Origin of the sequence: Haematobacter missouriensis (genome assembly GCF_000740775.1) — a bacterium.
GTDB lineage: Bacteria > Pseudomonadota > Alphaproteobacteria > Rhodobacterales > Rhodobacteraceae > Haematobacter > Haematobacter missouriensis.
Map to the genome: position 1 here is coordinate 1 of NZ_JFGS01000007.1, position 112,286 is coordinate 112,286.

The 112,286-nt window shown below is 65.5% G+C and carries 103 protein-coding genes, 3 tRNA genes, 1 other RNA gene, 4 pseudogenes and 1 riboswitch (1 of these 112 running past the window's edge); of the genes and pseudogenes, 51 read left to right on the forward strand and 60 right to left on the reverse strand.

The features are described 5' to 3' along the window. The 4 genes and pseudogenes from CG51_RS07445 to CG51_RS07460 all read left to right on the forward strand — a co-directional run. Positions 1-389, forward strand: a pseudogene (locus CG51_RS07445) (integrase core domain-containing protein); the annotation flags it as partial. Between the two features lie 249 nt (positions 390-638). Then, on the forward strand, positions 639-3,971 hold the full coding sequence (locus CG51_RS07450; RefSeq protein WP_035743747.1) for a transglutaminase family protein: 3,333 nt from the start codon (positions 639-641) through the stop codon (positions 3,969-3,971). Continuing rightward, the gene (locus CG51_RS07455; protein WP_035743598.1) at positions 3,972-6,380 is read left to right on the forward strand and encodes a circularly permuted type 2 ATP-grasp protein; all 2,409 of its coding nucleotides are present in this window, start codon (positions 3,972-3,974) and stop codon (positions 6,378-6,380) included. Between the two features lie 13 nt (positions 6,381-6,393). Then, positions 6,394-7,272 carry a transglutaminase family protein gene (locus CG51_RS07460; RefSeq protein WP_035743600.1) on the forward strand — a complete coding sequence of 293 codons (879 nt, stop codon included), beginning with the start codon at positions 6,394-6,396 and terminating at the stop codon, positions 7,270-7,272. Between the two features lie 194 nt (positions 7,273-7,466). Here CG51_RS07460 and CG51_RS07465 read toward each other — a convergent pair whose 3' ends face one another. From CG51_RS07465 to fabA, 8 genes and pseudogenes are all read right to left on the reverse strand, one after another. Then, the gene (locus CG51_RS07465) at positions 7,467-8,045 is read right to left on the reverse strand and encodes a hypothetical protein (protein WP_035743602.1); all 579 of its coding nucleotides are present in this window, start codon (positions 8,043-8,045) and stop codon (positions 7,467-7,469) included. 59 nt (positions 8,046-8,104) lie between these two features. Further along, positions 8,105-8,809, reverse strand: a complete 705-nt coding sequence (locus tag CG51_RS07470) for an alpha/beta fold hydrolase (RefSeq protein WP_035743604.1) — start codon at positions 8,807-8,809, stop codon at positions 8,105-8,107. 152 nt (positions 8,810-8,961) lie between these two features. Then, a pseudogene (pcaD, locus tag CG51_RS07475) lies at positions 8,962-9,750 on the reverse strand (3-oxoadipate enol-lactonase); the annotation flags it as partial. Continuing rightward, the gene (locus CG51_RS07480) at positions 9,750-10,727 is read right to left on the reverse strand and encodes a threonine ammonia-lyase (RefSeq protein ID WP_035743605.1); all 978 of its coding nucleotides are present in this window, start codon (positions 10,725-10,727) and stop codon (positions 9,750-9,752) included. The pseudogene pcaD and the gene CG51_RS07480, both read right to left, overlap by 1 nt. Beyond that, on the reverse strand, positions 10,724-11,545 hold the full coding sequence (locus tag CG51_RS07485; protein WP_035743607.1) for an alpha/beta fold hydrolase: 822 nt from the start codon (positions 11,543-11,545) through the stop codon (positions 10,724-10,726). Before CG51_RS07485 ends, CG51_RS07480 begins: the two co-directional genes overlap by 4 nt. An 81-nt stretch (positions 11,546-11,626) precedes the next feature. After that, the gene (locus CG51_RS07490; protein WP_035743609.1) at positions 11,627-12,415 is read right to left on the reverse strand and encodes an enoyl-ACP reductase FabI; all 789 of its coding nucleotides are present in this window, start codon (positions 12,413-12,415) and stop codon (positions 11,627-11,629) included. Positions 12,416-12,418: 3 nt separating this feature from the next. Continuing rightward, a complete protein-coding gene (fabB, locus tag CG51_RS07495) occupies positions 12,419-13,648 on the reverse strand; it encodes a beta-ketoacyl-ACP synthase I (RefSeq protein WP_035743611.1) in 1,230 nt (409 codons plus the stop codon). A 20-nt stretch (positions 13,649-13,668) separates the two neighbouring features. Further along, complete coding sequence (gene fabA, locus CG51_RS07500; RefSeq protein WP_035743613.1) at positions 13,669-14,175, reverse strand: bifunctional 3-hydroxydecanoyl-ACP dehydratase/trans-2-decenoyl-ACP isomerase; 507 nt, start codon at positions 14,173-14,175, stop codon at positions 13,669-13,671. Between the two features lie 166 nt (positions 14,176-14,341). On the opposite strand from fabA, the gene irr reads away from it, so the two are divergent. The 10 genes from irr (at position 14,342) to CG51_RS07550 (ending at position 24,468) form a co-directional block, all read left to right on the forward strand. Next, positions 14,342-14,779 carry a Fur family transcriptional regulator Irr gene (gene irr / locus CG51_RS07505; RefSeq protein WP_416171662.1) on the forward strand — a complete coding sequence of 146 codons (438 nt, stop codon included), beginning with the start codon at positions 14,342-14,344 and terminating at the stop codon, positions 14,777-14,779. A gap of 287 nt (positions 14,780-15,066) precedes the next feature. Continuing rightward, entirely contained in the window at positions 15,067-16,386 is a 1,320-nt protein-coding gene (gene miaB / locus CG51_RS07510; protein WP_035743615.1) for a tRNA (N6-isopentenyl adenosine(37)-C2)-methylthiotransferase MiaB, read from the forward strand. A 127-nt stretch (positions 16,387-16,513) separates the two neighbouring features. Further along, on the forward strand, positions 16,514-17,521 hold the full coding sequence (locus CG51_RS07515) for a PhoH family protein (protein ID WP_051930217.1): 1,008 nt from the start codon (positions 16,514-16,516) through the stop codon (positions 17,519-17,521). Between the two features lie 42 nt (positions 17,522-17,563). Next, complete coding sequence (ybeY, locus tag CG51_RS07520) at positions 17,564-18,067, forward strand: rRNA maturation RNase YbeY (protein ID WP_035743618.1); 504 nt, start codon at positions 17,564-17,566, stop codon at positions 18,065-18,067. A 36-nt stretch (positions 18,068-18,103) separates the two neighbouring features. Beyond that, a complete protein-coding gene (locus tag CG51_RS07525; RefSeq protein ID WP_035743620.1) occupies positions 18,104-18,985 on the forward strand; it encodes a transporter associated domain-containing protein in 882 nt (293 codons plus the stop codon). A 1-nt stretch (position 18,986) separates the two neighbouring features. Continuing rightward, on the forward strand, positions 18,987-20,519 hold the full coding sequence (gene lnt, locus CG51_RS07530; RefSeq protein ID WP_051930219.1) for an apolipoprotein N-acyltransferase: 1,533 nt from the start codon (positions 18,987-18,989) through the stop codon (positions 20,517-20,519). A 34-nt stretch (positions 20,520-20,553) separates the two neighbouring features. Beyond that, a riboswitch (SAM-SAH riboswitch) is annotated at positions 20,554-20,602 on the forward strand. A 7-nt stretch (positions 20,603-20,609) separates the two neighbouring features. Continuing rightward, positions 20,610-21,776, forward strand: coding sequence for a methionine adenosyltransferase (gene metK / locus CG51_RS07535; RefSeq protein ID WP_035743622.1), 1,167 nt, complete (start codon positions 20,610-20,612; stop codon positions 21,774-21,776). 69 nt (positions 21,777-21,845) lie between these two features. Beyond that, complete coding sequence (gene trmB, locus CG51_RS07540) at positions 21,846-22,571, forward strand: tRNA (guanosine(46)-N7)-methyltransferase TrmB (protein ID WP_035743624.1); 726 nt, start codon at positions 21,846-21,848, stop codon at positions 22,569-22,571. A gap of 74 nt (positions 22,572-22,645) precedes the next feature. Then, a complete protein-coding gene (gene aroA / locus CG51_RS07545) occupies positions 22,646-23,977 on the forward strand; it encodes a 3-phosphoshikimate 1-carboxyvinyltransferase (protein WP_035743626.1) in 1,332 nt (443 codons plus the stop codon). A 2-nt stretch (positions 23,978-23,979) separates the two neighbouring features. Beyond that, on the forward strand, positions 23,980-24,468 hold the full coding sequence (locus tag CG51_RS07550) for an ureidoglycolate lyase (protein WP_035743628.1): 489 nt from the start codon (positions 23,980-23,982) through the stop codon (positions 24,466-24,468). Here CG51_RS07550 and CG51_RS07555 read toward each other — a convergent pair. Continuing rightward, positions 24,447-25,475, reverse strand: coding sequence for a type I glyceraldehyde-3-phosphate dehydrogenase (locus CG51_RS07555; protein ID WP_051930221.1), 1,029 nt, complete (start codon positions 25,473-25,475; stop codon positions 24,447-24,449). The two genes, CG51_RS07550 and CG51_RS07555, sit on opposite strands and share 22 nt — an antisense overlap. A 385-nt stretch (positions 25,476-25,860) precedes the next feature. Further along, positions 25,861-26,018: non-coding RNA, 6S RNA (gene ssrS, locus CG51_RS19490), on the reverse strand. A gap of 108 nt (positions 26,019-26,126) precedes the next feature. Here ssrS and CG51_RS07560 point away from each other — a divergent pair. Then, positions 26,127-26,597, forward strand: a complete 471-nt coding sequence (locus CG51_RS07560) for an MmcB family DNA repair protein (RefSeq protein WP_035743630.1) — start codon at positions 26,127-26,129, stop codon at positions 26,595-26,597. An 855-nt stretch (positions 26,598-27,452) separates the two neighbouring features. Here the strand turns inward: CG51_RS07560 and CG51_RS07570 are convergent. Next, positions 27,453-27,674, reverse strand: a complete 222-nt coding sequence (locus CG51_RS07570) for a DUF6324 family protein (RefSeq protein WP_035743634.1) — start codon at positions 27,672-27,674, stop codon at positions 27,453-27,455. 128 nt (positions 27,675-27,802) lie between these two features. Here CG51_RS07570 and CG51_RS07575 point away from each other — a divergent pair. Further along, positions 27,803-27,879, forward strand: a tRNA-His gene (locus CG51_RS07575). Between the two features lie 586 nt (positions 27,880-28,465). Here the strand turns inward: CG51_RS07575 and CG51_RS07580 are convergent. The 9 genes from CG51_RS07580 to radA form a co-directional block, all read right to left on the reverse strand. Beyond that, a complete protein-coding gene (locus CG51_RS07580; RefSeq protein ID WP_035743636.1) occupies positions 28,466-28,777 on the reverse strand; it encodes a hypothetical protein in 312 nt (103 codons plus the stop codon). A gap of 239 nt (positions 28,778-29,016) precedes the next feature. Continuing rightward, complete coding sequence (locus CG51_RS07585; RefSeq protein WP_084695092.1) at positions 29,017-30,279, reverse strand: peptidoglycan DD-metalloendopeptidase family protein; 1,263 nt, start codon at positions 30,277-30,279, stop codon at positions 29,017-29,019. Between the two features lie 50 nt (positions 30,280-30,329). Next, a complete protein-coding gene (locus CG51_RS07590) occupies positions 30,330-30,977 on the reverse strand; it encodes a protein-L-isoaspartate(D-aspartate) O-methyltransferase (RefSeq protein ID WP_035743638.1) in 648 nt (215 codons plus the stop codon). A 3-nt stretch (positions 30,978-30,980) separates the two neighbouring features. Next, positions 30,981-31,769, reverse strand: a complete 789-nt coding sequence (gene surE, locus CG51_RS07595) for a 5'/3'-nucleotidase SurE (RefSeq protein WP_035743640.1) — start codon at positions 31,767-31,769, stop codon at positions 30,981-30,983. A gap of 61 nt (positions 31,770-31,830) precedes the next feature. Then, positions 31,831-32,013, reverse strand: coding sequence for a hypothetical protein (locus CG51_RS07600; protein ID WP_035743642.1), 183 nt, complete (start codon positions 32,011-32,013; stop codon positions 31,831-31,833). Between the two features lie 126 nt (positions 32,014-32,139). Beyond that, a complete protein-coding gene (locus CG51_RS07605; RefSeq protein WP_035743643.1) occupies positions 32,140-32,781 on the reverse strand; it encodes an SDR family NAD(P)-dependent oxidoreductase in 642 nt (213 codons plus the stop codon). Beyond that, entirely contained in the window at positions 32,778-34,247 is a 1,470-nt protein-coding gene (purF, locus tag CG51_RS07610) for an amidophosphoribosyltransferase (protein WP_035743645.1), read from the reverse strand. The genes CG51_RS07605 and purF overlap by 4 nt, the downstream gene beginning before the upstream one ends. A gap of 95 nt (positions 34,248-34,342) precedes the next feature. Beyond that, positions 34,343-34,939: a CvpA family protein gene (locus CG51_RS07615; RefSeq protein ID WP_035743648.1), complete on the reverse strand. Its 597-nt coding sequence runs from the start codon at positions 34,937-34,939 to the stop codon at positions 34,343-34,345. A 21-nt stretch (positions 34,940-34,960) separates the two neighbouring features. Further along, complete coding sequence (gene radA / locus CG51_RS07620) at positions 34,961-36,325, reverse strand: DNA repair protein RadA (RefSeq protein WP_035743650.1); 1,365 nt, start codon at positions 36,323-36,325, stop codon at positions 34,961-34,963. Positions 36,326-36,600: 275 nt separating this feature from the next. Here radA and CG51_RS07625 point away from each other — a divergent pair, with 275 nt between their 5' ends. From CG51_RS07625 to CG51_RS07635, 3 genes are all read left to right on the forward strand, one after another. Next, complete coding sequence (locus tag CG51_RS07625; RefSeq protein WP_035743652.1) at positions 36,601-38,394, forward strand: ABC transporter transmembrane domain-containing protein; 1,794 nt, start codon at positions 36,601-36,603, stop codon at positions 38,392-38,394. A gap of 79 nt (positions 38,395-38,473) precedes the next feature. Then, a complete protein-coding gene (lysM, locus tag CG51_RS07630) occupies positions 38,474-38,911 on the forward strand; it encodes a peptidoglycan-binding protein LysM (RefSeq protein ID WP_035743654.1) in 438 nt (145 codons plus the stop codon). Positions 38,912-39,065: 154 nt separating this feature from the next. Further along, positions 39,066-40,991: an acyl-CoA synthetase gene (locus CG51_RS07635; protein WP_051930223.1), complete on the forward strand. Its 1,926-nt coding sequence runs from the start codon at positions 39,066-39,068 to the stop codon at positions 40,989-40,991. A gap of 107 nt (positions 40,992-41,098) precedes the next feature. On the opposite strand, the gene CG51_RS07640 is transcribed toward CG51_RS07635, so the two are convergent. After that, positions 41,099-41,680 (reverse strand): DoxX family protein, encoded by a 582-nt coding sequence (locus tag CG51_RS07640; RefSeq protein ID WP_035743656.1) that lies wholly within the window; start codon positions 41,678-41,680, stop codon positions 41,099-41,101. A 709-nt stretch (positions 41,681-42,389) separates the two neighbouring features. On the opposite strand from CG51_RS07640, the gene CG51_RS07645 reads away from it, so the two are divergent. After that, positions 42,390-42,641 (forward strand): spike base protein, RCAP_Rcc01079 family, encoded by a 252-nt coding sequence (locus CG51_RS07645; protein ID WP_051930225.1) that lies wholly within the window; start codon positions 42,390-42,392, stop codon positions 42,639-42,641. Beyond that, positions 42,635-42,928 carry a hypothetical protein gene (locus CG51_RS07650; protein ID WP_035743658.1) on the forward strand — a complete coding sequence of 98 codons (294 nt, stop codon included), beginning with the start codon at positions 42,635-42,637 and terminating at the stop codon, positions 42,926-42,928. Before CG51_RS07645 ends, CG51_RS07650 begins: the two co-directional genes overlap by 7 nt. A 418-nt stretch (positions 42,929-43,346) precedes the next feature. Here the strand turns inward: CG51_RS07650 and CG51_RS07655 are convergent, their stop codons facing one another. From CG51_RS07655 to hisD, 5 genes are read right to left on the reverse strand one after another with little or no spacing between them, the layout of a single operon-like run. Next, positions 43,347-43,928 (reverse strand): GNAT family N-acetyltransferase, encoded by a 582-nt coding sequence (locus CG51_RS07655; protein ID WP_035743660.1) that lies wholly within the window; start codon positions 43,926-43,928, stop codon positions 43,347-43,349. Further along, complete coding sequence (locus CG51_RS07660) at positions 43,925-44,329, reverse strand: ketosteroid isomerase-related protein (RefSeq protein WP_035743661.1); 405 nt, start codon at positions 44,327-44,329, stop codon at positions 43,925-43,927. Before CG51_RS07660 ends, CG51_RS07655 begins: the two co-directional genes overlap by 4 nt. A 12-nt stretch (positions 44,330-44,341) precedes the next feature. Continuing rightward, a complete protein-coding gene (locus tag CG51_RS07665) occupies positions 44,342-44,797 on the reverse strand; it encodes an arsenate-mycothiol transferase ArsC (protein ID WP_035743662.1) in 456 nt (151 codons plus the stop codon). A gap of 4 nt (positions 44,798-44,801) precedes the next feature. Beyond that, positions 44,802-45,278, reverse strand: a complete 477-nt coding sequence (locus CG51_RS07670; RefSeq protein ID WP_035743663.1) for a UPF0262 family protein — start codon at positions 45,276-45,278, stop codon at positions 44,802-44,804. A 1-nt stretch (position 45,279) separates the two neighbouring features. Then, a complete protein-coding gene (gene hisD, locus CG51_RS07675; RefSeq protein ID WP_035743664.1) occupies positions 45,280-46,584 on the reverse strand; it encodes a histidinol dehydrogenase in 1,305 nt (434 codons plus the stop codon). Between the two features lie 147 nt (positions 46,585-46,731). On the opposite strand from hisD, the gene CG51_RS07680 reads away from it, so the two are divergent. Continuing rightward, positions 46,732-46,968 (forward strand): hypothetical protein, encoded by a 237-nt coding sequence (locus CG51_RS07680; RefSeq protein WP_035743665.1) that lies wholly within the window; start codon positions 46,732-46,734, stop codon positions 46,966-46,968. Positions 46,969-47,967: 999 nt separating this feature from the next. Continuing rightward, positions 47,968-48,720, forward strand: coding sequence for a M48 family metalloprotease (locus CG51_RS07685; RefSeq protein WP_035743666.1), 753 nt, complete (start codon positions 47,968-47,970; stop codon positions 48,718-48,720). Positions 48,721-48,797: 77 nt separating this feature from the next. On the opposite strand, the gene CG51_RS07690 is transcribed toward CG51_RS07685, so the two are convergent. After that, the gene (locus tag CG51_RS07690) at positions 48,798-49,127 is read right to left on the reverse strand and encodes a YnfA family protein (RefSeq protein ID WP_084695093.1); all 330 of its coding nucleotides are present in this window, start codon (positions 49,125-49,127) and stop codon (positions 48,798-48,800) included. Continuing rightward, the gene (locus tag CG51_RS07695; RefSeq protein ID WP_035743667.1) at positions 49,124-50,782 is read right to left on the reverse strand and encodes an NAD+ synthase; all 1,659 of its coding nucleotides are present in this window, start codon (positions 50,780-50,782) and stop codon (positions 49,124-49,126) included. The genes CG51_RS07690 and CG51_RS07695 overlap by 4 nt, the downstream gene beginning before the upstream one ends. A gap of 327 nt (positions 50,783-51,109) precedes the next feature. Between CG51_RS07695 and CG51_RS07700 the strand changes: the two genes are divergently transcribed. Next, entirely contained in the window at positions 51,110-52,516 is a 1,407-nt protein-coding gene (locus CG51_RS07700; RefSeq protein WP_084695097.1) for an MORN repeat-containing protein, read from the forward strand. A gap of 68 nt (positions 52,517-52,584) precedes the next feature. Here CG51_RS07700 and CG51_RS07705 read toward each other — a convergent pair whose 3' ends face one another. Continuing rightward, positions 52,585-53,250: a VPLPA-CTERM sorting domain-containing protein gene (locus CG51_RS07705; RefSeq protein ID WP_035743668.1), complete on the reverse strand. Its 666-nt coding sequence runs from the start codon at positions 53,248-53,250 to the stop codon at positions 52,585-52,587. Positions 53,251-53,567: 317 nt separating this feature from the next. Between CG51_RS07705 and CG51_RS07710 the strand changes: the two genes are divergently transcribed. The 7 genes from CG51_RS07710 (at position 53,568) to CG51_RS07740 (ending at position 61,914) form a co-directional block, all read left to right on the forward strand. Continuing rightward, on the forward strand, positions 53,568-55,133 hold the full coding sequence (locus CG51_RS07710; protein WP_035743669.1) for a 2-isopropylmalate synthase: 1,566 nt from the start codon (positions 53,568-53,570) through the stop codon (positions 55,131-55,133). A 240-nt stretch (positions 55,134-55,373) separates the two neighbouring features. Beyond that, positions 55,374-56,408, forward strand: coding sequence for a rod shape-determining protein (locus tag CG51_RS07715; protein WP_035743670.1), 1,035 nt, complete (start codon positions 55,374-55,376; stop codon positions 56,406-56,408). 47 nt (positions 56,409-56,455) lie between these two features. After that, on the forward strand, positions 56,456-57,406 hold the full coding sequence (gene mreC, locus CG51_RS07720; RefSeq protein ID WP_051930228.1) for a rod shape-determining protein MreC: 951 nt from the start codon (positions 56,456-56,458) through the stop codon (positions 57,404-57,406). After that, the gene (locus tag CG51_RS07725; RefSeq protein ID WP_035743671.1) at positions 57,399-57,929 is read left to right on the forward strand and encodes a hypothetical protein; all 531 of its coding nucleotides are present in this window, start codon (positions 57,399-57,401) and stop codon (positions 57,927-57,929) included. The genes mreC and CG51_RS07725 overlap by 8 nt, the downstream gene beginning before the upstream one ends. Further along, entirely contained in the window at positions 57,926-59,845 is a 1,920-nt protein-coding gene (gene mrdA, locus CG51_RS07730; RefSeq protein ID WP_051930230.1) for a penicillin-binding protein 2, read from the forward strand. Before CG51_RS07725 ends, mrdA begins: the two co-directional genes overlap by 4 nt. After that, complete coding sequence (gene rodA, locus CG51_RS07735) at positions 59,842-60,981, forward strand: rod shape-determining protein RodA (RefSeq protein ID WP_035743672.1); 1,140 nt, start codon at positions 59,842-59,844, stop codon at positions 60,979-60,981. The genes mrdA and rodA overlap by 4 nt, the downstream gene beginning before the upstream one ends. 3 nt (positions 60,982-60,984) lie before the next feature. Then, positions 60,985-61,914, forward strand: coding sequence for a 2-hydroxyacid dehydrogenase (locus tag CG51_RS07740; RefSeq protein ID WP_035743673.1), 930 nt, complete (start codon positions 60,985-60,987; stop codon positions 61,912-61,914). A 6-nt stretch (positions 61,915-61,920) separates the two neighbouring features. Here the strand turns inward: CG51_RS07740 and CG51_RS07745 are convergent, their stop codons facing one another. Then, positions 61,921-62,577, reverse strand: coding sequence for a DUF1523 family protein (locus CG51_RS07745; RefSeq protein WP_035743674.1), 657 nt, complete (start codon positions 62,575-62,577; stop codon positions 61,921-61,923). A 15-nt stretch (positions 62,578-62,592) separates the two neighbouring features. After that, the gene (locus CG51_RS07750) at positions 62,593-62,892 is read right to left on the reverse strand and encodes a hypothetical protein (protein ID WP_088238990.1); all 300 of its coding nucleotides are present in this window, start codon (positions 62,890-62,892) and stop codon (positions 62,593-62,595) included. A gap of 57 nt (positions 62,893-62,949) precedes the next feature. Between CG51_RS07750 and CG51_RS07755 the strand changes: the two genes are divergently transcribed. The 4 genes from CG51_RS07755 (at position 62,950) to CG51_RS07770 (ending at position 67,216) form a co-directional block, all read left to right on the forward strand. Further along, entirely contained in the window at positions 62,950-64,251 is a 1,302-nt protein-coding gene (locus CG51_RS07755) for an acetylornithine deacetylase/succinyl-diaminopimelate desuccinylase family protein (protein WP_035743675.1), read from the forward strand. Between the two features lie 125 nt (positions 64,252-64,376). Then, positions 64,377-65,849: an ABC transporter substrate-binding protein gene (locus CG51_RS07760; protein ID WP_035743676.1), complete on the forward strand. Its 1,473-nt coding sequence runs from the start codon at positions 64,377-64,379 to the stop codon at positions 65,847-65,849. A gap of 4 nt (positions 65,850-65,853) precedes the next feature. Further along, a complete protein-coding gene (locus tag CG51_RS07765; RefSeq protein WP_035743677.1) occupies positions 65,854-66,315 on the forward strand; it encodes a GNAT family N-acetyltransferase in 462 nt (153 codons plus the stop codon). A 100-nt stretch (positions 66,316-66,415) separates the two neighbouring features. Next, on the forward strand, positions 66,416-67,216 hold the full coding sequence (locus CG51_RS07770) for a hypothetical protein (protein WP_051930233.1): 801 nt from the start codon (positions 66,416-66,418) through the stop codon (positions 67,214-67,216). Between the two features lie 3 nt (positions 67,217-67,219). On the opposite strand, the gene CG51_RS07775 is transcribed toward CG51_RS07770, so the two are convergent. Further along, a complete protein-coding gene (locus CG51_RS07775; protein WP_035743678.1) occupies positions 67,220-68,206 on the reverse strand; it encodes a glutathione S-transferase family protein in 987 nt (328 codons plus the stop codon). Between the two features lie 93 nt (positions 68,207-68,299). Between CG51_RS07775 and CG51_RS07780 the strand changes: the two genes are divergently transcribed. Continuing rightward, a complete protein-coding gene (locus CG51_RS07780) occupies positions 68,300-68,662 on the forward strand; it encodes a hypothetical protein (protein WP_143412913.1) in 363 nt (120 codons plus the stop codon). On the opposite strand, the gene CG51_RS07785 is transcribed toward CG51_RS07780, so the two are convergent. The 3 genes from CG51_RS07785 to CG51_RS07795 form a co-directional block, all read right to left on the reverse strand. Further along, on the reverse strand, positions 68,663-69,499 hold the full coding sequence (locus CG51_RS07785; protein ID WP_035743679.1) for an EamA family transporter: 837 nt from the start codon (positions 69,497-69,499) through the stop codon (positions 68,663-68,665). 73 nt (positions 69,500-69,572) lie between these two features. Beyond that, positions 69,573-70,232 (reverse strand): DsbA family protein, encoded by a 660-nt coding sequence (locus tag CG51_RS07790; RefSeq protein ID WP_035743780.1) that lies wholly within the window; start codon positions 70,230-70,232, stop codon positions 69,573-69,575. An 8-nt stretch (positions 70,233-70,240) separates the two neighbouring features. Further along, positions 70,241-70,792: a DUF721 domain-containing protein gene (locus CG51_RS07795; protein WP_035743680.1), complete on the reverse strand. Its 552-nt coding sequence runs from the start codon at positions 70,790-70,792 to the stop codon at positions 70,241-70,243. Between the two features lie 80 nt (positions 70,793-70,872). Between CG51_RS07795 and mutY the strand changes: the two genes are divergently transcribed. Beyond that, complete coding sequence (gene mutY / locus CG51_RS07800) at positions 70,873-72,003, forward strand: A/G-specific adenine glycosylase (protein WP_269845359.1); 1,131 nt, start codon at positions 70,873-70,875, stop codon at positions 72,001-72,003. Here mutY and CG51_RS19985 read toward each other — a convergent pair. The 4 genes and pseudogenes from CG51_RS19985 to CG51_RS07820 form a co-directional block, all read right to left on the reverse strand. Next, positions 71,931-72,230, reverse strand: a complete 300-nt coding sequence (locus CG51_RS19985) for a DUF2218 domain-containing protein (RefSeq protein WP_088238989.1) — start codon at positions 72,228-72,230, stop codon at positions 71,931-71,933. The two genes, mutY and CG51_RS19985, sit on opposite strands and share 73 nt — an antisense overlap. Positions 72,231-72,370: 140 nt before the next feature. Then, positions 72,371-73,477 carry a site-specific DNA-methyltransferase gene (locus CG51_RS07810; protein ID WP_035743682.1) on the reverse strand — a complete coding sequence of 369 codons (1,107 nt, stop codon included), beginning with the start codon at positions 73,475-73,477 and terminating at the stop codon, positions 72,371-72,373. Between the two features lie 92 nt (positions 73,478-73,569). Beyond that, positions 73,570-74,235 (reverse strand): ribonuclease HII, encoded by a 666-nt coding sequence (locus CG51_RS07815; protein ID WP_416171640.1) that lies wholly within the window; start codon positions 74,233-74,235, stop codon positions 73,570-73,572. 56 nt (positions 74,236-74,291) lie between these two features. Then, a pseudogene (locus CG51_RS07820) lies at positions 74,292-74,900 on the reverse strand (flavin reductase family protein). Between the two features lie 94 nt (positions 74,901-74,994). Between CG51_RS07820 and CG51_RS07825 the strand changes: the two are divergent. Both CG51_RS07825 and CG51_RS07830 read left to right on the forward strand, forming a co-directional pair. Further along, on the forward strand, positions 74,995-75,498 hold the full coding sequence (locus tag CG51_RS07825) for a GNAT family N-acetyltransferase (protein ID WP_035743683.1): 504 nt from the start codon (positions 74,995-74,997) through the stop codon (positions 75,496-75,498). 43 nt (positions 75,499-75,541) lie between these two features. Then, positions 75,542-76,354 (forward strand): EcsC family protein, encoded by an 813-nt coding sequence (locus CG51_RS07830; RefSeq protein ID WP_035743684.1) that lies wholly within the window; start codon positions 75,542-75,544, stop codon positions 76,352-76,354. Between the two features lie 161 nt (positions 76,355-76,515). Here the strand turns inward: CG51_RS07830 and ptsP are convergent, their stop codons facing one another. From ptsP to CG51_RS07855, 5 genes are all read right to left on the reverse strand, one after another. Next, entirely contained in the window at positions 76,516-78,762 is a 2,247-nt protein-coding gene (ptsP, locus tag CG51_RS07835) for a phosphoenolpyruvate--protein phosphotransferase (RefSeq protein WP_035743685.1), read from the reverse strand. A gap of 17 nt (positions 78,763-78,779) precedes the next feature. After that, positions 78,780-80,039, reverse strand: a complete 1,260-nt coding sequence (locus tag CG51_RS07840; protein WP_035743686.1) for an aspartate kinase — start codon at positions 80,037-80,039, stop codon at positions 78,780-78,782. Between the two features lie 535 nt (positions 80,040-80,574). Beyond that, positions 80,575-80,991, reverse strand: coding sequence for a DUF1178 family protein (locus CG51_RS07845; protein ID WP_035743687.1), 417 nt, complete (start codon positions 80,989-80,991; stop codon positions 80,575-80,577). Positions 80,992-81,051: 60 nt separating this feature from the next. Continuing rightward, positions 81,052-82,029: a threonine dehydratase gene (locus tag CG51_RS07850; protein WP_035743688.1), complete on the reverse strand. Its 978-nt coding sequence runs from the start codon at positions 82,027-82,029 to the stop codon at positions 81,052-81,054. 233 nt (positions 82,030-82,262) lie between these two features. Continuing rightward, positions 82,263-84,191, reverse strand: a complete 1,929-nt coding sequence (locus CG51_RS07855; protein WP_084695094.1) for a pseudouridine synthase — start codon at positions 84,189-84,191, stop codon at positions 82,263-82,265. A gap of 75 nt (positions 84,192-84,266) precedes the next feature. Here CG51_RS07855 and CG51_RS07860 point away from each other — a divergent pair, with 75 nt between their 5' ends. Next, complete coding sequence (locus CG51_RS07860; RefSeq protein ID WP_035743690.1) at positions 84,267-84,722, forward strand: nucleoside deaminase; 456 nt, start codon at positions 84,267-84,269, stop codon at positions 84,720-84,722. Positions 84,723-84,724: 2 nt separating this feature from the next. Here the strand turns inward: CG51_RS07860 and CG51_RS07865 are convergent, their stop codons facing one another. Next, positions 84,725-85,276: an HdeD family acid-resistance protein gene (locus CG51_RS07865; protein WP_051930237.1), complete on the reverse strand. Its 552-nt coding sequence runs from the start codon at positions 85,274-85,276 to the stop codon at positions 84,725-84,727. A 169-nt stretch (positions 85,277-85,445) separates the two neighbouring features. Here CG51_RS07865 and CG51_RS07870 point away from each other — a divergent pair, with 169 nt between their 5' ends. Next, positions 85,446-87,098, forward strand: coding sequence for an AMP-binding protein (locus CG51_RS07870; RefSeq protein WP_035743693.1), 1,653 nt, complete (start codon positions 85,446-85,448; stop codon positions 87,096-87,098). A 737-nt stretch (positions 87,099-87,835) separates the two neighbouring features. On the opposite strand, the gene CG51_RS07875 is transcribed toward CG51_RS07870, so the two are convergent. The 5 genes from CG51_RS07875 to putA form a co-directional block, all read right to left on the reverse strand. Beyond that, positions 87,836-88,291 carry a universal stress protein gene (locus CG51_RS07875; protein ID WP_035743694.1) on the reverse strand — a complete coding sequence of 152 codons (456 nt, stop codon included), beginning with the start codon at positions 88,289-88,291 and terminating at the stop codon, positions 87,836-87,838. A 58-nt stretch (positions 88,292-88,349) separates the two neighbouring features. After that, positions 88,350-89,300, reverse strand: a complete 951-nt coding sequence (locus CG51_RS07880) for a hypothetical protein (protein ID WP_143412914.1) — start codon at positions 89,298-89,300, stop codon at positions 88,350-88,352. 58 nt (positions 89,301-89,358) lie between these two features. Next, on the reverse strand, positions 89,359-90,231 hold the full coding sequence (locus CG51_RS07885; RefSeq protein WP_035743698.1) for a branched-chain amino acid aminotransferase: 873 nt from the start codon (positions 90,229-90,231) through the stop codon (positions 89,359-89,361). A 389-nt stretch (positions 90,232-90,620) separates the two neighbouring features. After that, a tRNA-Asn gene (locus CG51_RS07890) sits at positions 90,621-90,695 on the reverse strand. 75 nt (positions 90,696-90,770) lie between these two features. After that, positions 90,771-94,220: a bifunctional proline dehydrogenase/L-glutamate gamma-semialdehyde dehydrogenase PutA gene (gene putA, locus CG51_RS07895; protein WP_233141281.1), complete on the reverse strand. Its 3,450-nt coding sequence runs from the start codon at positions 94,218-94,220 to the stop codon at positions 90,771-90,773. 78 nt (positions 94,221-94,298) lie between these two features. Here putA and CG51_RS07900 point away from each other — a divergent pair, with 78 nt between their 5' ends. Beyond that, positions 94,299-94,808, forward strand: coding sequence for an Lrp/AsnC family transcriptional regulator (locus CG51_RS07900; protein WP_035743699.1), 510 nt, complete (start codon positions 94,299-94,301; stop codon positions 94,806-94,808). On the opposite strand, the gene CG51_RS19105 is transcribed toward CG51_RS07900, so the two are convergent. After that, positions 94,792-96,006, reverse strand: a complete 1,215-nt coding sequence (locus CG51_RS19105; protein ID WP_051930239.1) for an META domain-containing protein — start codon at positions 96,004-96,006, stop codon at positions 94,792-94,794. The genes CG51_RS07900 and CG51_RS19105 overlap by 17 nt on opposite strands. A 121-nt stretch (positions 96,007-96,127) precedes the next feature. Here CG51_RS19105 and selD point away from each other — a divergent pair, with 121 nt between their 5' ends. Then, positions 96,128-97,183 (forward strand): selenide, water dikinase SelD, encoded by a 1,056-nt coding sequence (gene selD, locus CG51_RS07910; RefSeq protein WP_035743701.1) that lies wholly within the window; start codon positions 96,128-96,130, stop codon positions 97,181-97,183. A 188-nt stretch (positions 97,184-97,371) separates the two neighbouring features. Here selD and CG51_RS07915 read toward each other — a convergent pair. Then, positions 97,372-97,446: transfer RNA gene (locus CG51_RS07915), tRNA-Gln, on the reverse strand. 426 nt (positions 97,447-97,872) lie between these two features. Between CG51_RS07915 and CG51_RS07920 the strand changes: the two genes are divergently transcribed. After that, positions 97,873-99,450: a TerC family protein gene (locus CG51_RS07920; protein WP_035743703.1), complete on the forward strand. Its 1,578-nt coding sequence runs from the start codon at positions 97,873-97,875 to the stop codon at positions 99,448-99,450. A gap of 54 nt (positions 99,451-99,504) precedes the next feature. Here the strand turns inward: CG51_RS07920 and pcaF are convergent, their stop codons facing one another. The 3 genes from pcaF to CG51_RS07935 are packed head-to-tail and all read right to left on the reverse strand — an operon-like array spanning position 99,505 to position 102,126. After that, the gene (gene pcaF / locus CG51_RS07925) at positions 99,505-100,707 is read right to left on the reverse strand and encodes a 3-oxoadipyl-CoA thiolase (protein ID WP_035743705.1); all 1,203 of its coding nucleotides are present in this window, start codon (positions 100,705-100,707) and stop codon (positions 99,505-99,507) included. Positions 100,708-100,717: 10 nt separating this feature from the next. Further along, positions 100,718-101,407: a 3-oxoacid CoA-transferase subunit B gene (locus tag CG51_RS07930; RefSeq protein WP_035743706.1), complete on the reverse strand. Its 690-nt coding sequence runs from the start codon at positions 101,405-101,407 to the stop codon at positions 100,718-100,720. Next, entirely contained in the window at positions 101,404-102,126 is a 723-nt protein-coding gene (locus tag CG51_RS07935; protein WP_035743707.1) for a 3-oxoacid CoA-transferase subunit A, read from the reverse strand. The genes CG51_RS07930 and CG51_RS07935 overlap by 4 nt, the downstream gene beginning before the upstream one ends. A 149-nt stretch (positions 102,127-102,275) precedes the next feature. Between CG51_RS07935 and CG51_RS07940 the strand changes: the two genes are divergently transcribed. Both CG51_RS07940 and CG51_RS07945 read left to right on the forward strand, forming a co-directional pair. Next, complete coding sequence (locus CG51_RS07940) at positions 102,276-103,031, forward strand: IclR family transcriptional regulator domain-containing protein (protein WP_035743708.1); 756 nt, start codon at positions 102,276-102,278, stop codon at positions 103,029-103,031. A 464-nt stretch (positions 103,032-103,495) separates the two neighbouring features. Beyond that, complete coding sequence (locus CG51_RS07945) at positions 103,496-103,774, forward strand: hypothetical protein (RefSeq protein ID WP_143412915.1); 279 nt, start codon at positions 103,496-103,498, stop codon at positions 103,772-103,774. 52 nt (positions 103,775-103,826) lie between these two features. On the opposite strand, the gene CG51_RS07950 is transcribed toward CG51_RS07945, so the two are convergent. Genes CG51_RS07950 through CG51_RS19990 form a run of 3 tightly spaced genes read right to left on the reverse strand, consistent with a single transcriptional unit; the run spans position 103,827 to position 106,463 of the window. Next, positions 103,827-105,320, reverse strand: coding sequence for a phosphomannomutase/phosphoglucomutase (locus tag CG51_RS07950; RefSeq protein WP_035743712.1), 1,494 nt, complete (start codon positions 105,318-105,320; stop codon positions 103,827-103,829). Between the two features lie 20 nt (positions 105,321-105,340). Then, on the reverse strand, positions 105,341-106,168 hold the full coding sequence (gene kdsA / locus CG51_RS07955; protein WP_035743714.1) for a 3-deoxy-8-phosphooctulonate synthase: 828 nt from the start codon (positions 106,166-106,168) through the stop codon (positions 105,341-105,343). Between the two features lie 55 nt (positions 106,169-106,223). Then, positions 106,224-106,463, reverse strand: coding sequence for a hypothetical protein (locus CG51_RS19990; RefSeq protein ID WP_143412916.1), 240 nt, complete (start codon positions 106,461-106,463; stop codon positions 106,224-106,226). Positions 106,464-106,676: 213 nt separating this feature from the next. Between CG51_RS19990 and CG51_RS07960 the strand changes: the two genes are divergently transcribed. The 4 genes and pseudogenes from CG51_RS07960 to CG51_RS19995 all read left to right on the forward strand — a co-directional run. Continuing rightward, entirely contained in the window at positions 106,677-107,282 is a 606-nt protein-coding gene (locus CG51_RS07960) for a uracil-DNA glycosylase family protein (protein WP_416171660.1), read from the forward strand. Between the two features lie 10 nt (positions 107,283-107,292). Next, positions 107,293-108,081 carry an SseB family protein gene (locus tag CG51_RS07965; RefSeq protein ID WP_035743793.1) on the forward strand — a complete coding sequence of 263 codons (789 nt, stop codon included), beginning with the start codon at positions 107,293-107,295 and terminating at the stop codon, positions 108,079-108,081. 79 nt (positions 108,082-108,160) lie between these two features. Next, positions 108,161-108,796: a ParA family partition ATPase gene (parA, locus tag CG51_RS07970; RefSeq protein WP_035743717.1), complete on the forward strand. Its 636-nt coding sequence runs from the start codon at positions 108,161-108,163 to the stop codon at positions 108,794-108,796. 155 nt (positions 108,797-108,951) lie between these two features. After that, positions 108,952-109,083 (forward strand): annotated as a pseudogene (locus tag CG51_RS19995) (IS5/IS1182 family transposase); the annotation flags it as partial. 187 nt (positions 109,084-109,270) lie between these two features. Here CG51_RS19995 and CG51_RS07975 read toward each other — a convergent pair. Then, positions 109,271-110,809: a YifB family Mg chelatase-like AAA ATPase gene (locus CG51_RS07975; protein ID WP_035743718.1), complete on the reverse strand. Its 1,539-nt coding sequence runs from the start codon at positions 110,807-110,809 to the stop codon at positions 109,271-109,273. Positions 110,810-110,883: 74 nt separating this feature from the next. After that, positions 110,884-111,699, reverse strand: a complete 816-nt coding sequence (locus tag CG51_RS07980; protein WP_084695096.1) for a heme-dependent oxidative N-demethylase family protein — start codon at positions 111,697-111,699, stop codon at positions 110,884-110,886. 219 nt (positions 111,700-111,918) lie between these two features. Between CG51_RS07980 and purB the strand changes: the two genes are divergently transcribed. Beyond that, positions 111,919-112,286 carry the 5' end (the start) of an adenylosuccinate lyase gene (gene purB, locus CG51_RS07985; protein WP_035743719.1) on the forward strand. Its footprint extends 940 nt past the window's final position, so 368 of the gene's 1,308 nt are visible here — the first part of the coding sequence; its start codon is at positions 111,919-111,921; the stop codon falls past the right edge of the window.

Here is a 112,286-nt window from a genome sequence, read left to right on the forward strand (position 1 = left end):
CAAATCGCAGCGTCGATACCAGCGCCTTCAAGCACATCTTCGGGCGCGTATGCCGTGAACGCGACATCGATCACCGGCGGACCAAGGTGAACCACCCTTGGACCAACGGCCAGGTTGAGCGGATGAACCGCACCATCAAGGAAGGTGAAGCGGATCAGAAAACGATCCGGGGGATCGTTTTCCCGCTGAACGTCAAGCGCCTCCACTATGAGCGCCATGACCAGCTTCGCACGCACCTCACCGACGTCATGGCAGCCTACACCTTCGCGCGAAGGCTGAAGACCCTCAACGGCCTCACGCCCTAAGAATACATCTGCAAGGTCCGGACAGCAGAGTCCGACAGACTCATCCTAAACCCGATCCACCAGATGCCGGGACTGAACAGCTAGGAAAGCAGCCCGCTCACGCTTTCCGAAAGAATGTTGAACGGTGCTTGTAATTGCATAGCCACCGGCTGCTTCCCGCATCGCTTGGCGGGGGGCTGCGATATCTTCGCCCAAGGGAGTGGCGGTGGCCGCCGTCTCTGCACGTTCCGCGGGCAACGCGCCGGGGCTGGCCGCAACAGGCTGGAACGCCCCGGAAAAGTGTGAAACGGTTCCCCCGACATGACGGCGAAGCCGCGGGACGGGGGCAAGACCATGGCAATCAAGGCGGCGATCTATCACCTCACCCATTACCGCTATGACAGGCCGGTGATTCTCGGACCGCAGGTGATCCGCCTCCGCCCCGCTCCGCACAGCCGCACGCGGGTCATATCCCACTCTCTGAGGGTGTCGCCCGACCGGCATTTCGTGAACTACCAGCAGGACCCCTACGGCAACTGGCTGGCCCGGTACGTTTTTCCCGAGCCGGTGACAGAGCTGAAGATAGAGGTCGATCTGGTCGCCGACATGACGGTCTATAACCCGTTCGACTTCTTTGTTGAGGAAAGCGCGGAAACCTGGCCCTTCGACTACCCGGAGGATGTGCAGGCCGATCTGTCGATCTATCGCACGCCGGAACCTGTCGGGCCATTGCTTGCCGCGTTTCTGGCGAGTGTGCCGCGGGAGCGGCAGCGGACCGTGGATTTCATTGTCGGTCTCAACGCTCGCGTCGCGCGGGAGGTGGGCTATGTCATCCGCATGGAGCCGGGCGTCCAGACGCCGGAGGAGACCTTTGCCAGCGGTCTTGGATCATGCCGCGACTCTTCATGGCTGCTGGTGCAGGCGCTGCGGAATCTGGGCTTCGCGGCGCGGTTCGTGTCGGGCTATCTGATCCAGTTGAAACCGGACCTGAAGGCACTGGACGGCCCCTCCGGCACGGAAGTCGATTTCACCGATCTGCATGCGTGGTGCGAGGTATATCTGCCCGGCGCGGGGTGGATAGGATTGGATCCGACCTCCGGCCTGCTGACGGGGGAGAGCCATATCCCGCTCGCCGCCACGCCGCATTTCCGCAATGCCGCGCCGATCTCCGGCCTGGCCTCCTATGCGGAGGTTGATTTCAACTTCGACATGCGCGTGACCCGCGTGGCGGAGCACCCCCGCATAACGAAGCCCTTCTCGGAAGAGGCGTGGAGCGCGTTGAACGACCTCGGTCGCAAGGTCGATGCGTCCCTTGCCGCCGGGGATGTGCGTCTGACGATGGGGGGGGAGCCGACCTTCGTCTCCATCGACGATTTCGAGAGTGCGGAGTGGAATACCGCCGCCGTCGGGCCGACGAAGCGGGTGCTGGCCGACAGGCTGATCCGTCGCCTGCGTGACCGCTTCGCGCCCAACGGATTTCTGCACTACGGGCAGGGCAAATGGTATCCCGGCGAGACGCTGCCGCGGTGGACGTTCTCGCTCTACTGGCGGAAGGATGGCAGGCCGCTCTGGGGCGATGCCGCGCTGATCGCACCCGAGGGGGAGCAGACGGGGGCCACGCCGGAGCAGGCAGAAGAGTTCCTTAAAGTCATGGCGACAGAGCTCGGCGTGCCTTCGGACAATGTGATGCCCGCCTATGAAGACCCCGCCGAATGGATGGTACGGGAGGCCCGTCTGCCGGAGAACGTCACCCCGCAGAACTCCAAGATCAAGGATCCGGAGGAGCGCCATCGTATCGCCCGGGTTTTCGACCGGGGCCTGACAACACCATCGGGCTACGTGCTGCCAATCCAGAGCTGGCAGGCGCGGGCCGGGAGGCGCTGGTTCTCTGAAAAGTGGCGGACGCGGCGAGGTAACCTGTTCCTTGTCCCCGGGGATAGCGCCGTAGGCTACCGCCTGCCGCTCGGCTCGCTGCCCTATGTCTCGCCTTCGCAGTTCCCCTATGTGAACCCCGCCGATCCGACGATCCCGCGCGACCCGCTACCCGTGACGCCTCCGGTGGCCGATGCAGTGGACCGCGCCCGGCGCCAGCAGCCCGTGATGCGTTTCACCGGCACGCCGCGGGAGAATGTCGTTCCACCGGTGCCTTCAGGTGAGGTGGGGGGTGTCGTGCGAACCGCCCTTTCGGTGGAGCCACGGGATGGTCGGCTTTGCGTGTTCATGCCGCCGACGGAGCGGGTGGAGGACTACCTCGACCTGCTGGCGGCGGCAGAGGCGACGGCGGCCCGCATGGGCCTGCCCATTCATATCGAGGGCTACACCCCCCCGCAGGACAGCCGCCTGAACGTGATTCGCGTCGCGCCTGATCCCGGCGTGATCGAGGTGAACATCCACCCCGCCGCGAGCTGGGAGGATTGTGTGGCCATTACCGAGGGCGTCTATGAGGAAGCGCGTCAGACGCGTCTGGGCGCCGACAAGTTCATGATCGACGGCAAGCATACCGGCACAGGCGGAGGCAATCACGTGGTGGTGGGCGGTGCGACGACGCTCGACAGCCCGTTCCTGCGCCGCCCCGATGTGCTGCGCTCGATCATCCTGTACTGGCAGCGGCATCCCTCCATCTCCTATCTGTTCTCCGGCCTGTTCATCGGGCCGACCTCACAGGCCCCTCGGATCGACGAGGCCCGGCACGATGCGCTTTATGAGCTGGAGATCGCGCTTGCCCAGATGCCGCCTCCGGGGCAGGGAGAGGCGCCGATGCCATGGCTGGTGGACAGGTTGCTGCGCAACCTTCTGGTGGATGTCACCGGCAACACCCATCGGGCGGAGATCTGCATCGACAAGCTCTACTCCCCCGATGGGCCGACAGGGCGTCTGGGGCTGGTGGAGTTCCGGGGCTTCGAGATGCCGCCCGATCCGCGCATGTCGCTGGCCCAGCAACTGCTCATCCGCGCGCTCATCGCCCGGTTGTGGCATTCGCCGGTCACGGGCGAGCTGGTGCGGTGGGGCACTACGCTGCATGACCGCTTCATGCTGCCGCATTTCGTCTGGGAGGATTTTCTGGACGTGCTCCGTGACCTTGACCGGCATGGTTTCCCCATGCGGTCGGAGTGGTTCGAGGCGCAGCAGGAGTTCCGCTTTCCCTTCGCCGGGGAAGTGGAATACGAGGGCGTTCACCTTGAACTCCGGCAGGCGCTGGAACCGTGGCACGTTCTGGGTGAAACCGGGGCCATCGGTGGCACCGTCCGCTATACCGACAGTTCGGTGGAGCGGATGCAGGTGAAGCTGACGACCTCCGATCCGGGGCGTTACGTAGTGGCCTGCAACAAGCGCCGTGTACCGCTGACGCCTGTCGGGACCAGCGGCGTTGCCGTTGGCGGCGTCCGGTTCAAGGCGTGGCAGCCTGCTGCGGCGCTGCATCCGGTGCTGCCGGTCAATGCGCCGCTTACGCTGGACATCTTCGACACCTGGACGGGGCGGGCGTTGGGCGGGTGCACCTATCACGTGGCGCATCCGGGGGGGCGGAACTATGATACCTTCCCCGTCAACGGCAACGAGGCCGAGGCGCGTCGTCTCGCGCGATTCGAGCCGCGGGGCCACACTCCGGGCCTTTATATGCCGCCTGCCGAAGCGCCCAATCGGGAATATCCGATGACGCTCGACCTGCGGAGGGCACCGGGGCTTTAGATGGGACGCCGAAGCGCCCTTGCCGCGAAAGATGCGCTGGCCCGGCTTCTTGCCGAGTATCGGCCGAAGACCGGCATTCCGGACGAACTGCTCGATGCCGGCGGCAGGGTTCGCCCTGTCTGGCGCACTTTCATCGAACGTCTCTCCCTCATGACGGAGGAGGAGATCCGGTCGCGCGGTGCTCGGGCGGACCAGTATCTTCGCGATGCGGGGGTGTTCCATCGTCAGTACGGTACGGCTGATGCGGCCGACCGCGACTGGCCGCTCAGCCCTGTGCCCCTGCTGCTGCCCGAGAGCGAATGGCGCACCCTGTCGGCAGGTCTGATCCAGCGGGCGAACCTGCTGGAAGCGCTGGTGGCTGATCTCTACGGTCCCAACCGTCTGGTGCGGGAGGGGCATCTGCCGGCGGAGCTGGTGGCAGCCAACCCGGAGTGGCTCCGCCCGCTGGTCGGCGTCACGCCGAAATCGGGGGATTTCCTGCATTTCCTTGCCTTCGACCTCGGCCGGGGCCCGAACGGCGACTGGTGGGTGTTGAGCGACCGGGCTCAGGCGCCCTCCGGCGCGGGCTTTGCGCTGGAGAACCGGATCGCCACGGGGCGCGCCTTCCCGGATGCGATCGCGGAGCAGAATGTCCACCGGCTCGCCGGGTTCTTCCGCGCCTTCCGCGACCGCCTGATGGATCTGCGGGGCGGGGAGGAAGAGCGCATCGGCATCCTGACACCCGGCCCGATGAGCGAGACCTATTTCGAACATGCCTTCATCGCCCGCTATCTCGGTTTCAGCCTGCTGGAGGGTGATGACCTGATAGTGCGGGACGGCGCGCTCCTGATCCGCACGGTGGCGGGGCTGCGGCCGATCAGCGTGCTCTGGCGGCGGATGGATGCGGCATGGACGGATCCGATGGAACTGAACGAGGCTTCCCGTCTGGGTACGCCGGGGCTGATCGGTGCCATCCGCGCGGGCAATCTCGCGATGGTGAACGCTCTCGGGTCAGGGGTCGTTGAGATGCGGGCCCTCCTGGCCTTTTTGCCGCGCATTTCCGAAGCGATGACCGGCGCGCCTCTCCTGCTGCCCAACATCGCCACGTGGTGGTGCGGGCAGGCGGTGGAGCGGGATCACGTCAGGCGCCACGCGACCGAGATGACGATCTCTCCCGCGCTCTCCAACCGGCTGTTCTTCGATCTGGAGGCGGAGGCGGCTGTCGCCGGTCGGTTCAGGGGCGAGCCGCCGGCGCCCGCGCTCGATGACTGGATCATTACGGGCGGCGGCGATCTGGTGGGGCAGGAGGCCGTGCACCTTTCCACCATGCCTGCGCTGGTGGAGGGGCGGCTGGTGCCACGGCCCTACAGCCTCCGTGTCTATCTGGCACGGACGGCGGAGGGCTGGACCGTCATGCCCGGGGGCTTTGCCCGGATCGGCACGTCGGAGGATCCAACAGCCGTCGCGCTTCGCCAGGGGGCGTCCGTTGCGGATGTCTGGGTCGTCGCCGATGCGCCGGTCGAAGCCGATACGATGATTCAGCGGCCAAGCGTGGCTGAGTTTCGGCGGCAGGCTCCGCTGCTTCCCGCGCGTGCCGCGGACAATCTATATTGGTTGGGCCGCTATGTTGAGCGTGCGGAAACGACTGTCCGTTTGCTGCGTGCCTGGCATGCCCGCGTGGCCGAGACGGGGGAAGAGGACGCGCCGCTTCAGGCGCTGATCGGCGACTGTCTTGAGGATCGCGGTGCAAAGCCGGGCGCGGGCGTGCCTGCAGGGCTTCGCGACATGCTCCGCGGAGCGTTGACCGCCGCGAGCCATGTACGCGACCGGTTCTCGATTGATGGCTGGATGGCACTGACCGATCTGGATGGCACCGCGGGACGGCTTGCAGGTGTGCTGAAACCCGGCGATGACGGCGCGCGGGGGATGAGCGTATTGCTCCGCAAGATCACCGGCTTCTCCGGCCTGGTGCATGAGAACATGTATCATACGATGGGTTGGCGCTTTCTTTCCACGGGACGCGCGCTGGAACGTGCGCTGGGAACCGCGCGGTTGCTCGCCGTTCTGGCAGATGAAATGGCGCCCGAGGGAGCGCTCGATGTCGCGGTGGAGGTCGGTGACAGTGTGATGACCCACCGCAGCCGCTTCGCCGCGGAGGCGAATCGCGCAACCGTCATTGATCTGCTGGCGCTGGACCGTCTGAATCCCCGGGCGGTGCTCTATCAGCTCGATCTGATACAGGAGCGTATGGGCGTACTGTGGCGGGGGCAGGGCAATGCGCCGATGGGCGAGGTGGAGCGGGCGGTTTTGCGCCTGCGCACCCGCGTCGCCACCGCGACGCCGGAGGAACTGACCGGCCCCGCGCTTGACGTCGTGGCGGAGGGTCTGGGGGAGATTTCCGTTCTCATCGGGCGGAAATGGTTGATCTGAGCAGGGGGGCCGCATGCGCTATGAGCTGAAGATGAGCCTCGACTATGTCTATGAGGGCGGGGCAGAGGCCGGGCGGCACCTGCTCCGCATCGTTCCGCTTCAGCTTGCCGGGGAGCAGCGCGTGGAGGAAAGCCGCGTGTCGGTCGATCCTCAACCCGCGGAATGGCATGAGCGGACGGATTTCTTCGGCAACAGGGTGATCGAACTCGCGTTCGACGGCTTGGTGGAGGAGACGTGCTTTCGTCTCGAGGCGCGGGTGGAGCGGATGCCGCAGGGCGCGGTGCTCGACGTCTCGCCGCGACTCGCGGACATCGCGCGGGAAGTGGTGGAGCATCGCGATCTCGGGCCGGACTCCCCGCATCACTTCCTCGGCCCCTCGGCCCGTGTGCCTCGTGCTGCCGCGCTTGCCGACTACGGGCGCGCGCTGCCCTTGTCTGATCCGACGGCATGGGAAATGGTGATGGCCCTGGGGCGCGCGATCCACCGCGACATGATCTATGATCCGGAGGCGACGGAGGTGGATACCCCTGTGCTGGAGGCATTCGCCGCACGCCGTGGCGTGTGTCAGGACTTTGCTCACGCAATGATCGGGGCGCTTCGCGGGATCGGGATTCCGGCGGGCTATGTCTCGGGCTTTCTGCGCACCGAACCGCCACCCGGCGCACCACGGCTTGAGGGGGCGGATGCCATGCATGCCTGGGTGCGAGCCTGGTGCGGTCATGAGATGGGCTGGCGCGACTACGATCCCACCAATGCGATGGTGGTGGGCGAGGACCATATCGTCATCGCGCGGGGGCGCGATTATGCCGATGTCTCCCCCGTTCGCGGCGCGCTCCGCACAGCGGGAAGCCAGAGTTCGGGACAGGCGGTGGATGTCATCCCTCTCCGCTGACCCTTGGGTATTCGGTACTATTGTGAGGCGCGGCGGATCGGACGCATGGCGTCCATATCGACACCGGCAAGCTGGACCCAACTGACGCAACCGCTGGTGTTCAGGAAAGCTCCTGGCATCCGTGTCATGGTCCAGGCGCCCTGCTTACCGACAAGAGCATTTATTCTAGGTCGGTCTCGCCTGGGATCCGGCCTTCAGAAGCGCCGCCAGAGAGACAGCTCCACATAGTTGCCCTGCTTGCCATGGCCGGCGGAAATGCGGCTTTCCGACGCGAGCGGCAGCGGAATGCCTGTCGCATGCAGACCGAAGCGGCTTCCCTGCCATGTATCCGAGACTTCCGGCCCGAACCACGGCCCACTCCCGCCCAGCCTGAAGCCGGTTGCCGCGCGGAGGTTGCGATCCGTGTTCTTCACCCATTGTCCGCGGAAGCTGGTCATCCAGTCCCGGTTGTCCCACCACAAATCCAGCGCGCCGAGGGGGTTCGCGTCATCCTGCTGCTCTACTCCGGCCAAGGCCGTGAGATAGGCGCCCTGCCCGACGAAACGCCAGCCCCCTGCAATGGCCAAGCGCGTACCGCCGTCGTCCGGGCGACCGATTTCGACCGTCCCGACCGGGCCGGAGCTGTCCAGGCCATTGAATGTGCCCATCAGCCCCACACCGCCGTAGGTGCTTCCCGCCGACCGTTCGGCGGAAAGATAGGCGAGCGAACGGGGCTCTGCCGCGACGCTTGCCGCAGGCAGAAGGGCGAGGATGAGGAGAGACAGAAATCGCATCTCGGAGGGTAAACCCCATGCAGCAAGGGATTGCAACTGCCGGATTATATCGACTTGTCCTAAAGCTCGCGGCAGAGCAGTTCCGCAAGGTCATCGGGTCTCGACAGAAACGGCGAGTGGGAGGTCGCCAGCCGTACGACCGCGGTCTCCGGCCAGTCCTGTACCATCGCCGCCTGAAATGCGGGAGGTATCGCCCGATCTTCGGTGCAGAGGATATACCGGCGCGGCAGCGCGACCGCGGCATCCGTCTCCGGTATCGGCGTTTCCTGAGGCGAGACAGGTTCCGGGCAGAGCCGCGCGACCGCATCGGCGGCGATCTCCGGCGCGCAGTCGTGATAGAAAAGCGGTCGGGCCAGCTCGGTGCGAAAGGTAAAGGCCGCGCTGTCCTCCGCCATGACATAGCTCCCCCGCAGCGGCTGGTCGGGCCATGCCTTGCGCATATCCCGAAGCGATCGTCCCGGTGCGGGCACATAAGCCGCGACATAGATGAGCTGCCTGATCCTGTCCGGCACGAGCGCCGCCGCCGACGTGATCGGAAAGCCCGCGAAGGAGTGTCCCACGAGGACGGAGGGTCGCTCCATCGCCCGGGCCACCCGTTCGGCGAAGCCGGCGAGAGTCGCCTCCCGCGCGGGGGTATGGTCGTCTCCGCGGCAGGGAAGGTCTATGGCTTCCGTCTCGTGACCCCGCCGGCGGAGCGCCGCTTCTACATCCGTCCAGCACCATGAACCATGGCAGGCGCCGTGGACCAGCACGAACCGCGTCATCCCTCGCGATGGCCTTGCGGACTGTCCTTGCCGCGCCCATCCTCGTGGTCGTGGTCGTGGTCGTGGTCGTGGTCGTGGTCGTGGTCGTGGTCGTGGTCGTGGTCGTGGTCGTGGTGGCTGTGCGCCCGGATCTGCTGTTCGCGCGGGCCTGCATGGGCGATGCGCGCGGCAAAGGTCGCGATCAGCGCCGCATAGGCAGCGGGGCGGTCCACAGGTGGCAGATGTCCCGCGCCCCTGATCAGTGCGAAGTCGGAGCCGCGGACCAGATCGGCGGTTTCCCTGACCAGATCGGGCGGGGTGGAGCCATCCTCCGTCCCTGCCACGGCAAGGGTAGGCAGGGTGAGCGAGGCCGTCGTCGTATAGAAGTCGGCGCCCGCCAATGCCGCGCAGCAGCCGAGATAGCCCTCCACCGGCGTGGCCAGCAACCTGGCGCGCCACGGCAGGTCCAGCCCCTCCTCCCGGAAGGCGCGGGAGAACCAGCGTGCCATCGTCTCATCGGCCAGCGCTGAAAGACCGGATTGCCGGACCGTCTCCATCCGCCGTTCCCACACGTTCGGACCGCCAATCCGCGCGGCTGTATTAGAGAGGATCAGCCCGCGCACCAGATCGAACCGCTTCACCGCCAGCCCTTGCGCCACCATTCCGCCGATGGACAGGCCCAGGAAGATGGCGTCGTGCAGGCCGAGCCCATCCATCAACGCCTCCGCATCGCGGACGAGAGCGCCCATCCCATAGGGCGCAGGCGGCACGGAGGACCGGCCATGCCCCCGCAGGTCATAGCGGATGATCCGCAGCTCGGGCGGCAGAAGCGGCACCACGGCATCCCAGATCGTGTGGTCTAGACCCAGCGCATGGGCGAGGACAAGCGGTGCCCCTTCCGGCGCGCCATCCTCACGCCAGTAGAGCGTGGCGCCGCCCGCATCTATCAGCCCATCGCGCATCAGACCGTCTTGGCAAGCGCGCGGCTGAACATCGCGGCATCGGTGTTTCCGCCGGAGGCGACGACGATCACGGTATCGCCCTCGATCTCATCCGCCCGGTAGAGCGCCGCTGCAAGCGATGCGGCGCCACCCGGCTCCAGAACGAGCTTCAGACGGGTGAAGGCTTCGGCCATGGCGGAGAGGGCCTCCTCGTCCGAGACGACCAGCCCCGGACCGCAGAGCCGCTTGATGACCGGGAACGTGTTCTGTCCCAGTTCCGGTGACAGGATCGCGTCGCAGATGGAGCCCGTGAGCTTCAGGTTCCGCTCCCGCTTGCCGGAGGCGACAGAGCGGGCGGCATCGTCGAAGCCTTCCGGCTCTGCCGTCCGCACCCGAAGGCCCGGTGCCTTCGCCTCCAGCGCCAGGGCGATGCCGCTCGTCAGCCCGCCGCCGGAGCAGTTGACGATCACATCCGCGGTGGTCAGGCCGAGCTCCGCCACCTGTTCCGCGATCTCCAGCCCCACGGTTCCCTGACCGGCGATCACCTGTGGGTCATCGAACGGATGCACGAGGCTGAGATTCCGGGCCGTCGAGATCTCCAGTCCGATCTCCTCGCGGCTGCGGTTGCCGCCGCGATCATAGAGCACGACCTCCGCCCCGTAGGCGCGCGTATTGGCGATCTTCAGGGCAGGGGCGTCGGCAGGCATGATGATGACCGCCGGAACCCCGTGCATCGCCGCCGCCGCCGCAACCCCTTGGGCGTGGTTGCCGGAGGAAAAGGCCAGAACCCCGCTCGCGCGCTGGACCTCCGGCAGCGCGGAGATGGCCGACCAGGCCCCGCGGAACTTGAACGACCCCGTGTGCTGAAGGCATTCCGCCTTCACCAGCACCCGCCGCCCCGCGATCTCGTCGATGAAGGGGGAAGAGAGAAGGGGAGTGCGCCGGACTTCCGCCGGGAAGCGGGAACGGGCGGCCTCGATGAGGGAGAGGGAGGTCATTGGCATTCTTTCAGGAAGGCTCGGACGATGGCGAGAGAGACGGGTTCGTCAAGGAAGGGCACATGGGCCCGGTCGGGAACCTCGCCGAACAGAATATCGGGGCGCCGGGCCCGCATGTCCTCAACCATCTTCGGCGTGAGGAGGTCGGAATTGGCCGCGCGGATCAGCGCGACCGGCAGGCCGGCCAAGGCGTCGAACAGTGGCCACAGGTCCGGCGGTGGCCCCTCAAAGGCGGCGAGGAAAGCGTCGCGAAGCGCCGGGTCATAGTTGATCTCCAGCCCCGACGGCGTTTGGATGTAGTGATGGCGGACCTCTTCCTCCCACCGGTGGGCGGGGACATTGGCAAAGCCCGTCATGACGCTAGGCATAGCCTCCACCGCCTCCGCATAGGTCTTCCATCTCGGATTGCGGCCGATGTAGGCAAAGATCGCATCCAGCCCGGATTTGGCGATTTCCGGCCCCACATCGACGAGGCACAGACCACGGAGCCGCGCCTTCTGCGTCGCAGCGAGGAACAGCCCGTTCAACCCGCCGCGAGAGGTGCCGATGAGGGCTGCCTTGTCGATGCCCAGATGGTCGAGCAACTCTACCGCATCGCGGGATTCGCGTGGAACGGTATATGTCTTTTCGCCTGTCCAGGCGGATTGTCCGCGTCCGCGGTAATCGGGTCGGATCAGGCGGACATCGGGCAGGTGCGGCGCGAGATAGTCGAAATCCCGCCCCGTGCGGGACAGGCCCGACAAGCAGAGGACCGGAAGCCCGGAGCCTTCATCGGTATAGTAGATTTCCGCGCCGTCCGAGGCCTTGAATGTCGTCATGCCGCGTCTCCCCATGATGCGGGGAGGAGACTGGCACAGCGGCGGGCCGGACGGAAGGGGCGCCGCGCCGCGGCTCCGCCGTCAGAGGTTTTCCGGCTGCGGCATGCCTATGACATGGAACCCGCCGTCGACGCGAATGATCTCGCCCGAGGTGCAGGCGCCGTAATCGGAGAGCAGATAGACCGCTGTGCCGCCGATCGCCTCAAGCGTGGCATTGGCGCGGAGCGGGGCGTTCTCCTCCGTGAAACGGTAGGTCTTGCGCGCCCCGCCAATGGCCGCGCCGGCCAGCGTCCGCATCGGCCCGGGAGAGATCGCATTCACCCGGATGCCCTGCGGGCCAAGGTCGTTCGCCAGATAGAGGACAGAGCTTTCCAGCGCCGCCTTGGCCACGCCCATCACGTTGTAATAGGGGGTGACGCGGGTCGAGCCCTGATAGGTCAGCGTGATGAGCGAGCCGCCATCCGGCATCAACGCAGCAGCGCGGCGGGCCACGTCGATGAAGCTGAAGCAGGAGATGGATAGCGATGTCTTGAAGTTCTCGCGGCTGGTGTTGATGAACCGGCCGGTCAGCTCCTTCTTGTCCGAATAGGCGATGGCGTGGACAAGAAAGTCGATCTGCCCCCATTCCGCCTGAAGTCGGGTGAAACAGGCGTCGAGCGAGGCATCGTCCTGCACATCCACGTCGATCAGGAATTCGGAGTTCAGCGAGGCGGCCAGCGGCTCCACCCGTTTGCCGAATGCCTCGCCCTGATAGGAAAACGCCAGCTCGGCCCCTTCTGCATGAAGCGCCTTGGCAATGCCCCAGGCGATGGAGTGATCGTTCGCGACCCCCATCACCAGCCCGCGTTTGCCCGTCATCAATCCGGCCATGGTTTACCCCAGGTACTTGCTCATGACGAGCGTGGCATTGGTGCCGCCGAAGCCGAAGCTGTTGGATAGCACGCTGTCAAGCGCGACGTTTTCGCGCCCTGTCGTGGCGATCTCGCCTTCGTGGATGGCCGGGTCGAGGTTTTCGACGTTGGCTGAGCCGGCGATGAAATTGCCATTCAGCATGAGCAGCGAATAGATGGCCTCATGTGCTCCCGTCGCGCCCTGGCTGTGACCGGCAAGCGACTTGGTGGAGGAGATCGGAGGCACCTTGCCCTCTCCGAACACGCGGCGCACCGCCTGTACCTCCGTCACGTCCCCGACGGGGGTCGAGGTGCCATGGGCGTTGATGTAGTCGATGCTGCGCCCTTCCGGCAGGGTGGCGAGCGCCTGGCGCATGGCCCGCTCACCGCCTTCACCGGAGGGGGCGACCATGTCGTAGCCGTCCGATGTCGCGCCATAGCCTGTGACCTCGGCGTAGATCTTCGCGCCGCGCGCGAGCGCGTGGCCGAGTTCCTCCAGCACGACAACCCCCGCGCCCCCCGCGATGACGAAGCCGTCACGGGCCGCGTCGAACGGGCGGGAGGCGCGTTCCGGCATGTCGTTGTATTTCGACGACATCGCCCCCATCGCGTCGAACAGGCAGGAAAGGGTCCAGTGGACCTCCTCACCGCCGCCGGCGAAGATCACATCCTGCTTGCCCATCTGGATCTGCTCCACCCCGTTGCCGATGCAATGGGCGGAGGTCGAGCAGGCGGAGGTGATGGAATAGTTCACACCCTTGATCTTGAAGGGCGTGGCCAGCGTGGCGGAGTTGGTGGAAGACATGCAGCGCGTGACCATGAACGGCCCCATGCGCTTCGGGCCGCCTTTTTCGATCACCGTCTGGAATGCGGTGAGGAAGTTCGACGTCGACGACCCGCCCGATCCCATGATGAGGCCGGTGCGCTCGTTCGACACCTCGTTCTCCGGCAGGCCCGAATCCTTCACGGCCTGTTCCATGGCGAGGAAGTTGTAGGCTGCGCCCGCGCCCATGAAGCGAAGATTACGCTTGTCGATGTGGTCTTCCAGCACGATCTGCGGCATGCCGTGGACATGGCAGCGGAAGCCTCGTTCGGCATATTCCGGTGCAAAGACGATGCCCGAGCGCCCGGCCCGGAGGGAGGCTTCGACCTCACTGGCATTGTTGCCGAGCGGTGAGACGATGCCCAGTCCCGTGATGACGACCCGGCGCATGGCTGGTCCTCCCCCTAGTATCAGTCGGTGAAGAGTCCGACCTTCATGTCGGTAGTGTTGTAGATTTCCTTGCCGTCCGCCAGCATCCGGCCATTGGCCATGCCGAGCTTCAGCTTACGGTCAATGACGCGGGTGAAATCAACCAGGTAGGTCAGCTTCCGGGTGGCGGGCGTCACCATGTCGGTGAACTTTACCTCTCCCACACCCAGCGCGCGGCCGCGACCGGGCATCCCGCGCCAGCCAAGGTTGAAGCCCGTGAGCTGCCACAGCGCGTCGAGGCCGAGGCATCCCGGCATCACCGGATCGCCGACGAAATGGCATTTGAAGAACCAAAGGTCGGGGTGAATGTCGTATTCCGCGACCACGTGACCCTTGCCGTGCAGCCCGCCATCGGCCGAAATATCGGTGATGCGGTCCATCATCAGCATGGGAGGTTCGGGAAGCTGGGCATTGCCCTGTCCGAACAGCTCCCCTCGTGCGCAGAGAAGAAGACCTTCCTTGTCGAAGCTCGTCGGGTAGTCCGGCATGGGGTGCAGGCGTCCTTGTCCTTGATCTGGGCTGCCTCCCTCTATCACCGGGCCTGCCGCCAAAGCAAGCCACGCCCCCGATTCCCCAGCCGGAGACCTTGTTGCATTGGCATTTGGGTTTGCAAAAGCAGCGCACGAGGCTTAGATGAAGGTCAGGAGAAGCCTTATGTCAGCCAGCCAGAACATGTCAGCCGACGCAATTGACCGGGGGAGCCGCTGGCTCGCGGTTGGGAACGTAAGGCCTACGCGGCAGCGTGTCGCACTCGCCGCTCTGTTGATCGGAGACGGCAAGAACCGGCACGTTACTGCGGAAAGCCTGTATGCCGCCGCACTCGACAGCGGGGAGAAGGTATCCTTGGCCACCGTGTACAACACGCTCCGCGCATTCTGCGAGGCCGGGATCATGCAGGAAGTGCTGGTGGACGGGAACAAGTCCTATTTCGACACGCGCATCGACGATCACCCGCATTTCTACTGGGAAGACACCGCGTCCCTGTCCGACGCGCCTGCCGATCAGCTTGAAATCGCCCGCATTCCCGAAGTGCCGGAGGGCATGGAGGTGAGCCGCGTGGACGTGGTGATCCGTCTCCGTCGCCGGGACTGACGGCGCTTTCGAGTGTCATGGGCGGTGGAAGCGCCGCCGACTGTGAAGGGCCGGTTGGCGATGGGGTCGCAATGAGGCTGCGCCAAGTCATTTCCGGCTATGCGGCTTGACGCTCCTGCCCGCCATCGGCACACAGCCTCACAGCCTCACAGCCTCACAGCCTCACAGCCTGGCGGCTGCCTCCGCGAGGGGCGCCGTTACAGGGGCCGCGTCACCCCTCTGTTGCGATTTCGGGAGTTCCGGTGTAGCAGGCGCCCTTCCTCATCGTTCGCCCCGGAGTAGTTCTCATGGCCACGCCCAAGAAGCTCTACATCAAGACCTACGGCTGTCAGATGAACGTCTATGACAGCGAGCGCATGGCAGAGGCGCTGGGGGCGAAGGGGTATGTCACCACGGAAGTGGCGGAGGAGGCGGACATGGTTCTGCTGAACACCTGCCATATCCGGGAGAAGGCGGCGGAGAAGGTCTATTCGGATCTTGGCCGCCTGAAACCGCTGAAACTCGCAAAGCCTGACCTGAAGATCGGTGTCGCGGGCTGCGTCGCGCAGGCGGAGGGAGAGGAGATCATGCGGCGGATGCCGCTGGTCGATCTGGTGGTCGGGCCGCAGACCTATCACCTTCTGCCCGCCATGATGGAGAAGGTGGAGCAGGGCGCCCGCGCCGTGGATACCGAATTCCCGGAGGAGGACAAGTTTGCGCATCTGCCCAAGCGCCCCCTGCCGAACCGCCCGCCCGCAGCATTCCTGACCGTACAGGAGGGTTGCGACAAGTTCTGCGCCTTCTGCGTCGTGCCCTATACCCGTGGCTCCGAAGTCTCCCGCCCAGCGGAGCGCATTCTTCGGGAGGCCCGCGATCTGGTGGAGCGCGGCGTGCGGGAGATCACGCTGCTTGGCCAGAACGTCAACGCTTATCATGGCGAGGGGGAGGGTGGAGACTGGTCGCTCGCCCGGCTGGTGCGCGCGCTGGCGGAGATCGACGGGCTGAAGCGGATCCGCTACACCACCTCCCACCCCAACGACATGTCCGAAGACCTCATAGCTGCGCATGGCGAGGTCGAAAAGCTCATGCCCTATCTTCACCTGCCGGTGCAGTCGGGCTCAGACCGGATCCTCAAGGCGATGAACCGGCGGCACACCGCCGAGGGTTACCTGCGGCTGATCGATCGCATCCGCGCCGCCCGCCCCGACATGATGATGTCGGGCGATTTCATCGTGGGCTTCCCGGGTGAGACAGAGGCGGATTTCGAGGCCACGATGGAGTTGGTGCGGCAGGTCAATTACGGCATGGCATTCTCATTCAAGTATTCCTCCCGTCCCGGTACGCCCGCCGCGGATCGTCCTCCCGTCGCCGCCGATGTCTCCGACGAACGGCTCCAGCGGCTTCAAGCTTTGCTCACCACGCAGCAGAGGGCGGCGCAGCAGGGCATGGTGGGCCGCGAGGTGAGCGTGCTCTTCGAGAAAAAGGGCCGCATGCCCGGACAGATGGTTGGCAAGTCGGACTATCTGCACGCCGTTCACGCCGTGACGGATGCCGCCCCGGGAACGCTGGCCCGAGTGCGGATCGTGGAGGCCGGACCGAACTCCCTCGCCGGTGAGATTGTCGCCTGATTGCGATGCCTGCGGGAACCATGCCGCAGTGCATGGCGTTTTTTCGCTGCGGGAGCCAAAGCGCGCTTGCGTGAAGCCGGGCGTCTTGGCACCATCCCCTTGCGACCCTTTGCCATAGGAGTCCTTATTGGGCATCAGCGCGCTGACACCCCCGCCCCGCCCGGAAGACGTTTCTGAAACGCTTCTGGAATTTCCCGATAACAGGCTGCTCATTGACCTGTGCGGAGAGTTCGACAGGAACATCGCACGGATTGAGCAGAAGATCGGGGTGCACATCCTCCGACGGGGGAACCAGCTCGCAGTGATGGGGGGAGCAGGCGCGCGGGATGCCGCGTCGGCCGCACTCCGTGCCCTTTATGCGCGGCTGGAATCCGGCAAGCCGCTTGAGCCCGCCGATGTGGACGCCGTGATTCGCATGGGAGATCAGACCTTCGCGCGGGGTGGTGACGCCCAGTTCGAGATGTTCCACGGCACGCCGATGGAGATCCGCACCCGCAAGAAACACGTGGAGCCGCGGACCGAAGCCCAGAAGGCCTATGTCGAGAACCTGTTCAAGAACGAGCTGTGCTTCGGCATCGGTCCGGCGGGGACGGGCAAGACCTATCTCGCCGTCGCGGTGGGCGTGACCATGTTCATCGGCGGGCATGTGGACAAGATCATCCTCTCCCGTCCCGCCGTTGAGGCGGGCGAACGTCTGGGGTTCCTGCCCGGCGACATGAAGGAGAAGGTCGATCCCTACATGCAGCCGCTCTACGACGCGCTGAACGACTTCCTGCCTGCCAAGCAGGTGCAGAAGATGCTGGAGGAAAAGCGGATCGAGATCGCCCCGCTGGCCTTCATGCGCGGGCGGACGCTGGCCAATGCTTTTGTCGTGCTGGACGAGGCGCAGAACGCCACGACCATGCAGATGAAGATGTTCCTTACTCGTCTGGGTGAGGGGTCCCGCATGGTCATTACCGGCGACAGGACACAGGTGGACCTGCCGCGCGGCACCGCCTCCGGTCTGTCGGATGCGGAGCGGATTCTCGCGGGGGTGAAGGGCGTTTCCTTCAACTACTTCACCGCGCAGGATGTCGTTCGCCATCCGCTTGTCGCCCGTATCATCGAAGCGTATGAGCGGTCCGAGGCGGGCTGATCCGTCCGGGCGGGCGGCGCCCTTCTGTCCGCGCGGGTGCGCATGTCGCTTGTCGATACGATCATCGAGGATGATCGCTGGGAGGAAATAGACCTCCCGGCGATCGCCGAAGTCGCGGCCGAAAAAGTGCTGAACCTGCTGGAGCTGGGCGAGGAAGGGTTTCTCATCAGCGTCCTCGGCTGCGACGATGCGCGGATCGCGGTGCTGAACGCTGACTTCCGCGGCAAGCCACAACCGACCAACGTGCTCTCCTGGCCCTCCGAGGAACGGGGTGCGGAAGAAGATGGCGGCGCGCCCGACCGCCCGGAGCCCGGCGACGCGGATGACCCGGAGGAGCTGGGCGATATCGCCATCGCTTGGGAAACCTGCGGTCGCGAAGCGGCGGAACAGGGCATCCCGCTCAAGGATCACGTGACGCATCTGGTCATCCATGGTATTTTGCACCTGCTTGGATATGACCATGTGAGGGAGGCAGATGCCGCCCTGATGGAAGGACTTGAGGTCAGGATACTTGCCACGATGGGCATATCTGACCCATATGCTTGATCGGGGGCACAGGCCCTCGCAATCTGGAAAGGAACAATGGGCGATTCCGTCGATGGGTCTTCTAGCGCGGCGCACCGCGCGCAGGACTCCGAAGAGAATTCACAGCGCGGCTTTTTCGGCCGCATCCTGAATGCTCTCTCAAACGATGCCGAGGACGCGGCGCGCAACTCTGCCGGGGCAGGTGTGGCGCGGTCGGGTCTCGGCGGACTCAGCAAACTCAGGACCATGCGCCTGTCGGATGTGATGGTGCCTGCGGCAGAGATCGTCGCGGTCGATGTGGACATCGACAAGGACGCTCTGGTCGGGGTATTCCGGGAACATGGCTTCTCGCGCGTGCCGGTTTACGAACAGACGCTGGACAGGCCGCTGGGCCTTCTGCTCCTGAAGGATCTGGCGCTTCGCTACGGGTTCAACGGTCATACCGGGCCGTTCGACCTCAGGCCGCTTCTCCGCCCGCTGATCTATGCGCCGCCTTCCATGCCGCTTTCGGTCCTCTTGCAGAAGATGCAGACAGAGCGGACGCATCTTGCGCTGGTGATCGACGAATACGGCGGCGTGGACGGGCTGGTGACCTTCGAGGATGTGCTGGAGGAAGTCGTCGGCGAGATCGACGATGAGCACGACATCGTCGAGGGTCGGCTGTGGTTGCAGGAGCGCCCCGGCGTCTGGATCGTGGAAGCCCGCGCCCCGCTGGAAGCCTTCGAGGCAGCCATCGGCATGCAGCTTGCCGATACGGAGGACGAGGAGATCGACACGGTCGGTGGGCTTGTCTTCATGCTTTCGGGCCGGGTTCCCGCGGAGGGCGAGGAGATCGAGCATGAAAGCGGCGCGGTGTTTGAGGTGATCGACGCCGAACCGCGCCGGATCAAGCGGCTTCGCCTGCGTCTTCCCGCTGCGGCTGCGGCTGCGGCCGGATAGCATGACCGAAGAAGGCCGGACGGTGCTGGCTGGTCATCCGGTCCGATGGCTCACGCTTCGGCCCGCTTTGCGGGCGGCACTTCCTGCACTGCTTGCCGGTGCCTTGCTCGCGTCGGGGCAGGCACCGCTTGGCCTTTGGTGGATGGCCCTGCCGGCGCTGTGCTGGCTGATGGCGCAGATATCGGTGTGTGAGAGCCTCCGCGGCTCTCTGTGGCGGGGCTGGATGGGCGGCACGGGCTATTTCGCCGCCGCGCTTTTCTGGATCGTCGAACCCTTCATGGTGGATGCGGCGCGGCAGGGCTGGATGGCTCCGTTCGCGCTGGTGTTTCTGGCGACCGGCATGGCGCTGTTCTGGGCGCTGGCGGCAGGGGCCGGCTGGGCACTGGGGCGGGGTCGGTTGCGGCCTGTCGCGCTCGCCGTGAGCTTCGCGGCGGTGGAGCTGATGCGCGGCTATGTGCTGACCGGCTTCCCTTGGGCGCTGATCGGGCACGTCTGGATCGACACGCCGGTGGTGCAAGCGGCGGCCTATGTCGGGCCGGTGGGTCTTACCCTTCTTACGACCCTTCTCGCCGCGCTGCCGCTTGTGCTACGTCTGCCCGGAGCCGTGGCAGGCGCCGTCGTGATCGCGCTGCTGTGGACGGGTGGCCTCGCACGGCTGGCGGAGCCGCTTCCGTCACGGGAAACCCCGATCCATGTCCGTCTTGTCCAGCCCAATATTCCGCAGCATCTGAAATGGGATCCGACGCTGATCGGTCCGCAGTTCCGCCAGCAGCTCGAACAGACGGCGATGCCCGCCGATCCACCGCCCGACCTCACGATCTGGCCGGAGACGGCGCTGGTCTGGTTGCTGGAGGATGCCGCCGAGCCTCTGGCGATGATCGCGGATGCTTCCGGGGGCCGTCCCGTCGCACTGGGCGTGCAGCGCGGTGATGGCGGGCGCTATTACAACTCTCTCGCGGTTCTGGGCCGGACTGGGCAGGTCACCGGGCTTTACGACAAGCACCATCTCGTTCCTTTCGGGGAATATATTCCCTTCGGTGACATCGCGGCGCGGTTCGGGATTCACGGTCTCGCCGCGCGGGAGGGGGACGGCTATTCGGCGGGGCCGGGGCCTGCCATCCTCGACCTTGGCCCGCTGGGAACGGTACTGCCGCTCATCTGTTACGAAGCAGTGTTTCCGCAGGATCTACGCGGTGTGCCCGGCCGCGCAGACTGGATCCTGCAAGTTACGAACGACGCGTGGTTCGGAAACCTGTCCGGCCCGTATCAGCATCTGGCGCAGGCGCGACTCCGCGCGGTGGAGCAGGGTCTGCCGCTGATCCGCGTCGCGAACACCGGCGTGTCGGCCATCATCAACGCGCGGGGGGCGATCGTATCCGCCCTGCCGCTGAACGTGGAGGGCACGCTGGATGGCAGTGTTCCCGCGGCGCTGCCGGCCACACCCTATGCGCGCATGGGCGATCTCCCCATGACGGCCCTCATTCTTGTGGCTGGAGCGGGCCTGCTTTTATTACGGCGCAGAGAAAGAGATTGAACTCCGCCGCCACGGCCGCTACGGCTTGGCATCGCACCCGTCACAACGGCTTCCTGGCGTGACGGGGTTGTCTTAATGGAGCGCTTCCCGATGTCCCGACAGAATTACGTATTTACTTCCGAATCCGTTTCGGAAGGTCACCCCGACAAGGTTTGTGACCGGATTTCCGATGCGGTCCTTGACGCCTTTCTGACCGAAGAGCCCAATGCCCGCGTCGCTTGCGAAACCTTTGCCACGACGAACTGCGTGGTGGTGGGCGGCGAGGTGGGCCTGTCCGACAAGGACAAGCTCCACAGCTACATGGAGAAGATCGAGGACATCGCGCGCGCCTGCGTGAAGGACATCGGTTACGAGCAGGACAAGTTCCACTGGGCGACGTTCAAGCTGAACAACTACTTGCACGAGCAATCCGCCCATATCTCCCAAGGCGTTGACCGGGACGGGGCGGGGGATCAGGGCATCATGTTCGGCTACGCTGTGGACGAGACGCCGGAGCTGATGCCCGCGCCGATCCTCTACTCCCACGCCATCCTGCGCCGTCTGGCCGAAGCCCGCAAATCCGGTGAGGCGCCGAGCCTCCGCCCGGATGCCAAGAGCCAGCTGTCGCTGCGCTATGAGGACGGCAAACCCGTGGAGGTGACCCAGCTTGTCCTCTCCACCCAGCACGCGAGCGAGGATCAGACCTCCGACGACATCCGCGCGATCGTGGAGCCCTACATCCGCGAGGTGCTTCCTGACGGCTGGCTGACGGAGAACACCGAATGGTGGGTCAACCCGACGGGCACTTTCGTCATCGGCGGCCCGGATGGGGACGCGGGGCTGACGGGACGGAAGATCATCGTGGATACCTATGGCGGCGCCGCGCCGCACGGGGGCGGTGCCTTCTCCGGCAAGGATCCGACCAAGGTGGACCGCTCCGCCGCCTATGCCGCGCGCTATCTGGCGAAGAACGTCGTCGCCTCCGGGCTTGCACAGCGCTGCACGCTTCAACTCTCCTATGCCATCGGCGTGGCGAAGCCGCTTTCCATCTATGTGGATACCCACGGCACCGGCGTTGCGGATGAGGCGGAGATCGAACGTGCCGTCGCGCAGGTCATGGACCTCACGCCGCGCGGCATCCGCGATCATCTGGAGCTCAACCGCCCGGTTTATGCCCGGACCGCGGCTTACGGCCATTTCGGACGTCAACCCGACAATGACGGCGGTTTCAGCTGGGAGCGGACCGATCTGGTGGAGGCGCTGAAGCGCGCCGTCTGACCCCCTTTTGCTTGACGCGCGGGCCTTGCCGCGCGAAGAGGCCCCGGTATCAGCGACCGGGGCCTTTTCATGACTGACGACCAGAGCGATTCCGCCGCGGGTGCCGAGCGTCCCTGGCGCAATTTCTATGGCCGTCGCCACGGCAAGACGCTGCGGCCCAGCCAGAAAGGGTATCTCAGCGAGGATCTGGGCCAGTTGCGCCTTCCCGGCGTGACCCATGAGGAGAACCCGGAGCGCACCGAGCTGGACCTGACACAGCTTTTCGGGGACCGGCCGGTTTGGCTGGAGATCGGCTTCGGTGGTGGTGAGCATCTTGTTCATCAGGCCGCGCAGAACCCGGAAGTGGGGCTGATCGGTTGCGAGCCCTTCATCAACGGTGTGGCGATGCTGCTTGGCAAGGTGCGGGAGGCGGGTGTCACCAACCTTCGCCTGCATCCGGGCGACGTGCGCGACCTGTTCGACGTGCTGCCCGACCGCTCCGTCGCGCGGGCTTTCCTGCTCTACCCCGACCCCTGGCCGAAGAAGCGCCACCATCGCCGTCGTTTCGTGACGCCGGAGTTCCTCGGGCCTCTCCACAGGGTGCTGCGGCCACAGGCCATCCTGCGTGTCGCGACGGATATTCCCGATTACGTGCGCCAGACGCTGGAGGAGGTGCCGAAGGCGGGCTTCGAATGGCTGGCCGAAGGTCCGTCCGACTGGCGGGAGCCGTGGTCCGACTGGTACTCCACCCGCTATGAGCAGAAGGCGCTCCGCGAGGGGCGGGTGCCGCATTACCTCACCTTCCGTCGCCTGTAACGGCCCAGATAGACCCCAGATAGACCGGCTCGGTCAGTTCGGCTATGAGGCGGCCAGACCACGGAGGAACCCTCATGACTGCCGAAGCCTCGCCCGCCCCGCTTGTCGTCCGCGCTTCCGCCCCGCTCCGGGGCAAGGCGACGGTGCCGGGGGACAAGTCCATCTCCCACCGCGCGCTGATCTTCGGGGCGCTTTCCGTGGGCGAGACGCGGATCAGCGGCCTTCTGGAAGGCGAGGATGTCATCGACACGGCAAAGGCGATGCGGGCCTTCGGGGCGGAAGTGACCCGTCATGGCGAAGGTGCGTGGAGCGTGCATGGCGTGGGCGTCGGCGGCTTTGCCGAGCCGGAGAGTGTCATCGACTGCGGCAATTCGGGGACGGGCGTGCGGCTCATCATGGGCGCGATGGCGACCTCGCCCATCGTTGCGACCTTCACCGGGGATGCGAGCCTCCGCCGCCGTCCCATGGCGCGGGTGACGGATCCTCTGGCTTTGTTCGGAACGGTGGCGCATGGCCGCGCGGGCGGGCGGTTGCCGATGACCGTCATTGGCGCGCGGGATCCGGTGCCGGTGCGCTACGCCTTGCCCGTGCCGTCGGCGCAGGTGAAATCCGCCGTGCTGCTCGCGGGGCTGAATGCGCCCGGTGAAACTGTCGTGATCGAGCGGGAGCCGACACGCGACCACACCGAACGGATGCTCCGGGGCTTCGGCGCCACCCTCCGCGTGGAGGAAACGGCAGAGGGGCAGGCGATCATCCTCACCGGACAGCCGGAGTTGCGTCCCCAGACCGTCGCGGTGCCGCGTGATCCGTCCTCCGCCGCCTTTCCCGTGGCTGCCGCGCTCATCGTGGAAGGATCGGATATCCGGGTTCCCGGTGTCAGCCGCAACCCGACGCGCGACGGGTTCTACCTGACGCTGGTCGAGATGGGGGCCGATATCGCCTTCGAGAACGCGCGTGAGGAGGGGGGGGAGCCGGTCGCCGATCTCCGGGTCCGCTTCTCTGCGTTGAAGGGCGTGGACGTGCCGGAGGACCGCGCGGCCTCCATGATCGACGAATTCCCCGTTCTGTCCGCCATCGCCGCCTTTGCGGAAGGCCGGACCGTCATGCGCGGAGTGCGTGAGCTGCGGGTGAAGGAAAGCGACCGGATCGACGCCATGGCGCGCGGGCTGGAATCCTGCGGCGTCACGGTGGAGGAGGAGGAGGACATCTTCATCGTCCACGGTCGTGGCGCGGAGGGCGTGCCGGGCGGTGCCACGGTCCGCACCCATCTCGACCACCGCATCGCCATGAGTTTCTACGTGCTGGGCCTTGCGGCGCAGCAGCCCGTGACGATCGACGACGCGCGCCCGATCGCTACATCCTTCCCCGACTTCCTGCCGCTCATGCAGGCGCTCGCGGAGGGTTGAGGATGCACCAGATCACCATACAGCCGCTGACGGCGGCGGCCTTCGCTCCCTTTGGCGATATCCTTTCCGCCGATGGGACCGCCGACCGGATCATCAATCAGGGTCTCTGTGGCCGCTGGCACGACCGGGCCGGACTGGATTTCGGGCCGGAAGGGCGGGCAGGTCTGTCGATCTTCAAGGCGGAGCCTCGCGCCCTGCCGCTGTTGCTCGATCTGGTCGAGCGGCACCCGGACGGTAGCCAGGCTTTCGTGCCGATGTCGCTCGACCCATTCCTTGTCATCGTCGCACCTGACGAAGGGGGGCGACCCGGGCTGCCGCTGGCCTTCCTGACCACGGCCGGGCAGGCGATCAACTTCCACCGGGGCACTTGGCACGGGGTGCTGACGCCGCTCCACGCGCCCGGTCTGTTCGCGGTGGTGGACAGGATCGGCGACACGCCCAATCTTGAGGAATACTGGTTCGACGAGCCCTATACCGTCGTTTCACCCTGAGGCTGGCGTCCTCCCGCCTGCTCCTGATCCTGCCGCGCGAGCCGCACCGCCATGTCGATCATGCGGTTGGAAAAGCCCCATTCGTTGTCGTACCAGCCGAAGACGCGCACCATGCCGCCGCCGGTCACGGCGGTTTCCGGCAGCGCAATCACCACGCTTTCGGGCCGCGCGCGCAGGTCGGTCGAGACCAGCGCGCGCTCCGTCCACCCGAGGACGCCGCCCGCTTCGCGCAGCGCGGCGTTGACCGCCTGCACGCTGGCCGGGCGGCGGGGCATGAACGTCAGATCCACGGCTGAGACGGAGGCTGTCGGCACCCGCACGGCAGACCCCTCGACCCGTCCCGCCAGATGGGGCAGCACGATATCCACCAGCCGGGAGGCCGAGGTCGTCGTCGGCACCATGGAGAGTGCGGCAGCCCTGCTCCTCGCAAAGTCGGCGGCGGGGCTGTCCACTGTGGGTTGGCTACCAGTGTAGCAATGTATGGTGGTCATGTAGCCCGTCTCCACCCCCCACTCCGCATTCAGGAGCCGGAGCAAGGGCGCGAGCGCGTTTGTCGTGCAGGAGGCGTTGGAGACGATGCGATGCGCGGGCGTCACTTCCGCCTCGTTCGCGCCGATCACGGCCGTGATATCGGCGCCTCTCGACGGGCCGGAGACGAGCACCCGGCCTGCGCCTGCGTTCAATCCGCGTTCCGCTACCTCCCGGCTGTCCGCTCGGCCCGTGCATTCCATCAGCACATCGACGCCGGAAAGATCGGCGCGCGACAAGTCTGATTGGCGAAGAAGCGGGATCTCCCGCCCGTCGACCACGAGATGCCCCGCGCGCAGGGCGACGCTGCCGGGGTAGGGGCCAAAGACGCTATCGTATTCAAACAGATAGGCGCAGATCTCGGGAGTGGCGATATCGTTCAGAGCGACTATCTCGATATCTCCCGGGCGCGTGGCCAGCGCTCTCAGCACCGACCGCCCGATGCGCCCGAACCCGTTGATCGCCACGCGAACCGTCATGCCGTTCCCTCCTGTTGCCTCATACGTGCCTAGCGGCACGGCGGAAGAAGGCCAAGAGCAAGGCGATCACGCGATTTCGCTTGGCGTCAGGGGCGACTCGGCCTTACGCTGATCGGGCAACCTTCAGGAGACTGCTCCTATGCCTGTTCGCTCTGTCCGCCGCTCTGGGTCGCTGGCTCGTGCCGGGTCGCTCATCAAACGTATGGGGGAGGCTTTGAAAGCTGCGGTAGCCGGGCCAATGCGGGCGCCAGATGCGCTACCGGTGCCGATCCGGGTGACGAAACAACCAATGCGTCGTCGGTGATTCACGGGTTCCTTCGGATCAGATGACGGAAGGGCCGGATCGACCGGCCCTTTTTGATTCGCCCGTCTTGTCTGGCGAGTGGCGGGAACCGCAGCAACCGTGCCGGCGTGATTTCCCGAGAGCCTGGACTAACCAGGTGGGTGCCAGATACCGGGACCAGGATCCCGGCAGAGCCAGCCCCCTCGGAAATGCTTATCGGCCACTGGAAAAAAGCCTGCGCACGTGAGGAGCAGAACCCGCCTCCGCAAAAATAGGCCCGACCAGCGACGGCCACAAGAGCCTGTCGCGCAAAAGATGTGATCACCCCTCGGCTGGACAGACGTTCTCTCTCTGTTCATAGTCGCGCCATGCAGCCCCACTCCATTCCCCTTCCCAGTCTTCAACCGGGACAGCTTCTCCAACGCGGCGTGAGCCGTCACCTTCTCTCCCTCGGCTTTGCGACGGTAGAGGAGCTGGTGCCCGCTCCCGGCCTCCGCGTGGACGTCATGGCGCTCGGCCCGAAGGGAGAAATCTGGGTGGTCGAATGCAAGTCATGCCGCGCCGATTTCGCAGGCGACAGGAAGTGGCAAGGCTATCTGGAATGGTGTGATCGATTCTTCTGGGCTGTCGATGCCGATTTTCCTGCCGATCTCTTGCCCGATGGCACGGGCCTGATCCTTGCTGACAGTTATGATGCGGAAATCCGCCGCCTCGGGCCGGAGACGCCGCTTGCTGGAGCCCGCCGCAAGCTCCTGACGCAGAAATTCGCGCGCCACGCAGCGCTAAGGCTGCAGACGCTTCGTGATCCCGGTGCTGGGGCCGGAGGACCGCGGTTTTGACGGATTGCCTCACTGGCGTCGGCGGATGCGGCTCTTATCGGTTGTGATTACGCTAATGTAGCAACGGGGCTTTGGCGTAGAGGCGAATTGCGGCGGCACCATGCTTTTCCGTGCCCGACCCGCAGTGGCAGTCACGACTCTGGCTGCGTCAGGCAGGACCGACGGGCCAAAACTCTCCCTGCAACTTCTCGGGAAGCCGGTCTGACATCACGCACGAGGTTTGCCGGATTCGCTGCTCCAGCTTCCGCGGACACTCGTCCATCAGCCGTCCATCAGCGTTCGGACGGACCTGACAGGGCAATTCATCTGTCACGAAGCCGCCGTGAGCCGCAGGTGTCAGAGCAATCTGCGCGTCCCTCGCCAAGAGCACCATCGCCGCCCAAACACCCTGATCGCGGGGAGAGCAACTGACTGGCGCAGTTCCCCTCTCTCTGGGGTGCGCCGCACCCTCCGCGCCCGGAGGGACCAGATCGACATGTCGCAGGAAGCGGTCGGGCTCATGGCCCGAAGAACCCGTTGCGATGCCGTTTTGCCTGTCATTCAGCCCCCGGTGAGGAGGGGGATTGCTGCTCCTCCGGCGTGGGGGCCCGAGGTTTCCTATGGGATCCCCGGTCCCTCTCGGCGCACCGCCGGGCGTGATCAAATCACCACCAAGTGTCTCCGGCAGACTGGAAACCACCCCGCGCCCGCTCAAACCTGAGGTCCAGCGAAACGAGGCGGAGCCGGAGCGCGCCCAAGCCTGACTTCCGCCTCGGGGTGTAGGATCCCACAGGCGGTGATCCTCAAGTCGGAGCCGCTGATTCCGAAGCGAACGGTCGTGGCCTTGGCCCTCGAACAGGCCCGAGCCGGAAGCCTTCAGCGCTTCGGCTTGCCCTTCGGCGAAGGCTCCGACCCGCCCATACTGCGCGCAGCTTCCGCTGCGGCCCGAAGCTCTTCGGCGATTTCCTCCGCCTCCTCGGGGTCGAAGTCGAGCGGCAGCTCCATGCCTTCCGCTTCGACATAGATTCGCACCATCCCGAGGGAGGTGGGTCCGATCTGGAGATTGGCGGCGACTTCGCTTTCCTTGTTGATACCCATAGTGTTCCCCTTGGTGCCGGTGGTTGCGCCCCCTTCGGGCTTCAGAGCGGTTGGATATGCCCCCTTCGTCATTTGATCAAGCGATGGGTCTTGCCAAAGCCCTCTATGAAGGGTAAATCGCCCCCCGTGCCGCCTTAGCTCAGTTGGTTAGAGCACCAGATTGTGGATCTGGGGGTCCCCCGTTCGAGCCGGGGAGGCGGTACCACCGAACCAGGCGATATGTTTGAGTTTTCTGTCGAGCTCGGAAGACATTGGGAAATTCGCCTTCAATCTGTCAGGTTGGATTTTTTCCCGCAGTTCGCCGCTTCTGAACGACTTTGGCTGCGGATACATCCCATTTTGTCGTCTCTCGGACGTCAGGCTTTTTGAGTGCTGCATGGGCGTCTTCGAAGCACCTGCCTTTCTGTCGTCGGTGAGTCGGCGTGATACGTGGTGCAATCCAGGCCTTTCGCCAATCGCGACGGGGAGGCGCTGGCCGTCATATCGGCTTCGATCCGGTTTTGCCGTCACTTTCCACGTGGCGGTTCCGCGGATCGCATCGGGCGCTCTCTGCGGCCGTGTTCCGCGCGAGATACGGGCCCCGCAACGGCATTTCGACCCATGCTGTTCGCGGCCGACTTTGCTGCGATGCCGGCTCCGTATGGACTGTTGTCGATCCGCTCTTGTCGTGCGCGTAGGCGCGCTATCCTTTGCGTAGTCCTGACGTGCTACGCACAGACGCCGGGGTGTTGGGGGTGCAGGGTGGAAAGCTGCTCTGCACCCCCGTATTCGGCCAATTTCCGCATTGCAGATCATTGCCCGAGCGGAGGAACATACAGGCAGCGCGCGCGACTTGCGACGACGCAGAGGTGAAAGTCCTCGTCCTCACTCTTCTGTATCGTCCGACTGTTATACGGGATGACGGCATGGAACGGTGCATCCATGAGAGGATACTGGCCGGCCCTCAGGTCGATTTCCCACCCGTCCTTGGTGGCATGAACCGCGGAGGCGGGGATCGGCGCGCAATCCTGCCCGGAGCAGCAATAAGCGCTGTACCAGCTATGAGGGAGCGCGGGGGATGCGGCCAGAAGAGCAGCACACAGGATCAGGCGGGAAAGCTTCATCGCAATTCCTTCCACGTAGCGGACCCTCCACGCGGGCGGGTGCCAGACAGGTCTGTGGACTTCGGCTCAGACAGCTAGAAGCGGCAGCGAAACGGCGCGTGGTGGGCGAGTGCCGTGACAAAAGTGTAGACCGGTTCCAAACCTTAGCGAGGGCAGACGGCCCTCTACCGTGCGATTGAGTGAAAAAAGGCCATGCGCCGGTCACGCATGGCCTGATAAACCGGCAATGACCGGAAATGTTACTGAAGGTAGCTCATGGGATCGACACTCTCGTACCCGTTGCGCACCTCGAAATGCAGGAACGAAGGGTTGCCCTGTCGCACGGTCGCAATGGCCTGTCCACGCGTAACGGCGGAGCCTTTTGCCACCTTGATGCTATCGATATTGGCATAGACCGTGAGCAGGTTGTTGGCATGGCGAATGACGAGGATCGGCACCTGATCGGTGTCCTGAGTGATCGCTGCAACCGTGCCGTCGGTCGCGGCGTGGACGGTGGCCCCGGCGGGGGCGGCGATGTCAATCCCTTCGTTCTTGCCGCGCGCATAGGGGCGGATGATGCTCCCCTCCACCGGCATGGCGAGCCGGGCGGAGGAGGCAGGCGTCCGCTGTGCGCCGAGGTTGGGTGAGGCGGGTGTGGCCGCGGCAATTTCCTCGTTGGTCTTGGTGTTCTTCTCCGGCAATGGGGTCGCGGCACTCGGCGGCGGCGGCGTGGGGGAACCGGTACCCGGCTGATTGGCCGCGGATTGCGCAGGAGCGGGGCCGGTCGCGACGGGGATCAACAGATATTGGCCGTCGCGCACGGTCATCTGGGCGTCCAGCCCATTCCATTCCGCCAGCGAACGGGCCGAGACGTTGTAGAGCCGCGCTATCGAATAGGCCGTCTCCCCGCGCTTGACCTGATGGCGGACCGGCTCTGCCCGACTACCGGAAGCAGCGGGCGGGCGACTGCTGACATTGGCGGAACTGGCGCTCTGGCTGGTTGCAGGCGTTCTCCGCACCGTACCGGACGTTTCTGCACGTTCGATCGCACCGGAGGCTAGCGTCGTCACATCGACCGGTGCGGCCGCGATCGACCCGCTGGAGATACTGCTTGTATCGGAGGAGAAGCCGGAGTCAGCCGTCACCGTCATGGGCTCACTCACGCGACGCGGTAATGCCAGCACCTCACCTTCCCGAAGACCCGTTTCGCTGGCAAGCGCGTTGTAAGAGGCCAGTTCGCTTGCCGGAATGCCCACCCGCTGTGCAATGCTGCCGACAGTGTCGCCGCGCCGGGCCACGGCCACCTGATATGTCGGATAGGAGATGACGCCCCGCCCGTCCGGTTGCGGACGGCTGGCTGTCGGCTGGCGTGCGGCTTCGGATGTGTCGAGATTGGTGGGAATGACACCGCGCATGTCCCAGTCGAGCGGTCGCCCGCAGGCTCCCACGATGGCAAGCGCTGCGCAGGCGAGCGCGATCCGGCGCAACGGTCGCTGAGCGGAACGGAAAGGCATCACTGTCATCCTCTTCAGTTTCCCGACGGGGGCCGTCTGTGCGACCCTTGCGTCCGGCATCATTCCTGGCCGAGCCCCTCCACGAGCGGCACGAACCGCACGGAGCGAAGCTCTTCGTAATGCACGCCTTCTGCCGTGCGCGTGACCTTGATCAGGCTCTGCACCGCGTCCGACTGGCCGACGGGGAGCACCATGATACCCCCCTCGCGCAACTGGGCCAAGAGGGGGCCGGGCGGATCTTCTGCCGCAGCCGTGACGAGGATGCGGTCGAACGGCGCCTGCTCCTGCAGCCCGTGGGAGCCGTCGGCGGCAAAGGCGGTAATGTTGTGCAGGCCGAGTTGCTGGAACGTTGCCTCCGCCTGCCGGACGAGCCTCCGATGCCGGTCGATCGTGTAGACGCGCCGGACAAGCTGCGACAGGATCGCCGCCTGATAGCCGGAGCCGGTCCCGACCTCCAGCACCTTGTCGCGCGGGCCGGCCTCCAGCGCCTGCGTCATCAGGCCGACGATGGAGGGCTGGGAGATGGTCTGGCCGCAGGCGATGGGCAGCGGCGTATCGTCATAGGCGCGTTCGGCAAAGACACCGGTGACGAAGCTGCCCCGGTCGATCTTTTCCATGGCCGCCAGTACGCGCGTATCCGTCACCCCGCGGGACCGCAGGGTGAAAAGAAAGCGCATCTTTCGTTCGGAGAGGTCTTCCTCCGTCATCGCTCAGGAGGCGAAACGGGCACGCAGCGTTTCCACCGCATCATGAGCGGTCAGATCGGCGCGGAGCGGGGTGATGGAAATGTAATCATCGAGGTTGGCGGCAACATCGCTGCCCTCTTCGGTCCGCAGGTGCTGCGGCCCACCCTTGATCCACAGGAATCGCCGCCCTGTCGGGGAGATGGTCGCCTCAGCCGTGAAGAGACCTTCTCCGCGAAAACCCTGATTGGTGATCCGGCTTCCCTTCACATCGGCCGACCCGATGGGAGGAAAGTTGACGTTGTAGAATAGCCGGTAGCCCATCCCGTCCCACAGACCCTTTTCCAGCAGGTCGCCGACGACTCCCGCCCCGAATTCGGCTGCCGCGTCGAACGGATCGGCAAGGTCGCGTGTGCGCGGTCCGAGGAATTGCGAAAGCGCGATGGCCTTCACCCCCTGCAGAGCCGCTTCCATGGCCCCGCCCAACGTGCCGGAATAGAGCGTGTTCTCTGCCGCGTTATTGCCGCTGTTCACGCCCGACAGCACAAGATCAGGCTTCGCGCCCTCCATCACGTCGTGGATAGCTGCGAGAACACAGTCGGCGGGAGAGCCTTCGGCGGCGTATGTGCGCTCCGCAAGACGGGCGATCATCATGGGGCGGGTATAGGAAATGCAGTGGCCGACGCCGGATTGTTCAAACGCGGGCGCGACGACCCACACCTCTCCCTTCGGTCCTGCGACCCTGTTGGCGATGGCGATCGCAACCTTCAAGCCGGGCGCATTGATTCCGTCGTCGTTCGTCACAAGAATTCGCATGTCACCGTCCCCTTATTCTGCTCCTGATTAGAGCAGGGGAGGCGTCAGGTAAAGCGAACGGTCAGGCGCGCTGCTTCTGGCGCCACACCCCCCAGGCGCCGGTTATTGCAGCGGAGGCGACCGCTCCCGTGGCGCACCCCACCATCCAGATCGGCAGCGCGCGACCCGGATCACCCGTAATCATGATATGGAGAGCCAGCATCAGCAGGCCGAAGAGACTTCCGAAAACCGCATGTCCTGCCATTCTGTCCCCCGTGTCGCATCTGGCGCCTGCGGCCCACCGACAGAGGGGCACGGCTGCGCGATTCGATTGCCAAGTCGGAAGAAAGACGCTCAGACCGGAAGAAAGTTCCGGCTTGCGCCGAAAATGTCACAGAATAGCGGCGAGCCGGGCAGCTTCGGAAAGTTCGGAGGCGAGAAGGGAGCGGTCTTCCCCTGGGAAGAACCGCGCGCGCGTGGCCGTCGGCATGGGCGCAGGCGTTTCAACCAGCACTCGGGGGCCGATCCTCACCGCTTCCGCCTGCCAACTCCTGGCAAGGGAAATCTGTCCCGCCTTGGTCGCGCCGTAGGCACCAAAGAACTTTTCCCCCGCATGAGGGTCGTCAAAGAACAGCGCTGTGCCATGCTCCGCCGCGCGGAGCAGCGGCTCCACCATGCCGATCAGCATGCCGGTGGCGCGCAGGTTGACGGCGAGGGAGCGGTCCCAGTCCTTGGTATCGAGATGCCCGGCAGGGGTCAGCGGGGCCGCATGGATCGCCGCATGGACCCAGAGATCGACCTTGCCCCAGCGCTCGAAGATCGACAGGCACATCTGCCGCATCGCATCATCGTTGGTGATGTCCATGGGAGCGAGCGTCGCCGCGCCGCCCTTTTGCTGGATACGGTCGTCCAACTCCTCCAGCCCGCCGATGGTGCGGGCGACGGCGACGATGTGATAGTCCTCCGCCAGAGCTTCCGCCATCGCGGCGCCAAGGCCGCGGGAGGCGCCTGTAACCAAGGCAATCTTCGTCATTCGGCGGCGGTCTTCATCTGAAAGCCCTTCTCCACCATATCGGCGGGGAACACGGGGTACTCGCCCGAGAAGCAAGCGTCGCAATACTGGGGTTGCGCCTTGTCGCGGCCCCCGGCTTCTCCCGCTGCACGATAGAGACCGTCGAGCGAGATGAAGCGGAGCGAATCCACGCCGAGATAATCCCGCATCTCATCCTCCGTCATATGCGAGGCGAGAAGCTTGTCCCGATCCGGTGTATCGACGCCGTAGAAGCAGGGCCAGGCGGTGGGGGGAGAGGCGATACGGAAATGCACCTCCGCCGCACCGGCGTCGAGGATCATTTCCTTGATCTTGCGGCTGGTGGTGCCGCGGACGACGGAATCGTCCACCAATATCACCCGCTTGCCCTTGATGAGCGCGCGGTTGACGTTGAGCTTCAGGCGAACGCCCATGTTGCGGATCTGCTCGGTGGGTTCGATGAAGGTCCGGCCCATGTACTGGTTTCGGATGATTCCCATCGCATACGGAATACCGCTTTCTTGGCTGAACCCGATCGCGGCGGGGGTGCCGCTGTCGGGCACCGGGCAGACCAGATCTGCCTCTACCGGGGCCTCACGCGCCAGTTCAACACCGATCTGCCGCCGCGTCTCATAGACCGAGCGACCGCCGAGGATGGAGTCGGGGCGGGAGAAATACACATGCTCGAAGATGCAGAACCGCGGCTTCATCGGCGCGAAGGGGCGGAAGCTCTCGAGCACGCCGCTTTCAGAGATCACGACCATCTCGCCGGCTTCCACTTCGCGGACGAACTCGGCCCCGATGATGTCGAGCCCGCAGGTCTCCGACGACAGCGCCCAGCCATCGCCGATCCGGCCCAGAACCAGCGGCCGAACACCCAGAGGATCGCGCACGCCGATCAGCTTTGTCCGCGTCATGGCGATAACGGAGAACGCCCCCTCCACCCGGCGCAGCGCGTCCTTCATCCGTTCGGGAATGTCCCGCTGGATGGAGCGCGCCATCAGGTGGATGATGCATTCGCTGTCGGAGGAAGACTGGAAGATGGAGCCGCGCTCGATCAGTTCCCGGCGCAGTTGTGCGGCATTCGTCAGGTTGCCGTTATGCGCTATGGCCGCGCCGCCCATGGAAAACTCGCCGAAGAACGGCTGCACGTCCCTTATGGCGGTGTTGCCCTTCGAACCGGCGGTGGAATAGCGCACATGGCCGATACCGATGGAGCCGGGCAGCGTCTTCATCACCTCGGCATCGGTGAAGTTGTCCCGTACGTAGCCGAATCGGCGGGCGGAGTTGAAGCCGGTTGCGGGATCATGCGTCACGATCCCGCCCGCCTCCTGTCCGCGGTGCTGGAGGGCGTGCATGCCAAGCGCGACAAAATTGGCTGCATCGGTCACACCGATGACACCAAATATGCCGCATTCTTCTTTCAGCTTATCGTCGTCGAACGGATGGCTGTGCTGCTCGTCGCGCATGGCGCGTCCTCCGAATCCGGGGCGGGGGGAACGTGGTGCTCCACATAGTAACTCCGGACGCCGAAGTCATCCCCCTGAAAGTGCACAGCCGGTCTTCAGTTCTGCGCAGGTGTCGCGGGAAGATCGGGCGTAACGACCGGTGCGCCGCAGCTCCCGACCAGATGCTCATAGCGCGAGACGATCCAGCCCGGCGCGTCTGCGGGGATCGACCGGTCGATATTCCCCTGTACGGACGAGAAAATCTGCGCGGAGCGGGAGTTGTCCACCATCGGGATCGACGTTCCCGACATCGCACGATCATAGACCACGAAGGCCACGGCCACGAGCAGCAGGCCCCGGAGAACACCGAAGAAGAAGCCCAGCCCCTGATCCAGCCCGCCGAGCGCCGAGCGCTGCACGACCCCGGAGAACAACGGCGTGAACAGCGAGGCAAGCACGAGCGCAACCGCGAAGACCGCCGCAAAGGCGGCGATCAGCGACAGTTCGCAACTGTCGGCGAGAAACTTGTTCAGGCCGGGGATTTCGCGAATCAGCGGTTCCGCAGCGGGGGCGAAGATGTAGGCGAGGATCGCCGCCACGATCCAGCCCGCGATCGCCATCGCCTCCCGCACGAAACCGCGCGAATAGGCGAGAAGCGCCGAGACGACGATGACGGCGGCCACGACCGCGTCGATGATGGTGAAGCCCTGCATCTGTCCCTGCTCCGCTGTCGTCTATCCTGCGCCGAACGTCTCGCCCACAAAGGCGGCGAGATCGGCGAAACCGCGCAGCCCGTCATCCCCTTCGGGGCTTTCTACGCTGCGGGCGGGCGCGATGGCTCGTGAAAAACCAAGTTTCCGCGCTTCTTTCAACCTGTTTTCCGTCTGTGACACCGGCCGGAGCGCGCCGGAGAGGCTGATCTCTCCGAAAACCACGGTCTCCGGGGGCAGCGCCGCATCCTCCCGTGCGGAAAGAAGCGCTGCCGCCACGGCCAGATCCGCGGCCGGTTCGGAGATTCGCAACCCGCCCGCCACGTTCAGATAGACGTCCAGCCCGCCGAAGGGGATGCCGCAGCGCGCCTCCAGCACGGCGAGGATCATGGCAAGCCGTCCGCCGTCCCAGCCGACGACGCTGCGCCGTGCGCTTCCCGGGGGCGAGGGGGCGACGAGCGCCTGAATCTCGACCAGCAGGGGCCGCGTTCCCTCGATCCCCGCGAAGACGACGGAGCCGGGGCTGGGCCGCTCCCGTTCCGACAAGAACAGGGCGGAGGGATTGGCGACTTCCGCCAGGCCGGTGCCGGTCATCTCGAACACGCCGATCTCGTCCGACGGGCCGAAGCGGTTCTTGACCGCGCGGAGAATGCGGAACTGATGCCCGCGCTCGCCTTCGAAATAGAGCACGGTGTCGACCATGTGCTCGACCACGCGGGGGCCGGCGATCTGCCCTTCCTTGGTGACATGGCCCACGATGATGACGGCGGTGTTGCGCCGCTTGGCGAAGGTGACGAGCTCATGCGCCGCCGCCCGAACCTGCGCCACCGAACCGGGGGCACTCTCGACCGTATCGGACCACATGGTCTGGATCGAATCGACGATGACGAGGTCGGGCTTTTCCGCTTCCAGCGTCGCGATGATGTCGCGGAGCGCGGTTTCGGCGGCCAGCCTGAGCGGCGCTCCGCCAAGCCCCAGCCGCTCCGCCCGCATCCTGACCTGCGCGGACGCTTCCTCGCCCGTGACATAGATGACGGAGAGGCCCGCTTGCGCGAAACTGGCGGCGGCTTGAAGCAGCAGCGTGGACTTGCCGATACCGGGGTCACCGCCCACCAGCACGGCGGAAGCCGGGACCAGACCGCCGCCCAGCACCCTGTCCAGCTCCCCCATGCCGGAGGCGGTGCGGGCTGGCGGAGGCTCTCGCGCGGCAAGGTCGCCCAAGGGCACCATGCGACCGCGAAGCTTGCCCAGCCCTTTCGGCGCGGCGGAAAGCGGCGCCTCCTCCACGATGGTGTTCCATGCGCCGCAGGCGTCGCAGCGGCCGGACCATTTGGAATAGGTCGCACCGCAGGCGGTGCAGGCGAAGGTGGGGGAGGGGGCGCGTGCCATGCTCTCTTCTGCCCGACCCAAGTACCACCTTCAAGCCCGTCCGGGTGCCGTGCCCGCTCCACCGGAGCCGATGGCCCGGGCGAGCGGGCACGGCGGACAGGAGCCATGGGTGCCGGCCGGGGCAGGGAAGCGTCCGGCGGACGGCGTTTCGGCGGAGACGATTCTGGCAGAGGGCATTTCCGGAAGGTATGTTTCCGGCTGGGGCGCGCGTATCAGACTTCCGGCCTGCTTGCCGCAGGAAGCGTCTGGGCATAAACGGGAGCAAAGGAGACAGCATGGCGCGCGGCAATTCGGCAATCGGGGCGGACCGGGCGAAATCCCGCAGGGTTGGTTCCCTGCGCGGACTGGTGCCGTTCATCTGGCCCTATCGTGTTCTGGCCGTCGCGGCGGTGCTGGCCCTTATCCTGACGGCTGGCGTCTCTCTGGTCCTGCCGATGGCGGTGCGGCGGGTGGTCGATGGCTTCGGGTCGGACGCGCTGCTGCTCGACACCTACTTCACCGCCTTTCTCGGCATCGCCGCGCTGCTCGCCGTGGGCACTGGCCTGCGCTACTACCTCGTCACCCGGCTGGGAGAGCGGGTGGTCGCCGATATCCGCAAGGCGGTGTTCGACAGGGTGATCGGCCTCAGTCCCGGTTTCTATGAGCGCGTGATGAGCGGGGAAGTCCTCTCCCGCATCACCACCGACACGACAGTGATCCTGTCGGTGGTCGGCTCCTCCATCTCCGTTGCGATGCGCAATGCCATCATCGTGCTGGGCGGCACGCTGCTGATGCTGTTTACATCGGCCAAGCTTACGGGGCTGGTACTGCTCATCGTGCCGCTGGTGATCGTGCCCATCGTGACGCTGGGGCGCAGGCTCCGGGCGGAATCGCGGACAAGTCAGGACTGGATCGCCGCCTCAGCGGGCAATGCCTCCGAAGCGCTCACCGCCGTTCAGACGGTGCAGGCTTTCGATCACGAGCCGGAGACGCGCGCTGCCTTTGCTCGCGTGACGGAGAAGGCCTATGCTTCCGCCCAGCGGCGCATCGGCACGCGGGCGGTGATGACGATGATCGTCATCTTCCTTGTCTTTGCGGGCGTCGTGGGGGTTCTCTGGGTTGGGGCACGCGATGTCCGTGCGGGTGCGATGAGCATCGGCGCGCTCGTGCAGTTCGTGATCTATGCCATTCTGGTCGCCGGGGCCGTCGGTTCGCTGTCGGAGACCTGGGGAGAGGTGCAGCGCGCCGCAGGTGCGACCGAGCGCCTGCTGGAACTGCTGGCGACGGAAGACGAGATCACGGATCCGGCCGCCCCTGTTCCCCTGCCGCGCCCCGTCCGGGGAGAGGTCGCCTTCCGCGACGTGTCCTTCCACTATCCCACCCGTTCCCAGCGATCGGCGCTCGAGGATTTCACCCTCACCGTCCGGCCCGGAGAGACGGTGGCCCTCGTCGGTCCGTCCGGGGCGGGCAAGTCCACCGTGCTGCAACTGCTCCTCCGCTTCCGCGACCCGTTTGCCGGCAGTGTGACGCTGGACGGGATCGACCTGCGGGACATGGCACGGGGCGACTTCCGTGCCGCCCTCTCGCTCGTTCCGCAGGATCCGGTGATCTTCGCGGCGACCGCGCGGGACAATATACGCTTCGGCAGGCCCGATGCGACGGACGAGGAGGTGGTCGCCGCCGCGCGGGCGGCCGCTGCGCATGACTTTCTCAGTGCCCTGCCGGATGGCTATGACACATGGCTCGGCGAGCGGGGCGTGGTTCTGTCGGGCGGTCAGCGGCAGCGGATCGCCATTGCCCGCGCCATCCTCCGTGATGCACCCGTTCTGCTGCTGGACGAGGCGACTTCCGCCCTCGATGCGGAAAGCGAACGTGCGGTACAGCGCGCCGTCGCCCGGCTGTCGGAGGGGCGCACGACGATCGTCGTGGCCCACCGCCTTGCCACCGTCAGAAGCGCCGACCGGATTGTCGTGCTGGACGAAGGGCGGATTGTCGCAGAGGGCACTCATGAGACCCTGGTCGCCGAAGGCGGGCTCTACGCGCGGCTCGCACGTCTCCAGTTCGCCGAAGGACTGCAAGCGGCGGAATAGGTCTTGCCGCCCGCGCATCCAGCTACAGATTGTCGGCAGAACGGTGCCGCCGAACGGTGCCGGAAACCGGAGGAAAACCATGGGTGTATGGGATTTCGTCAAGGATGCTGGCAAGTCGCTTTTTGGCGGCGGCAAGGCGGAGGCGGCAACCACCGCTCCTGACGCCGAGACGCTGAAAACCGAGGTCAAGAACCTTGGCCTGAACGACAGCGGTCTCCAGATCCACACCGACGGCGATACCGTCAAGGTGACGGGCAAGGCCGCGACGCCGGAGGAGAAGGAGAAGGTGATCCTCGCCGTCGGCAATGTCGCGGGCGTGTCGAAGGTCGAGACCGATGATGACGATGGGCCGGAGCCGGTGTTCTACACGGTGAAGAAGGGCGATACGCTCTCAGCCATTTCCAAGGCGACACTCGGTAACGCCAACCGCTACAACGAGATTTTCGAGGCGAACCGCCCGATGCTCAGCCATCCCGACAAGATCTATCCCGGACAGGTGCTGCGTATTCCGCAGTAACCCTGCGTTGCCCCACTCCGGCAGAAGGTGCAGCCTGCCGGGGTGGGGTTAACGTGGCGTAGCCGGGCCGCTGCCGCCCTTGCCTTTCCCCCCGTTCGTTTTGCATCCTGCCAGCCGATAGCGGAGGGGCTGTCAGTCAAGGAGGACCGAACGAATGGGTGCCTATGCCACCATAGCCGACCGCAACGCGCTCGAAGCGGAGATGCCTTGGAGCGCGCGTGATGTGCCCGCGACGATCCATCAGCTTCTGGAGCGCACCGCGGCTCGCTACGGGGACAGACCCGCGATCGGTTTCCAGCTCTCCTCCGGTCCGCAGGATCCCGCCGAAACCCTGACATGGCGGGAATTCCGCGATGAGGTGAACCGCGCGGCGAACCTGTTCCGCAAGCTCGGTGTGGGTGAAAACGACGTGGTGGCGTTCATTCTGCCGAACGCGCTGGAGACGGCGGTAACGCTTGTCGCCGGAATGGTGGCCGGGATCGTCAGCCCGGTAAACCCTTTGCTCGATGCAGAGCACATGGCGGGTCTTCTACGGGAGACCAAGGCCAAGGTCGTCGTCACGCTGAAGTCCATTCCGAAGTCTGACATCTCCCAGAAAGTCGCCGAAGCCGTGGCGGCCGCGCCCTCCGTTCAGGTGGTGGTGGAGGTGGATCTGCTGCGCTACCTTCCGGCGCCGAAACGCTGGATCGCGCATTTCCTGCGTCCGAAGGCCGGACGCCGCCATCAGGCGCGTATCGTGGACTTTACCAAAGCGGTCTCACAGGAAAGCGCCACGCTCTCCTTCGGTGATCCGGGGCAGGATCGGGTCGCTGCCTATTTCCACACGGGCGGCACCACCGGCCTGCCGAAAGTGGCCCAGCACCGCTATTCGGGCATGATCTACAACGGCTGGCTGGGGGGCACGCTGCTGTTCAAGAACACCGATGTGTTGATGTGTCCTCTGCCGCTGTTTCACGTCTTTGCGGCCTATCCGATCTTCATGTCCACGCTCTCCTCCGGGGCGCAGATCGTCCTGCCGACGCCTGCGGGCTACCGGGGGGAGGGGGTGTTCGACAACCTCTGGAAGCTGATCGAGCGGTGGAAGGGCACGTACCTCGTCATCGTGCCGACGGCGATCTCCGCCCTGATGCAGCGGCCCGTGGATGCCGATATCTCCACCCTGCGCGGGTGTTTCTCCGGCTCCGCGCCGCTGCCGCAGGAGTTGTTCAAGCGGTTCGAGGCCGCGACGGGCGTACAGATCGTGGAGGGATACGGCCTGACGGAATGCACCTGCCTGGTTTCCGTCAATCCGCCGGACGGGGTGAAGAAGATCGGCTCCGTGGGCCTGCCGTTTCCCTATACCGAAGTCCGCATCCTGCACACTGACGATCACGGCAACATCACGCGCGAATGTGCGACCGAGGAGGTGGGGGAAATCTGCGTCTCCAATCCCGGTGTGTTCGAGGGATCTACCTATACGGAGCCGGGGCGTAACCTTGGTCTTTACGCGGACCGTCGATACCTGCGGACAGGCGATCTGGGGCGGCTGGACCGGGATGGCTACCTGTGGATCACGGGCCGCAGAAAGGATCTCATCATCCGGGGTGGTCACAACATCGATCCCGCGGAGATAGAGGAGGCCCTCGCAGGCCATCCTGCGGTGGCCTTTGTCGGTGCGATCGGTCAGCCGGATGCCTTCGCGGGCGAGCTCCCCGCCGCATATGTGGAACTGATCCAGGGGGCGGAGGTGACTCCGGCGGAACTGCTGGAGTATGCGCGTGCGCATATCCATGAACGTGCCGCCGTGCCCAAGTTCATCGGCATTCTGGACGAACTGCCAAAAACAGCGGTGGGCAAGGTGTTCAAGCCCGATCTTCGCCGCCTTGCCATCACGCGGGTGCTGGACGCAGCCCTTGCGGAAGCCGGGATGTCCGCGCAAGTCGCGGAGGTGGTGGAGGATCGCCGCCGTGGACTCGTCGCGCGCCTGCATCGGACAGGCGAGGTGCAGGAACCTGCGGTGGCGGAAGTGTTGGGGAGCTTCACCGTTCCATGGGAATGGGAGGACCGCCGTCCACTTCCGGTGCCTACCCCTGTCGCCTGACTAACGGGCTAACAGGCGGCGGAGCTAACAGGCGGCGGACGGGAGAGCCCGGTCGATTTGATCGGAGGACTGTTGTGCGGCGGGCAGGATCCCACCGCACAACGGGGTCAGAATTGCCGCTTCAGCACCATCTTGTCCAGCGAGAGGTACCCGCCGCCGAAAGCAGCGAACAGGGCGGTGAGACAGGCCCAGAAGATTGAGGTGAACTCCGCCTTCTGCTGGACGCCGGACAGGAAGGAGACCCCACCGTCAGGAGCGAGCTGCGCCCGTGCCGCATCGGTGAAATAATGCGCTCCTTCCCCGGTCATGAAAGCCACGCCCTCGGGCGTAAGGAAGCTGGTTCCGTAGGGATTGTGCAGGTGGAAGGACAAGGTGACGAGCAGAAGGATCGTCGCCGCGACGGCGGCGGGCCGGGTGAACAGTCCGATCAAGATCAGAATACCCCCCAGAAATTCCGTCAGCGAGACGATGAGCGACCAGAACCATCCCGGGCCGAATGGCACGAGTCCGGCCATCATTCCCGCCATGGCAAACGGCGCCTGTATCTTCGGCCAGCCCGACATGACGAGCATTGCGCCGGTGATGATGCGGATCACCACCCAGACGGCAGGTTGGGCGAAGAAGTCATAGACCGGCCCCATAAAGGGCAAAATCAGCCGGTCGCGTGGGTTATCAAGAGGCGTAGGCATGCGTCATGGCCCTTCCCATTGTTGCGGGCAGGTCATCCGGCGGACCCATGGCCGCCCCTGCTCCCATATTTATGGTGCAATGGTCCGATCTTGCGTCAACCCGCCACCTTGCAATTGAGGAAAGGCGTCGCCCGCAGGACACGGCCATAGCCAGGTCATTCTTCCTTCAGGGGCGCCGCCGCATATCACCGAGTCGGGCGGCGCCACGTTTCCGCCTGCCCGGAATATCCTTGCCGCTTGCCCGACATCGTCACCCAGCGCCCTTCCCACGTATGTCGACCGCACGTGCAGGGCGCGGTTCAAACAAAACAGGCAGGGAATGCGCGTGTCGCGACATGGAGATTGCGTAGCCGCCCCAACGGCGCCGAAAGGATCGCCCCTCCAGCACCTCCCGGACTTCGGTCTGACAATCGTGCCATCGTCGCGGCCAAGAAAAGCGCAGGGGCGACGCTCCCCGGACTTCTTCGCCATGTGTATCCGGGAATGTTGCCATCATCGTGGAAGCATCGGCTGTACGCCCGCCTTGGTGCCGCTTGCGCGGCAACTACAGGCCACGTCTTCCCCCGTCCCAGAGCAGGTCGGTCTGCTTCCATTGTTTCCCAACACGAACAGTATGACGGAATCGGCGCAACGCGCGGTGCCTTAGCCGAATGTCAGCATCCATGGGGCAGAGTGACGGCATCCGAAAAGTCAGCTTTCAGGAGAAGCCATGACCCAGAACCTTTTTGCCAGCCAAGCCCCGGGCCTCACCGCGCCGCTGCTGCATATTTTCGACATCCTGCCGGGGCAGCCGCTGGCCTATGTCACCCGCGCGATCCTTCTGGCGGAAGAGGGGACCGTCACGCTTACCACCCTCGGCGGAGAGACGGTGACCACGCTGCCGCTTGCCCCCGGCGTCTGGCATCCGGTGATGGCGACAGCGGTCGGCGCTGCCAGCGTGCGGATACAGGGAGGATGCTGAGCCTGCGCCACTGGGCGGGGGGCGGTGCCGCGATTGCGCTATTGCTCGCGGGCATGTGGGCGGGGGAACGGCTGGCGTCGGCGTCGGCTCTCCGGGCGCGTGCAGTGGCGGCGGAACAGGCCGCCTTGCGAGCGACTGCCCAGCGCCAAGCGGAGATGGAGCGACTGCGGACGGAAGCGGGGCTGGACCTCGCCTTGGGAAAGGTGGTGGATGATGCGCGCGATATGGATGACCGTGCTATCGTGTTCGACGCTGGCCGCATGCGGCAGCTCTTCCCCGCGCGATGAGCCGGTGCCCCCCTCGCTCCTCCAGCCCTGTCCCGAACTCACTGCGCCCGGCGGCGACATGACGGCCGCCGCCGTATGGCAGGCTTGGAACCGCGACCGATGGGCCGGGGCGGTCTGCCGCTCCCGGCACGCAGGTCTCGTCGCCGCACTGGGGGGCTAGCAGGGTGCTGAAAAAGTCCTGAGGCTATACGCTGGGAAATCGGCCCGGGAATGTTCTGAGGTATGCGGATTTCCGGTCGGACATCGTGAGATTGCGAACGATTCCACGCCACCGCAGACAAAAAGGTCGGGCACCTTCCCGGGCCTGCAGTGAAAAGCAGAAAACTGTCCGGTCACGCCAAAACCTGCAGTTTCCAGGGCGCGTTCCTTAGCAATGTCGCCGCCCGAAAGCGACCGCGGAATGCCTTTCAGCAGCCGTTCAGAGGCGGCGCATCCAGAACTGGAGCGGCTTCTCCGTCTCCGCTGTTTCCCCAATGTCCTTCCAGCGGAAACGGGCGATGACACCGGGCAACGGCTCATAGTTCCGTGCTCGCCAGAAGGCGTCGAGCGGGCGGTAATCCACGGGGCGCATGGGGTGATCTGCCGGGCGGATCACGGAGCAGAAGGCGCTCCAGACGAAGCCGTGTTCGCGGGCATGGGCCTCCCGCTCATCGAAGAAGCGGTGGCCAATGCCATGCCCGCGCCAGCCCGGCAGCAGCACCGATTCCGCGCAGTAGAAGATTTGGTCGAGCGGCTCCGGCCGCCCGGCGAAGGCGGCGGCGAAATCGTCGGCGTGATCGGTCATCGGCGTGCCGGTGGCCGCGCCGACGATCCGCGCGCCGTCGAGCGCGCCGACCACCACCGCGCGCGGGCTGTTGCGATAGGCTTCCAGATAGCGCCGCTCGTAGGCAAGATCGCCGTCATAAAGATAGGGCCAGTCGCGGAATACCGCGATGCGCAGCCGCGCCACATCGTCAAGCGCGCCCTCCAGCGCGCTGCCGGTGAGGCGCTCCACTCTCATGCGGAGACCTGGCGGATCCAGTCTGCAAGATTGTAGAAGGTGGTCACCCGGGTGATCTTGCCGTCCTGAAGCGAAAAGAACGCCCCAGCGGGCAGGACATAGGTCTGGCCATGCGCAGGGGGCAGGTCTCCATCGGTCTTGAGGTAAGTGCCGTTTACCACGAATTCTGCCGCGCCCCGTGTGCCATCGGGGGTGGAGAACAGGACGATGTCCGTCAGGTTCTCCTTGTAGCATTCGGCCATATGCGCCCCGAACTCCGCGAAGAGTTCCTTGCCGGGGCGGGCCGAGCCTTCGTTCACGTTATGCACGAACGCGTCGGACAGTTCGGCGAGCATCCCGTCGAGCGATCCGTTGTTGAAGGCCTCATAATAGCGGCGCAGCGTCGCGATGGCGTCTGTCATGTTTCCTCTCACTTACTCAAGGGTCGGGCCGAAGCGATCGATCATCCGTTCGCGGATCTGGTCGCGCGTCTGGCGGTAGGCATCAAGCTTCGCCTCCCGCGATTCGCCAAGCCCCGTCGGGTCCATGATCGGCCAGTATTCGATGTCGAGATGATAGTAGCGCGTGAGTTCCAGAGCCGTGCGCTGACTGGCGGGGGAAAGCGCCACGATCAGGTCGAAAGTGGACATGTCATCCCCCCAATCGTGCATCTGCTGGAAGTTGCGGACCCTGTGGCGGGCAAGGTCGATGCCGATCTCGGCGCAGACGGCGATGGCGAAACCGTCGATGTCGAGATCGCTGCGTACCCCGGCCGACTGGACGTAATGCCGCCGACCGTAGAACTTTTTCATCATGGCTTCGGCCATGGGGGAACGGATCGAATTGTGGTCGCAGCAGAAGAGCACGGAGGTCAATATCGCGCCCGTCACGCTCTCAGCTCCCCCGAAGCACGCAGACCAGCGTGAACAGCCGCCGCGCCGTGTCTATATCAACGATCGCCTTGCCCTCCAGCCTCTCCTGAAGGAGCCGCGCCCCCTCATTGTGAATGCCACGGCGGGCCATGTCGATGGCTTCGATCTGGGCGGGGCCGAGGCGGCGTACCGCGTCGTAGTAGCTTTCGCAGATCTGGAAGTAGTCCTTCACGACCTGACGGAAGGGTCCGAAGGACAGATGAAACTCCGCCAAGCGGGCCGCCGCTTCATCCGAGACATCGAACACCAGACGCCCGTCCCGCACGCAGAGCAGCAGCCGGTAGGGCCCGGGCGGCGCGTCGCGGCCATCCCGCGTGGGCAGGGTGAAGCTATTGTCTTCCAGCAGGTCGAAGATGGCGACGCGCCGTTCCTGCTCCATCTCCGCCGAAGGCGTGGGCAGTCCGGTATCGTCGATCTCGATATGGGAGAGGCGCATCATCTCAGCCTCCATTCAGCCGGTCGAGCCGGGCGCGGACGGAGAGGCCGTGCGCCTCAAGGCTTTCGGAGCGCGCCAACCGTTCGGCGGCCGGCCCGATGCGTCCCAGCGCCTCCGGCGTCATCCGGGCGAGGGTAGTGCGCTTCATGAAATCCAGCACCGAAAGGCCCGAAGAAAAGCGCGCCGAGCGGGCCGTGGGAAGGACATGGTTCGGGCCGCCCACATAGTCGCCGATGGCCTCCGGCGTCCATGCGCCAAGGAAAATCGCCCCCGCATTGGAGATTTCGGCGGCCAGCGCCTCCGGTTCCTCTACGCAAAGCTCCAGATGCTCGGGGGCGATGCGGTCGGCCAGCCGCGCGGCGGTGGCGAGGTCCGGCACAGTGATGACCGCGCCGTAGTCCCGCCAGCTTGCGCCCGCGATGTCGCGCCGCTCCAGCACGGGGATCAGCCGCTCCACCGAAGCGGTCACGGCGCGTGCCAGCGCGGGATCGGGGGTGATGAAGATGGATTGCGCGCTTGCATCATGCTCCGCCTGGCTGAGCAGGTCGAGCGCGATCCAGTCGGGATCGGCGTCGCCCTCGGCAATCACCAGTATCTCCGAAGGGCCTGCGATCATGTCGATCCCCACCTTGCCGAAGACACGCCGCTTGGCCGCGGCGACATAGGCATTGCCGGGGCCGGTGATCTTGTCCACCGGGCGGATGGTCTCGGTGCCGTAGGCCAGCGCGGCGATGGCCTGCGCGCCGCCGATGCGATAGACCGTCTCCACCCCCGCGAGCCGCGCGGCCAGCAGGACGAGCGGGTTCACCTTGCCACCGGGCGTGGGAGCGCAGATCACCAGCCGCTCCACCCCTGCCACGCGGGCCGGGATGGCGTTCATCAGGACCGAGGACGGGTAGGAGGCCAGACCCCCGGGCACATAAAGGCCCGCCGCTCCGACCGCCGTCCAGCGCCAGCCGAGCATGGCGCCGGCCTCATCGGTCCAGCTTTCGTCGCCGGGGAGCTGTCGCGCGTGGTAGTCGCGGATTCGCTGGGCGGCGAGTTCCAGTGCCGCGCGTTCCTCTGCGTCGATCCCGGCGATGGCTGCGTCCGTTTCCTCGACCGTGAAAGCCAGCGCCTCCGGGGTCAGGTCCAGCCGGTCGAATTTCCGGGTCAGATCGATTACCGCAGCATCGCCCCTTGCCCGCACATCGGCGATGATGTCGGCCACCGCCGCATCCACGTCCGGCGCTTCCTCCCGCTTGGTGGCGAGGAAGCTCTGGAAGGCGGTGTCGAACGCGGCGTCGGTGCTGTCGAGGAATACGGGCATCAGGGTCTCCTTCCTGTCTTGGTATCCGCTGCCGCCCCCCGCCTCAAGCTCAACCGAAAGAATAGGGCTGCCGGGGGTGAGAATGCGCACAGTACGAGATCCACGCGGGGGCTTTCCTTGGCTGCCAGCCCCCGCTATCATCCCCGCATGTTCACGATCGAGCACGATTTCGACGCGACCGTGGTGACACTGGTCGATGAAGGCAGCGCGCCCCTGCAGGAGGACGTGATCTGCAATGGTTTCGACGACCGCGTGACAGTGGAACAGTACGACCCCCGCAAGGATGAGGTCGTCTCCATCACCTTCTCCATGTCCCAGATCCGCGATCTTGCCGCCGCGTTGAACCTGCCCGAAGGGGTCTATCGCCTTCGCCCCATCCGCTGAGAGTGGGCGGCCGCGCGTGTTTTTGTCCGTGTCTTGGGCAAGGGCAGTCTGCCTGTTGGTCTGACACTGCTGATCGGGCAGGAAGCATTTCCTGTGCTCGCCTTCTGCTGAGTGTAGAACTCGGTTCTTGCCGTTTCGCGTTGTGCCGAAAATGCTTCGGTTGTGGGGGGCGGCGATTGCTGCACGGGGAAGGAGGCCTGGCCTGAAAAGTTGCGGAGAAGGCTTCCAGATCTGCGAGAGTGCCAGATCGTTCCCAGGCTGACGAAACCCGGCCGGGGAGCTATACATTCCGGGCCCAACTTCCGGCTTTTCTGCGCGCGGGCATAGCATCACAGGGCAGCAGCATGAAAGAGTGCCCCCCGGACTGCGCAGCGCGGGCAGGAACGGTTCATCCCCTCCGCCTTTCGGCGTGGGACATCCTTCCCTCCATCGCGAGGCAGTGCGTCACGTTCGTCTCTGACACGGAGCACGGAGACATCGCGCGGCGCTCGTGTCCCTTTCCGCTGCCGGATCAGCGCTGCTGCGGGACATGTCGATCCTCCTGTGACGGGCCCACGCGATCAGGATCGCGGTCTGCAAGGGCCACCCTGCCGGTCTCGGACGGGATGGTCGGTGCTCCTGCGCAGCTTCTGCGCATCCCCCTGCCGGCGCGGAGCGTGGGCTGATCGACGGAATAGATATGGTCGCTGGAAGCGCCCCTGCGGAGTTCTCCGGCGACCGGGATGCCGGAAATGCGGCGTCCCGCCCGCCGCGCGCCGCCTGATGCGGCGCGACCTTGGCGCCTTTCCCGATGAACGCATCCCGATGTTAGTTTCCTATGTCTGCCTCTCTACGCGCTTGCCCCGGCGCGCGGATGTCCGGTGTGCCGGTGGCGGGACTGTTCCGGAACCGGCGTCATTGGCACTGGCCCATCCGCCACAGCTTCGCGAGCGCGGCGGTAGGGGTCTTTCCCTCTGCAGGTCAGGCGGCTAGATAACGCGAAGACGACCCGGAGTGACGATGGCTCGATTCCCGCTTCTGCTTCTTCTTCTGGCGATGGCAACCGGCGCCTGTGCCCCGGCTCCGCGGGACAGGATACCCGTGCCGGTGCCGCCCACACGTACGGAAACCGTGCCCGATGCGCAGCCCGGCGCGCGGCTGGATGCCCGGACGGCGGCGCATAATTTCATTGTCGTGGTGGACCGGATGGAGCCGGTGGTGGAGGCGGAATGCCGCCGCCAGCAACCCCGGCGCGACTGCGATTTCCTCATCGCTGTTGACGACCGTCCGGGCCAGCCCGCCAACGCCTTCCAGACGCTGGACGCGGAGGGGCGCCCGGTGCTGGCCTTCACGCTGGCGCTCATTGCCGATGCACGCAATCAGGATGAGATCGCCTTCATCATGGGCCACGAGGCCGGGCACCACATCCTCGGCCACCTTCCGCGCGCGCAGCAGCAGGCGGCGGCTGGGGCGATGATCCTTGGCACGCTGGCCACGCTCTCCGGCGCGGATGCGGAGGGCATCAAGCAGGCGGAGGGCATGGGCGCGAGCATGGGCGCGCGGACCTATTCCAAGAACTACGAACTTCAGGCCGACGAGCTGGGCACGATTCTGGCCTATCGTGCGGGATTCGATCCCGCGCGCGGAGCGCAGTTCTTCCACCGCATCCCCGATCCGGGCGACCGATTCCTCGGCTCCCACCCCCCGAATTCGGAACGGCAGCGGGTGGTGATGACCACGTTGCGGAAGCTCCAGACGGGGCAGCTCCGATAGCGCGCCGGGCGGTGCCGCAGCGGTGAGATGCGTGTCCGGCGTCGTGGGAACCCGCTCTGCCGGGACCGGCAGGCGGGTCAGCGTGGGGCGGCGAGGATGACGACTGATCCGGCGAGGACGAGAGCCACGCCCGCCAGGTCCCAGCTGTCGGGGCGCTGACCCTCCACCAGCCACAGCCACATCAGGCTCGCCGCGACATAGACCCCGCCATAGGCCGCATAGCTCCGCCCGGCGTGATCCGCGGGCGTCAGCGCCAGAAGCCAGCCGAAGGCAAAGAGCGCGGCAATCCCCGGCGCCAGCCACCACGCGGGTGCACCCATCCGCCACCATGCCCAGATGGCGAAGCAGCCCGCGATTTCCGCGATGGCGGCGGTCAGGTAGAGGATCGGAGCAGGCGCGGTAATCACGACGGATCGCGCCAGCGGTTGACGATCGGATAGCGGCGGTCCAGCCAGAAGGCGCGTTTCGTCAGCCGTGTTCCCGGCGCCGACTGGAAGCGCTTGTATTCGGAGAGATAGACCAGACGCTCCACCTTGCGCACCGTCTCCGCGTCGAATCCGGCGGCCACGACTTCCGCGACGGAGCAATCCTCGTCCACCAGCATCTCCAGCATCCGGTCCAGCAGCGGGTAGGGGGGCAGGCTGTCCTCGTCCTTCTGATCGTCCCGGAGTTCGGCCGACGGGGGTTTGTCGATGACGCGGGGCGGAATCACGATGCCGGGAGGCCCCATCATCCAGCCCCGGTGATGGGTATTGCGCCAGCGGCAGGTTTCGAAAACGCGGGTCTTGTAGAGGTCTTTCAGCGGGTTGTAGCCGCCCGCCATGTCGCCGTAGATCGTGGCGTAGCCCACGGCTACCTCGGACTTGTTGCCCGTGGTCAGCAGCATCTCGCCGAACTTGTTCGACAGCGCCATGAGCAGCAGGCCGCGCATCCGGGACTGGATGTTCTCCTCCGTCAGATCGGGTTTCATTCCCGAGAACAGCGGGCCGAGCGCTGTGCCCGCAGCTTCCACCGGGCCGGAGATCGGCACCTCGTCCAGACGACAGCCGAGCGCATGGGCCACGCCCGCCGCATCCTCCAGCGAATGGGCGGAGGTATATCGCGAGGGCAGCATCACGCAGCGCACGTTCGCCGGGCCGATGGCATCGGCGGCGACGGCCGCGACCAGCGCGCTGTCCACCCCGCCCGACAGGCCCAGCAGCACCCGGCTGAAGCCCGACTTGCCAAGATAGTCGCGCAGCGTCTCCACCATCACGCGGTAGTCGGCCTCCCAGTCGTCGGGAACGGGCACCACCTCTCCCCGCAGGGCGCGCCAGCCGTCCTCGCGCTGCACCAGATCGACATGGGCGATCGCTTCCTCTCCGAAGGGCATCTGAAGCGCGAGCTCCCCGCCCGGATTGAGCACGAAGGACGCCCCGTCGAAGAATTGGTCGTCCTGCCCGCCCACCATGTTGAGATAGACGAGAGGCCGGCCGGTTTCAGCCACGCGGGAGGCCATGAGACCGATGCGCGTCGCCTGCTTGCCCCGGTGATAGGGCGAACCGTTGGGCACCACCAGTACCTCCGCCCCTGCGCGGGAAAGGAGACGTGCGACATCCTCGTGCCAGGCGTCCTCACAAACCGGCGTGCCCAGTCGCAGCCAGTCCAGCACATAGCCCTCGCCCACATTGCCTTCGGCGTAGAGGCGCATCTCGTCGAATACCTCGGCGTTCGGGCGGTGTTTCTTCAGCACATGCGCCATGCGCCCGCCGGAGAGGACGTGCCACGCGTTGTAGAGCCGTCCATCCTCCCGCCAGGGCGCGCCGATGCCGAGCGCGGGACCGTCGGCGCAGTCTCGGGCAAGCTGCTCCAGCACCCGCATAGCGTGATCGGTGAAGGCGGGTTTCAGCACCAGATCCTGCGGCTGGTAACCGATGAGGAACATCTCCGGCAGCACGACAAGGTCCGCCCCGGCCGCCTTTCCCGCCTCCCAGGCGCGGCGGGCCTTCTCCGCATTGGCCTCGATCGCGCCGACCGTGGGGTTGAGCTGGGCAAGCGTCAGTCGGAATGCGGCGGCGGTCATGCGGTGTCCCCGATCGTTAGTCGTGCGCTGATGTTTCCAGTTAGCCGCTTGCGGGCCGGAGGGAAAGCGGCGAGGCGTTTCCCCGGCCATTAGCCAACAGGGCGCGGTGGTCTTGTCGTGCGGTGACGGCTCCGCTACGGTCTGCCCCATCCGCCCCAGCCATCGCCAAGGGCAGAAATTCAGCGGACATTACCGGGAGGAACGGGCTTGGCTCCGAGAGGTATCGCAGCAACCGCAGGTGGCATTCTCATCGCGGCGCTGGTGGCGCTTCCCGCCGGATCGCAGCAGGCGGCACCCCAGTCCGCCCCCCAATCGGCCCCTCCGCCCGTGCCGCCGCAGGGGGAGCAGGCCGCTCCCGCAGGCACGGGGCCCGTCATCACCAAGCAGTATGACGACGGCTCTCTCTACCAGGGCACGTTTCGCGCCGGTCGGCAGCACGGGCAGGGCAGCTACAAGCTGCCGAACGGTTATGAATATACCGGCGACTGGGTGGATGGAGAGATCCGCGGGCAGGGGCGCGCACGCTATCCGAACGGTTCGATCTACGAGGGGGCCTTTGCCGACGGGCGCCCCGAGGGGCAGGGCCGCATGGTCTTCGCCGACGGCAGCACCTACGAGGGCGCGTGGACGGCGGGCGAGATGACCGGCGAGGGCATCCTGCGCCATGCGGATGGGGCGGTCTATTCGGGACATTTCCTTGCCGGGCGGCCCGATGGCCGGGGAAGCATGCAGTCCGCCGACGGTACGCGCTACGACGGAGCGTGGAAGGAGGGCCGGCGGGAGGGCGATGGCCGTATCGACTACCCCGACGGCTCGGTCTTCGAAGGGGCCTTCGTCGCGGACCGGCGGCAGGGGCTGGGCCGCCTGACGCTGCCCGACGGCATGGTCTATGACGGCGCATGGACCGACGGGCGGATCGAGGGGCAGGGGCGACTGCTGCAACCCTCCGGCGATGTGTATGAGGGCGCCTTCGTCAACGGCCAGCGAGAGGGCGAGGGCCGTGTACTTTACGGCAATGGCGACCGGTACGAGGGTGGCTTCTCCGCCGACCGGCGCAACGGACACGGCGCCTTCCGGCAGGCCGACGGATACAGCTATGAGGGCGACTGGAAGGACGGCCGGAGAGAGGGTCAGGGCACGGCCCGCTATCCCGATGGCTCCATCTATGAAGGCGCCTTTGTCGCCGACCGCCCGGAAGGGCTGGGGCACATCACCTATGCCGACGGCTCCATCTACGAGGGCGACTGGGCAGGCGGGAGCATCGCGGGCACCGGCAAGCTCACACAGGCCAACGGGCTGGTCTATGAAGGCAGCTTTGCCAGCGGCAAGCCGGAGGGCAAGGGCCGCATGACCTATCCCGGCGGGCAGACCTATGAGGGCGACTGGATCGCAGGCCAGCCGGAGGGGCAGGGCGCGGCGCGCTATCCCGATGGCTCGGCCTATGAGGGCACATTCCACGCGGGCAAGCGGGAGGGCGCCGGCACATTCACCCGGCCCGACGGCTTCCGCTACGAAGGGACCTGGGCAGAGGGCGCGATGTCGGGGGAAGGCGTGGCCACCTATCCCTCCGGCGATGTCTATACCGGCAGCTTCCGCGACGGTCGCCGCAACGGGCAGGGCGTGTTCCGGTATGCCTCCGGCCGCGAGGTGAGCGGTATGTGGACGGCAGGGGAACTGAACCTGCCGGAGGCGGCGGCTCCCCCCGCAGAGAGCTCCGAACCGCCCGCACAATAGGGCGCGTCTGGCAGGTCTCGCGGACCGCTGTCCCTTTGGCGGGACGGCTTTCCGGTCCGGCGGCAGCCTTACGCGTCGCCGCGACGGCGCAGCAGCCGCATCCCCGCCAGCGCCCCCATCCCACCGAGCGCGAGGGCAAGCCCGGCGGGCAGGGGGATGGGGGCGATGGTCAGGCTGTCGAGATCGACATGCCCGCAAGGCGTGTCGCCGCATTCGATGGGTTGTCCATCGACGCTCTGGCCCCAGGGGCCGATGGCAGCGACACGGAGCATGTCGATGCCCCGGAAATCCCCTCCAAAGGCGAAGTTGAACGCACCGCCCGTCAGCCCCGTGGAAAAGCGGGTATAGGCGACGGACAGCCCGTTTCGGAACCCTTCGACCGCGATATTGTCATAGGGTACCGGGTGCATCTCCCATCCATCCGCCCCAAAGACGTAGCTCGCCTGCCGGTAGCCCACGACGCTCATACCCAGCGCGTGGAACTGCCCCCCAGTGGTGACGTTGACGCCGCCAGTCAGCGACGTGCCCGAATCGTCGAGATGCAGCGCGCCCGGCAGCGAATACGAGACGACACCGTCGGAATACGGATCGGCGGAGAGAGTTACCCCGCCTTCCTGCCGGACGATGGGGGCGGGACCATCCCGCCATCGCGGAATATCGTCGAATGTGAGTGTCGTCGCGGTACAGGGAACGGCGAATGAACAGGCGAGAATGACGAGAGCAACAATACGCATGGGGTGCGCCTCCAAAGGGTTTTTCGGGGGCGGATCACGGTAGGATAGCAGAAAACCGTCGCTTTGAAACGGCGCGAACTGGCGAAAACTGCGCGGATGACGCGAAACTTTCGCTTTTCTTTCCCCACTGGCCGGGTATAGTCCGCCCCATGAACGCGAACCGGCACATCATCATTTTCAGCGGCGCAGCCTGCGCCCTGCCGCCTCGCGGACTTCTTCTCCTTAGCTGCCTCTGAGCGTGCCGTCAGGCGCGACCGCTCAGAGGTATCCGCGCGCCAGACACCCGACAGGCATCGCAAGACAGCAGGAGACATCCCATGACCGCCACAGCTTCCGCCGATCAGGCCCGCGTTCTGATTTTTGACACCACGCTGCGTGACGGGGAGCAATCCCCCGGCGCGACCATGACCCACGAGGAGAAGCTGGAGATCGCGGCGCTGCTCGACGAGATGGGCGTGGACGTGATCGAGGCAGGCTTCCCCATCGCCTCGGAAGGGGATTTCGCCGCGGTGAGCGAGATCGCGAAGAACGCGCGCAATTCGGTGATCTGCGGCCTTGCCCGCGCCAGCTTCACGGATATCGACCGGGCCTGGGAGGCGGTGAAGTATGCACCCCGCGCCCGGATCCATACGTTCATCGGCACCTCGCCGCTCCACCGCGACATCACGCGGCTGACGCAGGACGAGATGATCGACAAGATCCACGCCACTGTCACCCGCGCCCGCAACCATTGCGAGGATGTGCAGTGGTCGCCTATGGACGCGACCCGGACGGAGCGGGACTACCTCTGCCGCGTGGTGGAGACGGCGATCAAGGCCGGCGCCACGACGATCAACATTCCAGACACCGTGGGCTACACCGCACCCCGCGAGAGCGCGGAACTCATCCGCATGCTGCTGGAGCGTGTTCCGGGCGCGGACAAGGTGATCTTCGCCACCCATTGCCACAACGATCTGGGCATGGCGACGGCGAACTCGCTCGCCGCGGTGGAAGCCGGCGCACGGCAGATCGAATGCACGATCAACGGGCTGGGCGAACGTGCGGGCAATACCGCGCTGGAAGAGGTCGTGATGGCGCTCAAGGTGCGCAATGACATCATGCCCTATCGCACAGGCATCGACACAACGAAGATCATGAATCTGTCCCGCGTCGTCGCGCAGGTCTCCGGCTTCCCGGTGCAGTTCAACAAGGCGGTCGTCGGCAAGAACGCTTTTCTGCACGAATCGGGCATCCATCAGGATGGTGTGCTGAAGAACGTCGAGACGTTCGAGATCATGAGGCCGGAGGATATCGGCCTGACCGCGAACAACATCGCGATGGGCAAGCATTCGGGGCGGGCGGCGCTGCGCACCAAGCTGGCGGATCTGGGCTTCCAGACCTCCGACAATCAGCTGAACGACGTGTTCGTGCGCTTCAAGGCGCTGGCCGACCGCAAGAAGGAGATCTTCGACGAGGATCTGGTCGCGCTGGTGACGGAGACGGCGAACGAGGCCGCGGATGAGGCCATCCAGATCCGTCGCCTGCGCATCGTCTGCGGCACGGAAGGGCAGTCGGCCGAGCTGACGCTGGCCATCCGGGGCGAGGAGAAATCGGTGGAGGCGACGGGCGATGGCCCGGTCGATGCGGCCTTCAACGCGGTGAAGGCGCTGTTCCCGCATCAGGCGCGACTGAAGCTCTATCAGGTGAGTGCGATCACTGCGGGCACCGATGCGCAGGCCACGGTGAGCGTCCGACTGGAGGAGGACGGCAAGATCGTCACCGGGCAGGCGGCGGATACCGATACCATGCTGGCCTCCGCCAAGGCCTATGTGAACGCGCTGAACAACCTGATCGTGCGCCGCCAGAAGACCAAGCCGGAGGAGGAGGTCCGCGCCGTCTCCTGACAGGCCGGACGAGCGGAAAAGGGGCGGTGCCGATCAACCGGCGCTGCCCCGCCTGCATTCAGCGGCGGAAACGGCAAGGTTCCGCCAACGCAGCGGGAGATCACGACGTGCGGAAACGCGCCTGTCGGGCCGAGCCGCCCCTTTCACTCAAGTCAAGTGGGCTCTATACGGAGGACTGGCCGCCGTGCGGGTAGACTCGCGGCCTTCATCTTCTAGGGTTGCACACGGAAAGTCTCAGGCATGGGTATTGCGGGTCTGTTTTCGTCCGACATGGCGATTGACCTCGGGACGGCGAACACGCTCGTCTACGTCAAGGGCAGGGGGATCATCCTCAACGAACCATCGGTGGTGGCCTACCACGTCAAGGATGGCAAGAAGCAGGTTCTTGCCGTCGGCGAAGATGCGAAGCTGATGCTGGGTCGCACGCCCGGCTCCATCGAGGCCATCCGCCCGATGCGCGAGGGTGTGATCGCCGATTTCGACGTGGCGGAGGAGATGATCAAGCATTTCATCCGCAAGGTTCACCGCAGGACGACCTTCGCCAAGCCGAAGGTCATCGTCTGCGTGCCGCATGGCGCGACCCCGGTGGAGAAGCGGGCGATCCGGCAATCGGTGATCTCGGCGGGCGCGCGGCGCGCCGGCCTGATCGCGGAACCGATCGCGGCGGCCATCGGTGCAGGCATGCCGATCACCGATCCCACCGGTTCCATGGTCGTGGATATCGGTGGCGGCACCACCGAGGTGGCCGTGCTGTCGCTGGGCGATATCGTCTATGCACGCTCCGTCCGGGTGGGTGGCGACCGGATGGACGAGGCGATCATCTCCTATCTTCGGCGCAACCATAACCTGCTGATCGGTGAGGCTACGGCAGAGCGTATCAAGACTTCGATCGGCACGGCCCGGATGCCCGACGACGGTCGCGGCGCCTCCATGCTGGTGCGCGGGCGCGACCTGCTGAACGGTGTGCCGAAGGAGACGGAGATCAATCAGGCGCATGTCGCGGAAGCGTTGGCCGAGCCGGTGCAGCAGATCTGCGACGCGGTGATGATCGCACTCGAAGCGACCCCGCCCGACCTTGGCGCCGACATCGTGGACCGCGGCGTCATGCTCACCGGCGGCGGCGCGCTGCTTGGCGATCTGGATCTGAGCCTGCGGGAACAGACGGGGCTCTCCATCTCCATCGCGGACCAGTCACTGAATTGTGTCGCGCTGGGGACGGGCAAGGCTCTGGAGTATGAGAAACAGCTTCGGCACGTGATCGACTACGATAGCTGAGGCCGGGCCGGAGAATCCGGCTCAACGACGGGCGCCGGGGGACATCGGTGGCAAGAGACCGCAACGGCCATGTTGAATACATGCGCCCGATCAGGAGACTCCTGATCGGCACGGCATTCGTGCTGCTCATTGGGCTTTTCATGGTCTGGCGCATCGACAGCCCGCGGGTGGAGAGCTTCCGCGCCGCGCTGATCGACCGCGTGGTGCCGTCGCTGGAATGGGCATTGGTCCCGGTGACCAAGACCGCGAACATGATCGACGACTTCCGCTCCTACGCGCGTATCTACGAGCAGAACCAGGAACTCCGGCGCGAGCTTCAGCAGATGAAGGCGTGGAAGGAGGCCGCGCTGCAACTGGAGCAGAAGAATGCCAAGCTGCTCGGGCTCAATCAGGTGCGGCTGGACCCCAAGCTCACCCATGTGACGGGCGTGGTGCTGGCTGATTCCGGCTCGCCCTTCCGGCAGTCGGTGCTGCTGAACGTGGGTGCGCGCGACGGGATCATGGACGGCTGGGCGACGATGGATGGGCTGGGCCTTGTCGGGCGGATTTCCGGCGTGGGACAGACCACATCCCGCGTGATCCTGCTTACCGATTCCAACAGCCGGATCCCGGTGACGATCCAGCCCTCCGGTCAGCGCGCCATTCTGTCGGGGGACAACACCGCATCGCCGCCGCTGGACTTCATCGAGGCACCCGATCTGGTGCGGCCGGGCGACCGGGTGGTGTCGTCCGGGGATGGCGGGGTATTCCCCTCGGACCTGCTGGTCGGGCAGGTGGCGCAGGGGCCGGACCGGCGGCTCCGCGTGCGGCTTTCGGCGGATTACGAGCGGCTCGACTTCCTGCGCGTTCTGCGCAGCCATCGCGCGGAGCAGCTTTCCGATCCCGGCGGGCTCATCATCGTGCCTGACCAACCCTTCGGGCCGCCACCTCCGCCCTCGGATACCCAAGGAGCACGAAGCGGGGGAACGCAGCCGCCCGGGGTGCGGACGGATGGCTGATCCGCTGGCCCTTCAGCGGTGGATCTACCGGGCGATCTTCTTGGGCTTCGCGGCGCTGTTCTATGTCATCCGTATCCTGCCGCTGAGCACGCTGCCGCCGACACTCCCCGGGCCCGACCTGATGATCGCGCTCGCCTTCGCCTGGATCCTGCGCCGGCCGGACTTCGTGCCCGCGCCGCTCATCATCGCGGTGTTCCTGCTGGAGGATCTGCTCTATCACCGCCCGCCGGGGCTGTGGGCGGCGATCGTTCTGCTCGGCACGGAATTCATACGGGGGCGGGTTGCGCTTTTGCGCGGGCTGCCGTTTCCTGTGGAGTGGGCAATGGTCGCGGCGGTGCTCGTGGCGATGACGCTGCTGGAGCGATTGGTGCTTGCCGCTGCGCTGGTGCCGCAGGCCACACTCACCGCCGAGATGCTGCGTGTGTTGACAACGATGATCGCCTATCCCGTGGTCGTGCTCGCGACGCGGTTCGTCTTTGCCCTGCATGACCCCGAGCAGGACAGGTTGGGGAGACGCGCATGAAGCGCAATGACAAGGATGTGGAGGAGAGCAGCCGCCGGATCACCCGCAGGGCGCTGGTCCTTGGCGGCTTGCAGGTCAGCGTTCTTGCGCTGCTTGCGGGGCGGATGCGCTATCTTCAGATCGACCAGGCGGACCAGTACCGCATGCTGGCGGAAGAGAACCGGGTCTCCATCCGGCTCATCCCGCCGACGCGGGGCCTCATCGCCGACCGCACCGGTACGATCATCGCGGGCAACGAGCAGAACTACCGTGTCGTCATCGTGCGGGAGGATGCCGGGGATGTGGGCGAGGTGCTGAACCGCCTGTCGCGCGTGATCCCCATGTCGGAGGACGAGAGAGAGCGGACGCTGCGCGAGATCCGCCGCCGGTCGGCCTTCGTGCCGATCACGGTCGCGGACCGGCTGTCGTGGAAGGAATTCTCCGAGGTCGCCGTGAACGGTCCGGCGCTTCCGGGTGTCACGCCGGAGGTGGGCCTGTCGCGTTTCTACCCGCTGCGGGGCGACTTCGCCCATGTCGCGGGTTACGTTGGCCCGGTGAGCGAGAACGATCTGGCCAATCTTGAGAGCCACGATCCCGTTCTGCAGATTCCGAAGTTTCAGATCGGCAAGAACGGCGTCGAGCAGCGCATGGAAGACGTGCTGCGCGGCACCGCTGGCTCCAAGCGGATCGAGGTGAATGCTGTCGGTCGCGTCATGCGGGAACTGAGCCGGCAGGAGGGCGATGCCGGCGGGAACGTGCAGCTCACCGTGGACCACCGGCTGCAACGCTACACGCTCGACCGGCTCGGGGAGGACAGCGCCGCCGCGGTGGTGATGGACGTGCACAATGGCGATCTGCTGGCGCTGGTCTCCGCGCCATCCTTCGACCCGAACCTGTTCGTGCGCGGAATCTCCGTCGCCGACTACCGCGCGCTGATGTCCAACGACCACCGCCCGCTGGCCAACAAGACGGTGCAGGGCACCTATCCCCCCGGCTCCACCTTCAAGATGGTGACCGCGCTTGCCGCGATGAAGGCGGGGATGCTCGACCCGTCCGACAGCGTCTATTGCCCGGGGTATCTGGCCTATGGGGGGCGCAGGTTCCACTGCTGGCGGCACGGGGGTCATGGGCGGCTGTCGCTGGTCGAGGCGCTGGCGCAATCCTGCGACGTGTTTTTCTACGAGATCGCGCAGCGCGTCGGGATCGACAAGATCAGTGAGATGTCGCGACTTCTGGGGCTTGGCGTCCGCCATGACCTTCCGCTTTCCGCCGTGGCGGAAGGGCTGGCGCCGACGCAGGCGTGGAAGCGGCAGGCACGTGGCGAAAGCTGGCTCGTGGGTGACACGATCAACGCTTCCATCGGGCAGGGATTCAATCTCAGCTCCCCTCTCCAGCTCTGCGTGATGACCGCACGGATCGCCACGGGACGGAACGTGCTGCCCCGGCTCATCAAGTCGATCGACGGGATCGAGCAACCGTTGCAGGGGGGGGAGGAGCTGGGCCTCTCCGCGGCGCATCTCGCCCAGGTGCGGCGGGGGATGGATCAGGTGATGAACGGCCGCACCGGCACGGCGCGGGGGTCGCGCATCGCCGATGAGGCCATGTTGATGGCGGGCAAGACCGGCACAGCGCAGGTTCGCAACATCTCGGCGGCAGAGCGGGCCTCCGGCGTGCTGGGCAACCATCAGCTTCCCTGGAACCGGCGCGATCACGCACTTTTCGTGGCCTACGCACCGGTCCACGCCCCCCGTATCGCGGTGAGCGTCGTTGTCGAGCATGGCGGCGGCGGCTCTGCCGTGGCCGCGCCCATCGCACGGGACATGATCAAGTTCGCACTGGGTGGCGGTCTTGGCCCGACTGCCGTCGCCCCCCCAGCGGAAGGGGCGGACCCCGCGCCTACTCCTGTCGCGCCACCTTCCCGGACGACCCGCGCATGACCTATCTCGCGTCAAACCTGAAGCAGGTACCGACGGGCCTGCGCAAGCTGCTCCATATCAACTGGCCGCTCGTGGTGCTGATCAGCGCGATCTGCTCCATGGGCTTCCTGATGCTCTATTCCGTCGCGGGAGGGTCGCTGCACCCCTGGGCGGAGCCGCAGATGATGCGCTTCGGCCTTGGCATCGTGATCATGTTTCTTGTGGGTTTCGTGCCGATCTGGCTGTGGAGGAACCTGTCGGGCGCGGTCTATATGGCCGCCTTCCTGATGCTGGTCTATGTGGAGCTGTTCGGCCACACCGGGATGGGCGCGACCCGCTGGATCAACCTTGGCTTCATGATGGTCCAACCGTCGGAGATCATGAAGATCGCGATGATCATGCTGCTTGCCGCCTATTACGACTGGCTCGACGTGCGGAAGGTGTCGCGCCCGCTCTGGGTGCTGATCCCGCTGCTCATCATCGTGGTGCCGACGGTTCTGGTGCTGAAACAACCCGACCTCGGAACCTCCACCATGCTGATCGCCGGGGGCGCTCTGCTGATGTTCGCGGCGGGGGTGAGCTGGATTTACTTTGCCGTGGTCATCGGCCTCGTGGTGGGCGCGGTGGCGCTGGTGCTCAACAGTCGCGGCACGCCCTGGCAGTTGCTGCATGACTACCAGTTCCGCCGCATTGACACGTTTCTCGATCCGTCGAACGATCCTCTGGGGGCGGGCTATCACATCACGCAGGCGAAGATCGCACTCGGCTCCGGCGGCTGGGCCGGGCGAGGTTTCATGGAGGGTACGCAGAGCCGCCTGAACTTTCTGCCCGAGAAGCATACCGACTTCATTTTTACATCGCTGGCGGAGGAGCTGGGCTTCGTGGGGGGCATGTCGCTGCTCACGCTCTATGCGCTGCTGCTGTTCTTCACCATGTCTTCCGGCGTCACCAACAAGGACCGTTACGGTTCGCTCCTGACCATCGGGATCGCGGGGACACTGTTCATTTACATCACCGTCAACATGTCGATGGTCATGGGCCTTGCGCCCGCGAAGGGGGCGCCGCTGCCTTTCGTTTCCTACGGCGGGACGGTGATGCTGGTTCTGCTCTGGGCCTATGGTCTGGTGCAGAGCGCGCATATCCACAAGCCGAGGTAACCCATGCCCCTGATCCTGTTTGCCGGCAGCCCTGACGAATGGGTCGCCTACCAGCAGACGCTGCCCGCCGCACTGAAGGAGGCGGGTGTCGAGGCGGAGCTCACCGCCGAGAGTCCCGCTGATCCGGGGCGCGTGGATTACATCGTGACCTCTCCCGCCGGGCGGATTTCGGACTACGCGCCCTTCGTGAACTGCCGCCTTGTGCAAAGCCTCTGGGCTGGGGTGGAGCGGATCACGGGCAATGTCACGCTCACACAACCGCTCGCGCGGATGGTGGATCCAGCGCTGACGCAGGGGATGATCGAATATGTGAAGGGCCACGTTCTCCGCCTGCATCTCCGGATGGACGACTGCCTGCAGGACGGGCGGTGGCGGCGGATCGTGCCGCCGCTCGCTGCGGAGCGGAAGGTGGCGATCCTCGGGTTGGGGGAACTGGGGCAGGCGGCCGCGGGGGCGCTGGGCGCGCTTGGCTTCCGACCGCTGGGATGGAGCAGGCGCCCCCACGATGTGCCGGGGGTGGAGACGCATTCCGGCGCCGACGGGCTGACCCATGTGCTCTCGCAGGCGGAGATCCTCATCACGCTGCTGCCGCTGACACCGGAGACGGAGGGACTTCTGAATGCCACGCGTCTTGCGCGGCTGCCGAAGGGGGCCAGCATCATCAACCCGGGACGCGGGCCGCTCATCATGGATGAGGCGCTCCTCGAGGCGCTGGATTCAGGTCATCTTGGCCGGGCAGTGCTGGATGTCTTCCGAGAGGAGCCGCTGCCGCCGGCCCATCCGTTCTGGACCCATCCGAAAGTCCTCGTCACTCCGCATATCGCGGCGGCGACACGCCCTGCGACCGCGGCCCGCGTGGCGGCGGAAAATATCCGGCGGGGAGAGGCGGGGGAGCCCCTCCTTCACCTCGTGGACAGGCGCGCCGGTTACTGACCACGCTCAGCCCTTTCTGCGGAACCAGTTGGTGAAGCGTTGCCAACGGCGGCTCATGCTGTCGCGCGCCTCATCCAGATTGGCATCCGCCCGGTCTATCACATCATCGAAGCGGCTCATCGCCGGTTCGATGGCCCGTTGCCGAAACCGCCGCCAGAGGACCACGATCCAGACCGCCAGCAGGAACAGGATTGTCAGAACGATGATGGATGCCCACGGGATGACCCGCGCGTCCGGTCCGGAGACCTGCCGGATCGCCATGGCGTTGGGAAAGATCGAGAAGAACTCGTTCCGCCAGCCATAACGGGTCACCGACACCCATTTCGGAGTGTTGGCGGTGGAGATCAGATCCTGTGCGCGGGCCTGCAGGTTGGCGCTGTCCATCTTGAAATAGGGCGGCCATCCCCAGCCGGTATCCTCGTTGCGATAGACGATGGCGCGCCCGTTCGGCTTGATGGCCTGAATGAATCGCACGTCCCGCGTACCCTGGGCCGTCTCCCCCGCAGGGGGGCTGGCCCAGAAGAAGGAATTGTCGCCGAAATCCACCCGCCGGTTCTCCGTGCCCACGATTCGCACGATGTCGTGGCGGGGGAGCGTGTAGTGCAGGAAGGAGCCGATGAGCCCCACAATGGCGATGATGAGCGTCCACTTGATGTAGCGCAATTCGGTCCCTCCGGCTCAGTTCACATTCACCAAGTAGATCAGAAAAGCGATCACCGCGAGTGGCAGCGCGTAGATTGCGAGCAATCGCCGCGCCCGGGCGGAACTGTCGTAAAGCCGCATCCCGCGCCGCACGAACTCTCGCCGCGCCGGTTTGGGTGCCGACAGCGTCTGCCAGCGCTCTTCCAGCCGTTGCCGGTGGAGCGAGCGGAGATAGAAAATCACCGAGAAATAAAGCGCCGTGCCAATCAGAAAGGACCACACGGCGACGCGGAGCAGGATCAGAAGCGTTGCCATGAGGCGCAGGATATCACGCATCCGACAACCGCCAATGCCCCGATTGCGCGGCGGTTTTTCCCGGACTACCGTGGTGGCATGACCAGTCATGACACACCCTCTCCCCCCCTCTCTGATCGTCTGCTTTCCGCCGTCGCGGCGCGGGAAGGGGAGCTGATCGCCCTCACCCAGGAGTTGATCCGTATTCCCACGCTCAACCCGCCGGGCCGGAATTACCGCGACATCTGTACGTTTCTGGCGGACCGGCTGGCGGCGCGCGGGTTCAGGGTGGAGCTTTTGCGGGCGGAGGGGACGCCGGGGGACAGCGAGGCCTTCCCGCGCTGGAACATGGTGGCCCGGCGCGAGGGGGAGCGCAAAGGCGATTGCGTGCATTTCAACTCCCATCATGACGTGGTGGAGGTCGGCCACGGCTGGACGCGCGATCCTTTCGGGGGCGAGCTGGACGGGCGGCGCATCTATGGCCGCGGCGCCTGCGACATGAAGGGGGGGCTGGCGGCCTCTGTCATCGCGGCCGAGGCTTTTGTCGATACCTGCCCCGACTTCGCCGGAGCGGTGGAGATCTCCGCCACGGCGGATGAGGAGACCGGCGGTTACGGCGGTGTCGCCTGGCTGGCCGAGCGCGGCTATTTCAGCCCGGAGCGCGTGCAGCATGTCATCATCCCCGAGCCGCTGAACAAGGACCGCATCTGCCTGGGCCATCGGGGGGTCTGGTGGGCGGAGATCGAGACCAAAGGCCGGATTGCCCACGGCTCCATGCCGTTTCTGGGCGACAGTGCGATCCGGCACATGTCGGCGGTGCTGGCCGAGATAGAGGCATATCTCTACCCGCTCCTCGCCTCCAAGCGGACGGAGATGCCCGTGGTGCCGGAGGGTGCGCGGCAATCGACGATGAACATAAATTCCATTCATGGGGGTGAGGCGGAGCAGCCTCCGGGGTTCACCGGCCTGCCCGCGCCCTGTGTCGCGGATCGCTGCCGCATCATCATCGACCGCCGTTTTCTCATCGAAGAAGGTCTGGGGGAGGTGAAGGGAGAGGTCAGGGGCCTGCTCGACCGGCTGAAGGCCACGCGGCCCAACTTCGAATATGAGATCCGCGACCTGTTCGAAGTGCTGCCGTCGATGACGGATGAGGGCGCGCCGGTCGTGCGCAGCGTCGCCGCGGCGGTGGCGACCGTTCTGGGCACGCATCCCGAATTCGTCTGCTCTCCCGGCACTTACGATCAGAAGCATATCGACCGAATCGGCCGGCTGAAGAACTGCATCGCCTATGGGCCGGGGATACTTGATCTGGCCCACCAGCCGGATGAATGGGTCGGGGTGGACGACATGCTGGACGCCGCCCGGGTCATGGCGCTCACGCTGGGCGATCTGCTCCGCTGATCTCGCCGGATCGTGAGCGGCGCCCTCTGGCCGAGCGCGCTGTGGAACGGTAGGCGGTTATCCGCTTGATCGGCTACGGTAACCCGTGTCTGATGCGCGCGAGAACGAGGTGAGGGAACGCGGCCATGATGAAACGCCTGAAACTCGCCGTCGCGGCGCTTGTCCTGTCTGCCGGGACGGCTCTGGCGGCGCAGGATACGCTGACCCTTGGCATGGCGCTGGAGCCGCCGAACCTGGACCCGACCGCCGGTGCGGCCGCTGCGATCGACGAGGTGACATACGCCAACATCTTCGAAGGGCTGACCCGTTTCGCGCCGGATGGTTCCATCGTGCCGTCTCTGGCGGAAAAATGGGAAGTCTCCGACGACGGGAAGGTGTACACCTTTACGCTCAATCACAACGTGAAGTTCCATGACGGGACGGATTTCAACGCCGCGGATGTGGTGTTCAGCCTCGACAGGGCGCGAGGGCCGGACTCGACTAATGCGCAGAAGCAGCTTTTCACCAATATCGACAAGGTGGAGGCGCCGGAGCCGTTTCTTGTCCGTATCACGCTGAAGTCCCCGGACGGCAACTTTCCCTTCAACCTCGCCTGGGGCGATGCCGTCATGGTGGGAGAGGAAAGCGCGGCCACAAATGCCACCCATCCCGTGGGCACAGGACCGTTCAAGTTCGTTGAATGGGTGAAGGGCGACCACGTGACCATCGAGCGCAACGTGGACTACTGGGGAACGCCCGCCAAGCTGTCGTCCGCGACGTTCAAGTTCATCGCGGATCCGACCGCGGCCTTTGCCGCCGTCATGTCCGGCGATGTCGATGCCTTCCCGAACTTCCCCGCACCCGAGACGCTGGTCCAGTTCGAGAGCGACCCCCGTTTCAAGGTGCTGGTCGGAACGACGGAGGGGGAGGTCATCCTCGGCCTCAACAATCGCAAGGCGCCGCTGGACGATATCCGCGTGCGGGAGGCGATTGCCCACGCCATCAACCGCCAGGAGCTGATCGACGGTGCGATGTTCGGCTACGGTGTTCCGATCGGCACGCATTTCGCCCCGCACAATCCCGATTATGTCGATCTGACCGAGATTTCTGCCTATGATCCAGAGAAATCCCGGGCCCTGCTGAAGGAGGCCGGGGCGGAGGGGCTGCACCTCAGGCTCGCGCTGCCGCCGCCCGCCTATGCCCGCCGCTCGGGAGAGATCATTGCCGCCGAACTCCGCGCGGTGGGGATCGAGACGGAGATCACCAACGTCGAATGGGCACAATGGCTGGAGCAGGTGTTCAAGGGCAAGGATTTCGACATGACCATCGTTGCCCATGTCGAACCGATGGACATCAACATCTATGCCCGCCCCGACTACTACTTCGGTTACGCCAAGCCGGAATTCGTGACGCTGATGGATACGCTCGCCGCAACCACCGGGCGGGAGGCGCGCTCTGCCCTGCTGAAAAAGGCGGAGACGATGATCGCGGAGGATTTCGTCAACGGCTTCCTGTTCCAGCTTCCGAAAGCAGGCGTCGCGAATGCGAAGATCCACGGCCTCTGGGAAAACTCGCCCACCCCCGCCAATGACCTGACGGCGGTCTATTGGGAGGAGTGATCCCTTGGCGCGCCCTCTCATCCGGCGGGCGGAAGCTGGTGATGAGCCATGGATCCGGGCCTGTGCAGAGCGTGCCTATGCGCGCTATGTGCCGTTGATCGGTCAAAAACCCGCGCCGATGATCGCTGATTTTGCCTGTCAGATCGCGGCGGGACAGGTGCATGTTGCGCTCGGGGACAGCGGGCCGCTGGGCTTCATCGTCTTCTACCCGCAGGGGGACCACATGCTGCTGGAGAATGTGGCGGTCTCACCGGAGGCTGCGGGGCAGGGGGTGGGCGGGGTGCTCATCGCCTTTTGCGAAGCGCAAGCGGCGGGGATGGCGGGTGTGCGCCTTTATACAAACGCGAAGATGGTACGGAATCTGGCGATCTACCCCCGGCTTGGCTATGTGGAAACCGGCCGGCGGCAGGAGGAGGGCTTCGACCGTGTGTATTTCGAGAAGTCCTTTCCTCCTGATCCGCGGTAGCCAACCACGGGCCGAGCGGGTAGGCTTGGCCTGCTGAGGGCTGCCCGTCTTTGCAGGTAGCCCCCGTCTTTGCAGGTCGCCCCGTCTTTGCAGGTAGCCCATGTCCGAAATCCCTTCCGCTCCGGTCACGCCGACCCATGTCGCCTGCATGAAATGGGGCACTGCCTATGGGCCGGAATATGTGAACCGCCTGTATGCGGGCGTCCGCCGCAATGTCACGGGACCGCTCAGGTTCTTCTGCATGACGGACGATGCCACCGGGCTGGATGCCGGAATCGAGGTCCTGCCGCTGGCGGAGGAGCCGTTCTTCCCCGCCATGTTCGCGGAGATGCGGAAGCATGCCTACCACGGCGCACTTCGCAAGCTGTCGCTGTTTCGGGAAGGGGCGGTGCCTGGGTTGAGCGGGCCTTTGCTCATTCTCGACATCGACGTGGTGGTGACGGGGTCGCTCGACGATCTGATGACATGGGAGCCGGGCAAGGTCTGCATGCGGCGGGAATGGACCACGACCGGCTCGCGCGCCTCACGCGGGCATGGCTCGGTGCTCCGCATGGATCCGGCGCTTCATCCCGCGCTTTACGAAGCCATGGCCCGCGACCCGGAGGGGGAGATCCGGCGCTATGTCGGGTCAGAGCAGAGCTATACGTCCGGCACGGCATGGGAAGCGGGCTATTTCGCGCCCTTCCCGGACCAATGGATCGTCAGCTTCAAGCGTGCCTGCCGCCCGCCGCGGCCGCTGAACCTGTTCCTTGAGCCGCGTCTGCCGCGCGACGCGCGGATCGTTGCCTTCCATGGCCGCCCCAAGATCGAGGAGGCCATGCAAGGCTATACGGCGGGAGGGCTGGGCAAGCGCGTCCTGCCGACGCGCTGGCTCCGCAAGCACTGGCTGGGCGAGGGCTGAAGGTCAGCGCCCGACCTGCTCTCTCTCCGGGGGGCGGTCGAAATCCAGCACCGGGTTGATCGGCAGGATGCGGTAGGGATTAATCGTGTCGTGGCTGTAGTGATAGTGGCGCACGATATGGTCGAAGCGTACCGTCTCCCGCACGCCCGGCACCTGATACAGCTCCCGCGTGTAGGGCCAGAGATTGGCGTAGTCCGCCAGCCGCCGCCGGTTGCACTTGAAATGCAGGTGATAGACAAGGTCAAACCGGATGAGCGTGGTGAAGGCCCGCCAGTCCGTCTCCGTCGTTCTTGATCCGGTCAGAAAGCGGCGGAGCGAAAGCAACTCCTCCATCGCGTCCATCGTCTCGAAAACGCCCTCAACGGCGGGATCGTAGGCCTGCTGGCTGGTGGCAAAACCGGCCTTGTAGACGCCGTTGTTGAACCCGTCATAGATAACCGCGTTCAGATCGTCGATTTCGTTCCGCAGGGACGCCGGGCAGTAGTCTGTCGTATTGCCGGTGACCGTGTCGAAGGCGGAATTGAACATACGGATGATTTCGGAGGATTCGTTGGAGACAATCGTCTCCCGCTTCTTGTCCCAGAGCACGGGCACCGTCACGCGGCCCGACACGTCCGGTTTAGCCTTCGTGTAGATGTCGCGCAGGAAGGGAAGGCCGTAGAGCGTATCCCCTGTCGCTCCCGGAAAGTCGGTCGCGAAGGTCCATCCATCCGCCAGCATATCGGGATGGACAACGGAAAGGCCGATATGCTCCGTCAGGCCCTTCAATGCGCGATAGATCAGTGTCCGGTGTGCCCAGGGACAGGCATAGGAGACGTATAGGTGGTACCGCCCGCTTTCGGCAGGAAATCCGCCCTCTCCGCTCGGTCCTGGACTGCCGTCCGGCGTGATCCAGTTCCGGAAACCGGCGGTGGACCTTTTGAACGCGCCCCCTGTCGACTTGGTGTCATACCAGCCCGGCTCCCATACACCGTCTACGAGCTGTCCCATACCGTCTCTCCCGTCGTGAAAACTTCATGGGACAGTAACTTGAAGCTCACGGGAAATGCTTCACATTATTTCATGTCTGTGGAGGGATTGCTCATGGATGTGCTGCCAAGCGAACTTGCGAGAAACCTGCGGGATATGCCCACCCCGATGGAGCAGAGGGTCAAGAGCCGACTCCGCGCCAAGGTGGCTGGACGCATCTATCCGGTGCTGCATACGTGGGAAGGCGGATTTTCCATCGCGGCGGAGGGGGTTGTCCACCTTCGGGGCGCGGTTGACCTGTATGACGGGCACAAGCTCGTTCGGCATTGTCTGATCGTGGCTTCCATCTCCGCAAGTGGAGAACTCATCTGCGAATACAAATTCTCCACCCTTGCGACGAACGCCCCACCCGCAGATTGGGCGCCCGATGAAATGGAGCCTTTGCACAGTGATGAACTGGTGCGGCTTCTGGCTTGATCAGGCGAGGCGGAGCAGACCGGCCCCAACGGCGATCATACAAGCCGCAACAAGGCGTTGCGGGCCGATCCTCTCCCGAAGGATGAAGGCTGCTATCGCGGTTCCGAACAGGATCGACGTCTCACGGAGTGCCGCCACGACCGCCACAGGTGCAAGTGTCATAGCCCAGAGCGCCACGGCATAGGAAACGAGTGTCCCAAACCCCGCCAGCAGGCCCCAGTGCCATCCCTCCCTCACCTGACGCAGAAAGGAGGAGCGACGGCGCAGCAACGCCCAGGCGAGCATGGGGGCGGCGGTAAGGACGAACTCCCACATCGTATAGGAGACCGGCGCCCCGGAAAGCCGCGCGCCGTAGCCGTCGGAAAGCGTGTATCCCGCGATGACGAAAGCGTTTAGCAGCGCATAGCGCAGCCCCGCGCGATTGGTCGATCCACCGGACCACAGCGCCATGCTGAGGATGCCGCCCGCGATCACGAAGATGCCGGACAGCGCGATTCCGCCAAGATGCTCCCCGAGCAGAACCATGCCGACGAGGGTCACGATAAGCGGCGCGGTGCCACGCATGACGGGGTAGGTCTGGCTCATGTCGGCCACCGTATAGGCGCGCGCCACGAGGAAGTAATAGGCCACCTGCAATGCCACGGAGAGGGCCAGGAAGGGCCAGCTTTCCCGTGCCGGAATGGCGAGGAAAGGCATGATCGGCAGGGAAATGATCGCGGCCGCCGCGGCGACCATGACGGCTGTGAGTGTCTTGTCGCCGGAAGCCTTGACGACGGCGTTCCACGCCGCGTGCATCAACGCGGCGACAAGAACGAGGCCGAAGACTTCAGGAGGCATGGATGCGGGGCTTGTGACGGTTCCGTAACGGCCCTAAGCCCCGCGCCCCCTGACTGTCAAGCGGCGGGAATTCTTATTCTGCCACAGCTTTGTCCAGAACCGCCTTCATGTCGGCAAGGGACATGTTGGAATGCTTCTCGCCATTGATGATGAAGGTCGGGGTGGAGTTGATGCCATCCGCCTGCGACCGCTCCGAATAGGCCTTCACCAGCGCTTCCGCGGTGGCCTGATCATTCAGGCAGGCATTGACCTGCTCGTCGTTCAGGCCGCCGGCACGCGCGATCCCGCGCAGGTTTTCCGCGACCACCGCAGGATCGTCCGACCCGGCCCACTCGCGCTGCTTGGCGAAATAGGTCTTGGAGAAGCCGTAATAACGCATGTCTCCCCCGCAGCGTGCCACCATCGCGGCCCAGAGATCGTAGCGGTTGAAATAGACCTCGCGCTGGATGAACTTCACCTTGCCGGTGTCGATATACTCCTTCTTGATCTCCGGGAACACGTCGTTGGAGAAGGCCGCGCAGTGCGGGCAGGTGAAGGAGGAGTATTCGATGATCGTCACCGGTGCGTCTTCATTGCCCATGACGATATCGCGTGCGGGATCTGCCGCCGGAGCCGGGGCAGCGGTTTCGGCGGCCTGCGCACGGGCCGCGCCCGTATCGGGAAGTGCCGCCGCGCCGAACCAGAAGGCACCGGCAAGGGTTGCCATCGCAAGGGCGGAAAGGGTGGTCTTCATCGTCTTCCTCATTTTCCGAATGTGCTGTCTTTGCCGGGAGCGCGGGCGATCACGTTCTGCCCAAGCCGCTCCAGCGCGGCGCGAAGCCCCTCGTCCTGCACGCCGCCCGTGGCCTCCGCGGCGCGGCGGGTGATCTCCGGTGCGGGCTGGGGCTTCTGCGGGGATTGAGGGGTAGTAAAGGCGACATGCCCATCGGCAAAGCCGGTGGGTGCCGTCTGGGTGATCGAGATGCGCGACACGGCGGAGTAGCCGTAGCAGGCATTCACCCGGGTGATGATCGAAGGCAACTGCATCTGAAGCATCTGCGCCTTTGCTCCCGTCGTCAGCAGCGTCAGCGTTGCGCCAAGGCCCTGCTGGCCGTAGGACATCTTGACGGGCCGTGCCATTCCGGCGATCTCCGGCCCGACGATTTCCGCCCAATGGGTGAGAAGACGCGCGACAGCGAAGCCACGCTTCTCTCCCGCCTGCCGGATGCGTTCGCCTAGAAGGCCCGCGGCAGGCTCGAACCCGCGCATCCGGCGGGAGGGGGGGGAGAAGGACGGTTTCGTCTTGCGCGGCATCTTTGCTTTCCGGGTCTGAAGCCTATTCTAAGGCAGCGAAGCGGCGACGCACCAGTGGAAGCGACGGAGTTGACGGAATTTTGCGCGACGTGAGACAGGACTGGACACCGGACGATCTCTCGGCGGCGCTTCTTGAGTGGTATGATCGACATGCCCGTGTCATGCCTTGGCGCATTGGACCGGCCGAAAGGAAGGCTGGCGTTCGGCCCGATCCCTACCGCATCTGGCTGTCCGAGGTTATGCTCCAGCAGACGACTGTGGTGGCCGTGCGCGACTACTTTCGGCGGTTCACCGATCGCTGGCCGGATGTTGCCGCGCTTGCGGCGGCGGAGGATTCGGCCGTGATGGCGGAATGGGCGGGGCTTGGCTACTACGCCCGCGCCCGGAACCTGCTGAAGGGCGCACGAGCCGTCGTGGCGGAGCACGGTGGTCGCTTCCCCGAAACGCGGGAGGGCCTTCTGACGCTGCCGGGTGTCGGCCCCTATACCGCTGCCGCCGTCTCCTCCATCGCATTCGATGCGCCGGAGGTGGTGGTGGATGGTAATGTGGAGCGGGTGATGGCGCGGTTGTTCCGGGTGGAGACGCCGCTACCCCCCGCGAAGCCTGAGCTGACGGCGCTGGCCGCGCGGCTCACACCCGCGAAGCGGCCGGGTGACTATGCTCAGGCGGTGATGGATCTGGGCGCCACGATCTGCACTCCTCGAAGCCCTGCCTGCGGCATCTGCCCCTGGCGGGAGCCATGCGTCGCCCGTGCAGAGGGGGTGCAGGCGGAGCTGCCACGCAAGCTGCCGAAAGCGGCAAAGCCGGTGCGGCGGGGGATCCTCTATCTCGCACGGCGGACGGACGGGGCATGGCTTCTGGAAACCCGGCCGGAAAGCGGGCTGCTGGGCGGCATGCTGGGGTTTCCCGGCACGGACTGGACGGTGGAGGAGCCGCAGGACGCACCCCCCGTCGCTGCGGAATGGCGCGATCCGGGCGGAGAGGTGCTGCATACCTTCACGCATTTTCACCTGCGCCTCGCCCTGCGCGTGGCAGACCTGCCCGAGGCGGCGGAGCCGATGCGCGGGCGCTTCATGCTGCTCAGCCCCGCGCATCTGCCCACGGTGATGCGCAAGGCCTATGACCTGATCCGCGCGGATCAGGACAGCGCCACTGGAGAAGTCCAGGCGAGCCCTTCGAACCGGAGCGGAAAGACAACCCGGCGCAAGTGATGCTCCACCATCTTCCGCCCCTGCGCCAGCGCGCGCGGGTCAGGCGAGACGAGGACGACATCCAGCCCCGCTTCGACGGCTCGGAAGGTCAGGTGTCCGAAAGGCATCAGGGCGTCGGCGCGGCTGCGGTCATGGCTGACCTCTCCCGCTCCGGCGAACAGCATGGCGATTTCCGGCAGGCGTTTTGCGGCGTGCGGCAGGCTGAAATAGGTCGTTGCGGTGAACATGTCTGATCTCTCCCGACCGGTGGGAGTCCAGACATGGGAAGGCGAAGGGTCAATGAAAAGACCCCGCCATGGCAGCATGGCGGGGCAGTTGTGCCACGGCGATCGGTCCGCCGGCGGCACTGGCGACAGGGGACGGAGGGTCAGCGGTCGCTGATCATCTCCGCACGGATTTGCTGGCGAAGGAGGTCGATCGGGATCATCTGGCCTTCGCGCTTGAAGTGCCAATAGGTCCAACCGTTGCAGGAGGGCGCGCCTTCCAGCGCCGCGCCGACCTGATGGATCGAGCCTTTCACATCGTTTCCAATGAGGGTGCCATCTGCCCTCACCTTGGCCGAACGGCCGTTCGCAGAATAGAGCTGTTCGCCGGGGCGGAGCATGCCGCGCTCCACCAGTTGCCCGAAGGGCACACGCGGTTCCGCCCGCTTTGAGCCGGACACTTCCAGCGCGGCACTTTCCAGCGGGCGGACTCGGTCGATCCGTGCCTTCGCCGCTTCGATATAGGCAGACTCCCGCTCGATGCCGATGAAATCCCGTCCCAGCATCTTTGCCACGGCGCCCGTCGTGCCGGTGCCGAAGAAAGGATCCAGCACTACGTCGCCGGGATTGGTCGTGCCGATCAGCACCCGGTGAAGCAGCGCCTCCGGCTTCTGCGTGGGGTGGGCCTTGGCACCGGTGTCGTCCTTCAGCCGCTCGCCCCCGGTGCAGATCGGGATGACCCAGTCCGACCGCATCTGGACACCTTCGTTCAGCGCCTTCAGCGCCTCGTAATTGAATGTGTATTTCGCGCCTTCCGACCGGGACGCCCAGATCAGCGTCTCATGGGCATTGGTGAAGCGTTTGCCGCGGAAGTTCGGCATCGGGTTTGTCTTGCGCCAGACGACATCGTTCAGCACCCAGTACCCGGCATCCTGAAGCGCGGTGCCGACGCGGAAGATGTTGTGATAGGAGCCGATGACCCAGATCGACCCGTTGGGCTTCAGCAACCGCCGGGCGGCGGAGAGCCACTCCCGCGTGAAACGGTCGTAGGTCTCGAAACTGGAGAACTTGTCCCAGGCGTCGTCCACCGCATCGACGCGGCTGTTGTCCGGCCGGTGCAGGTCGCCGCGGAGTTGCAGGTTGTAGGGCGGATCGGCAAAGACCAGATCAATGGACCCTGCGGGGAGGGCATTCATCGCCTCGATGCAGTCCCCGGCGATGATCTCATTGAGCGGCAGGCTGGCGGCCTGTCGGCTGGTGGTCTTCGTCATTACTCTTGCCTCTTGTACGACGGCCTTCTTGGGACCGTTCCGTTAGGCAAAAAATGGCGAATCAGCGAATCGCCGTCAATTTGTTTATTGAGTCAAGGTGTTGTTGAAAGGTCTTGATACAGGATGTTGTGGACAGGCTTGAAGGAACGCCGATGATGTGGGGTCGGCCCCAGTGTCCGCAGCGCTTCCAAGTGCGCGGCAGTGGAGTATCCGGCGTTTCTTTCCCATCCATAGCCCGGATACTGTTGCGCCAAATCCACCATGATCCGGTCACGCTCCACCTTTGCCACGATGGAGGCAGCGGCGATGGAGAGCGATATGGCATCTCCGCCGATGATCGCCTCTCCCCGGATGGCGAGGTCGCGAGGCAGCATGTTGCCGTCGATCAGGGCGTGATCACACCCGCCCGGCAGAGCAACCAGTGCACGGCACATCGCGATGTGGCTGGCGCGGAGGATGTTGTGGGTGTCGATCTCCTCCACCGTCGCATGGGCGATGGCCACATCGGCGCAGTCTAGGATGCGGAGGGCCAGTTCCTCCCGCTTGTCCCGCGTCAACTTTTTGGAGTCGTTCAGGCCCTGAGGAATGCAATCGGGCCGGAGGCGCACGGCCGCTGCCGTCACCGGCCCGCAGAGCGGCCCGCGCCCCACTTCATCCACGCCTGCGACACGCAAGATGCCCTGCGCGATGAGGCAGAGTTCAAGCCGGAAATGCGGGAGGGATTCGTCAGCGCCGTCCATGCGGCTCAGAAAGACCATGCGCGGCGGCTGTGCAAGCCCGGATGGGCGCCCGGCGCACCGCGCTCGTCAGGTTTTCAGCTCTCGCCTGGCCGGAGTTTCTCGAATACATCCCGCACCACGGCGTAGTCGCGATAGCCCATGCGGGCGAGCGGATGGAACACCTCGGGCGAGAAACGTCCGTCGATCAGGCAGGCATCGTTCAGGTGGATGCCTGTCACCTCGCCCAGGACCAGAAAGTTGTTCTGACCACGCAGGGGCATGATCTCTGTCATCCTGCACTCCAGTGTCGCGGGCGTGCCGACCACGCGGGAGCAGGGGATCGTCACGCAATCCTCCCGCGCGACGCCGGTCGCGGCGAATTCGTCCACTTCTCGGCCGAAGGGGGCGGAGGAGGCGCTGACGGCGTCGAGCTGCGCCTCGCCGGTGATGTTCACGCAAAAGACACCGGTTTCGCGAATGTTGGAAAGCGTGTCCTTGCCTTCCTCCCGGTCAGGCTTTCGGCCGGTGGAGGCAAACATGACCTGGGGGGGAACATAGGCCACGAGGTTGAAGAACGATTAGGGTGCGAGGTTCTCCGATCCATCCACGCCACGCGTGGAGATCCAGCCGATCGGGCGCGGAGTGACGATGGCGTTCAGCGGATTGTGCGGCAGGCCATGGCCCTCGGCAGGGGTGTAGAACATAGAGTCTCCGTTGCGTTCAGCCTGGATCCTTCTTAGAGCGTCGGAAAACGATTGCCAGCCCGAAATCTAAGGGCGGCGGGAAGGGGCAGCGCGCATGTTCAGGCTGACGGAAGAAACCCCGGACGATCTGTGGGAGGTGGAGGCACTCTACGACCTGTGCTTTGCGCCCGGGCGGACGGCGCTGTCCTCCTACCGGCTGCGCGACGGGGTTCAGCCGGTGGCGCCGCTCTGCCTGTTGCTGCGGGACGAGGTGGAGAACGTGTCCGCCGCGATCCGCTACTGGCCGGTGCTGGTGGGGGGGCACCCGACGCTGCTGCTTGGCCCCGTCGCGGTCCACCCTACGCGGCAATCGGAGGGATTGGGCGGCCTTCTTATGCGCGAGAGCATGGGCGAGGCGCGCCGGATGGGCTGGAGCCGTATTCTGCTGGTGGGGGATGCGCCCTATTACCGCCGCTTCGGCTTTTCCCGTCGCGCCGATGTGGTGATGCCGCCGCCGACCAACCCGGAGCGGGTGCTGGGCTTCGAGCTTGCGCCCGGCGGCTGGGGCGGCGTCGGCGGAGAAGTCACGCGCCATGAGGGCCCCGTCATTCCCGAGTGATCCGCCCTTGAAAGCGGGGCGGCGGCGGGCCAGATTCCCAGCCATGACACACGCGCGCGACGACGACTCCCTGAAATCGGCTTCTCCCGTGGAAGACCTTCCCGGCGAGCGGAGCCATGACCTCCCCCCGCACGTGAAGGCGGAGGTCGAGGCGCTGGCCCGTCGCCAGAAGGAGGCCGGTTCGCTTCTCCTGAGCCTTGTCAATGCCGCTGGCGGCGTTGTCGAGAACGGGCTGGAGCGCCTTCCCGACGGGGTGAAGGATCGCATCGAAAAGGTCACACGCAAGGGATTGGAGCGGGCCTACAGGCTTGCGGCCCGCACCGGCGGCGGAAAGGGGCCTTTCGGGGCGGGGGCGCACCGCGCGGCTGCGACGCTCTCCGGTGCGGTGGGTGGCATGGGCGGCATCGGCACATCCCTCGTGGAACTGCCTGTCACCATCACCGTGATCTTCCGCGGCCTGCAACGGATCGCGGCAGAGAACGGCTTCGATCCACGCGATGAGCGCACGCTGCTCGACTGCCTTCAGGTGTTCGCCAGCGGTGGGCCGCTGAAACTCGATGACGGTGTGAATACCGCGTTTCTTACCGCCCGGTTCACCATCACGGGGCCGACGGTGCAGCGCCTTATCGCCAGCGCGGCAGCACCCTTCTCCGTGGTGCTGGGCCAGAAGATCGCGGCGCAGAGCGTTCCGCTGATCGGCGCTGCGGCGGGCGCTTCGATCAACTTCGCCTTTGTCGGTTATTATCAGGAGATGGCTCGGGTGCGCTTCGGCCTGAAACGCCTTGCGCGCGACAACGATCCGGTGGCGGTCGCCGCCGCCTTTGCCGCCGCGATGGAGCCGAAGCGGCTTAGTTGACGGGTCGCGGGGAGGTTGCCTCCGGTGACCGGCAGGTGGCGGTGATCTTTGGGCGCTGCCCCGAAAGCTGCGGTTCTGGAGATGGCGGCACAGGTCGCCTGCTCTGCGGGCGGCTCCCCCCGAAGGCGGCATTTCAGCGACAGGGCACCTCCCGCCCCGTGCTAGTCCTTTAACCCGGCGAGATAACTCATCACCATGGGCCGCACGCTCTGCGCGCCCTCCGCCTGCGCCTCGGCGATCACACCGGCGAGGTCGGTGAGGTTGGTGCGGCGCAGGAGATGCTTCACCGGGCCGATGGAAGCGGGGCGCATGGACAGCATGTCCAGTCCCATGGCAGCGAGGCACGCAGCCTCCACCGGCCGTCCCGCGTCCTCACCGCAGAAGGACAGCGGTGTGTCGATCTCGCGGCAGCGCTCCACGATCCGGGCGATGAACCCGAGAAACTCGCTGGACAGCGTGTCATATCGGCGGCGAACCCGTTCATTCTCCCGGTCGGCAGCGAAGAAGAACTGCTTCAGGTCGTTGCCACCGATCGACAGGAAATCCACCTGCTCGAAGAATTGCCGTGGGGCGAAGGCGAGACTCGGTGTTTCCAGCATCGCGCCGATTTCCAGCCGCGCGGGCAGGACGCGGTTCAGCCGGGCCTCTCGCGCCATTTCCCGCATCAAAAGCTCACGCGCTTCATAGAATTCGCGCGGATCGGCAATGAAGGGAAACATGATGCTGAGAGGACGCCCCGCCGCTGCGCGGATCAGCGCCTGCAACTGCATCCTGAGCACACCGGGCTTGTCCAGCCCGACACGGATCGCCCGCCAGCCAAGCGCGGGGTTCGGCTCATCCTGCGGCTTCATGTAGGGCAGCACCTTGTCTGACCCGATGTCGAGCGTGCGGAACACTACACGCTTGCCCTTCGCCGCATCCATCACGCGGGAGTAAAGCCGCGCGAGCTGCTCCCGCCCCGGCACGTGGCTGCGGATCAGGAACTGCAACTCCGTGCGGAACAGCCCCACCCCTTCGGCGCCGGAATGGGTGAGGGAGGGCAGGTCGGCCATCAGCCCGGCATTCATGTGCAGCGCGATCCGCCTGCCATCCTTGGTCAGCGCGGGCAGGGGGCGCAGGTCGGCATAGCGTTCGAGCGCCTTTGCCTGCATCGCGATCTTGTCGCGGAAGGCGGCGGCGATCGTTTCCTCAGGGCGCAGGTGCACCAAGCCCGAGTCGCCGTCCACAAGGATCGGATCGCCGTTCAGCGCTTCCGTGACGATGCCTTCGGCGCGGATAACGAGCGGGATGCCCCACGCGCGCGCGACGATGGCGGCATGGCTGCCGACGGAGCCTTCCTCCAACACGACCGCCCTCAGCTTGCGGTCATATTCCAGAAGCTCGCCCGGCCCGATGTTGCGCGCGATGAGCACCGGGTTTTCCGGCATCTCGGCGCCGGTCTCCTGTCCCTGTCCCGTCAGGATGCGCAGCAGCCGGTTCGAGAGGTCGTCTATATCGTCCAGCCGCTCGCGCAGATACTGGTCCTGCGATTGTTGGAGCCGCGCCCGTATGGTGGACTGCTCTTTCTCCACCGCGGCCTCGGCGGAAAGTCCGCGGTCGATGTCCTCCTCCATCCGGCGCCGCCAGCCGCGGGAGTTGGCAAAGAGGCGGTAGGCCTCCAGAACCTGCTGTTGTTCCTTGTCCGCCGCCCCGATGGCCTGCATCATCCGGTCCACATCTGCAGACAGCCGCTCCACCCCGGCGCGCAGGCGGGCCTTTTCACGGCGGGGGTCGTCATTGACAGGGTTTGTGATGACCACGCGGGGTTCGTGAAGCCAGACCCGCCCCTCGGCCGCGCCTTCCTGCCCGGTGGCGCCGCGGAACACTTCCGGCCCCTGATGCGGGGCCTGTAGCGCCTCCCCCTCACCGATGAAGGCGCCAAGTTCGGACATCTCCGCCAGAACCATCGCCACGACTTCCAGCGCGTAGAGCTCATCCTCCGAGAATTCGCGCGCCCGTTTCGATTGCACGACCAACACGCCCAGCCGGTCGCCCAGCCGTTGCAGCGGCACGCCGAGGAAGGAGGAATAGATCTCCTCCCCCGTCTCCGGCATGTAGCGGAAGCCCTTTTCGGCGGGGGCATTGGCGGTATTTATGAACTTGCCCGTTTTGGCGACCCGGCCGACAAGCCCTTCGCCAAGGCGCATCCGCGTCTGGTGGACCGCTTCCGGGCGGAGGCCCTGCGTGGCGCACAGCTCCAGCGTGTCGTCATCCCGGAAAAGATAGACCGAGCAGACCTCCGTCTTGAGAGAGGAGGCGATGAGGCTCGTCACCCGGTCCAGCCTTTCCTGCCCCGCCGCAGGAAGCGCCAGGGTATCGCGAAGGCGCCGCAACAGCTTGCGGCTATCACTCTCGCTCAGGTCGGGCATCGCACTCCGGTCGTGGCTCAGGCCTTTTCCAGCTCGAAGGCATCATGCAGCGCCTGAACCGCAAGTTCCATGTATTTCCGGTCGATAAGCACCGAAATCTTGATTTCCGAGGTGGAGATCACCTTGATGTTCACGCCATGCGCCGACAGCGCATCGAACATCTTCGCCGCCACGCCTGCATGGCTCCGCATCCCGATACCGACGACGGAAACCTTGGCTACCTCGTCGTCGATGATGAGTTCGTCGTAGTTGATGAGGCTGCTCGTCTGGGCATCCTCCATCGCCTTGCGCGCCCGGGCGACCTGGTTCACCGGGACGGAAAAGGTCATGTCGGTGACCGCGCCCGGATGCGCCTCATCGTAGTCCTTTTCGGAGATGTTCTGAACGATCATGTCCACATTCACGCCCGCATCCGCCAGCGGGCCGAAGATCGCCGCGGCGATGCCGGGGCGGTCCTCGATGGTGAAGAGGGTGATCTTGGCTTCGTCGCGGCTGTAGGCCACGCCAGAGACGACTTGCGATTCCATGATATCCTCCTCGTCGCAGACCAGGGTGCCGGAGTTTTCGTCAGTATCCTCGAAGCTGGAGAGCACCCGCAGCTTCACCTTGTAGCGCATCGCCAGTTCGACCGAACGGGTCTGGAGCACCTTCGCGCCGAGCGAGGCGAGTTCCAGCATCTCCTCGAACGCGATCCTGTCGAGCTTGCGCGCCTTGGACGTGATCCGCGGGTCGGTCGTGTAGATCCCGTCCACATCGGTGTAGATGTCGCAGCGCTCCGCGTCGAAGGCCGCGGCAAAGGCAACGGCCGTCGTGTCGGACCCACCCCGTCCCAGCGTGGTGATCCGGCCTTCGGGCGACAGCCCCTGGAAGCCCGCGACCACGGCGACCTTCATGCCTTCGGCGAATTTCTGATCGATGTTGCGGCGCGGAATATCCACGAACCTTGCGGCGGAATGGGCGGAGGTCGTGTTGATCGGCACCTGCCAGCCCTGCCAGGAGCGCGCCGGAACGTCCATCTCCTGAAGCGTCAGCGCCATCAGGCCCGCCGTCACGTTTTCGCCCGAGGAGACGACGGCATCATATTCACGCGCGTCGAACAATGGAGAGGTCTGCTCCACCCAGCCGACCAGCTCATTGGTCTTGCCCGACATGGCGGAGACGATGACGATCACGTCATAGCCCCGCTCCACTTCGCGCTTGACCTTTTCGGCGGCATTCCTGATCCGCGCGAGATCCGCGACCGAGGTTCCCCCGAATTTCATCACCAGAAGCGGCATCCTGCCCCCCGTTCGTCTTCCCGCGCCCGTCAGCCGGGGGTCATAAGTGAGCGGCGGAGCAAGGGCAAGGGACCATTGGGGGGAGGGGCGCTCGCAGCCATCCACCTTTCCACGGGTGGTTGAGATCGCCGCGCCTGTCTTTCTCCGGCATTTTCCCCAGAGTGACTTCGTCCGGCGCGGTGCAGGGCCTCGGGGCCATCAGCGCGGTACTCCCGTGTCCGATGGTCAACGGCGAGGGCAGCGGTCCCTGCGGTTATGGCCGTGATCGCCTATTCTGCTCCGGGGATGCGAACAGTCCGGCATGCGACGGCGGGTCGATGACATATCCGATGTCGCGCCTGGACTCGGAATAGCAGGTCGTGGTGCTCCCCGGCTTTGCTCCGGCAGCTTCGGACCGGCGTCAGTTGGCCTGATGCCTCGGCGGGAAGGGTGGCGGGCGCTCCGGGGTCGGCCGATGACCTACTTGATGGACGGCGCCCCTGCGGCCCCGACGCAGGTTGCCGTTCCCGTGGGTCTTGCTCCGCTGGCCTCTACGTCAGTTGGCCTTGCGCGTAGGCAGGAAAGGCAAGGGAGCCACGGGCACACCGTCTTCGATCAGGCTGCGCGCCTCTTCGGCCCGCGCCTCACCGTAGATCGCGCGATCCGGCGCATCGCCCGCGTGGATGGCACGTGCTTCGCTCGCAAAATTCATGCCGACGTATTCGGAGTTCTCCTCCAGATGCCGCCGAACCTCTGCCAGAAGTTTCTCCTGCTCCGTCCGTGGGGTGAGGGGGCGGGTCTCTTGCTCCGTCGGTTTCACGGCGGGGGCCATCAACGCTTTGCCGATCTTCGACGACCCACAACTTGGGCAGGCGAGCTGCCCCGCCTTTTCAAGCGCATCGAAGGCTCCGGCCGACTGGAACCAGCTTTCAAAAGCGTGGTCCCGGTCGCATTTCAGCGTGTAGCGGATCATGGGGTCATTCCGTCTTGAACCCGTCACACCTATGGATTCCAGCGGCGGAATCAAGCCATCTCACGGTGGTGGAAGCCCACCCGAGAGAATCGTGGCGAAGCGGTCGCTATCCACACTCCCGCCAGACAACACCACTCCTACGCGGTGTCCTGCCATCCGCTCGCGCTCCGCAAACAACGCGGCCAGCGGCGCGGCGCCCGCCCCCTCGGCAACGGAATGGATCGTGCGGAAGTAAAGCCGCATCGCATGCGCGATTTCGTCATCCGTCACGGAAACGAGCCTCTCCGCTCCTTCCGCGATGATGGCCAGCGCCTCGGGAACGGGAACCCGCACCGCAAGTCCGTCGGCGATCGTCTCTGCCCGAGCGGTTGCCACCGGCCTTCCGGCATCCAGCGAAAGTTTTACCGTGGGTGCGCCCGCCGCGACCACGCCGACGATCCGCGTGCCGAGGCCGAGCGCATCCCGCGCCGCGATCATCCCGGCGATGCCTGAGCCTGCGCCGATGGGAACATAGACGGTGTGCAGGTCGGGGCAGGCCGTCAGCAGCTCAAGCCCCGCCGTGGCCACGCCGCGCACCAGCTCCCTGTGAAAGGGCGGCACGACCGCCAACCCGTCGCGCGCGGCCACGCGATAGGCTTCCTCCCGCGCCTCGTCAAAATCCCGTCCGAACTCCACCACTTCCGCGCCATAGGCCCGCATGGCAGCATTCTTTTCGTGTGAATTGCCGTGTGGGACGTAGATCAGCGCCCGTAGGCCGGCCGCTGTCGCGGCACGGGCCTGACTTTGGCCATGGTTTCCACGCGTGGCTGTGCAAAGACCCGGCACGGTGGGTTGGGTGCGGCGCAACCAATCCACGTAAGTGATGCCGCCCCTGACCTTGAAGGCGCCGGTCGGCAGGTGGTTTTCATGCTTGACCACGACCTCTACGCCGGTCGCTTGCGACAGAAGGGGCCAGCCGATCTGTGCTGTGGGAGAAAGCTGACGATGCACAAGGGCCGCGGCTTCCACCAGTTCTTCGCGGGTGAAGCGTTCAGACATCCGTGGCTTTTTCCTCCCGCTGCCTTTCCCCGAAGATCGCGGGAGCGCCGCCCCGCGTCAAGACAAGCTGGGCGGATAGTGCGGTGATCCCCCCTGTCGTGAGCGATCCAAGGGCAGTGTCCTGCCAGCGAGGGAGAACCCGAACGCTCTCCGTTATCAGACGTTGTCACCCGGATGCCGCCGTGGACGAACGGGAGCCCAGGGGCTCTCCGTCGCCAAACATAGTCGTAGCCCTAGTCCCCCCGGCGTGGACCCTTCGGCCCGCGGGGGCGGCTGCCGGGGCCACTGCGATCAGGCCCGCCGCGCTCTCCCCGATCCGGGCCGCCGCGCGAGGGGCGCGGGCCTTTGTCGGAGCGGCTTTCACCCGAAGCGGCGCGGCCCTTGCCGAACCCCCGCTCCCCGTCGCCACTCCGCCCGCCGCTGCCGCCGCCGCTGCTGCCACGGCTTCCGCCGAAGCCGCCGGACCGTTCGCCGTCGCCCTTGCCGAAGTTCCGGTTGCCGGACTTTTCTGAGTTGCTCTTGCCGAACCCTGAGCGCTGCCCACGCTCATTCTCGGAGCCCGCGCGAGAAGACGTCTTGCCGAAGCCGGACCGGGGGCCGCGTTCGCCGCGCTCGTCACCCGAGCCGCTACGCGGGCCAAAGCCCTTGCCTGCCGGTTTCGGGCCGCCTGCGCGGGGCCTGTCGGAATCCTCGCGGCGCCCTTCGAAGCGTGGCTTGCCGCTTCGCCCACCTTCGGCGGACCCGAACCGTCCACCTTCCGCGGACCGCGGCCGGTCCGCAGCTTCGTCGTTCCGGCTGTGGCTGCGGAAGCCTTCCGCACGGGGCTTCGCGCCGAATTTGCTGCCACGCTCGCCCGTGCCTCTGGCGTCGTCACGCGAGAAGCCGCCGCTCCGGGGTTTGCGGTCGTCGCCCTGCGGGCGCGGCCTGTCACCCCCCTCGCGGCGCGGCCTGCCCTCATCGCGGGGAAAATCGCGGGAGGCCCCTCGATCGTCGCGCGATGCATCGCGATGGCTGCGGAAACCTTCGGAGCGAGGTTTGCCCTCACCGCCATGGCTCCGGAAGCCTTCGGACCGCGGTTTGCGCGGCGTGTCGGAGGCGAAGCCACGATCCGCCGAGGCATTGGCGCGCGGCTTGCGCGGCTTGTCCTCACCCCAGGCGGACCGGGCGGGCTTGGGCGCATCGCTGCGGAGCGGGCGCGGCGGCGCGTCGGTCACGTTCCGCTCGCGCGGCTTGCCGCCTTCGCCTCGCTGGGGGCGAACGTTTTCCGAGCGGAGCGGCATCGGCTTCGTCACGCGGAGCGACCGCGAAGGGTCTGTCGCGCCCGTCATGTCCCGCGGCCCGGAGGAGAGCTTGCGCGGCTTGCCGGGAGAGCTTTCCTTCTCCGCCTTCGTGCCGAGCCTGCGAGTGATGGCGACGGTCTGTTCCGGCTCCGGCTTCAGGCCGAGCTGGTCGCGAAGAACGCGCGAGCGGACCTCCCGCACTTCCCCAGGTTCCAGATCCTCAAGCTTGAAGGGGCCGTAGCTCACCCGGATGAGCCGGTTCACGGCAAGGCCCACCGCCTCCATCGCGCGGCGGATTTCGCGGTTCTTGCCCTCCCGCAGCCCGACGGTCAGCCAGGCGTTCGCCCCCTGCTGACGGTCCAGCACGACCTGCATCGGCTGAAACCGCTCGCCCTCGATCTCGATACCCTTGCGGAGCGGGTCCAGCACGCTGTCCTCCGGCCGGCCGTTCACCCGCACGCGGTAGCGGCGCAGCCAGCCAGTCGAGGGCAGTTCAAGCCGCCGCTTGATCTCACCGTCGTTGGTGAGCAGCAGCAGACCCTCGGAATTGAGGTCGAGGCGCCCGACGGAGAGCACACGCGGCAGCTCCTCCGGCAGGTTCTCGAAAACCGTCTCACGGCCCTTTTCGTCCCGCTCGGTGGTGACGAGCCCGATGGGCTTGTAATAGAGCCACAGCCGCGGCGGCTCGGCGGCGGGCAGGGGGCGACCTTCCACCGCGATCCGGTCTTTCGGCGTGACGTCGAGCGCGGGCGAATCTATCACCCGCCCGTTCACCGTTACGGCTCCGGCGGCGATCAGCCGCTCTGCGTCCCGGCGGGAGGCGATCCCCGCCCGCGCCAGAACCTTGGCGATGCGCTCGCCCGTCTTTTGTTCCTGTGTCATCGCGTCGCCTTACATCCAAAGCTGCGTCAGCGGAAGCGGGCTTGCACCGTCGCACGAAAGGTTTCACCTAGGGACATGTCTCCGTTCCTCAGCCATATGGATATAGCTCTCGCCGAAGCAGAGGCAGCAGCCCTCAGGGGCGAGGTGCCCGTGGGTGCCGTGCTGATCGATCCGGGAGGGCGGATCGTCGCCCGCGCGGGCAACCGGACACGTGAACTCGCCGATCCCACGGGCCATGCGGAGATACTCGCCATCCGATCAGCCTGCGCGGCGCTTGGCTCCGAACGGCTGCCGGGACATGACCTTTATGTCACCCTGGAGCCGTGCCCGATGTGTGCCTCCGCCATTTCGCAGGCCCGGATCGCGCGGCTCTACTACGGGGCCGGCGATCCCAAGTCAGGCGGTGTTGCGCAAGGGCCGCGCATCTTTGCTCACTCCCAGAGCCACCATGTGCCCGAAGTCTATGACGGCATAGGAGCGGCGGCGGCGGAGCGGCTTCTGAAGGAATTCTTCCGCCTCCGGCGCGACTGATATCAGACGTTCTTCAGGCCGAGCGCTATCATGATGTAGCTCAGTCCAGAAGCGATCAGGTCGACGGCGAGAAACAGCCCCAAAACCCAGACGCTGTTGCCGGGCCACCCCATGAGGATCAGGATTCCGGCCAGTATCGTGATGATGCCGCCGAACAGCAGCCATCCCCAGCCGGGCATCGGCCGGTCCTTGATCCCGATGTAGGCGCGTACCGCCCCGGCGGCGAGCAGGAACGCCCCGAGCGTCAGCGTCAGTGCCGCAGTAGCGGTGAGGGGCTGAGAAAAGGCGAAATAGCCTGCGATCCCGTAAAGGACGGCGGCGAGAATTGCGAAAACCTTGCTGCCCCATCCTTCAACGGAGAAGGCCATTACCACCTGTGCCACGGCGGCGATGATCATCAGGATGCCGACCCAGTAGGTGGAAGCGATAGAAGCCACGAAAAGGTTTCCTGCGGCGATGATCCCGAAAACGAGCACGAGAATCCCGAGCGCAAGGAACCAACCCCAGCTGCGGCGGATGTTGTCGTAGAAGTCAGTCCGGGAAGAATACGTCATAATTGCCACCGTTCCAGATCTAAGACAGGCATCAACTAAGCGGGGTGTGGGTCTAATCAAGTGTTCGCGCGGCCCGCTTGCGGCGGGCCATCGCCGCTTCTAGACTTTCGGGTGGGAAAGGTGCTCCGCGGCAACACGGATGTGCCTGGGAGACATAGGGAGAGAATCCATGCAGACCCATCAGGAGGCGACGGACGCCTTCGACTACGACACTCTGGTGCGAGAGACATTGTCCGGGACGCTGGAGGCCATGAATGCCTGCGTGGAATGCTGCGACAGACATGCGCTCCCCGGGAGGATCGCGCTGTTCTATGAGGGGCGGGACGGGACCGCTTCCACCCATACTTTTGCGGAGCTGCGCAAGCAGGCGGCGCGCTTTGCGGGTTTTCTTAAGGCGCAGGGCGTGCAGCCGGGGGACAGGATAGCCTGCCTTCTGCCCCGTACGCCCGAACTGCTTGTCGTGCTGCTGGGAGCGTGGCGGGCGGGCGCGGTCTATGTGCCGCTGTTCACCGCCTTCGGCTCCAAGGCGATCGAGCATCGGCTGGCCACTTCCGAGGCGAAGCTGATCGTGACGGACCCGACCAATCGGCACAAGCTGGAGGGCGTTGAACGGTTGCCCCCCGTGGTGACGGTGGGCGGGCCCCGGGGAGAGGGGATCCGACGGGGCGATTACAGCTTCTGGGCGGAGATGGCGCTTCAGCCCGATACCTTCGCGCCGGTCATGCGGACGGGCGACGATCCCTTCCTGATGATGTTCACCTCTGGCACCACCGGGCTTGCGAAGGCGCTCTTCGTGCCGCTGAAGGCGCTCGTGCCCTTTACGCAGTACATGCGGCTGGCCATCGGATTGGAAGACAGCGATTCCTTCTGGAACGTCGCGGATCCCGGATGGGCCTACGGGCTTTACTACGCTCTCTCCGGCCCGCTCTGCATGGGCCACCCGACGACCTTTTATGAGGGAGGGTTCACGGTGGAGAGCACCATCGGCGTGATAGAGCGGCGGGAGGTGGATGTGCTTGCAGGCTCTCCCACCGCCTACCGCATGCTTCTCGCTGCGCGGGACCGTGTCGGTCCGGCGCTGAAGGGCAAGGTCCGCGCCATCTCGAGCGCGGGTGAGCCGCTGACGCCCGAGGTCATCCGATGGTGCGCGAGCGAGCTGGAGACGGTCATCCATGACCACTACGGGCAGACCGAGCTTGGCATGGTGCTCTGCAATTTCCACGGGCTGTCGCATGACGTGCGGCTTGGCTCGGCGGGTTTCGCAATGCCGGGTCACCGGCTTGTTGTTGTGAATCCTGAGACGCTGGAAGAGTTGGGGGTCGGGCAGCCGGGAATTCTGGCGATGGACCGCGACGCCTCGCCGATGTTCTGGTTCGGCGGCTATCACCAGCAGGAAACCAAGGCGTTCAAGGGCAAGTATTACCTGACGGGTGATACGGTCGAACTGAACGAGGACGGCACGATCAGTTTCGTGGGCCGCGCGGATGATGTCATCACCACCTCCGGCTACCGTGTGGGGCCGTTCGATGTGGAAAGCGCGCTGATCGAGCATCCCTCCGTGGTGGAAGCCGCCGTGGTGGGCAAGCCCGACCCGGAGCGGACGGAACTCATCAAGGCGTTCGTCGTCCTCAGCCCGAAGTTCGAGGCGAGCCGCGCGCTGGCTGAGGAACTTCAGCAGCATGTGCGCAAACGGCTGTCCGCCCATGCCTTCCCGCGGGAGATCGAGTTCGTGGACGATCTCCCCAAGACGCCGAGCGGGAAGATCCAGCGCTTCCTCCTGCGCAAGCAGGAAGTGGAGCGGGCGACGACCGCCGTCGCCTGAAGGCACGGATGCAGGGGGCGCCGGTCCGACCGGCGCCAACCCACCAGGCTGCCGAAGCGCGAGGCGCAGAAAAAGGCCGGGCTTTTGAGCAGGCCGCGGAAAAGTCTGGTTCGCGCCCGTGCAAGGCCGGGAAAGCCGGTCTTGGGGGGCGGGAGCTCCCGGATTTGCGGCCCGCTTGGGTGGGCCTTTGCGAGGTCAGCGGAAAGCCACTTCATCAGTCTGTTGGCGTGGCCTGTGCCGGTCTGCCCCTTGGGTTCCTGGCGTCCAGAAAACGGTGCGACAGGTGAAAGCTCCGCCAGCTCCCTCGCATGGGTAACCGCGCTGGCTGGCCGTGGCGGATGGCCCCGCCCGATCAGCGGCCACTGCAAAACCCATGACCGTCGCGATGCGGGGCCATTTCACGGAAGCGAACACAGCACCAAAGCGCAAGGTGGCCTTGGCCGCGGGCGTCGCAAGGGACGGGAAGTCCGCCAACCCGGCCTGGTGCGAGACGACGAAGCGACAGCGGGACAAAGCACGGAAGCACGAAGCCACCGACGCACGAAGTCACCGAGGGACAATCACCGAGGGACAAAGCCACCGGGGTGGCGAAACGCTGGGAGGCGAAGCCATCCCATGACGAAGTCGCCGGGCAGCGAAGCCGACGCCCCGAGTGATGAAGCTACTGAGGCAAGGAACGGGCGGTGGCGCACCGAATGACAAAGCACCGATAAACGAAGCGCTGGGCGGTGGAGCGGTCAGGCCACCTCTTCCAGCCGCTCCTTGGACATGCCGCCCGGAACGATGGTGATCGGGATTGGAAGGGAGCCGGAACTGCGGGACATCTGCGTGACGAGCGGGCCGGGATCGGCGCTTTCCGCCCCCGCGCCCAGAACGAGGATGCCGATTTCCGGGTCCGCTTTCACCTGCGCGAGGATCTCCGTCACTGCCTCACCCTCACGAATGACGAGTTCGGGATCCACGCCGTGCTTGTCGCGCATCCATTTGGCGAAAACCTCGAAATGCGCCTCTATGCGGTCGCGCGCTTCCTGCCGCATGATGTCAGCCACACCCATCCAGTGCTGGAACTCCTCCGGCGGAATGATGGAGATGACCTGCACGCCGCCTCCGGTATGGGCCGCGCGGAGCGTGGCGAACCGCATGGCGTTGAGGCATTCCTTGGTGTCATCCAGCACCACCAGAAACTTTCGCATTCCCGATCCCTTCTGAGAGCCGTTCGATGATGTCAAAGCCGGGCGTCCGCCGCAACCGTCAAGCCAGTGCGCGGAGGGCCGCCCGCCCCAGACGCCCCGCTATCCATAATGCAAGCTGCAGGATGAGCGCATATATCAGCGCCATTGCCGCCAGAACCCTGTCAGCCAGCCGGACCGTCAGCCGCAACGCGCGGGATTTTCCCAGCACCTCCACCAAACCCCGCGTGCGGGGGCCAGCCGCGTCGGACAGGCGCGCGATCCGCGCCGCATCCTCTGCAGTGTCGATATGGCGAAGAAGATGCAGCGTCGGCGCTACCCCTGCGTTTCCGCCCAGCCGCAGCAGGTCCGCCGTCACGTCTGTGGAGCGGGCGACCCGCGCCCCGCTGCCCAGTGACATGCGGGCGCTCTCCATCAGCGCGCGGGCAAGGCCGGGCGTCACTCTCCCCAGCCTATGTGCAAGCCGGAGCGTCGTTGCACCGGCCTTGACGACAAGACCGCCTCCGCCCGTGCCCAGCGCAGCCCCCGTCGCCCCAAGCCCGACGATCGCCAGACCCGTCTCCAGCCGGTCGAGCGGTTGGCCGGAAAGATATGCCTCGCCTCCCCGCCGGAGGGCGTTCAGATCACCCAGCGGCGTCATCTCCACCGGCAGGGCACAGATCGCGAGCAGTTCGATGCTCGGGCAACGGGCCGCGTCATAGGCGCAGACCGCGCACTCCGAGAGCCGCGCGAAACCGCCCTCCCGCGCGGCGCGGAAGGCGGCGAGCTCCTCCCCAAGCGGCGGGGGCAGGGGGATGTCGTGGTCTTGCGCAAGAGCGGCATAGAAGGAAACGGCGTCCTCATCTCCCGCCCGTATCGCATCGCCGAGTCGTGGGAAGAGCCAGTCCGCCGTGACGGCGCGGGCCATGGCGCGATCCGCCGCGCGGGCGATCTCCGCCGTCGAACGCTCCACGAAGGGTGCGGTAAAGGGAGCGTCGCGGAGCACGAGGATCGTGCTCCCGAGCGTCGCCACCACAATGCCCGCAGAGAGCATCGCGGCAAGCCGGCGGCGGAACCGCCGGCCGGAGGGTTCAGGCCGCTGCTGCGGTCGAATGGGCCCAGTCCCAGTAGATGTCACGCATCCGGCGGGTCATCGCGTCGGTCTTGTAGGTCGTGTCCTCAAATGCGGAGACGCGGGTGATCTTGGAGAAGTTGCCCGACAGGAAGACCTCATCTGCCTTGCGGAAATCGTCGAGCGTCAGGATGGCTTCATGCACGGTGAGACCCGCTGCACGGGCATTGGCGATGTGACGGGCGCGGGTGATGCCGGAAAGGAACGTACCGTTGGCGATCGGGGTGAACAGCTCGCCATCCCGCACCATGAACACGTTGGCCGTCGCGGTTTCGGCCACATTCCCGAGCGCGTCCTGCACCAGCGCATTGCCAAAGCCCTTGGCCTGAGCCTCCACCAGCATCCGCGCGTTATTCGGATAGAGACAACCCGCCTTCGCGTTGGTCACGTTGTCGGCCAGCACCGGGCGCCGGAAGGAGGTCGTGGTCAGCGTGGTGGAGGAGGTGATCGGCGGCATGGCCACTTCCTCAAGGCTGATGGCGAAGCCGGTTTCGCCCTTCAGCGGGGCGACGCCCAGCTCGCTGCCGTGGATCGCCCAGTACATCGGCCGGATATAGACAGCGGCATTCGGCCCATAGGACTTCAGCCCGTCGAGCACGATGTCCACCATCTCGCCCGCATCGACGTTCGGCGTGATCATCAGCGCCTCGGCGGAACGGTTCAGTCGGGCGCAGTGGGTGTCCAGGTCGGGCGTGATTCCTTCGAACAGGCGGGCGCCGTCGAACACGCTCGACCCCTGCCACATGCCGTGATCGGCGGCACGCATCACCGGAATGTCGCCGTCATGCCAGGTGCCGTTGAAATAAGTGCGGATATTGGTTCCGAATGCCATGGCAAGCTCCTTCAGTCGCAATGGGTAAAGCACTTTGGTCCGCCGGGGTCCAGAGCGACGCTGGGTGTCAAGCCGTGTATCGAAGGGGGAGCTTGCACGCTTCCGTGATATGACTGGCATGGGGCACAAACCCGCAGGTCCGTATCGGATGGATCGTCCAGGCCACCCCTTCCGTTCGTCTCAAACGGTCGCCGACGGACTCCCTTCGCTTCGGTAAGTCCGGCTATTGCCAACATGCCGATCGGACGGAGAGGGTACGTCCACGACCCCTTCTGTCTGTACTATCCTATAGGGATGAAGTTCCGCACAATCCTGACACAGTGCAAGGGCACATTCAAGGCTGCGGAGTGTGTGTCGCCACATAACCTGTTGATTTTAACAGGTATTTATGGCTCCGGCGGTAGGGATCGAACCTACGACCAATTGATTAACAGTCAACTGCTCTACCGCTGAGCTACGCCGGAACACGGGGGCGGTATAGCGGGGGGTGCGGGGGCTGTCCAGAGGCAAAAGACAACTTTTCCGCACCCTCCCGATGCTTATTCTCCGACGTCCGCGAGGAGAGCGGCATTGCCCCCGGAAGCGGTGGTATCCACGCAGAGATGGCGTTCGATCAGCACGTGACCTGCGTCCGGTTCAGTGGTGATGAGGGGCAGGATCTGCCCCGCGCGCGCGGCGAGCGCCTTGGTATAGGCGCGCGCCTCTGTCGCATCGCCCCACCAGAGCACGCCGGAGAATCCGTTGATTCTGGCAAGCTCGTCAGGTGGCAGGTGCCCGCTGACCACAACCGCGCTTCCGCCCAGACGCTCCACCGCAGCCTTCTGATCCGCCCGGGCAGCATCGCCGGGGCCGAGGCACAAAACAGGCGCGCGCGCGCGGAGATCCAGCCGGTTCGACTCGCCCGTGGGACCGGGCATCAACCGTGTATCCTCTGCAGTATCGGCGGAGCGGGAGAGCGCGCGGCGGAGAGACGTGAGATCAGCATCCACGCTGTCGCGGGCGCCCGCCGCGGGAGCGGGGAGGTGTGTGAAGCGGACGAGGTAGTTCGGCCCGCCCGCCTTCGGGCCGGTGCCGGAAAGTCCCTCGCCGCCGAAAGGTTGCGATCCGACGACTGCACCGATCTGGTTGCGGTTGACGTATATGTTGCCCGCATGGATACGCTCCACCACCTCCTGCACCCGATCATCGATCCGGGTGTGCAGGCCGAAGGTCAGACCGTAACCGGTGGCATTGATCGCGTCGATCACCCTGTCGATCTCACCCGCTCGGAACGTGACGAGGTGCAGGATAGGGCCGAACACCTCCTCGCCGATATCGGCGATGGAGGACACACGGATCACGGCCGGCGCTATGAAATGGCCGGTTCCGGGGGCGGAGACATCTTTCAGCAGCCGACCTTCGCTGCGCGCCCGGGCGACATGGGCCGCGATGCCCGAGGCGGCTTCGGCGTCGATCACCGGGCCGACATCGGTGGCCAGCGTCCATGGGTTGCCGAGCGCAAGCTCATCCATCGCGCCGAAGAGCATATGCGTGACGCTGGGCGCGACATCCTCCTGCACGTAAAGACAGCGGAGCGCGGAGCAGCGCTGCCCGGCGGACTGGAAGGCGGAGGCCACGATGTCGCGGACGGCCTGCTCGGGGAGGGCGGTTGAATCCACGATCATCGCGTTCAGGCCACCGGTCTCCGCGATCAGCGGCGCGCCGGGGGAGAGATGTTCCGCCATTGCCCGACGAATGGCCAGCGCGGTGTCGGTGGAGCCGGTAAAGGCCACGCCGTCGATCCGCGGATCGGACGTGAGCCGCGCGCCCACCCCGCCGTCGCCCGGCAGCAGCTGCAGGGCCGTTGCGGGAACACCCGCCTTGAGCAGAAGCTCCACCGCAAGCGCGGCGATGAGCGGGGTCTGCTCTGCCGGCTTCGCGATCACCGCGTTTCCGGCGGCAAGCGCCGCGGCGATCTGGCCGGTGAAGATGGCGAGTGGGAAGTTCCACGGAGAGATGCAGGCGAAAGTGCCGCGGGCGGGATGGGGAAGGGCCGCCGCACCTTCGGCATAGTAGCGCAGGAAATCCGCGGCCTCCCGCAGTTCGGCGACCGCATCGGCCTGAGTCTTTCCGGCCTCCCGGGCGAGCAGGGCGAAGAGGCGGCCGAAATCGGCCTCGTAGAGATCGGCCGCGTGTTTCAGGACGGCGGCGCGGTCTTCGGCGGGGGTGTTCCATGGCCGGGCCGCATCGAGAGCCGCTTCCACCTGATCGGGCGTGGCGAACAGTGCGGTGCCGACCGCGTCGGCCGGATCGGCGGGGTTCACCACGGTGACGGGATCGCCGCCCTCCACCTCCCGGGCGAGGATCGGTGCGGCGCGGAACCGGGCGGCAAGGAACGGCGCGCGCGCGGCCTCGATCCGGGCAAGATCGCCCGCATCGGTCAGATCGAAACCGCGTGAATTGCCGCGGCTGGGCTCGAATATCCCGGCAGGGCGGCGGATCACCGGGTTGTGGGCATCGGCCAGATGCGCCTCCACCTCTGCAAATGGATCGGCGGCGACGGTTTCGGCGGGCACATCCTCATCGACGATCTGGTTCACGAAGGAGGAGTTCGCCCCGTTTTCCAGCAGGCGACGGACGAGATAAGCCAGCAGGTCGCGATGCGCCCCGACCGGAGCATAGATGCGGCAGCGGGTGCCCTCCCGCTCATGCACGATGTCGTGGAGCCGCTCTCCCATGCCGTGGAGGCGCTGGAACTCGAAGGCGTCGCGGTCCGTCGCCATGTCGAGGATGGCGGCGACGGTATGGGCGTTGTGGCCTGCGAACTGCGGATAAATCCGGTCCGTCATGCCGAGCAGCTTCCGCGCGTTGGCGATATAGCTCACATCGGTCGCGGCCTTGCGGGTAAAGACGGGGAAGCCGTCAAGCCCCAGAACCTGCGCGCGCTTGATCTCGCTGTCCCAGTAGGCGCCCTTCACCAGACGCACCATGATCCGGCGGTCGAGCCGGGTGGCAAGATCGTAGAGACGGTCGATCACCGGGCCGCACCGTTTGCCATAGGCCTGAACGACCACGCCGAACCCGTCCCAGCCTTTCAGCGCGGGGTCCGACAGAACCGCCTCGATCACGTCGAGGGAAAGGGTCAGCCGGTCCGCTTCCTCCGCATCGACGTTGAAGCCGAGGTTCGCCGCGCGGGCAAGCCCGGCCAGCGCTCGGACACGGGGCACCAGCTCCTCCATCACGCGCGTGTGCTTTGCCACTTCGTAGCGCGGATGCAGGGCGGAGAATTTCACAGAGATGCCGGGATTGGAACGGATGTCACTGCCCTTCGCGGCGGCGGCGATCGCCGTGATCGCGCGGGAATAGTCGAGGTGATAGCGGCGGGCGTCCGCCTCTGTCCGCGCGGCCTCTCCCAGCATGTCGTAGGAATAGGTGAAGCCCTTCGCCTCCATCCCTTCGGCGCGTTTCATCGCGGACTGGATCGTTTCGCCAAGGACGAACTGCCGCCCCATCTCCTTCATCGCGCGGGAGACGGCGCCACGGATCACCGGCTCCCCCAGGCGCCGCACCGCGGCCCGGAGGTGGCCCGCCACGCCCGGCTCCCGCTCATCCAGCACGCGCCCTGTCAGCATCAGCGCCCAGGTGGAGGCGTTGACGAGGCTGGAGGAGGATTTGCCCAAGTGTCTGCCCCAGTCGGACGGGGCGATCTTGTCTTCGATCAGCGCATCCATCGTTTCGGCGTCCGGCACACGCAGCAGCGCCTCCGCCAGACACATGAGCGAGATACCCTCATCGGTGGAAAGGCCGTATTCGGCCAGAAACACTTCCATCAGGCCGGGTTTCGCGCTCTCGCGGATCAGGCGGACCAGGTCCGCACCTCTGGCGGCGATGCGGGCGCGGTCCCCGGGCGACAGGCGCGCCTCTTCCACCAGCCGGGAGAGGAGGGGGCCTTCCTCTGCCAGCGTCAGGGATTCGATCTTCATCTGGAGGTCCATCACCGTGTCGCGCATCCGCTTTCTCCCGTTACTTTCCCATGATACACCCCTTTGAGAAGGCGGATTGCCTGCACTCAGCACAAGGACAGGCTGATGGACCGAAAAGTGGCCGCTCTCCGGTTCGATATGGAAAGTGACGATCTCGACCGTTTCGACCGTGCCATCCTGCGGTCCCTGTCGGTGGACGGGCGGCTGCCGGTGACGGAGCTTGCGCGCAAGGTGGGCCTTTCCAAGTCACCCGTGCAGGCGCGGGTGAAGCGGCTTGAGGAGGCGGGTTACATCAAGGGCTACCGCGCCGTGCTGGATCCGATCCGGCTCGGCCTTGCCCACGTCGCCTTTGTCGAGGTCCGGCTTTCGGACACGCGGGAGGCGGCCTTGCAGGCGTTCAACCGCGCGGTGCAGGCGATCCCGGAGGTGGAGGAGTGCCACATGATGGCTGCCTCATTCGACTACCTGCTCAAGGTGCGCACGGGTGATATCGCCGACTATCGCGCCGTGCTGGGGGAAAAGCTGTCCACCCTGCCGCATGTCGCCTCCACCTCGACCTTTGTCGCGATGGAGGCGGTGAAGGACGAATCGCCCGTGTTCAGTGGCGGGCCTTGAGCACCGTCTCGTTCCCCGCTTTCAGCAACAACGCCCCGTCGTTGGAAAAGTCGAAGTCCGTGACGCTCGCCAGCGCGTCAAGGAACTTGCGCTCCTGATCCATCAGGGCAGGCGCACAGGCCATCATCGTCGCGCCCGCCTGCTGGAAGCGCAGCGACTCCCCCGTCAGTTCGTAACCCGCGAAGTAGCCGTTGCAACCCGCGCGCCCCGAGACACGCCCGTTGGCGAAGGCAAGGGTGACGTGCGAACCGTCAATGATGCCGCTGCCGCCGATATCCTCCACCATCCAGTCCTGTCCGATGAGGAGCTCTTCGGGCGCGCCGCCGCAGCCTTTGAACTCACGCTCGTCGGCCATCAGCGTCACCTGGCGGGGATAGGGCATTCCGGTCATCGAGTCCCGGCAGAGCGCGTCGGCGATTGCCAGAACCACGCCCTTTCCGCCGGTGTAGCGCCGCCCCTGCGGCATCACCTCCGCCGCGGAAAGGCGTCCTGAGAGGCTGTCCCCGTCCTGCGGGGTGAAGGTGAAGCTGCCATCGGTCAGCGTGAGGCTCCAGCCCGGTTCATTGCCCCGTGCCACGAAATCGGCATTGGCGGTGCTGTCTATGTCGATATGACATTCGGGAAGCGCCGCACCGCCGATGCTCACGGTGACGGCCGGCCCCTTGCTCCAGACGAAGGTGCCCGGATTGTCCTCCGCCTCGTACTTCGCGCCAGAGGCGCTTCGAGCCTCACGAAGATCGTAGTAATCCGCGCCGACCCGCAGGCGCGCGCCGTCGTTTTTGAAGCCGATCTCCACCAGCCGGTCACCACAGCGATAGGTGGAGGCAAAGCCCATCGACAGGTGCTGATGCATCATGAGAGGAGGGACGGCCACCGGGCCGCTTCCCGTGGCAATCGGCGCGGGATCGGAAACCCACATCACCTCTCCCCCAAGCTGAACGGCGCCGCGCAGCACCAGCGGAATATCAGCCGGTCCCTTGATATCGAACGGGATCGGTACCTGCCGCCCTTCCGTCCCGATATCCCGTGCGGCGACGACCCGCCCCGTCTCATCGCGCAGCTCCAGGCTTGCGACTGCGCCGTCCGGCAGGGCGACCCGCTCCCGATAGGTGAGTTCTCCCGTCACGTTGCGCTGCTGGGCAAAGGCGGCCCCTCCCGCGATCACCGCGGCCAGGGTTGCGCAGGACAAAAGACGCATGGCGTCCCTCCTTCATGTGTTCCACAACGGAATATAGCGGGAGACGGCCGGAGGCAAAGCAGGCCTCGACCCCGGCCTGGCCGCGTGCGAGACTTCGCGGGTTGAGAACGGAGCTTTCGCCATGTCCGACCATATCCTTTCCGAACCCCGGCTCACCTCGCTTGCGCACGGAGGTGGTTGCGGCTGCAAGCTCGCTCCCTCTGTCCTGCGCGACCTGCTGGCCGAACAGCCGCTGACGCAGGTCTTCCCCCAGCTTCTGGTGGGCAATGAAGGTTCGGACGATGCGGCGGTGTGGCAGGTGGATGACAAAACCTGCGTGATCGCCACAACGGATTTTTTCATGCCGATGGTGGATGATCCGCGCGACTTCGGGCGTATCGCCGCAACGAACGCGATTTCCGACATCTATGCCATGGGTGGGAGGCCGATCATGGCGCTCGCCATTCTCGGTATGCCGATCGACAAGCTCTCCGTTGAAACCGTCCGGGCCATTCTTGCCGGAGGCGCCGAGATCTGTGCGGAGGCGGGCATTCCCGTCGCTGGCGGTCACTCCATCGACGCGCCGGAGCCGATCTACGGCCTTGCCGTCATCGGGCTGGCCACGCCCGAGGATATTCGTCGCAACGGCGGTGCGCGGGTCGGCGACAAGCTCATCCTCACGAAGGGGCTGGGTGTAGGCATCTATTCCGCCGCCATCAAGAAGGGCGTCCTTCCACCCGGTGGCTATGAGGAGATGATCGCGACGACGACGCTTCTCAATCGGATCGGGGGAGAGCTTTCCCGCGACCCGGTGGTGCATGCGATCACCGATGTTACCGGCTTCGGCATTCTGGGGCATGGGCTGGAGATGGCGAAGGGTGCGGGTCTGGCTCTAAGGCTCGGGATGGATGATCTGCCGTTCCTTTCCCATGCCGAAGCGCTGGCCGAAAGCGGGCTGGCGACCGGCGCATCGGCCCGGAACTGGGCGAGCTATGGGGGGGATGTGTTGTTGCCGGAGGGTGTGCCCGACTGGCGGGTGAAGCTTCTCACCGATCCGCAGACCTCGGGCGGGCTGCTGGTCGCCGTCGCGCCGGAGGCTGCAGAGGCAACGCTCGCCCACATCCGTGCCGCGGGCTATGACCGCGCGAGCCTTGTCGGCGAAGTGACGGATGGTCCGGTCCGCGTGGAAGTCGTCTGAACCAGTGATCCCCCCGCTCTTCCTGTACACAGGCGGGGCGGCACGCGGCCATGAGGCTGTGGCGTAGCGGGATGGGGGCCGTCCTGCACACCAGCGGAGCGGCATGCGCCCACATTGCTCATCGACAGGATGAGGCAGGCTCCGCGATCACGGGATCCGCCACGAAGGCACGGGTATTTTCCGGTAGATGGCTGGGGCGCCAGGATTCGAACCTGGGAATGGCGGTACCAAAAACCGCTGCCTTACCACTTGGCGACGCCCCAACTGCGGCGGTGTTTAGCGAAGGCCGCGGAGGGGTGCAAGACGGAAAATCGCTCTTTTTGCACCCCGCTGTCCTATGGCTTTGCACGGGCCGGCGGACGGGGCGGAACCCTGGGGAAAGGGGCATCTCGCAAGCAGCACGACGCGTCCCTTCGGCAAGGGGGTTGGAGCATTTTGCCGCAAGCCGGTTGCGGCAAGCGCGTGGCTGCGCTAGGTCTTCCGGGCAGCATTGAGAGCGGAAGAATGCCTTCGCATTCAGACACGGTTCCTCCCTCGGAGGACGACAGTCCCGGAGAGGGACCACGACGAAGGGGGCTAGCCCCCCTGTTTGCTTGTCCTGACATATCCGGTTTCCGCGAGAGAGTTCCGCCTGCCCTGAAGCGGGCAGGGGCCTATGCTGCACCGAACACTCCAACAGGATTTTCCTAATGTTCTTTGAATGGATGTCCGATCCGTCGGCCTGGGTGGGACTTGCCACGCTCGTCGTTCTGGAAATCGTTCTCGGCATCGACAACCTCGTCTTCATCGCCGTTCTCGCCGACAAGTTGCCGCCGCATCAGCGGGACAGGGCGCGGATCATCGGGCTTTCGCTCGCTCTGGTCATGCGGCTGGCCCTTCTGGCCTCCATCGCGTGGATCGTGACCCTGACCCAGCCGGTGTTTTCGCTGCTGGGGTTCAGCTTCTCCTGGCGTGACATCATTCTCATCGTTGGCGGCGTCTTTCTGCTGTTCAAGGGCACGATGGAACTGCATGAGCGGCTGGAAGGCCACATGGCGCACAAGGAACAGCGCGTGGCCCATGCGGTGTTCTGGCAGGTCATCGTGCAGATCATCGTGCTTGACGCCATCTTCTCGCTCGACAGCGTGATCACGGCGGTCGGCATGGTGCAGCATGTCTCCGTCATGATGATCGCCGTCGTCATCGCGGTGGGCGTGATGCTGCTGATGGCCAAGCCGCTGATGGCCTTCGTCTCGCGTCATCCGACGGTGGTGATCCTGTGCCTCGGCTTCCTCATGATGATCGGGTTCTCGCTCGTGGTGGAGGGCTTCGGCTATCACCTGCCGAAAGGGTATCTCTATGCCGCCATTGGTTTCTCGGTGATGGTCGAGGCGCTGAACCAGATCAGCCGTCGCAACCGGGAGCGGTCGCTCACCTCCGGCGACATGCGGGACAGGGCGGCGGAGGCCGTGCTGCGCATGCTGGGCGGGCGGTCGCGGTCATCGGGCGAACTGTCGGGCGACGCCGAGGTGATCGCCCAGCAGTCGAGCGAGGGGGGCCTGTTCGGCGCGGAGGAGCAGGAGATGATCCGGGGCGTGCTGACGCTGGCGGAGCGCCCCGCGACCTCCGTCATGACCCCGCGGACGGAGATCGACTGGCTTGACCTGAACATGCCCGTTGCGGCGCTTCAGGAGCAGATCCTGCGCGAAGGGCATTCGCGGTATCTGGTCGCGCGGGGGAGCATCGAGAACTTCGTCGGCGTGGCGCTCACCCGCGATCTGATGCGCGACGTGCTGGCGGAAGGGGCGATCAACCTCGACCGTTCGTTGAAACAGCCGCTGGTGCTGCATGAGAGCGTCGACGCGCTCCGCGTCATGGAGCAGCTCCGCAAGACGCCGGTGCAGATGGCGGTGATCGTGGACGAATTCGGCACGATCGAGGGTATCGCCACGCCAACCGACATCCTCGAAGCCATCGCCGGGGATTTCGCCGACGAGAACGACGACGAGACCACGATGGAGCGGCTCGACGACGGCTCCTATCTTGTCAGCGGCTGGGTGGATATCCGGCGGGCCTCCACCCTGCTGGAAACCGATCTGGAAGATGCGACCGAGCGGTATTCGACCCTCGCCGGCTACATCCTGTGGCAGCTCGGCCATCTGCCCGCCGTGGGCGAGCGGGTGAGCGCGGGCGCATTGGAGTTCGAGGTGACGGCCATGAACGGCCACGCCATCGACCGCGTGCGCGTCAGGCGCCTCGACGAGCCTCTTGCCGGGGGCGCCGAATGAGAAAAGGGGCGGCGGGTGATCCCGCCGCCCCTTTTCGTTGTGTTCCGCCGTGGTTCAGACGCGTTCGAGCGCCACGGCAATCCCCTGTCCGACACCGATGCACATCGTGGAAAGGGAACGTTTGCCACCGGTTTCTTGCAGTTCCAGCGCGGCAGTGCCGGTGATCCGCGCCCCGGACATGCCGAGCGGGTGGCCGAGCGCGATGGCGCCGCCATTGCGGTTCACGCGCTCATCGTCATCCGCGATGCCCAGATCGCGGAGCGTGGCAAGTCCCTGGCTCGCGAAGGCTTCGTTCAGTTCGATGACGTCGAAGTCCTTCTCTGTCAGGCCGAGCCGCGCCATGAGCTTCTTGGACGCCGGGGCCGGGCCGACACCCATGATCCGCGGCGGAACGCCCGCAACAGCCCCGCCCAGAACGCGGGCGATCGGCGTCAGCCCGTATTTCTTCACCGCCGCTTCGGAGGCGATGATGAGCGCCGCGGCGCCGTCGTTCACGCCCGACGCATTGCCCGCCGTCACCGTGCCGCCCTTGCGGAACGGTGTGCCGAGCTTGGCCAGCGCCTCCATCGTGGTGGCGCGGGGATGTTCGTCCTTGTCCACCACTTTCGGGTCACCCTTGCGCTGCGGAATGGTCACCGGGGTGATTTCCTTGGCCAGCCGGCCGTTTTCCTGCGCGGCGGCCGCCTTGGTCTGTGAGCGGAGGGCGAAGGCGTCCTGATCCTCACGGCTGACGTGAAAATCCTCCGCCACGTTCTCGCCCGTCTCGGGCATGGACTCGACGCCATACTGCGCCTTCATCAGCGGGTTGACGAAGCGCCAGCCGATGGTCGTGTCATAGATCTCGGCATTGCGGGAAAAGGCCGTGTCCGCCTTCGGCATCACGAACGGCGCGCGCGACATGGATTCAACGCCGCCCGCGATCATGATCTCGGCTTCGCCGGCCTTGATGCTGCGCGCTGCCATGATGACGGCATCCATGCCCGACCCGCAGAGCCGGTTGATCGTGGTGCCCGGCACGGCAACCGGCATGCCCGCCAGCAGCAGGGACATGCGTGCCACGTTGCGATTGTCCTCGCCCGCCTGATTGGCGGAGCCGTAGATCACATCGTCGATGGCTTCCCAGTCGATGCCCGCGTTCCGCTCCATAAGCGTCTTCATCGGGATCGCGCCCAGATCGTCGGCGCGGACCGGGGAAAGCGCTCCGCCGAAACGGCCGATAGGGGTGCGGATATAGTCGCAGATATAGGCTTCGGTCATTCTATCCTCCTCACAGCGCCGGAACGGTCAGATCGCCGACCGGCCCATCAATCACCAGCTTGGCGCCGGTCATTGCTTGCAGTTCATCCAAAGTCATCGCGGCCAGCTTCTCCCGCAGGATGAAATGGCCGTCCTTGATGTCCACCACCGCGTGACTGGTGTAAACGCGGGTGATGCAGGCCACGCCGGTCAGGGGGAAGGTGCAGCTCTCCACCAGCTTCGGCTCGCCCTTCTTGGTCACGTGTTCGGTGATGACACAGACCTGCTTCGCGCCGTGGACAAGATCCATCGCACCGCCGACGGCGGGAACGCCCTTGTCGCCCACCCGCCAGTTGGCAAGATCGCCGCTCTGCGCCACCTGAAGCGCGCCGAGGATCGCCACGTCCAGATGGCCGCCGCGAACCATTGCGAAGCTGTCCGCATGATGGAAGAACGACGCGCCCGGATTGAGCGTGATCGCCTTCTTGCCCGCGTTGATGAGATCCCAGTCCTCCTGTCCTTCGGGCGGGGCGGCGCCGAAGTCGAGAACACCGTTCTCGGTATGGAAGATCACCTTGCGTCCGGGGGGCTGGTAGCGTGCCACCATCTCTGGGAAGCCAATGCCCAGGTTAACATAGGCACCATCGCGGATGTCCTGCGCTGCGCGCCAGGCGATCTGGGCGTTGGAAAGCTTGATGTCGTCGCGAACGTTCACGGTCATTCCTGCGAAACTCCTGCGCGGATGAGCACCTCTTCCTGCTCGGGTTCGGCAACATGGACGATGCGGTCCACGAAGATGCCGGGGGTGATCACGTTCTCCGGGTCGATGCCGCCCGGTTCCACGATATGGCTTGCCTGCACAATGGTCGTGGCCGCGGCCGTGCACATGATGGGGGAGAAGTTACGGGCGGCCATGTTGTAGGTCAGGTTGCCCAGCGTATCGGCATCGCGGGCCTTGATGAGCGCGAAATCCGCCTTCAGCCAGCGTTCCTGCACATAGGGGCGTCCGTCGAATTCCTCGATTTTCTTGCCTTCGGCGAGCTCCGTCCCGTAGCCGGTCGGCGTGTAGAAGGCAGGGATACCCGCGCCGCCCGCCCGGATCCGTTCGGCCAGTGTGCCCTGCGGCACGAGTTCGAGTTCGATCTCACCCGCGAGGTAGCGATCCGTGAAGGCGCGGGGATCGCTGGATTTCGGGAAGGAGCAGATCATCTTGGCGACCATTCCCAGATCGATCATCGCGGCGATGCCGACGCGGCCGTTTCCGGCGTTGTTGTTGACGATCGTCAGATTCTTGGGGCTTCCGGTTTCCTTGAAGCGGGCGATCAGCGCCGCCATCAGCTCCAGCGGTGCGCCGGATCCACCGAAACCGCCGATCATCACTGTCGCGCCGTCACCGATCTCCGCCACGGCTTCCGCCGTGCTCGGGAGTGTCTTGTCCATGCGGGTCTCCTTCCTGCGGGCCGCGCGCTTCGGGGTCGGAACGGGTCCGGGCGGGCCTTCGCGCGCGACCCTATGCCCAGCTTTGCTCGACAGCAACAGATTTGTGCGCTATGCGATATTTGTTCGATTATCGCATTTGAGGGCCAGAAATGACCGATGCACGCGACCTGATGGGCGGCTTCGCCAAGGGCCTGCGGGTCATCGAAGCGTTTGCTGGAGTGCCGCGGCTCACCATCACCGAGGTGGCGGAGCGGGTCGATCTGGACAGGGCGACGGCGCGGCGCTGTCTCCTCACGCTCGTCGCGCTTGGCTACGCAGAGCATGACGGCAAGTTCTTCGCCCTCACCCCCAAGGTCGCGCGGCTTGGCCAGGCATGGTTGCAGGGGCTGCCGCTTGCCACGGTGATCCAGCCCAGGCTCGACAGGCTGTCGGCGGAAGTCGGGCAAAGCTCCTCCGTCTCCGTGCTGGACGGGGCGGAGATCGTTTACATCGCGCGTGCTGCCCAGCAACGGATCATGTCGATCAACCTGATGGCGGGTAGCCGTCTGCCGGCGTTCTGTTCCTCCATGGGCCGTGTTCTGCTGGCCGCGCTACCGGAAGGGCAGGCGGAGGCCCTGATCCGTACTGCCGACCGTCGTGCCTCTACCGCGCGCACACTGACCGATCCTGAGGTGCTGATGCAGGAACTCGCCCTCGTGCGCAGGCAAGGCTATGCGGTCATCGATCAGGAATTGGAAATCGGCCTTTGCTCCATTGCCGTGCCGGTTCTGAACGATCGGTCAGAGGTCATTGCCGCGCTGAACATCGGCGCACCGGCGGCGCAGGTTCCGGCGCTGGAAATGGCGGGGCGCTTCCTGCCTTCTCTGCGCATGGTGCAGGCCGCGCTGCGCCCCCTGCTTGCATAGGAAATCGTGCGCAGTTGCTCGCCACTGGAACGTTCTATTTGACTTAAGTCGGGGGCTTATTTCGGTTCCGCGTCTGTGGGCCTGTTTTTCGGGGCACAGGTTGCGGGAACGGGCGCTGATCACGGTTGGCCCACGTGGCGTTGCGGGTCCTGCCCCCCGTCGAGGAAACGGCTTGTGCAGAGGATCGTGTCCCTCACATTCGCCATTGAACGGGAACCACGGTGAGACTGCCTGGCTGCAGGCCGAATCGTCGGCAAAAGCTTCGGGACATGAGGGGCGCGGCCCACGGCCTAGGCTCCGCTTTCTGAAAGGGAGAGCCGCGCCTGCCGCAAGTCCGATCCGGCGCACTCCCAACGCGCGAGGACCGTTCGCTCCTGAACGAATATTTCAGTCCCCGGATTTCCGTTTCTTTTTGAGGGGCGACCGTGCAGTATCCCCTTCGGGAGACTTTTGGGGAGGATGACTTGAATTTATTGAACTTGTTCATGAGCCAGCTTGCCGATCCGTTCCGGATCGGGCTGCTCATCGCGCTGACATTCACTATTGCGAATACGCGGGCGACCACGGGGGTGCTCGTGCCATCGCTTGCCGGGATCGCCTTCGTCGCGGCGCTGATCCCGATGACGCTCCATCAGGGGCAACCGTTCATGGCCGCCTTCGCGACAGGGCTGGTCGCGAATGCCTTGATCCTTGGTGTGGTCATGGCGCTACGCGGAGTCGCACTGCGCATGATCCGGGGGTAGGAAAAGGGGCCGGGCAACCGGCCCCCTTCCGATAAAAGCCGGCCTTTTCCGATCAGATCGTCTGGTCGTAATCGCCGACCGAGGGTTCGGTGCGGATCACGTTGTCCAGATCCTTGAAGATCGCGCGGAGCTGGTCATCGCTTTCCGGGCTTTCGACCACGACGACGAGGTTCGGGGTGTTTGAGGACGCCCGCACCAGGCCCCAGCCGCCGTTCTCAAGGATGACGCGGGCACCGTTTACGGTCACCACTTCCTTGATCTTCACGCCGCCGAGGGAGCCGCCTTCCTCCCCGCGTTTCACCAGCTTCTCCACGATCCGGCCCAGCACCTGATACTTCTCCGTATCCGGGCAGGCGGGCGACATGGTGGGCGAAGAGAAGGTCTTGGGCAGCGCCTTCTTCAGGTCGGAGAATTTGGCGCCCGGATTGCGGTCCATGAGCTTGCAGATCTCCACCGCGACGCGCATCCCGTCGTCGTAGCCGCGCCCGATCGGTTCGGCGAGGAAGTAGTGACCCGACTTCTCGAACCCCGCGAGAGCGCCCAGTTCCTTGACCCGGCGCTTCATGTAGCTGTGGCCGGTCTTCCAGTAATCGGCCTTCGCGCCCGCCGCGATCAGGTCAGGGTCGGAGGCAAAGAGGCCGGTGGATTTCACATCGGCCACGAAGGTCGCGCCGGGATAGAGCTTCACGAGATCGCGTGCCATGATGACGCCCACCTTGTCGGCGAAGATCTCTTCGCCCTCGTCGTCCACGACGCCGCAGCGGTCCCCGTCGCCATCGAAGCCGAGCGCCATGTCCGCGCCCGATGCCTTCACGGCATGAGCCATGTCATGGAGCATCTCCATGTCTTCGGGGTTCGGGTTGTAGTTCGGGAAGGTGTAGTCAAGCTCGTTATGCAGCGGCACGACCTCAACCCCCATGCGCTTGAGCACTTCGGGCGCAAAGGCGGAGGCGGTGCCGTTGCCGGTGGCGCAGACGATCTTCAATGGGCGGGAGATGCGGAAGTCACCGACCAGGTCGTCCAGATACGCCTCCTTCACACCATCGACGAATTCGTAGCGGCCACCTTCGCGAGTCTCGCCCTCACCGTTCAGCACGATGTTCTTCAGCTCCGCCATCTCGTCCGGGCCGTGGGTGAGCGGGCGCTCGAAACCCATCTTCACGCCGGTCCAGCCGTTCGGGTTGTGAGAGGCCGTGACCATCGCCACCGCGGGCGCATCGAGGTAGAACTGGCTGAAGTAGGCCATGGGAGACAACGCTGGCCCGATGTCCTTCACATGGATGCCCGCCTGCATGAGGCCGAGGATCAGCGCATTCTTGATGGCGAGCGAATAGTCGCGATAGTCGTTGCCGACAGCGATCACCGGCTCGATCCCGCGTTTCCACATCTGCGTGCCAAGGCCCAGACCCAGCGCCGTCATGCCGGGCAGGTTGATTTCCTGCGGATACTTCCACCGCGCGTCATATTCGCGGAATCCCGTGGGGGCGATCATCGGATCGCGCAAGAATTCCCACGTGTTGGGCTTGGAGACAGGCAACGGTTTCATACGGAACTCTCGTTTGGGGGTCAGATGCGGATCGGGTCGGCTTTGGCAAGCATATCGAACGCCTTGAGACTTTCCAGAAGCGCGGGCATGCGATCAAGCCGGATCATGTTCGGACCGTCGGATGGCGCGTTGTCGGGGTCCTGGTGCGTCTCAATGAACACGCCCGCGATTCCGAGGGAGATGGCCGCCCGCGCCATCACAGGGGCAAATTCTCGCTGGCCGCCGGAAGCGGTGCCGAGGCCGCCCGGCTGCTGGATGGAATGGGTGGCATCCATGATGACCGGATATTCCGTCCGCACCATCTGGGGCAGGGATCGCATGTCCGTCACCAGCGTATTGTAGCCGAAGGTGGTGCCCCGCTCCGTCAGCAGAATACGGTCATTTCCGGTCGAGGCGACCTTCTCGGCGACATTCGGCATGTCCCACGGGGCGAGGAACTGCCCCTTCTTGATGTTCACGGCAGCTCCCGTCCGTCCGGCGGCGAGCAGCAGATCGGTCTGCCGGCTGAGAAAGGCGGGGATCTGGATCACGTCCACCACCGCGGCCACATCCTCACATTGCCAACTTTCATGGACATCGGTCAGCACGGGCAGGCCGAAGATCTGCTTCACACCGGCCAGAATGTTCAGTCCAGCTTCCATCCCCACGCCGCGCCTGCCGGTGAGGGAGGAGCGGTTCGCCTTGTCGAAACTGGACTTGAAGATCAGCCCGATACCCAGACCGTCGCAGATCTCCTTCAGCCGCCCGGCGATCATCTGGGCATGATCTGCCGTCTCCAGTTGGCAGGGGCCGCCGATAAGGACCATGGGAAGGTCGTTGCCGACCTCAACCTCTCCGATGCTAAACATTGTCACTCCGGCGTCTCCGTAACGCTGAATTCTGTTGACGCCAAAATAGGTAAGATCACGCGGAGCGCCAGTCCGGGTCGACCGGCATCACGGCGGCAATCCGCTCGTCCCGCTCTTCCGCTGGTGCGAGTCTCATCCGCAAGGCATCTTCCGTCTCTGCTTCGCCGAGGGGCCGCCGCGCCTGCATCATCACATTCTCCGCAGCATTTGCCGCGATCTCACCGACCGCCCACGGCGCGAGTGGGCCGAGCGCTTCCCCGGAGCGGGTGCGAAACCGTCTTACCCGAATACTCATTCCTGAAATCACCTGTCCAAACAAGGGTATGGTGGCTTGTGTACCATCTGGATGCAACATTTTCGTGCAACCCGGATTTTGGCCCTCTGCCCTCGCCTGCATATCCGACCTGCCGCGTTATCCCGCGCGGTATGTCATGAACTTCCTACCATCTGGTAAACGCAACGATTGTCGACACGTGTCCCGATGCCTACCTAGTATTGCATGTCGATCTTGCCACCCGAAACCGCGCCGAAGCTTGTCCGGCGGATCGAATCCTGCCGGTTGTGCGCGGAGGATTTCGCACGCACCGCGACCGCCCACAAGCCGCGTCCGGTGGTCTGGTTCCGGCCGGGCGCGCGGATCCTCATTGCCGGTCAGGCGCCAGGACTGCGTGTGCATGAGGCGGGGCGGCCGTTCTGGGATGCGTCCGGCAGGCGGCTCCGGGAGTGGCTGGGCATGTCGGAGGAGGAATTCTACGATCTCTCACGTGTCGCCGTAGTGCCGATGGCCTTCTGCTTTCCCGGCTATGACGCCAAGGGCGGCGACCTGCCGCCTCCGCCGCGCTGCGCGGCCGCGTGGCACGATCAGGTGACGGAGGCTCTGGGCGAGATGCCACTCCTTCTGCCGGTCGGTGGCCATGCCCACCGCTGGCATCTGGGCGCGAAAGGCGGCGTGACGGAGACCGTCGCGGGCTGGCGCGCCCATGCGCCGCGCGTCTTTCCCTTGCCTCATCCCTCCTGGCGCAATACCGGGTGGCTGAAACGGAACCCGTGGTTCGCGACGGACCTGCTTCCCGTGCTCCGGGCGCGGGTGCGGGAGGTGCTGGATGGAAGCTGAAGGAGCGGCGATGCAGAAGACGGCGATCGATCTGGCGCATGAGGCGATGGAGGCCCGTCCCGAGGACGATGCGCTTCGGCTTGCCTTCTATGAGCGCGTGGCCGATTCGGAACTTTACGTGCTCCTGGAGGAGGAGACCGAGGATAATACCGTCCGTCCCCGCATTTTCCCGCTTGAGGACGGCGCGATGATCGCGGCCTTTGATCGGGAGGACCGGCTGGCCGCCTTTGCGGAGGGGGTTGCCCCCTATGTCGCCCTGCCCGGGCGCGTGGTCGCGGGCATGCTGGCGGGGGAGGGGCTGGGGATGGCGCTGAACCTTGGCGCCGCCTCCGGCTTTCTGATGCCGGCCGATGCGGTCCGCTGGCTGGCGGAGACGCTCGAGCGGGAGGCGGAGGAGCTGGAGGCGCGGCCGGAGGAAATCCTGCCGCCGCGTGGTCTGCCGGAAAGCTTTGTCGCTGCGCTGGATACCAAGCTGGCATTGGCTGCGGGGCTTGCGAGGTCCGCCTATCTGGTCGGTGTGCGCTACGCGGACGGGCGGCCAAGCCACATGCTGGCCTTCATGGCCGCAGCGCCCGGTGCGACGCAGGCCCTGGTTCGCGCAACCCATGAGGCGCTGGCCTTTTCGGGGATAGAGGCGGGCGCGCTGGATGTGGCCTTCTTCGACCTTTCCGACCCGATCGCGGCGCGTCTTGCCCGCGTGGGCCTGCGCTTCGATCTTCCCGAAGCCACCCCCGTTCAGGTGGAGACGACGCCGCTTCCGCCCGGTATGGACCCTCTGAAGCCGCCGCGGCTGCGCTGACCTCAGGCGATCCGCAAGTTTTCCTTTCCGCTCCGCGGCATGGTGGATAGGCTGGGGCCAGGGGCTGAAGGGGACAGGCATGACTGGCAGGATCATCACCGTCGCACAGCAAAAGGGCGGCAGTGGCAAGACCACCATTGCAGCCAACCTCGCCGTCGCGCTGACGGCGAAGGGGAATTCCGTGGCGCTGATAGACACCGATCCGCAGGGTAGCCTTGGCCGCTGGTTCATGACGCGGCGGGAGCGGCTTGGTGACGCGGGGCTGGAATTCTCGACGGCCTCCGCATGGGGCGTGTCCTATGAGTGCGACAAGCTGCGCAGGATGGCGGATTACGTCATCATCGATACCCCGCCAAAAGTGGATTCCGACCTTCGCCCCGCGCTGCGGGAGGCGGATCTGGTCCTCGTGCCGGTGGCGTCCTCGCATGTCGATCTTTGGGCGACGGAAGGGGTGCTCGATCTGGCGGAACGGGTGAAGCGGACAGCGGTGCTGGTGCTGAACCGCACGAAACCCGGGACGCGCCTCGCGGTGGAGGTAGCCGAAGCCGCCCGCTCCCTGAACGCCGATCTGGCAGGCGCGACGCTGGGCAACCGGGTGGTCTATGCCGAGACGCTGGGACAGGGGCTTTCAGCGCTGGAAGGCGCGCGGAGCAGCCCCGCCGCGCAGGAGATCGCCGCTCTCCGCAGGGAGATTGAGGAGCGGCTCGGGACCTGAGCGGGTGGAAAGCGACCGTTCCTGTGACCCCAGTCCAGTTCCGGGGTTGCCTGCCAGGCTGCTGGAAAGCCTCCTAACAGGCCGCTGAAAAACGCCGGTTTCAACGCTGATCGGCGAACATGGTTTACCTGCACGACGGCATAGGTGGAGGCGGCATGCGTGGCTCCGACGAGGCGACGGGATCGCTGTTCAGCTACGTCGATCTCGAGGAGCGCGTCCCGGCACGGCATCCGCTGCACAAGCTCCAGGCCGTCGTCAACGATGCGCTGCGCTCCCCGGATGCCGAGTTGCTAAGTGTTATGCCTATGTGCCGGAAATCGGAAACCCGGTGCGGAAGCGCCCGGAACTATATGGATTTCCGTCTGCTGGATTTCGTCACACTGCGAACGGTTCCGCTCCAACAGACGCCAGAAAGCCCTTTTCGGCAGCCTGTTACGCCTCACGGAAAACGCGGAATGGTTCTTCTGCAGCCTGCTAGGCCTTCATGCGCGACTGGCTTGTTTCTCTACTGCCAAGGTTCAGGCGGTAGCTGACCGCCTCTGCCACATGCGCCTCCCGCACGGTCTCGGAACCCGCCAAATCGGCGATGGTGCGGGCCACGCGCAGCACGCGGTGGTAGCCGCGGGCGGAAAGCCCGAACCGCTCCGCCACGCGATTGAGAAGCGTTTTGCCGGAACTGTCCGGCGTTGCGATCTCCTCCAGCAGACGGCCCTCCGCATCGGCATTGGAGCGGATGCCTGTTTTTCCTTCGTAGCGCTGGGCCTGTAGTGCCCGCGCCGCTGCGACGCGGGCGGCCACCATACCGGAACTTTCGCCCGCTTCCTGCCGGTCGAGGTCGCCATAGGCGACGGGCGGGACATCCACACGGAGGTCGAACCTGTCCATCAGCGGGCCGGAAATGCGCGACAGATAATCCGACCCGCAATCGGGCGCCTTGGCGCAGGCCCGCGCAGGCTCGGCAAGGAAGCCGCATCGGCAGGGGTTTGCGGCGGCGACCAGCAGGAACCGGCAGGGGTAGCGGCTGTGGGCATTGGCGCGTGAGACGACGATCTCCCCGGTCTCCAGGGGCTGGCGGAGCGTTTCCAGCACGGCGCGGGGAAATTCGGGAAACTCGTCCAGAAACAGCACGCCGTTATGGGCGAGCGAGACCTCCCCCGGCGCGGCAGTGCGCCCGCCGCCCACGATCGCGGCCATGGAGGCGGTGTGGTGGGGCTCCCGGAAAGGGCGGCTTCTGGACAGCCCTCCCTCCCGGATCAGGCCCGAAAGCGAGTGTATCATGGAGGTCTCCAGCGCCTCGGCCGGAGAGAGCGGCGGCATGAGGGCGGGAAGCCGCGCGGCCAGCATGGACTTCCCCGATCCGGGAGAGCCGATGAGCAGGAGGTGATGCCGGCCCGCGGCGGCGATTTCCAGCGCCCGCTTCGCCCGTTCCTGTCCCTTGACATCGGCCAGATCCCGGCTGCTCGCTGGAGTCACGATCTCACCCGGTTCGGCCGGCGGAAGGGGCTGTTGACCGGTATAATGCCGCACCAACTCCAGGAGCGAACGGGGTGCGATCACCTGCGCCGCTTCCACCCAGGCGGCCTCGCGCCCGCAATCCTTCGGGCAAACGAGACCAAGGTTTTCCACTGCCGCCGCCATTGCCGCAGGCAGCGCGCCGCTCACCGCCTGCAGTCGGCCGTCAAGCGACAGTTCGCCGATGAACACCGCGCCCTCCACCAGGTCCTTCGGCACGATATCAAGGGCGGCGAGCAGGGCAATGGCGATGGGCAGATCGAAATGCGAGCCGATCTTTGGCAGGTCGGCGGGCGAGAGGTTGATGGTGATGCGGCGGCTGGGCAGGGCGATGGACATGGCCGCAAGCGCCGCACGCACGCGCTCCCGCGCCTCCGAAACCGCCTTGTCCGGCAGACCGACGATGGAGAACGCGGGCAGCCCGGCAGAAAGGGCGCATTGCACCTCCACGATCCGTGCCTCCACCCCTTCGAAAGCGACGGTATAGGCACGGGCCGTCATCGGGACACCTTCCTGCTGATTACGGCCCGACCTTGCCCCGAAGCGGTTTACAAATGGTTAATGCGGCCCGCACGTCAGGCCGAAAAGCGGTGGAACGGATGCGCGATCAGCCCTGCCTCCTGCTCCTCCGACAGTCGCTCGCGCGGCAGCAGATAGGTGTGGATGGAAAAGACCACCGCTCTGGTCACGGGAAGGCGGAGAATGCACTGCCTTTCCGCGCGCACATAGCTTTCCGGCCCCGGCGCGGACCGGGGGGCGTATTCGGGACGGGGGTGATGCAGAAGCGCCGATCCGTAGGAAAGCGCATTCACCCGCCAGAGCGGCTGTTCGGGCCGCACCGCGTCGAACAGCCGCTGCACCCGCTTGGCCACGTCCGCGTCATAGCGTGGGACAGGCGTGTGGATGGAGAGCAACCCGCGCCCGAACTTTTCCCGCAGCGTCCAGCTTGCAGGAAAGCAGAGCACCGCACCCAGCAGTGCGTGTTCCCCGCCGCCGGGATTGTCGAGCAGGCAGAGGTCGCATTGCACGAGCCGCCCCGCCGTGGCGAGCGGATCACGCCGGTCGATTGCCACCTCGACGCCGTCAGGGCGACGAACCGTCTCCGCTTCCACGACGTAACCCGGCTGGACCGAGATCTCCGACAGCACACGCTCCAGCAACTCCTCCGCCGCGGGCCGCGTGTTTTCCGCCAGCGCCAGAACGTCCTCCCGCCGCGTGGCGATCAGCCTGTCGCGAAGGGCCATCTGTCCGGTGAAAGCCTCGTCCACACGGAGCCAGTCGCCGGGCGCGAGGGGCTGGATGCCGGGAAGACGGCGGGTCTTTTCATCCATCCATGCGGCGATGGGGAGGGCATCATGGAAAACGGGAGGCAGGGAGGGCGTGTCGGTCATGGACGATGCAAACCTGGCTGAAGGCTGGAGCTGAAGACTCCGGGCGGGAGCTGCGATGCGCCATACTGGCGCAGGATCGGGGCGTCTCAAAGCGGCTTTCGCAGAGGCGGCGCTTGCCGAACCGGCCGTCAGGGCCTAAACGGCCCCCGTCAGCCGTGCCGGATGCGCGGCGCCCCCGTTCCGATCCGAGCCATTTTCCAAGCTGCCCGAGGAGCCGCCATGATCCCCCGCTATTCCCGCCCCGAAATGGTGGCCATCTGGTCGCCCGAAACCAAATTCCGCATCTGGTACGAGATCGAGGCCCACGCCTCCGACGCGCAGGCCGAGATCGGTGTCATCCCGAAGGAAAACGCGGAAGCGGTCTGGAAGGCCAGGGACGTGGAGTTCGACGTGGCCCGGATCGACGAGATCGAGGCCGTCACCAAGCATGACGTCATCGCCTTCCTCACCCACCTGGCCGAACATATCGGCGCGGAGCAGGCGCGGTTCGTGCATCAGGGGATGACCTCCTCGGACGTGCTGGACACGACGCTGAACGTGCAGCTCGTGCGCGCGGCGGACATTCTGCTGGCGGATATGGACAAGCT

Coding starts and splice junctions, on each gene's coding strand:
- CG51_RS07450 (WP_035743747.1), top strand. CDS start 639: ATGGCAATCAAGGCGGCGATCTATCACCTCACCCATTACCGCTATGAC.
- CG51_RS07455 (WP_035743598.1), top strand. CDS start 3,972: ATGGGACGCCGAAGCGCCCTTGCCGCGAAAGATGCGCTGGCCCGGCTT.
- CG51_RS07460 (WP_035743600.1), top strand. CDS start 6,394: ATGCGCTATGAGCTGAAGATGAGCCTCGACTATGTCTATGAGGGCGGG.
- CG51_RS07465 (WP_035743602.1), bottom strand. CDS start 8,045: ATGCGATTTCTGTCTCTCCTCATCCTCGCCCTTCTGCCTGCGGCAAGC.
- CG51_RS07470 (WP_035743604.1), bottom strand. CDS start 8,809: ATGACGCGGTTCGTGCTGGTCCACGGCGCCTGCCATGGTTCATGGTGC.
- CG51_RS07480 (WP_035743605.1), bottom strand. CDS start 10,727: ATGACCTCCCTCTCCCTCATCGAGGCCGCCCGTTCCCGCTTCCCGGCG.
- CG51_RS07485 (WP_035743607.1), bottom strand. CDS start 11,545: ATGACGACATTCAAGGCCTCGGACGGCGCGGAAATCTACTATACCGAT.
- CG51_RS07490 (WP_035743609.1), bottom strand. CDS start 12,415: ATGGCCGGATTGATGACGGGCAAACGCGGGCTGGTGATGGGGGTCGCG.
- fabB (WP_035743611.1), bottom strand. CDS start 13,648: ATGCGCCGGGTCGTCATCACGGGACTGGGCATCGTCTCACCGCTCGGC.
- fabA (WP_035743613.1), bottom strand. CDS start 14,175: ATGCCGGACTACCCGACGAGCTTCGACAAGGAAGGTCTTCTTCTCTGC.
- irr (WP_416171662.1), top strand. CDS start 14,342: ATGTCAGCCAGCCAGAACATGTCAGCCGACGCAATTGACCGGGGGAGC.
- miaB (WP_035743615.1), top strand. CDS start 15,067: ATGGCCACGCCCAAGAAGCTCTACATCAAGACCTACGGCTGTCAGATG.
- ybeY (WP_035743618.1), top strand. CDS start 17,564: ATGTCGCTTGTCGATACGATCATCGAGGATGATCGCTGGGAGGAAATA.
- CG51_RS07525 (WP_035743620.1), top strand. CDS start 18,104: ATGGGCGATTCCGTCGATGGGTCTTCTAGCGCGGCGCACCGCGCGCAG.
- lnt (WP_051930219.1), top strand. CDS start 18,987: ATGACCGAAGAAGGCCGGACGGTGCTGGCTGGTCATCCGGTCCGATGG.
- metK (WP_035743622.1), top strand. CDS start 20,610: ATGTCCCGACAGAATTACGTATTTACTTCCGAATCCGTTTCGGAAGGT.
- trmB (WP_035743624.1), top strand. CDS start 21,846: ATGACTGACGACCAGAGCGATTCCGCCGCGGGTGCCGAGCGTCCCTGG.
- aroA (WP_035743626.1), top strand. CDS start 22,646: ATGACTGCCGAAGCCTCGCCCGCCCCGCTTGTCGTCCGCGCTTCCGCC.
- CG51_RS07550 (WP_035743628.1), top strand. CDS start 23,980: ATGCACCAGATCACCATACAGCCGCTGACGGCGGCGGCCTTCGCTCCC.
- CG51_RS07555 (WP_051930221.1), bottom strand. CDS start 25,475: ATGACGGTTCGCGTGGCGATCAACGGGTTCGGGCGCATCGGGCGGTCG.
- CG51_RS07560 (WP_035743630.1), top strand. CDS start 26,127: ATGCAGCCCCACTCCATTCCCCTTCCCAGTCTTCAACCGGGACAGCTT.
- CG51_RS07570 (WP_035743634.1), bottom strand. CDS start 27,674: ATGGGTATCAACAAGGAAAGCGAAGTCGCCGCCAATCTCCAGATCGGA.
- CG51_RS07580 (WP_035743636.1), bottom strand. CDS start 28,777: ATGAAGCTTTCCCGCCTGATCCTGTGTGCTGCTCTTCTGGCCGCATCC.
- CG51_RS07585 (WP_084695092.1), bottom strand. CDS start 30,279: ATGACAGTGATGCCTTTCCGTTCCGCTCAGCGACCGTTGCGCCGGATC.
- CG51_RS07590 (WP_035743638.1), bottom strand. CDS start 30,977: ATGACGGAGGAAGACCTCTCCGAACGAAAGATGCGCTTTCTTTTCACC.
- surE (WP_035743640.1), bottom strand. CDS start 31,769: ATGCGAATTCTTGTGACGAACGACGACGGAATCAATGCGCCCGGCTTG.
- CG51_RS07600 (WP_035743642.1), bottom strand. CDS start 32,013: ATGGCAGGACATGCGGTTTTCGGAAGTCTCTTCGGCCTGCTGATGCTG.
- CG51_RS07605 (WP_035743643.1), bottom strand. CDS start 32,781: ATGACGAAGATTGCCTTGGTTACAGGCGCCTCCCGCGGCCTTGGCGCC.
- purF (WP_035743645.1), bottom strand. CDS start 34,247: ATGCGCGACGAGCAGCACAGCCATCCGTTCGACGACGATAAGCTGAAA.
- CG51_RS07615 (WP_035743648.1), bottom strand. CDS start 34,939: ATGCAGGGCTTCACCATCATCGACGCGGTCGTGGCCGCCGTCATCGTC.
- radA (WP_035743650.1), bottom strand. CDS start 36,325: ATGGCACGCGCCCCCTCCCCCACCTTCGCCTGCACCGCCTGCGGTGCG.
- CG51_RS07625 (WP_035743652.1), top strand. CDS start 36,601: ATGGCGCGCGGCAATTCGGCAATCGGGGCGGACCGGGCGAAATCCCGC.
- lysM (WP_035743654.1), top strand. CDS start 38,474: ATGGGTGTATGGGATTTCGTCAAGGATGCTGGCAAGTCGCTTTTTGGC.
- CG51_RS07635 (WP_051930223.1), top strand. CDS start 39,066: ATGGGTGCCTATGCCACCATAGCCGACCGCAACGCGCTCGAAGCGGAG.
- CG51_RS07640 (WP_035743656.1), bottom strand. CDS start 41,680: ATGCCTACGCCTCTTGATAACCCACGCGACCGGCTGATTTTGCCCTTT.
- CG51_RS07645 (WP_051930225.1), top strand. CDS start 42,390: ATGACCCAGAACCTTTTTGCCAGCCAAGCCCCGGGCCTCACCGCGCCG.
- CG51_RS07650 (WP_035743658.1), top strand. CDS start 42,635: ATGCTGAGCCTGCGCCACTGGGCGGGGGGCGGTGCCGCGATTGCGCTA.
- CG51_RS07655 (WP_035743660.1), bottom strand. CDS start 43,928: ATGAGAGTGGAGCGCCTCACCGGCAGCGCGCTGGAGGGCGCGCTTGAC.
- CG51_RS07660 (WP_035743661.1), bottom strand. CDS start 44,329: ATGACAGACGCCATCGCGACGCTGCGCCGCTATTATGAGGCCTTCAAC.
- CG51_RS07670 (WP_035743663.1), bottom strand. CDS start 45,278: ATGATGCGCCTCTCCCATATCGAGATCGACGATACCGGACTGCCCACG.
- hisD (WP_035743664.1), bottom strand. CDS start 46,584: ATGCCCGTATTCCTCGACAGCACCGACGCCGCGTTCGACACCGCCTTC.
- CG51_RS07680 (WP_035743665.1), top strand. CDS start 46,732: ATGTTCACGATCGAGCACGATTTCGACGCGACCGTGGTGACACTGGTC.
- CG51_RS07685 (WP_035743666.1), top strand. CDS start 47,968: ATGGCTCGATTCCCGCTTCTGCTTCTTCTTCTGGCGATGGCAACCGGC.
- CG51_RS07695 (WP_035743667.1), bottom strand. CDS start 50,782: ATGACCGCCGCCGCATTCCGACTGACGCTTGCCCAGCTCAACCCCACG.
- CG51_RS07705 (WP_035743668.1), bottom strand. CDS start 53,250: ATGCGTATTGTTGCTCTCGTCATTCTCGCCTGTTCATTCGCCGTTCCC.
- CG51_RS07710 (WP_035743669.1), top strand. CDS start 53,568: ATGACCGCCACAGCTTCCGCCGATCAGGCCCGCGTTCTGATTTTTGAC.
- CG51_RS07715 (WP_035743670.1), top strand. CDS start 55,374: ATGGGTATTGCGGGTCTGTTTTCGTCCGACATGGCGATTGACCTCGGG.
- CG51_RS07725 (WP_035743671.1), top strand. CDS start 57,399: ATGGCTGATCCGCTGGCCCTTCAGCGGTGGATCTACCGGGCGATCTTC.
- mrdA (WP_051930230.1), top strand. CDS start 57,926: ATGAAGCGCAATGACAAGGATGTGGAGGAGAGCAGCCGCCGGATCACC.
- rodA (WP_035743672.1), top strand. CDS start 59,842: ATGACCTATCTCGCGTCAAACCTGAAGCAGGTACCGACGGGCCTGCGC.
- CG51_RS07740 (WP_035743673.1), top strand. CDS start 60,985: ATGCCCCTGATCCTGTTTGCCGGCAGCCCTGACGAATGGGTCGCCTAC.
- CG51_RS07750 (WP_088238990.1), bottom strand. CDS start 62,892: ATGCGTGATATCCTGCGCCTCATGGCAACGCTTCTGATCCTGCTCCGC.
- CG51_RS07755 (WP_035743675.1), top strand. CDS start 62,950: ATGACCAGTCATGACACACCCTCTCCCCCCCTCTCTGATCGTCTGCTT.
- CG51_RS07760 (WP_035743676.1), top strand. CDS start 64,377: ATGATGAAACGCCTGAAACTCGCCGTCGCGGCGCTTGTCCTGTCTGCC.
- CG51_RS07770 (WP_051930233.1), top strand. CDS start 66,416: ATGTCCGAAATCCCTTCCGCTCCGGTCACGCCGACCCATGTCGCCTGC.
- CG51_RS07775 (WP_035743678.1), bottom strand. CDS start 68,206: ATGGGACAGCTCGTAGACGGTGTATGGGAGCCGGGCTGGTATGACACC.
- CG51_RS07780 (WP_143412913.1), top strand. CDS start 68,300: ATGGATGTGCTGCCAAGCGAACTTGCGAGAAACCTGCGGGATATGCCC.
- CG51_RS07785 (WP_035743679.1), bottom strand. CDS start 69,499: ATGCCTCCTGAAGTCTTCGGCCTCGTTCTTGTCGCCGCGTTGATGCAC.
- CG51_RS07790 (WP_035743780.1), bottom strand. CDS start 70,232: ATGAAGACCACCCTTTCCGCCCTTGCGATGGCAACCCTTGCCGGTGCC.
- CG51_RS07795 (WP_035743680.1), bottom strand. CDS start 70,792: ATGCCGCGCAAGACGAAACCGTCCTTCTCCCCCCCCTCCCGCCGGATG.
- CG51_RS19985 (WP_088238989.1), bottom strand. CDS start 72,230: ATGTTCACCGCAACGACCTATTTCAGCCTGCCGCACGCCGCAAAACGC.
- CG51_RS07810 (WP_035743682.1), bottom strand. CDS start 73,477: ATGACGAAGACCACCAGCCGACAGGCCGCCAGCCTGCCGCTCAATGAG.
- CG51_RS07815 (WP_416171640.1), bottom strand. CDS start 74,235: ATGGTCTTTCTGAGCCGCATGGACGGCGCTGACGAATCCCTCCCGCAT.
- CG51_RS07825 (WP_035743683.1), top strand. CDS start 74,995: ATGTTCAGGCTGACGGAAGAAACCCCGGACGATCTGTGGGAGGTGGAG.
- CG51_RS07830 (WP_035743684.1), top strand. CDS start 75,542: ATGACACACGCGCGCGACGACGACTCCCTGAAATCGGCTTCTCCCGTG.
- ptsP (WP_035743685.1), bottom strand. CDS start 78,762: ATGCCCGACCTGAGCGAGAGTGATAGCCGCAAGCTGTTGCGGCGCCTT.
- CG51_RS07840 (WP_035743686.1), bottom strand. CDS start 80,039: ATGCCGCTTCTGGTGATGAAATTCGGGGGAACCTCGGTCGCGGATCTC.
- CG51_RS07845 (WP_035743687.1), bottom strand. CDS start 80,991: ATGATCCGCTACACGCTGAAATGCGACCGGGACCACGCTTTTGAAAGC.
- CG51_RS07850 (WP_035743688.1), bottom strand. CDS start 82,029: ATGTCTGAACGCTTCACCCGCGAAGAACTGGTGGAAGCCGCGGCCCTT.
- CG51_RS07855 (WP_084695094.1), bottom strand. CDS start 84,191: ATGACACAGGAACAAAAGACGGGCGAGCGCATCGCCAAGGTTCTGGCG.
- CG51_RS07860 (WP_035743690.1), top strand. CDS start 84,267: ATGTCTCCGTTCCTCAGCCATATGGATATAGCTCTCGCCGAAGCAGAG.
- CG51_RS07865 (WP_051930237.1), bottom strand. CDS start 85,276: ATGACGTATTCTTCCCGGACTGACTTCTACGACAACATCCGCCGCAGC.
- CG51_RS07870 (WP_035743693.1), top strand. CDS start 85,446: ATGCAGACCCATCAGGAGGCGACGGACGCCTTCGACTACGACACTCTG.
- CG51_RS07875 (WP_035743694.1), bottom strand. CDS start 88,291: ATGCGAAAGTTTCTGGTGGTGCTGGATGACACCAAGGAATGCCTCAAC.
- CG51_RS07885 (WP_035743698.1), bottom strand. CDS start 90,231: ATGGCATTCGGAACCAATATCCGCACTTATTTCAACGGCACCTGGCAT.
- putA (WP_233141281.1), bottom strand. CDS start 94,220: ATGCGCGACACGGTGATGGACCTCCAGATGAAGATCGAATCCCTGACG.
- CG51_RS07900 (WP_035743699.1), top strand. CDS start 94,299: ATGGACCGAAAAGTGGCCGCTCTCCGGTTCGATATGGAAAGTGACGAT.
- CG51_RS19105 (WP_051930239.1), bottom strand. CDS start 96,006: ATGCGTCTTTTGTCCTGCGCAACCCTGGCCGCGGTGATCGCGGGAGGG.
- selD (WP_035743701.1), top strand. CDS start 96,128: ATGTCCGACCATATCCTTTCCGAACCCCGGCTCACCTCGCTTGCGCAC.
- CG51_RS07920 (WP_035743703.1), top strand. CDS start 97,873: ATGTTCTTTGAATGGATGTCCGATCCGTCGGCCTGGGTGGGACTTGCC.
- pcaF (WP_035743705.1), bottom strand. CDS start 100,707: ATGACCGAAGCCTATATCTGCGACTATATCCGCACCCCTATCGGCCGT.
- CG51_RS07930 (WP_035743706.1), bottom strand. CDS start 101,407: ATGACCGTGAACGTTCGCGACGACATCAAGCTTTCCAACGCCCAGATC.
- CG51_RS07935 (WP_035743707.1), bottom strand. CDS start 102,126: ATGGACAAGACACTCCCGAGCACGGCGGAAGCCGTGGCGGAGATCGGT.
- CG51_RS07940 (WP_035743708.1), top strand. CDS start 102,276: ATGACCGATGCACGCGACCTGATGGGCGGCTTCGCCAAGGGCCTGCGG.
- CG51_RS07950 (WP_035743712.1), bottom strand. CDS start 105,320: ATGAAACCGTTGCCTGTCTCCAAGCCCAACACGTGGGAATTCTTGCGC.
- kdsA (WP_035743714.1), bottom strand. CDS start 106,168: ATGTTTAGCATCGGAGAGGTTGAGGTCGGCAACGACCTTCCCATGGTC.
- CG51_RS19990 (WP_143412916.1), bottom strand. CDS start 106,463: ATGAGTATTCGGGTAAGACGGTTTCGCACCCGCTCCGGGGAAGCGCTC.
- CG51_RS07965 (WP_035743793.1), top strand. CDS start 107,293: ATGCAGAAGACGGCGATCGATCTGGCGCATGAGGCGATGGAGGCCCGT.
- parA (WP_035743717.1), top strand. CDS start 108,161: ATGACTGGCAGGATCATCACCGTCGCACAGCAAAAGGGCGGCAGTGGC.
- CG51_RS07975 (WP_035743718.1), bottom strand. CDS start 110,809: ATGACGGCCCGTGCCTATACCGTCGCTTTCGAAGGGGTGGAGGCACGG.
- CG51_RS07980 (WP_084695096.1), bottom strand. CDS start 111,699: ATGACCGACACGCCCTCCCTGCCTCCCGTTTTCCATGATGCCCTCCCC.